This window comes from Janthinobacterium sp. SUN176, assembly GCF_030587335.1.
Taxonomy (GTDB): Bacteria; Pseudomonadota; Gammaproteobacteria; order Burkholderiales; family Burkholderiaceae_D; genus Janthinobacterium; species Janthinobacterium kumbetense.
Genome location: NZ_JAPWIA010000001.1, coordinates 851502 through 965824, shown reverse-complemented (window position 1 = coordinate 965824; position 114323 = coordinate 851502). Strand labels below are relative to the sequence as shown.

The following is a 114323-nucleotide window of genomic DNA, read 5'->3' as shown; positions in this document are numbered from 1 at the left end:
GATCACGCGCTCGGGCGACTTGGCGCGCATTTCCTCGAAGTTCTTGCACGTGGCGCGGTGAATCGAAACGCCCTTGCCGCGCGTCACGAAACCGACGATGCTGTCCGGCGGCGCCGGCTTGCAGCACTTGGCCAGCACCGTCATCAAGCCCTCGGTCCCCACCACCAGCACGCCGGACTTGGCGCCCTGCTCCACGCTGGACGCGCGGCTCTTGCCGACCAGCACGGCGTCTTCCGGCACCACCACTTCGCCATTGTCGTGCAGCGCCTGCTCCACGTGACGCAGGCTGAATTCATCCTTGCCCACCGACAGGAACAGTTCGTCGACTTTCGCAAAGCCCAGCTTTTGCGCCAGCGCTTCGAGGTTGACGGCCGTCTTGCCTTCGCGCTGCAGGGATTTTTCCACCAGCGCGCGGCCGTGGGCCAGGGTTTCCTGCATGTCGATGGCGTGGAACCAGGCGCGGATCTTCGAGCGCGTGCGCGTGCTGACGGCGTATCCGGCGCTGAGCCAGTCGCGCGACGGCCCCGCCGTGCCCGGCGCGCCCTTGGCCGTGATGATTTCGCAGGTCTGGCCGTTCTTCAATTGCGTATTTAACGGCACCATGATGCCGTCGACCTTGGCGCCGCGGCAGCGGTGGCCCACGTCCGTATGCAAGTGATACGCAAAATCGACGGGCGTGGCGCCCACGGGCAATTCCAGCACCCGCGCCTGCGGCGTCATGACGAAGATGCGGTCGTCCAGGGTGGCCGATTTCAGCTTTTCCACCCATTCGCGCTGGATTTCTTCCTGGCCCACGACGGCGTCGGCCACCTCGGTTTTCCACGCCAGCAACTGGCGCAGCCAGGCGATCTTTTCGTCGTATTTCTGGCCGGCAAAGTTCGAGCCGCCCTCTTCCTTGTAGCGCCAGTGCGCGGCCACGCCGTACTCGGCAAAGCTGTGCATTTCATTGGTGCGGATTTGCACTTCCAGCGGACGGCCATCCTCGGCCGTCACCACCGTGTGCAGCGATTGATAACCGTTGGGTTTCGGCCGTGAAATGTAATCGTCGAATTCTTTCGGGATGGGGGTCCAGATATTGTGGACCACGCCCAGCACCGTGTAGCAGGTTTTCACGTCGGCAACGATGACGCGGAAGGCGCGCACGTCGTACAGGGCCGTAAAGTCCAGCTCCTTGCCGCGCATCTTATTCCAGATGCTGTAAATGTGTTTCGGGCGGCCAAACACTTCCGCCTGGATACCGGCCGAGGCCAGCTCCGTCTGCAGGCGCAAGATCGCCGAGGAAACAAAACCCTCGCGCATCATGCGCTTTTCTTCCAGCATCTTGGCGATGCGCTTATACGCTTCCGGTTCGATGAAGCGGAACGACAAATCTTCCAGTTCCCACTTCAGCTGCCAGATACCGAGGCGGTTGGCCAGCGGCGCGTACAGGTCCAGCGTTTCCTTGCCATACTCGCGCGTCATTTCATTGAACAGTTTTAGTTCAGCAAAGTAACGCAAGGTCGTCACGCAGGCAGCCAGGCGCACCAGCACGACGCGCATGTCGGACGCCATCGCCAGCAACATCTTGCGCAGGGTTTCCACCTGGGCCACGGCTTGCTGCGCCGCATTCTTGCCGCGCCCGCCAGCGCTGCCATGCTGCGCCTGGGTCAGCGCGCGCAAGCGGATCAGCTGGCGCACGCCTGTTGCCAGGTCGCACACCTGCTTGCCGAAGCGCGGCTCGATATCGGCCGCCGTGTCGGGTTCCAGCAGTGTCAGCTCGAACATCAGGCCGGCGATGCGCGTTTCCGCATCGCTGCGCAGGAAAGCGAGCGTGGTGGCCACGCCGAGGGCGAACTCCAGCGCGGAGCGGCCGGCAAAGGTCAGCTTGTCGCCATACGCTTCGGTGGCATACGCGAGCGCGTCCAGCACGCGCGCGCTGTCCGGCGCACTCAAGCCCTCTACCAGTTGTTCCGAGGTGACGCTATTCGGGGCCGAGATGGAAACCATGTAATACCTTTAAACTTAATAACTCAACAACTGAATAACTTAACGCTCTGCAGCGATGATGACGATTTCCACCAGGCAAGCCGGATTGGCCAGCTTCGCTTCCACCGTGGCGCGCGGCGGCGTGTGGCCGGAAGCCACCCAGTCATCCCACACTTCATTCATGCCGGGAAAATCTTTCATGTCGGCGATGTAGATCTGGCACGACAGGATGCAAGTCTTGTCGCTGCCCGCTTCCATCAGCAGACGGTCGACGTGGCCGAGCACTTCGCGCGTCTGGCCGACGATGCCCTGCGTGGTGTCTTCCGCGATCTGGCCAGCCAGGTAGATGGTGTTGTTGTGTATGGCTACTTCGGAGAGGCGTTTGCCTACGTGCAGTCGTGTAATTTCCATGCTTCTTCTTTCGGTTGTTTCAAAATCTGTACAGCGTTATTACTCGCCCAGCATTACTTGCCCAGCAAAAACTTGCGGGCGATGGCGATCTGGTCCTCGTGCACGAACGTGGGCGCATGGCCGACGCCGGCGATTTCCACCAGTTCCGCCTTCGGGCCGCGGCCCAGCATGAGCGTGGCCGTCTCGTGCGACAGCAGATCGGATTCCGAGCCGCGCACCAGCAAGGTGGGGCAGCGCACGGCATCATACGCGGCCCACAGCATGGCTTCGTCGCTGGCCGCCGATTCCGGCGTGGCCGAGCGGAACGGCATGGCCAGTCCCATATCATAGTGGCGGCGCCAGTGGCCATCCTTATCCTGGCGCAACACATCCACCGCCAGTTTATGCCATTCCGCGTCCGTGTGCGGACCGAAGCTGGCGGACACGTCGCGCACGAACCTGGCGCCTTGCTCGAATGTCTCGAAACGCAGGTCCTGGCCGATGTAGTCGCCGATGCGCTGCAAGGCTTCCGGCGCCAGTGTCGGGCCGATATCGTTCAAGACCAGCTTGCTGATCGGGCTGTCCGGCAACGATGCCAGGCCCAGGCCGATCAAGCCGCCCATCGACGTGCCGAACCAGTCCACCGTCTGGCGCTCGCCATTGGCCAGCACGCGCGCCAGCAGGGTCACCATGTCGCTCACATATTGCGGCACGCGGTAAAACTGCGGGTTGGCCAGCCAGCCCGAGCGCCCGCGTCCCACCACGTCGGGACAGATCACGCGGTAATCGCTGGCCATGGCGCGCGCCAGGTTGTCGAAGTCGTCCGCCACGCGCGTCACGCCATGGGCGCAGACGAGCACGTTCGGATTGTCCGCCGCGCCCCACTCTTTATACGACATGGTGTGCAAGCCTGCGGGGGAAATGCACTGGACGGTTTTGATGCTGGCTTCGATCATGCGATTCCTTATAACACCGGAGAAAACCTACTGCGCGTCGGTGGTTGCGGCCTGCGATGCTCACCGTACCAAAGTACGGTTGCGCTTCTCGGCCACAACTCCCTTCCGCTCGCTACGGTTTTGTCCGGCGTCGTTATTTGGTAGTAAAAAACAAAGAAACCGGCGATTTGCCGGTTGCCTCGCGCGCGACGCTACGGCAGTGTAGCGCAGCGCGGGCAATGCTCCAAGCGCGCGCCTGAAATGCTGCGCCGCAGCACAGCACTGGCACCTTCGCCATGGCGCAATACCCGATATAGCGAAAATGCATATCTGCGGTTATCCACAATTGAGCCTGCCTGGCAATGGGCGGATGATCGCAGCATCAACCCGCAAGAGGAGACCACTCGTGAAAAAACCATTCTATAAAATCCTGTACGTACAGGTGCTGTTCGCCATCGTGGCTGGCGTGCTGCTGGGGGTGTTCTACCCAACGAACGCCGTCGACATGAAACCGCTGGGCGACGGCTTTATCAAACTGATCAAGATGATCATCGCCCCGGTGATCTTCTGTACCGTGGTCTCCGGCATCGCCGGCATGCAGGATGTGAAGAAAATCGGCCGCGTGGGCGGCAAGGCGCTGCTGTACTTCGAAGTGGTCTCCACCTTCGCGCTGGCCATCGGCTTGCTGGTTGCTAACATCCTCAAACCGGGCGCCGGCTTCAACGCCGATCCGGCCCACCTGGACGCCAAGTCGATCGCGCAATACACGCACGCCGAAGGCATGAGCACCGTCGACTTCCTGATGAACATCATCCCGAAGACCTTCGTCGACGCCTTCGCCAAGGGCGACATCCTGCAAGTGCTGCTGATCGCCATCCTGTTCGGCTTTTCGCTGTCCCTGCTGGGCGAGCGCGGCCGTCCGGTCACCAAGCTGATCGACGAGCTGTCGCATGCCATCTTCGGCATGGTCAACATCATCATGAAAGTCGCTCCCATCGGCGCGTTCGGCGCGATGGCCTTTACCATCGGTAAATACGGCCTCGCTTCGCTGATCCCGCTGGCGAAACTGATGGGCTCGTTCTACCTGACCTGCTTCCTGTTCGTCTTCGTCGTGCTGGGCCTGATCGCCAAGTACACGGGCTTCTCCATCGGCCGCTTCCTGCTGTACATCAAGGAAGAACTGCTGATCGTGCTGGGCACGAGCTCGTCGGAATCGGCGCTGCCGGCCCTGATGAAGAAACTCGAGCGCCTCGGTTGCTCCAAGCCAGTCGTCGGCCTGGTCGTGCCTACCGGCTACTCGTTCAACTTGGACGGCACCAATATCTACATGACCATGGCCGCCCTGTTCGTGGCGCAAGCCACCAACACGGAACTGACCATCTGGCAGGAACTGACCATCCTGGGCGTGGCGATGCTAACCTCGAAAGGCGCGTCCGGCATCACGGGCGCCGGCTTCATCACCCTGGCCGCCACCCTGGCCGTGGTGCCGACGATTCCCGTGGCCGGCATGGCGCTAATCCTGGGCATCGACCGCTTCATGAGCGAATGCCGCGCGCTGACCAATTTCGTCGGCAACGGCGTGGCCACCATCGTCGTGTCGAAATGGGAAAAAGAACTGGACATGGACAAGCTGCATAGCGAGCTGGCCCATCCAACCCACCCGACCGACGATGCGTATGTCGCGCCCAGCGTGAATATCGTCAAGTAAGCTGTACGCTTCATTGAAAAGCCCCGCAGATCACTCTGCGGGGCTTTTTTCATGCGTGCAGGCTTTTGCCGGCATCATCAACAAACAGTAAATCATCCATCAATATTTCATTGAATGATCAATGAATGAAAAACCATTACAGTACGGTCACCTGTTCGCCACTTGGTTCCCGCATAATGACATTGCGTTAATGCAAGCCTGACACCGAACCATCCTCACCTTTGAATGGAGTACGTCATGTCCCTCTCGCCCGCCTTCTACGCCACCTGGAACCCACGCCTGCTGGGCCTGCTCCGCATCATCCTCGGCTTCCTCTTCCTGCAACACGGCACGGCCAAACTGTTCGGTGCGCCGCACGTGGCCATGTTCGACGGCTTGCAACTGTTGTCCGTGATGGGCGCGGCCGGCGTCATCGAGCTCGTCGGCGGCAGCTTGCTGCTGGTGGGCCTGTTCACGCGCCCCGTCGCCTTCATCCTGTCGGGCCAGATGGCGGCCGCCTACTTCATGGCGCATGCGCCTGCCGGTTTCCTGCCGATCCTGAACGGCGGTGAAATGGCCGTCATGTATTGCTTCACCTTCCTGTATTTCGCAGTGGCAGGCGCCGGCGCCTGCAGCCTGGACGGCTTGCGCGGCAAGGCAGGCGCATAAAAAAAGGGCGGACATCGCTGTCCGCCCTTTCATTGCCTGCAACGAGCCGTTTATACGGCGGAAACGTCCAATTCAGCGCCCGTGGCCGCCTGCACCTGCTCCTTGGTCACGCCCGGCGCCAGCTCCACCAGCTTCAGGCCGTTTTCCGTCACGTCGATCACGCCCAGATCGCTGATGATGACGTCGACCACGCCCACGCCCGTCAGCGGCAAGTCGCACTGTTTCAGCAGCTTGTGCGACGTCGTGCCATCCTTGGCCGTGGCCACGTGTTCCATCAGCACGACGACGCGCTTGACGCCGGCGACGAGGTCCATCGCGCCGCCCATGCCCTTGACCATCTTGCCTGGGATCATCCAGTTCGCCAGGTCGCCCTTTTCCGACACTTGCATGGCGCCCAGGATGGCCAGGTTGATCTTGCCGCCGCGGATCATGCCAAACGAGTCAGCCGAGCTGAAGTAGGCGGCGCCCGGCAAGGCCGTCACCGTCTGCTTGCCCGCGTTGATCAGGTCAGCATCGACTTCATCGTCCGTGGGAAACGGGCCGATGCCCAGCAAGCCGTTTTCCGACTGCAGGAACACTTCGATATTTTCCGGCACGTAGTTCGCGACCAGGGTCGGCAAGCCGATGCCCAGGTTCACATAAAAGCCATCCTGCAATTCCTTTGCCGCGCGCGCGGCCATTTCATCACGTGTCCAAGCCATTATCATCTCCCTCAATTTTCGTGGAACGCCTGTCCAAACCTACTGTGCGGCGCGCTTTGCGGCCTGCGATGCTCACCGTACTAAAGTACGGTTGCGCTTCTTAGCCACAAATCACTGCCGCTCGCTACGGTTTTGCCATGCGTAAATCTTCTATTTATTAGTCAGTGCGCACGGTGCGCTGCTCGATGCGTTTTTCCGGGTTCGCATTGACCACGATGCGGTGCACGAAGATGCTGGGGGTATGCACCTGGTCCGGGTCGATCTCGCCCACTTCGACCAGTTTTTCCACTTCGACGATGGTGATCTTGCCCGCCATGGCCACGTTCGGGTTGAAATTGCGCGCCGTCTTGCGGTAGACCAAATTGCCCGCGCGGTCGGCCATGTAGGCTTTCACCAGCGACACATCGGCCACGAGGCTGCGTTCCATCACGTATTGTTCGCCGTCGAATTCGCGCAGTTCCTTGCCGTCGGCGACGATGGTGCCCACGCCGGTTTTCGTGAAGAAGGCGGGAATGCCGGCGCCGCCGGCGCGCAGCTTCTCGGCCAGGGTGCCTTGCGGCGTGAATTCCAGTTCCAGTTCGCCGGCCAGGTACTGGCGCGCGAATTCCTTGTTTTCGCCCACATAGGAGGCGATCATTTTCTTGATCTGGCGCGTGGTCAGCAGCTGGCCCAGGCCGAAACCGTCGACGCCGGCATTATTCGAAATGGCCGTCAGGCCCGTCACGCCCGAATCGCGCAAGGCGCCGATCAGGGCTTCGGGGATGCCGCACAGGCCGAAGCCGCCAACGGCGATGGTCTGGCCATCTTGGACGATACCGGCCAGCGCCGAGGCGGCGTCAGGATAAACTTTATTCATGGGTGTCCCTCTATCTTTTGTTAAGCTTTGGTCTTGAGTCCATGACTCAGGCAGCGACTCAGCATAAAATACGCGAGTGGAAAGTACAATACCGTAGAACTACCGGCGCCGTGCCGGCAATCCCCCTGTGAGAGTGATACGTATCAGATGAACGCCGCGTCAGCCATCGATTATGAAAGTATCTTCCTGCACGCGCCCGTGGGCATGTGCATGTCGGAAAACCGCATCATGCGCAGCTGCAACGAAGCGCTGGCGGCCATGTTCGGCTATGCGCGCGCCCAGCTGGACGACCAGTCGTTCGAAGTACTCTACCCCACGCACGACGAATTCCTGCGCACGGGTGACCGCATCATCCCCATCATGAACGCCAAGGGCCGCTATTCGGACGAACGCATCATGCGCCGCAGTAATGGAGAATTGTTCTGGTGCCACGTCACGGGCCACGCCATGCTGCCGCGGGAACCGCTGGGACCGGGCATCTGGACGTTCGAGGATGTCAGCGAAAAACGTCCCGTGACGGCGGAACTGACGCCGCGCGAGCGCGAAATCGCCGCGCTGCTGGTGGAGGGCAAGACCAGCAAGGTCATCGCACGCCAGATCGACCTCAGCCCCCGTACGGTGGAAATGCACCGCGCCAAGCTGATGCGCAAGTTCGCCGCCTCGACCTCGTCCGAGCTGGTGCACAAGCTGGTGGGCTTGCAGCTGCAGCGCTAGGGCTGCAGCCAAGGTGACTATCGTTTAACGCCAAGTAAAACCGTCGCGAGCGGCAGCGATTGGTGGCCGAGAAGCGCAACGCGCAGCAGCTTGTATGGCGTTAAAAGGTGCTCATGCCGCCATCGGCGGAAATGATGGCGCCATTGATGAAATGCGAATCCTCGCCCGCCAGCAACAGCAGCAGGCCGTCGAGGTCTTCCGGCTTGCCCGGACGTTTATTCGGCAGCATTTCGATCAATTTCTTGCCCTGTTCGGTGGCAAAGTAATCTTCGTTGATTTCCGTGGAAATGTAACCGGGACAGATGGCGTTCGTGTTGATGCCGTACTTGCCCCACTCCACAGCCATGGCGCGCGTCATGTGCACCATGCCCGCCTTGCTCATGCAATACACGCCGATCTGCGGCAGCACCTGCAAGCCCGCCATCGAGGCGATATTGATGATGCGGTGCTGCTTCTTCGGGTCGCCCTTGGCGCGCGCGATCATGCGCTTGGCCGTTTGCTGGGCCACGAAGAACGATCCGCGCAGGTTGGTATCCATCACGAACGAGTAATCCTCGGGCGTGACGTCGACCAGGCGTTGCGTGGTGGAGACACCGGAATTGTTGACGAGGATATCGATGGGGCCCGCTTCCGTTTCCGCGTGCGCGATGGCCGACTTGATGCTGGCGAAGTCGGTCACGTCGAGCGACACCACGTGCGCGGCGCCGCCATCGGCTTCGATTTCGGCGCGCAATTCCTTCAGGCGTTCGGTGCGGCGCGACGCCAGCACGACCTGCGCGCCGGCCTGGGCCAGCACTTTCGCAAAGCGCGCGCCGAGGCCGCTCGATGCGCCGGTAATCAGGGCAATCTTGCCCTCGAAATTGACTTCTATGCCCACGAGCTACTCCTGTTTTATTTTAGATAACACTTTACGCCGTGCCGATGGCGCAGGGGCAAAATACCCTGCGTCGCACTTGAGCAAAGGTAAACGCCATCATTACACAAAATGGCCGGATTTAGATTGCGGCGAGGGGCAATGTCACGCAAAATGGCGCCAAAGTTGCAATCCTCGTCAAAAACAAGCACACTCGTGCTTAAATTTCCCCGATGATGCTTTATTCCCTATCCTTGCTACCTAATTGAGTGACTATAAATCGAGACCATGACACAGCCTAATAACTTAGTTGAACAGTACGGACCGCGCGAAACCATGGAATATGACGTGGTGATCGTCGGCGGTGGCCCCGCAGGCTTGGCCGCGGCGATCCGCCTGAAGCAGCTGGCCGCTGAAAAGAGCCAGGAAGTGTCCGTCTGCGTGCTGGAAAAAGGCGGCGAACTGGGCGCGCATATCCTGTCGGGCGCCATCATGGACCCGAAAGCGCTGACGGAACTGATTCCGAACTGGAAAGAACTGGGCGCGCCCCTGAACACGGAAGTGACGGAAGACCGCATCCTGTTCCTGACGGAAACGAAAGCGTATAAGACGCCAGGCTTCGCCGTGCCGGCCTGCTTTGAAAACCACGGCAATTACATCGTCTCGCTGGGCAATGTGGTGCGCTGGATGGGCCAGCAGGCGGAAAACCTGGGCGTGGAAATCTTCCCCGGCTTCCCTGCCGCGGAAATCCTCTACAACGACGACGGTTCCGTCAAAGGCGTGGCGACTGGCAACATGGGCGTCAAGCGCGATGGCGAACCGGGCCCCGACTTCCAGCTGGGCATGGAATTGCACGCCAAGTACACCCTGTTCGCCGAAGGCGCGCGCGGCCACCTGGGCAAGCAATTGATGGCCAAGTATGACTTGAACGCCGGCAAGGACCCGCAGTCCTACGGCATCGGCATCAAGGAATTGTGGGAAATCGACCCCGCCCAGCACAAGCCGGGCCTGGTGATCCACTCGAGCGGCTGGCCGCTGGACACGAAAACCTACGGCGGCTCCTTCCTGTACCACCTGGAAAACAACCAGGTCATGGTGGGCTATGTGGTCGGCCTGAACTACGAAAACCCGTACCTGTCGCCGTATGAGGAATTCCAGCGCTACAAGACGCATCCGGAAATCCGCAAGTTCTTCGAAGGCGGCAAGCGCATCTCGTACGGCGCGCGGGCGATTGCGGCCGGCGGCCTGCAATCGTTGCCGAAACTGGTGTTTGCGGGCGGAGCACTGATCGGCTGCGATGCGGGCTTCCTGAACATGAGCCGCATCAAGGGCAGCCACGCGGCCATCAAGAGCGGCATGCTGGCGGCGGACGCGGCCTTCGGCGCGCTGGGCGAACAGCGCCAGCACGACGAACTGACGAGCTACCCTGTCGCCTTCGAACAATCGTGGCTGCATGAAGAGCTGCACGTGGCGCGCAACGTCAAGCCATGGCTGTCGAAAGGCCTGTACCTGGGCAGCCTGATGACGGGCATCGACCAGCTGATCTTCCGCGGCAAGGCGCCGTGGACCCTGCACCACTCGCATGGCGACCACGAATGCCTGAAACCGGCCGCCCAGTCGAAGAAGATCGTGTATCCGAAACCCGATGGCAAGTTGACCTTCGACAAGATGTCGTCCGTGTTCATTTCGAACACGAACCACGCGGAAGACCAGCCGATCCACCTGACGCTGAAGAACGCCAGCGTGCCGGTCGACGTCAACCTGGCCACGTATGCGGGTCCGGAAGCCCGTTACTGTCCCGCCGGCGTGTACGAGTTCGTGAAGAACGACGACGGCGCCGAACGCCTGCAGATCAATGCGCAGAACTGCGTGCACTGTAAAACCTGCGACATCAAGGATCCGACGCAAAACATCGTGTGGGTGACACCGGAAGGCGGCGGCGGGCCGAACTATCCGAATATGTAATCGCAAGGTTCCGCAGCACCGGCTGACAATCGGCCAGAACAGCGCACTCCCATCCGGCAGTGCGCTGTTTTTTTGTCGGAAGGATCAGAATTGCCCGCACTTTGGACCAACTGCAACAGCAAGTGCGCATTCGCGCGGCGTGCGTCAACAAATTCCCCTCGGAAAGTTTCTCACGGGCACTGTCACCAGTTACAATTCCCGTTGCTAAACATTTCTGCCAGCCTCAGCCCATGCACCCGACCCTCCCTCCCGCAGTCTCCCCCGACACCGAATTACAGCAAGCCATCGCTGAACACCAGGCAGGGCGTTTTGCCGAGGCGGAAGAGATTTACCTGTCGATCCTGCAGGCCCATCCCTACCATGCCATCGCCAACCACAACCTGGGCTTGCTGGCCGGACAAGTGGGCCAGCACGTGGCCGGCCTGCCGTATTTGCGCAAGGCGCTGTCCGTCGCCCCGGACGAAGGCCAGTTCTGGCTGTCCTATGCGCAGGGATTGCTGCAGGCGGGACAGCCCGACGAAGCGCTCGACATCGTCGACACCGCCATCGGCCGCGGACTGGACAACGATGCTTCGCAAGCGCTGCGCCGGCAGGCGCAGGAAGCCGTCGCGCTGGCGGCCCTGTCGCCGTCGCAGCCGGAAATGGACCACATCGTACAGCTGTACCAGGCAGGCCAGCATGCGCAGATGGAAGCGGCCTGCCGGCAATTGCTGGCAAGCTATCCCGACTCGCCATTCGGCTGGAGCGTGCTGGGCACGGCCCTGCAACTGCAAGGCAAGGATGCCCTCGCCACGCTGCAGCGGACGGTGGAACTGACGCCGCACGATGCGCAGGCGCATGGCCACCTGGGCAATGCCTGGCAAACGGCCGGCAAACTCGATGCAGCCCGCGACTGCTACCTGCGGGCGCTGGAAATCGAGCCGGCGTTCGCCGAGGCGCACTGCAACCTGGGCAACCTGCTCCAGGCGGAAAACCGGCTGGACGAGGCCGTGGCGAGCTATCGCCGCGCCCTTGCCTTGAAGCCGGACTACGCGCTGGCGGCATTTAACCTGGGCAATGCGCTGCTGCGCCAGAAACAGTTTGGCGCCGCTGCCGACAGCTTCCGCGCCGCCACCCTTGCATTGCCCGACGACGCCGAAGCGCACAACCGGCTCGGCCAGGCGCTGCACGAAAACAAAAATGTGCAGGACGCCGTGCGCAGCTTCCAGCGCGCGCTGCAGATCAAACCCGATTACCGGGCGGCACGGAACAATCTGGTCGCCGCCTACCTGGCGCTGAAACAGTATCAGGATGTATTGACGTGCCTCAACACGGCCATGGAATCCGAACCAGATGATGAAGAATTGCACTTTCATTTAGGTAATGTCATGCGCACCATGGGCAAAAGCAAGGAAGCGCTGGCCGCGTTCCAGCGCGCCCTGGAAATCAAGCCCGACTACGCAGCGGCGGAAATCAACCTGTGCTCGCTACTCCATGCCGAAGGCCACCTGGAGGAAGCCATCGCCAGCGGCTATCGCGCGCGGACGGTGGCGCCGCATATTCCGGAAAGCCACAGCGGCCTGCTGTTTTGCCTCAGCCATAGCATCGATATCGACGCCCAACGCCTGTTTGAGGAACATTGCCGCTTCGGCGACGCCTTCGACCACCCGTCCACGGCCGGGACGGCGGAAGGCCAAGGTTTCCACAACGACAACGATCCCGCGCGGCGCATCAGGGTCGGCTTTGTCTCGGGCGACTTCAATTCGCACGTGGTGTCCAATTTCGTCGTGCCCGTGATCGCGCACCTGAGCGCCAGCCCCGGCCTGAGCCTGTATGCCTATTACAACAATACGCTGGAAGACGCCGTCACGCAGCGCCTGCGCGGCTATTTCCCGCATTGGCAAAACATCATCGAGGTGAGCGACAGCAACTTGCAGGAAAAGATCCGCGAAGACGGCATCGACATCCTGGTCGACCTGTCCAGCCACACGGCCTTCAACCGCCTGACGGCCTTTGGCCGCAAACTGGCGCCGATTCAGGTCAGCTGGATCGCCTATCCCGGCACAACGGGCCTGAAAACCATGGATTACTACCTGACGGACCCGCAATTCGACGTCGACGAAAAGTACTTCACGGAAAAAGTCGTGCTGCTGCCCGCCAGCGTGCCCTTCCTGCCATCGTCGGACTCCCCGGAACTGGTCCGCGCGCCCGCGCTGGGCAACGGCTACCTGACCTTCGGCAGCTTCAATCGGCTCAGCAAGCTCAATCCCGGCGTCATCGCCCGCTGGGCAAAGCTGCTGCGGGCCCTGCCCGAAGCGAAAATGCATCTGGCAGCCATGCAAAAGGACAGCGACATCGCCACCTTGCAAGCCTGGTTCGCGCAGGAAGGCATCGCCGCCGACCGCCTGACCTTCCACGGCCGCACCCACCTGGGCGGCTATCTGGCCCTGCACCAGCAAATCGACCTTTGCCTCGACACCTTCCCGTACACGGGCGGCACCACCACGCTGCACGCGCTGTGGATGGGTGTGCCCACGCTGACGCTCAAGGGTACAAGCGTACCGAGCCATGCCGGCGCCTGCATCTTGCAGCATGTGGGTCTCGACGCCTTCATCGCGACCGACGACGACGATTTCGTCCGGAAAGGAATATTCTTGTCTAACAACATCATGCAACTGGCCGTCCTGCGCGCAGACTTGCGCAACCGCATGCAAGAGTCGGCGCTGGCCGACTCCCGGGCCATCGCCCACAATATGGAACAGGCTTTCCGCACCATGTGGCAGCGCTGGTGCGGCGGCTTGCCGCCCGCATCGTTCGCCATTGCGCCCGACGACGCCAGCAAGCAGGCGGTGCAGTCATGAGCCACAAGAAGCCGATTTACGTCACGCAGCCGCTCATGCCGGATTTGCAAGATTTCCTGCCGTATCTGGAAGAAATCTGGGAAAACAAGATCCTCACCAACGGCGGCCCGTTCCACCAGCAACTGGAACAGGCGCTGTGCGACTATCTGGGCGTCAAGCACATCTGCCTGTTTACCAATGGCACGCTGGCGCTGATCACGGCCCTGCAGGCGCTGCGCATCACCGGCGAAGTGATCACCACGCCCTATTCCTTCGTCGCCACCGCCCATTCGCTGCTGTGGAATGGCATCAAGCCCATTTTTGTCGATATCGACCCGCTGAGCCTGAATATGGATCCCGCCAGGATCGAGGCAGCCATCACGCCGCACACCACCGCCATCATGCCGGTGCACTGCTATGGCCGTCCCTGCGACGTGGAACGCATCGAAAAGATCGCCGACAACTATGGCTTGAAAGTCATCTACGACGCGGCGCATGCGTTCGGCGTGCGGCACAAGGGCAGCAGCGTGCTCAATTGCGGCGACCTGTCCGTGCTGAGTTTTCACGCCACCAAGATTTTCAATACCTTCGAAGGGGGCGCGATCGTCTGCCCCGACGCCAAGACCAAGCAACGCATCGACCATCTGAAAAATTTCGGCTTCGTCGACGAAGTGACGGTGGTGGCACCCGGCATCAACGGCAAGATGAGCGAGATCAACGCCGCATTCGGCCTCCTGCAATTGAAGGGCATCGACGCGGCTCGCCTGCAGCGGCGCGCCATCGATGGCCGCTACCGGGAACGGCTGGCGGCCATCGCCGGCATCGACTGCCTGCCGGCGGGAGAGGAAGAATCGGCCAACCATTCCTACTTCCCCATACTCGTCAAGGAAGCCTACGGCACCAGCCGCGACGCACTGTTCCAGCTGCTGCGGGACGAGAATATCTACGCGCGCCGCTATTTCTATCCACTCATCAGCGACTTCCCCATGTACCGCAGCATGCCGACCGCCGCCCACAGCAATCTGCCGAACGCGCTGCAGGCATCGCGGCAAATCATCTGCCTGCCCATCTATCCCGGCCTGGATCTCGATCAGGTCGATGCCATCTGCGCCATCGTCGAGCGTCACGCACAGGCGGGCCTGACTCCATGAATATTTCCACAGACACCGACTTTTTCGGCACCATCGACGACCATCGCTGGGCGGCACAATTTACCGTGCTGTCCTACAAGGACGGCGGCCAGACCCTGATACCGCATGGCTTTTTCCGTAACTGGCTGGGCAATGAGCCCGACTTCGGGCAATTTACCATCGGCCGCTGTTCCGGCATCGGCATCGGTTCGCAAGCCAAATACGATTCGACCGCGCAGCACCTGCAAATCGGGCGCTACGTTTCCGGCGGCGCGAATCTGCGCTTCATCCTCAACGGCCAGCACGACATGCGCACCATTTCCACGTATCTTCTGGCATTGGGCGGCATGGGCCTGGAAAACAGCCCGATTCCCCAATATGCCGATACGGTCATCAAGAACGATGTGTGGATCGGCGACGAGGCGATGATATTGGGCGGCGCGGTCATCGAGAATGGCTGCGTCATCGGTGCGCGCACGCTGGTGCCGCCCAATTTCCGCAGCGAACCCTACGGCATTTACGCCGGGACGCCGGCGCGGCTGCTGCGCTTCCGCTTCAGCGAGGAAGTGCGCGCAGCCCTGCTGGCGCTGGCCTGGTGGGAACTGCCGCTGAGCTGGATACGCGAGAATAATGCGCATTTCCTGCAAAACATGACGGCCGACGACGGCGAGGCGCTGCGCGTCATAGCAGAACTGGCGGAAAGCAAGCGCCGCCACCTGGAAGCCGGCGCCGGCGCCGCACACCCGCACAAGGATGACCATGTCTGAACTTTTCAATCCCGGCTATTACACCGAAGAAGACTTGCACGGCGCGGGGTTTCGCAGCCTCGGCCACAACGTGCGCATCGCCAGGAACTGCGTCATCATCGGCATCGACAATATCGCCATCGGCAACAACGTGCGCATCGATGGCTACAGCACGCTGGTGGCGGCGGGTGGCCATATCCGCATCGGCAGCTACGTTCACATTGGCGGCGGCTGCTTTCTCTCCGGCGGCGCAGGCATCACGCTGGAAGACTACGCCGGCTTGTCGCAAGGCGTGCGCCTGTACAGCAAGACCGATGACTACAGCGGAGCGAGCATGACCAACCCCACCGTGCCGGCGGAATTTACAAACTGCAAAAGCGGCGCCGTCCACCTGGGCAGGCACGTCATCATCGGCTCGGGCAGCGTGGTGCTGCCCGGCGCGCAGCTTGGCGAAGGCGTCGCCGTGGGCGCGCTCAGCCTGGTCACCAGGTCCCTGCCGGCGTGGGGAATCTATGCGGGCACACCGGCGAAGCGTATCAACAGCCGCGACCAGGGGCTGTTAATTGCGGAAGAGCAATTGCGCGCGCGGGATGCCGTGAAAAATAGTTAAAAGTATATTTTTAATCATAATTTCCATGGCAATAAAAAATCACCGCAGGCCAGCGGCCACATAAAAAATATTTCCATGTAGCATTTAATACGTAAGCAGAAATAGCCGCCTTGTGCTTGTGAGAGCAGAAAAATAGCGCGTCTCGCTGAATATATCCTACAGGAGCAATACAATGCTGAGCCTTCACACCAATAACGCATCGCTGTCCGCACAAAACTCGATCGCCAAGACCCAATCGCAACTGTCGACCTCGATGACCCGCCTGTCGACCGGCTACCGCATCAACTCGGCAATGGACGACGCTGCCGGCCTGCAGATCGCCACCCGCCTGAAAGCACAGACCAGCGGCATGACGGTCGCCATGAGCAACACGCAAAACAGCACCTCGATGCTGCAAACGGCTGAAGGCGCGTTCGGCGAAGTCACCAACATGCTGGTGCGCATGAAAGATCTGGCCACGCAAGCTGCCGATGCTTCGTCGAACACGGCCGACAAGGACGCCATGCAAGCCGAGTACGACGCACTGGGCCTGGAATTGTCCAACGTGATGAACAACACCACGTTCGGCGGCCAAGCTCTGCTGACCGGCGGCACCATCGCCAGCGCCATGACGTTCCAGATCGGCGCCGCGAAGTCGGAAACGATGACCATCAACCTGTCCACCTCGATGGGCAGCGTCGCCACCGCACTGGGTTCGGCCACCGCCAACTTCACCGGTACCGCCGGCGGCACCGAACTGAAAACCCTGGCCAACACGGCCATCGGCAGCCTGGTTTCGGCCATCGACAGCATCGGCGTGGTACGTTCGGCACTGGGTGCCGCCGCCAACCGCCTCGACCACGTCAACAGCAACCTGTCGAACATCTCGACCAACACCAAGGCCGCTACCGGCCGCATCATGGACGTCGACTTCGCCACCGAAAGCTCGAACATGACCTCGTCGCAAATGCTGCTGCAAGCCGGCACCGCGATGCTGAAACAAAGCAACAGCATGTCCTCGATGGTCATGTCCTTGCTGCAATAATCACCGGCGCCTCGCGCCACATGAAAGCCCCGGCAAGCGATTGCCGGGGCTTTTTTTCATGGCGCCGCGCCAGATAAAAAATTTCCATGTGGAATTTAATGAAAGGCGCTCCCCTGTCGCCTTGTAGGGGTGAGGGCAAGAAATTACCTGCCGCTCGACGAATTCACTTACCAGGAGCAATACAATGCTGAGCCTTCACACCAACAACGCATCGCTGTCCGCACAAAACTCGATCGCCAAAACGCAATCGCAACTGTCGACCTCGATGACCCGCCTGTCGACCGGCTACCGCATCAACTCGGCAATGGACGACGCTGCCGGCCTGCAGATCGCTACCCGCCTGAAAGCACAGACCAGCGGCATGACGGTCGCCATGAGCAACACGCAAAACAGCACCTCGATGCTGCAAACGGCTGAAGGCGCGTTCGGTGAAGTCACCAACATGCTGGTGCGCATGAAAGATCTGGCCACGCAAGCTGCCGATGCTTCGTCGAACACGTCCGACAAAGACGCCATGCAAGCCGAATACGACGCACTGGGCCTGGAATTGTCCAACGTGATGAAAAACACCACGTTCGGCGGCCAAGCTCTGCTGACCGGCGGCACCATCGCCAGCGCCATGACGTTCCAGATCGGCGCCGCGAAGTCGGAAACGATGAGCATCAACCTGTCCACCTCGATGGGCAGCGTCACCGCCGCACTGGGTTCGGCCAGCGCCAACTTCGGCGCCGCCGGCCTGGGCACCGAACTGACCGCCAGCGCCAACGCCGCCATCGGCAGCCTGGTTTCGGCCATCGACAGCATCGGCGTGGTACGTTCGGCACTGGGTGCCGCCGCCAACCGCCTCGACCACGTCAACAGCAACCTGTCGAACATCTCGACCAACACCAAGGCCGCTACCGGCCGCATCATGGACGTCGACTTCGCCACCGAAAGCTCGAACATGACCTCGTCGCAGATGCTGCTGCAAGCCGGCACCGCGATGCTGAAACAAAGCAACAGCATGTCCTCGATGGTCATGTCCTTGCTGCAATAATCACCGGCGCCTCGCGCCACATGAAAGCCCCGGCAAGCGATTGCCGGGGCTTTTTTTCATGGCGGCGCGCCAGATAAAAAATTTCCATGTGGAATTTAATGAAAGACGCTCCCCTGTCGCCTTGTAGGGGTGAGGGCAAGAAATTACCTGCCGCTCGACGAATTCACTTACCAGGAGCAATACAATGCTGAGCCTTCACACCAACAACGCATCGCTGTCCGCACAGAACTCGATCGCCAAGACCCAATCGCAACTGTCGACCTCGATGACCCGCCTGTCGACCGGCTACCGCATCAACTCGGCAATGGACGACGCTGCCGGCCTGCAGATCGCCACCCGCCTGAAAGCACAGACCAGCGGCATGACGGTCGCCATGAGCAACACGCAAAACAGCACCTCGATGCTGCAAACGGCTGAAGGCGCGTTCGGTGAAGTCACCAACATGCTGGTGCGCATGAAAGATCTGGCCACGCAAGCTGCCGATGCTTCGTCGAACACGGCCGACAAAACCGCCATGCAAGCCGAATACGACGCGCTGGGCCTGGAACTGTACAACGTGATGACCAATACCACGTTCGGCGGCCAGAATCTGCTGGGCGACGGCACGACCGGCAAGGGCACCCTGTCGGAAGCCAAGATGACCTTCCAGATCGGCGCCGCCAAGTCGGAAACCATGGACTTCACCGTGCAAGCAGGCATGGTCACGCTGGACGGCGCGCTGAAAGGCCTGTCCGCCAACAACTTCAAGGCAACCAGCGCCGGCGTCGGCACGGAACTGACCGGCACGGCAAACGCCACGATCGACCTGCTGAAAAATGCCATCGACAATGTCGGCACGATCCGCTCCTCCCTGGGCGCCGCCGCCAACCGCCTCGACCACGTCAACAGCAACCTGTCGAACATCGCCACCAACACCAAGGCCGCTACCGGCCGTATCATGGACGTCGACTTCGCCACCGAAAGCTCGAACATGACCTCGTCGCAAATGCTGCTGCAAGCCGGCACCGCGATGCTGAAACAAAGCAACAGCATGTCCTCGATGGTCATGTCCTTGCTGCAATAATCTTTGCCGGGCCGCTTGCGGCCAGCAACGCCAAGCCAGACTGCGGTCTGGCTTTTTTTTATGCGCGAAACGTATTTATTTGACTATATTGCCTTTCGATTTAACAATGCGGACGGCGCAGTCGCCTATACAAGGTAGACCCGATTCACCCTCACCGCCCACCGGAGCCGCCTTGTGCTGAGCATTCACACCAATATCGCCGCAATGTACGCCCAAAGCGCCGCCGCCAGTGCGCAAAGCCGGCTGGCGACGTCGATGCAGCGCCTGTCCACCGGCTTTCGCATCAACTCGGCCATGGACGACGCCGCCGGCTTGCAGATCGCCACGCGCCTCAGCGCCCAGGTCAGCGGCATGACGGTGGCCATGCGCAACACGCAGAACAGCACCTCGATGCTGCAGACGGCCGAAGGCGCGTTTGGCGAAGTCACCGACATGCTGGTGCGCATGAAAGACCTGGCCACGCAGGCGGCCGACGCTTCGTCCAACCAGACCGACCGCGACGCCATGCAGTCCGAATACGATGCGCTGGGGCTCGAGCTGTACAACGTCATGACCAACACTTCCTACGGCGGCGGCTTGCTGCTGGGCAACGGCAGTGCCGGCAAGGGCACCTTGTCGGAGGCGATGACCTTCCAGATCGGCGCCAGCAGCAGCGAAACCATGCAGTTCGACGTGTCAGGCAAGATGGGCGGCCTGGACACCTTGCTGAAAGCCATTTCGGCCAACTTTGCCGCCAGCGGCACGGCCGGCAGCGAAATCGGCACGAATGGCAGCGCCAACAACATGATCGACCAGCTGGCGGCAGCGCTCGACCAGGTCGGCGGCGTGCGCTCGGCCCTGGGCGCGGCGGCCAACCGCCTCGACCACGTGCACAACAACCTGGCCAACATGGTCACCAATACCAAGGCCGCCATCGGCCGCATCATGGATGTCGATTACGCGGCGGAAAGCGCCAACATGGTGTCGGCACAAATGTTGCTGCAGGCGAGCACGGCGATGCTCAAGCAAAGCCAGAGCATGCAGAAAATGATACTGTCCCTGTTGCAGCCATGATGGCTGATACCGCCTGATTCACCGGCTCTTATAGACTTTCATCTGGACACAGTGGCATGGCGATAGACCGCATTTCATCGGGCAACCCGGTTCCCCTGATTACCCAGCGCTTCGACGTCAGCCCCGCCACGCCGATGGTGCCGGGCGTGGTCCAGCCGCTGGTGCCCATCGGCCCCTACATGGCGCCCGCGCCCGACGCCGGCACCCTGCCCGCCCAGCTGCAACAGCAGGGACAGGACAGCCTGGCGTCCCTCATCAAGCCGAATGCCGACGGGGCGGGCGGCGCCATGCCGCGCGACAGCAGCGCCATGCAAGTCAATCAACTGTTCTTCACGCGCCAGCTGGTCTGGCAGCCGCCCGACGCGGCGCAGCTGGCCGCCTCGTGGCGCGTGATGGTCAAGACGTATGGCGAGCAATATGCTGCCTTGCAGGAACAGGCGCGCGGCCAGCACGTGCCGGGCAACCTGTTCATGGCCGAGCAGCAACCAGCCCTGCTGCGCGAAGGCGCCCGCCCGCCGTTGACGGTCGACAGCGAGGCGTGGCGCTTCGCCGTGTATGGCTGGGGCGGCCAGCGCCTGCTGCTGCGCGTGCTGGCCAGCGACGAGGAAGACGATGCAACGCCCCGACGGCGCGGCAAGGTGGCGCTGCGCGTCGAACTGATCATCATCGGCATCGGCCGGGTCGTGATCCAGATGGAACCGTCCGGCGACGGCGTGCTGCTGGAGCTGGCCGCCGACGAGGAAGCCGCATTGCGCCATGTGCGCCTGGCCCTGCCCGAGATCGCCGACGCCGTGCGGCGCGCCGGCCTGCGCGTCGTGCGCTGCCGCCTGAACCGCCAGCTGCACGCGCAGCGCGTGCACGGCAATTACCCGATGCAGGCGGGCGCCGCCTCGCTGTCGCTGGCCCTGTTCCGCGCCATGGCCGAAGTGGCGCTGCTGCTGACGCAGCCGGAAGCGGAAGCGGCGGCCGATCCCGATGCGCCCGCGGCCCCCGCGAACGTGGCCGAAGAGGAAACCATCATCGTTTCGAAGGAAGTGGCGGCGCCGCTCGGTTACGACTATGGCGACGAAGAAGAAACGGCGCAAGGCCGCACCGTGCTGCTGCTGGCCGACGGCCAGGAGCACGACCTGCTGCCGCCCATCGACGAGCAGGATTGACGCAACAGAATTGATACAGCATAAGAAAACGGCGCCCGCAGCGCCGTTTTTCTTTTCATGCCAGCGTTTTATCCCACCGTGCCGATGATGCTCACTTCGCGGTTTTCCGGGATTTCGTTGTACGACAGCACATGCAGGCCAGGCGCGAACAGGCGCGCATAGCGGGCCAGCAGCGGACGGATCTGCGGCAGCACCAGCAACAGCGGCGGCGTGGCCTGCTGCTTCATCTGCTCGCGCGCCACCGGCATGTTCACTTGCAGCTGCGACAGCAGGTGCGGATCGATCGGATAGTTATCCAAAGTCACCTTGCCTGCCTGGCGCGCCTGGTTCAGCGAGCCGAGCAGCATGTTTTCCAGTTCGCCGCCCAGGTTAAACGCCTGCATTTCCATCTTCTGGCCGAACAGGCCGCTGACGATCTGGCGTCGCAGCGCGCAGCGCACCTCGGCCGCCAGCAGGATCGGGTCCTTGGTCGTTTCCGAACTGTCGAGCAAGGTGGTAGCGATGGGCACGATATCCTTCAGTGACACATTTTCCGCCAGCAAGACGCGGAACACGCGCAACAGCTGCGTGTGCGTGAGCGCCTTGTCCAGCGCGCCGGCGAGCTTGGGCGACAGGGCCGTCAGGCGTTCCATCATGTTCGAGACGTCTTCGTGGCGGAACAGTTCCGGCAAGTATTCGCGCACCATTTTCGACAAGTGCGTGGCGATCACGCTGGGCGCCTCGATGACCTGGTAGCCGAGACCCAGCGCATGCGCCTTCTCGCCCGGCTCGATCCACGTGACGGGCATGCCGTAGGCCGGCTCGATGCCGGGAATGCCGTCCAGCTGGCCATACACGTTCGGCGACGGGATCGCCATCAGGCGGTCGGCCTGCACTTCCGCCTGCGCCACCACGGTGCCCGACAGCACGATCGCGTATTGCGACGGCTTCAGGGCCAGGTCGTCGCGCACGCCGATATTCGGCAGCAGCAAGCCCATCGCTTCAGACAGGCTCTGGCGCACGCCCTTGACGCGCTTGTTCAACGGTTCGCCTTGCGTTTTATCAACCATGCCGACCAGTTTATAGCCTAGCATCACCATCAGCGGCTGCACGGCAGGCAGTTGCTGCCACTCCAGCTCGGCCGGGCGCTCCTCGCGCAAGGCTGCCTCGATGGCCGCCATGCCGGCCGCGTCCGGTCCCTTCACGCGCTTGGTCAAACGCCAGGCCACGAAGGCCAGCACGGCCGCAAAGGTCATGAACATGAACCACGGCATGCCCGGAATCAGGGCCAGCGCCACCATCATGCCGGCCGCGCTGAAGATCACCGTCGGCGACGTCAGCACCTGGCCTGCCACTTGCTGTTCGAAGTCGCCCGAATCGCTGATGCGGGTGACCAGGATGGCGGCCGCAGCCGACAGCAGCAGCGCCGGAATCTGCGCCACCAGGCCATCGCCGATGGTCAGCAGTGCATACTGGCGGAAAGCGTCGCCGAACGACAGGTCGTGCATCAGCGAGCCGATGGCCACGCCGCCCACCATGTTGATGATCAAAATCAGGATACTGGCAACGGCGTCGCCGCGCACGAACTTCGACGCGCCGTCCATGGCGCCGTAGAAATCCGCTTCGGCGGCCACGTCCTTGCGGCGGATCTGGGCTTTTTCCTGGTTGATCAGGCCGGCGTTCAGGTCGGCATCGATGGCCATCTGCTTGCCCGGCAAGGCATCGAGGGTAAAGCGCGCGGACACTTCCGATATACGCTCGGCGCCCTTGGTGACGACGGCGAAGTTGATAATCATCAAGATCACGAAGACCACGATACCGACGACGAAGTTGCCGCCGATCACGACGTTACCAAACGCCTCGATCACCTTACCGGCCGCATCCGCGCCCGTGTGGCCGTGCAGCAGCACCACGCGCGTCGATGCCACGTTCAGTGTCAGCCTGAGCATGGTGGTGGCCAGGATCACCGTCGGGAAGACGGAGAAATCGAGCGGCCGCTTGGCCGATACGCTGACGAGGATGACGATCAGTGCCAGCACGATATTGAAAGTGAACAAGATATCGAGCAGCACCGGCGGCAGCGGCAGGATGATCATTGCCAGGATCACCAGCAGGAACAGCGGCGTGGCGAACTTGTGGCGGCGCATTTCGGCAACCAACCGGTTCAGGAAATTCATGAAGGTACTACCTCGCTCAAATGAGATGGCACGACCACCTCGGTGGGAAATGGGGGCTGGGCAGCGCGCTGCCCAGAACGGAATGCTTTCAGCTGCAGGATGTAGTTGAGCACCTGCGACACGGCCTGGTACAGCTGCACGGGAATCTGCTGCTGCACCTGGCTGGTGTTGTAGATGGCGCGCGCCAGCGGCGGCAACTCCAGCGTTTCAATATCGTGTTCCTTCGCCACTTGCCGGATATACAGCGCCATCTCGTCGACGCCCTTGGCAACGACAAACGGCGCCTCGGCGCGGTCCTGGTCATACTTCAATGCAACGGCGTAATGCTCGGGATTGACGATCACCACGTCGGCGTCGGGCACGGTCTTGCGCACGCTGCGCCGGCCGATCTGCTGCTGCAGTTGGCGGATGCGCTGGCGCACTTCGGGACGCCCTTCGCTGCTTTTATGTTCTTCCTTGACATCCTGCTTGCTCATGCGCTGGTTGCGGGCAAAGAAGAACGCCTGCGCCGGCACGTCGATGATGGCAAACAGGACAAAGACGGAAATGAGCGCCATCAAGCCGTCGAGCATCAGCGCCGAGCCGTCGAGCATGGCCTGCTGCAGGGGCCGGTGTTGCAAATCCACGTACTGCGTCAGGCTGGAGCGGCTCACATGCACGAGCACCATGCCCAGCACGGCGGCCTTGGCGATGGACAGGCCGAATTCAAAAGCATGCTTGGGCGCAAACAGACGGCCCAGGTTCTTGGCCGGGCTCAGACGCTCCATCTTCGGCATCCAGTTCTTCGTGCTGATGACCCAGCCGCCAGGGATCAAGGAGCCGAGCACGACGAACAGGGGCACGCAAAACAGCGGCACGATCATCTTGATCAGCAAGCCCACCGACGTCGTAAACGCCATCGACATGGCATTTTCCAGCGCGCCCTTGCTATCGAGCGGCATGAAAGCCATGGCGAACAGCTCGCGAAAGCTCAGCAGATAGCTTGGCAGCAGGTAAATGAAGACCTTCATGCTGATCAGGATGCCCAGCGCCGTCGACAGGTCGCGCGAACGCACCACCTGCCCTTCCTGGCGCGATTTCTTCAGCTTTTGCTGTGACGCCTTTTCTGTCTTGTCGCCCGTGCTGCTATCCGCCATGGACCACACCTTTCCGCACGTGCCCTACAAGCGTAGCGAGCAAGTTCAATGCCGGGTTGAGTAGCGCAGCTGTACGGAGGTACAGCGAGCAACGGATGCCCGGAAGTGGACTGCGCAGCAGCTTGTTGGCACGTGCGCTATCCATGGGCCACCCGCATCTGTTCGGCGATCATTTCCAGCACGCGATTCGTCATGGCGATGTAGTGCTCGGGGATAAAGCGCACGATCTGCCCCAGCATCAGCAGGCCGAACACGGTGATCATGGAAAAACCCAGCGAAAACAGGTTCAGCGACGGCGCCACGCGGTTCAGGAAGCCAAAGCCCAGCTGCACCACCATGGTGGAAAAGACGATGGGCAAGGCCAGCAGCATGGCGGCGGCGAAAATCCACGCCACGTTATACGCCACCGTCTGCAGCAGCAGCGGCCCGTAGCCCTGCCCCACGGGCCAGGCCGTGAAACTGGCGCCGATCACGCCCGTCAGCACGAGGTGGCCGTCGATGGCGAAAAACACGATCATGCACATGATGGTGAGCATCCCCGTGATCACGTCCGACGAGGTGCCATTGAGCGGGTCGTTCATGACGGCCATGGAAAAGCCCACCTGGCTCGACACCAGGTAACCGAGCACCGACATGACGGACATGGCGAAGTGGAAGGCCAGGCCGAGGACGAAGCCGATGATGGCCTGCTCCAGGGTGGCGACGGCGGCGTGCAGGGAAAACGGATCGATCTTCAGCAAGTCCTGCGAGATGCCCGACGCCTGCATCACGGGCAGCATCAGGATCGCCAGCACCAGCGACAGCAGCACCCGCACGGGGACGGGCACCATGGCGTCGCCGATCACGGGCGAGGCGCTGAGCATGGCCAGGATGCGGCAGAACGGCCACCACACGGCCAGCAGAAACGGCAGCACCTGATTGAAAATCTGATCCATGGCGCGCGGCGCTATCCGACCAGGGTGGCGGCGCGCTGAAAAATGGACACGCAATAATCCATCAGGTAACCGGCCATCCAGCGGCCGGCCAGGATCAGGGCCAGCAGGGTGACCAGCAGGCGCGGCAAGAAACTCATGGTCTGTTCATTGATCGAGGTGGCCGCCTGCACCAGCGCGACCAGCAAGCCCATGAGCAAACCGGGCACGACCAGGATCACCACCAGCAGCATCACGACGTGCAGCGCTTCGATGATCAGGTCGACGGCGACTTCAGGGGTAAACATGGATCAATAGCCCTGTATGCTGGTAACGAGCGTGTTGACGGTCAGGGTCCAGCCGTCGACGAGCACGAACAGCAGCAGCTTGAACGGCAGCGAAATCACCAGCGGCGAGAGCATCATCATGCCCATGGCCATCAGCACGGACGCCACCACCAGATCGATGATGAGGAACGGTATGAACAGCATGCACCCGATCTGGAACGCCGTCTTGAGTTCGGACAACACAAACGCGGCCAGCTTGACCGTGAAACTGTGGTCTTGCGGGCGCATGGTCGACGGTTCGCCGGCCAGGTGCGCGATCTGCGCCAGCGCGGCCTTGCTCGTCTGCGCCAGCATGAAGCGCGAAATCGGCACTTCGGCGATCTTCAGCGCTTCCTGCATGCCGATCTGGTCGCGGTCGTACGGCACGAACGCTTCCTTCCACACCTGGTCGCCGATGGGGCGCATGACCAGCAGGGTGAGGATCAGGGCGATGCCCGTGACGATGCGGTTGGGCAAGCCCTGCTGCAGGCCCAGGGCCTGGCGCAGCAGGGACAGCACGATGACGAAGCGGGTAAAGCTGGTCATCATCATGACCATCACGGGCAGCAGCCCGAGCAGGGTCATGACGACGAGGATCTGCATCTTCACCGACAGGTCGGTCTTCGCGCCCGGCACCACGCCGGACAGCAGGTCCTGCGCGCCAGCGGCGTTGCAGCACAGCATCAGAACGGGAACAGCCAGCGCGGCAGCCAGCGCGCCGCGGCGCCGGCTCAAGCCGGGTACCGCCAGCTTCATGCTGTCATCAGGTCGAGATTGAGGCCGTCGAGGTCGATGACTTTCAGGCCATAGTTCTCGCCGGCCACCACCACTTCGGCACGGCCGATCGGCGTGCCGTTGACCTTGATCACCAGCGGTTCGCCGGCCAGCATGTCGAGTTCGATCACGCTTTCCGGGCCGATGGCCATCAATTCTTCCAGCGAAATGCGGGCCGAGCCCACTTCCAGGGTCAGGGTGACGGGAATCTTGCGCATCATCTGCGGAATGTCGCGCCGCGCGCGGCCGCTGGCCACGTCGGACACATCGCCCTGGTCGATGATCATGTCATCGCCCAGGTCTTCCAGCAGGGTTTCGCTCTGGTTGGTATCGGTCATATTCATATTATTCGACATCTTCAAAGGAGGTTAAACAGAGCTTGCCCTTGTGTTCGGAAACAGCAGCTGTAAAGAGACGGGAGTCGTCGAGCATGACGTCGGTGCGGCTGAGGCTAACGGGAATCACGTCGCCGACGCGCAAGTCGAACAAGGCGCCCAGCTGCACCTGTTTGCTGACGAGCCGGCCTTCCAGGGTCACTTGCAGGCGCGACGCGAGCGGACGCACGCTGCCGCGCAAGGCTTTCTTCGCCTGCGCGCGCTCGGGCAGCAAGCCGCGCAGCACGTCGGCCATCAGGCGCTTGTCCAGCGAGAACCAGAACTGGCCGCTCTGCCCCGCCTCGACGTCGCTGAGCGCCACCGTGACGATCCAGCTGCCACGTGCCGGATGCACGCCCGACTGCGCGGCGACCTCGGCACTGGTGTCGATGTCGCTGCTTTTGCCCAGGGTTTGCAGGTTCTTGTGCACGCGGGAGAACAAACTGTTCACCAACTGTTGTCCAAGCACCACAGCGAGGCGCTCTTCCGTGGCCGTCACGCGCACCTGCGCCGGATCGGGCAGCGCGCCCTTGGCGCCGGCACTACCATAGCGATAGTTCAGCACGCTCAAGAGTATCTGCCGTTCGAGGGCAAAGCCCGTCTGGCTGGCCGGCGTGGAGAAACTCAGCCAGCGGTTCACGCTGTCCTCGTTTTCCACGCGCGACAAGGTCACGGCATCGATCTGGAAATTCCCCCAGTAGCGGCGACTCATCGGCTGGCGCAGGGCCACGGCCAGGTCGTCGCGCAGCTGGGCGCCGAATACATGCAGCAAATGGACAGGACGTCCAAGCAGACAGGAATCGAGGACTTGATGGCGCACAGTTTGATCTGTCTTGGTAAGGATTGTCATGTAGTGGTCATGTCGGTATTGCGGTGGCAGAACAAATTATACGGATCGCCCGAAATTAAATACAGCATCATCTTGACCTGGCGTACCGGTCTGCAAGCAAACGATTGCGCATCGTATCGCATGCTGGATGACTACGGTGCTGAACAATACATGAAAAAGCTAAATATTGCCATGTATCAATATTCCTTGAGGCAATCCTCTCTTTACTTTATAGTTGCCGCGAGGTAAGCTTATAGCGACAAAATATAGATTTGCAGTGCGCCATTCCGCTTACCTGATTCCGGTTTTTATGGCAGTTTCCAGTCCCGCTTATTGCCACCAGAAGAAACTTTTATCAGATAATTATTAGTTGTCATGGCCATGTGAATCACGTCGGCGCAGGTCTGCCGGGTTTGTTTGAATCTGCTTGAGCGGATGGTGTGGCAACTGATAAAACTGATGGGCCCTGCAAGCGGGCCGGGCAAGATGGCGCGGGATGTCATGCCTGCCGGAATGGCAACACCAGTAATTTCTGATTGATACGTCACCGCATATTGAAAGTAGAGGGCACGATGAGCAACGAACTCGCAGGTCTGATCAAGGCCGATCTGGCAGCACTGAGCAATGACGCGCGCGCCCTGGGCGCCAGCATCGCGCCCGCCGCCCAGTTCGGCGCGCCGGAACAATCCGGCTTCTCCTTTGCGCAAAGCATGAAAGACGCCATCGGCAAGGTCAACGGCGATGACCGCATGGCGGCGCAGAAAATGAGCGACGTCGACAGCGGCAAGAGCGACGACATGGTCGGCGCCATGCTGGCCAGCCAGGAAGCGAGCCTGTCCTTCTCCATGTTGATGCAAGTGCGCAACAAGGTCATGGGCGCCGTCGACGAACTCATCAAACTGCCTCTGTAATCTTCACGTCCTGATCCACGCCCAGCCTCCCAGCGAAAGTTACCCCAAGTGATTACCCCCATGAAGTCCGCATTTGCGCGCTGGCGCCTTGGTGCCCAGCCCGCCATCCCGCCCGCCCTGCTGAAAAACCTGGTTCCCATCGTCGTGCTGGCCATCGGCATCACCGCCATGGTGACCATGTATGCCTGGCGCGACCAGGCCAACTACAAGCCGGTGTTTGGCGCGCGCGAAAAAGTGGCCGTGACGGACATGATGGCCACGCTGGACGCCGAACACATCCCCTACCGCCTGCATCCGGACAGCGGCCAGGTGCTGGTGCCCGACGCGATGCTGGGCAAGGTGCGCATGCTGCTCGCCTCGAAGGGCGTGACGGCGCAACTGCCGGCCGGCCTGGAGCTGATGGATAAGAATGACCCGCTGGGCGTATCGCAGTTCGTGCAGGACGTGCGCTTCCGCCGCGGCCTGGAAGGCGAACTGGCGCAAAGCATCATGACGATGGACGCGATCGCTTCGGCGCGCGTCCATCTGTCGATTGCGAAATCGACATCGTTCGTCGCCAGCGACGGCGACAAATCGTCCGCCTCGATCGTCGTGGCGCTGAAGCCGGGCCGCACCCTGGCGCCGGAACAGATCGCCGCCGTCATCAACATGGTGGCCGGCAGCGTCGCCAGCCTGGCGCCAACGCGCGTGAGCCTGGTCGACCAGGGCGGCAACCTGCTGTCCGCGCACGTCGACCTGACGGACGGCTTCGACGCCTCGGCCGCCGGCAATGAAGGCGCGAAACGTTTCCAGGATGAAATCCGCCGCAACGTCACGGGCTTGCTCGGCCCCGTCATCGGCGAAGACAACTTCAAGCTCAGCGTGACGGCCGCCGTGAACAACGACCGCGTGGACGAAACGCTGGAAAAATACGGCGAAGCCCCGAAAGTGACGAGCGAAGCGATGCGCGAAGAGCAGGAACGCAACCGCACCGTGGCCGGCATTCCCGGCAGCCTGTCGAACCGTCCGCCGGCGGCGGCCGTGCCGGCACCGGCCGACGCCGCCGGCGCCGCACCCGCCGACGGCGCGCCAAAGCCGTCCGACGACGGCACGGCCCGCAAGAACGCCACCACGCGCCAGTACGCCTACGACCGCAGCATCACGCAGATCAAGCGCAGCCGTGGCCGCCTGGAAAAACTCAGCGTCGCCGTGGTCCTCAACAGCGCCGCCGCACCGAACCCGAAAACGGGCTGGACTCCTGCCGAACTGGGCAATATTGAAAAAATGCTCAACAGCGGCCTGGGCATCAACGCCCAGCGCGGCGACAGCCTGAGCCTGACGGCGCTGGCCTTCCCCGCCAAGCCGCCCGTGGCGCAGTGGTGGGAAGAGCGCGACACCGTCGTCGATTTCAGCAGCTGGCTGCTGTACGCCCTGGGCGCCATCCTCGGCTACTTCCTGATCCTGCGTCCGCTGCTGCGCCTGCTGACCACGCGCCTGGCGCCGCCTGCACTGAAACAGCTCGACCCTGCCCTGGCGCTGGGCGGCAGCGCCGCCGCCGGCGCGAATGGCGCGGCCGTTGCCGGCGCGCCAGCCCTGGGCGTGAATGGCACACCGCTGGCGCTCGAAGGCGAAGCCGCCGGCGGCAGCATGCCGGTCGTGCCGCTGCTGGAAAACTATGACTTGCCGCCACCTGGCTCGGCGGTCGACGTGATGGTCGACCACCTGAAAGTGCTGGCTGAAAAAGAACCCGAGCGTGTCGCCGAAGTCGTCAAACAATGGATGCAGAAAAATGGCCGAACTCAACAACAATAATCCCTCCGACGGCGCCGAATACGAAAGCGCCAGCCTGAACCCCGTGGAACAGGCTGCCATCGTGCTGCTGAGCATAGGCGAAGAGCAGGCGGCCAACGTGCTGCGCTGCCTGTCGCGCGAAGAATTGCTGGAAGTCACGCAAGTGATGTCGCGCATGAGCGGCATCAAGGTCGAATCCGTGAAAACGGCGATGCAGACCTTCTTCGACGACTACCGCCAGCAAAGCGGCGTGCACGGCGCCTCGCGCAGCTACCTGAAGCGTTCGCTGGACATGGCGCTGGGCAGCGATATCGCAAATAGCGTGCTGAACAACATCTACGGCGATGCGATCCGCCCCAAGATGGCGCGCCTGCAGTGGGCTTCGCCAAAATGGCTGGCCGAATACATCGTCAATGAACACGTGCAGATGCAAGCCGTGTTCCTGGCCTTCCTGCCGCCCGCGCTGGCCGGCCAGATCCTCGACGCCCTGCCCGTCGAAGGCCGCGACCTGGTCTTGCTGAACCTGGCGCGCCTGGACGAGATCGACCGCGACCTGCTGGTCGAGCTCGACGAACTGGTGGGGCGCTGCCTGGGCACGCTCGACACGCAAAGCACCAGCGTGGAAGGCATCCGCCAGGCGGCCGAGATTCTCAACCGCATGCCGGGCAACCGCGCCGCGCTGGTCGAACTGCTGCGCGCGCACGACCCGGAAGTGGTGTCGGAAATCGAACTGAGCATGTACGACTTCCTGATCCTGGCCACGCAGAGCGATGTCACGCTCACGCGCATCCTGGAAGACGTGCCGATGGAACAGTGGGCCATCGCCCTCAAGGGCGCGGAACCGTCGATCCGCGACGCCGTGCTGAAAACCATGCCGCGCCGCCAGGCGCAGAGCTTCGAAGACATGATGCGCCGTTCCGGCCCCGTGCCTTTGAGCCGTATCGAACAGACGCGCCAGGAAATCATGGCCACCGTCAAGGGCCTCGCCGATGCGGGCGAGATCGAAGTGCAACTGTTTGCCGAAGCGGTGATCGAATGAAACACTTCCGCTCGTATCGTTTCCCGCCCCTGTCGCAATTCATCGCCGCCGGCCAACGTGCCTCCAACGAGGACACGGATGGGCAGTGGCAGGCGTCCGTCTCGGAAGGCTTCGAGCAGGGCCAGCGCGACGGCTACGAAGTGGGCCTGGTGCAAGGCCAGCAGGACGGCTACGACACCGGACGCAACGACGGCATGGCGCAGGGCCGCGAAGAAGGCCGCAATGAAACCCTGGTGGCGCTGGACCGCCTGGCGCGCCCCGTCGACGCCATCCTGCGCGACCTGAAAAAAGTACGCGCCGATTACCGCGAAGCGCAGCGCAAGGAAGTGGTCGACCTGGTGGCCAAGGTGGCGCGCCAGGTGATCCGCGCGGAACTGGCGCTGCAGCCGGTGCAATTGCTGGCCCTGGTCGACGAGACCCTGGCCTCGATGCCGCCCACGCGCGAGGAAATCGACGTCTTCCTCAATCCGGAAGAACTCAAACGCATCAGCGAACTCGATCCGAAGCGCGCCAAGCGCTGGAACCTGATCGCCGACGCGCGTCTGGACGCGGGCGAATGCCGCATCAAGGCGGGCGACAATGAAGTCGACGCGGGCTGCCATCAGCGCCTGTCGGCCTGCATGGAACAAGTCAGCAGCCACCTGGCGCTGGCCGCCGAACACGCGGACCAGGGCGCGCCTGCATGATCGCCGACACGCTGCGCAGCTTCGAGATCGGCGATATCCCGGTCGCGACACCCACCGGCCGCCTGGTCGGCGCCTCCGGCCTGCTGCTGGAAAGCGCCGGCTGCCGCCTGCACACGGGCCAGCGTTGTCAAATTGAAACTGTGAGCGGCGAGTGGCTCGATGCGCAAGTCGTCGGTTTTCGCGAAAAACTGTCCTACCTGATGCCGTTCAAGAAGGCGACAGGACTGACCACGGGCGCCAGGGTTCTGCCCTTGCCCGACAAGGCCAGCCTGCAGATCGGCCCGTCGTGGCTGGGCCGCATGGTGAATGGCCTGGGCGAGCCGATCGACGACCTGGGCCGCCTCGGCGGCGAACACATCCTGGAAGTCACGCCGCCGAAGATCAATCCCCTGAAGAAACAACCGGTGGTCGAGCCGCTGGACGTGGGCGTGCGGGCCATCAACAGCATGCTGACCCTGGGCAAGGGCCAGCGCGTGGGCCTGATGGCCGGTTCCGGCGTCGGTAAGAGCGTGCTGCTGGGCCTGATCACGCGCCAGACGGTGGCCGATGTCGTCGTCGTCGGCCTGATCGGCGAACGGGGCCGCGAAGTGCGCGAATTCGTCGAAAAGTCGCTCGGCGCCGAAGGCTTGAAAAAAGCCGTGCTGGTGATCGCCCCGGCCGATGAATCGCCGTTGATGCGCATCATGGCCACCGAGCTGTGCCATTCGATCGCCGCCCACTACCGCGACCAGGGCAAGCACGTGCTGCTGCTGGTCGACTCGCTGACGCGCTATGCGATGGCCTTGCGCGAAGTGGCGCTGGCCCTGGGCGAGCCGCCGGCCACGCGCGGCTATCCGCCGTCCGTGTTTTCGAACTTGCCGCAGCTGGTGGAAAGCGCCGGCAACGGCGCCCACCCGGACGGCAGCATGAGCGCCATCTACACGGTGCTGGCCGAGGGCGACGACCAGCAGGACCCCGTGGTCGACACGGCGCGCGCGATTCTCGACGGCCACATCGTGCTCACGCGCGAACTGGCCGAGCGGGGCCACTACCCCGCCATCGACATCGCCGCCTCGATCAGCCGCTGCATGGCGCAGGTGATCACGCCCACCCACATGCAGGCGTCGCGCGCGCTGAAAGCGTCGATGGCGCGCCATGCGCGCGTGCGCGACCTGATCCCGCTGGGCGCCTACGTGCCCGGCGCCGACCCGATCACCGACCGCGCCGTCCAGCTGCACGCGCCCATCGAAGCCTTCCTGTGCCAGGGCACCAAGGAAGAGGCGCCGATGGGGCCGTGCATCGAACAACTTGAACAGATCATGGCCTAGGAGCATACGTGAGCGACGCGCATACCATCCGCAACCTGACCACCCTGGTCGGCCTGCGCAGCACCGAAGTGGAACGCCTGCAAGGCGAAATGGCGGCGCAGACGGCCGTGCGCGAGCGCTACCAGAAAAACCTGGAACGCCTGACGGGCCTGTACACGGATAGCGGCCCCAGCGGCGCCCTGCCCCTGGCCCTGTCCGTCAACTGCGGCAACTTCAAGCAAGCCGTCATGCAGATGGCCGACCAGCACCGTACCGATCTGCATTTGCACGAAGCCAACATGGCCGTTTCGCAACGCGCACTCAATACGGCCTGGGCCAAGCGCGAAGTGCTGGACCAGGTCCTCACGCAGAAACAAAAGTATGTTGCAAATGAGCAACAACGCGTCGATGCCAAGCGGCAAGACGAGCTGGCGACGCAATTCTGGTTCCGCGGGCAGGTAAAATGAGGTTTGTGTAAGTTTCTTTCAGGAAAACTTCACAAAACGGGAATGGGGGTCGCCTTGTACCGGTATATCCCTTTATTCAGGAGTCTGGCATGGCAAGCGTAATTACTGCACCGCAATACGATCCGATCCCAACGGCCGAAAAACTGGCTACCAAGGCTATCGCCGCGCAAAAGGCCGCCCTGCAGGCACAGAACACGCTGGCCAGCAACACCAGCACGGCGCTGGGCAACCTGAAGTCGGCCATCTCCGCCTTCCAGAGCGCCATGTCGTCCATGACCAGCAGCAAATCGGTGCTGAGCCAGTCCGCCACCTTCCCCGCCGCCGGTTACGGCACGGCCACGGCCGGCATCAATGCGACGCCGGGCACCTATTCCTTTTTTGTTGAAAAACTGGCCACGGCCAGCCAGATGTCGTATGGCGGCTTGAGCAACGTCAATACCGCCGATGGCACGGGTACGCTGAAAGTGAAAATCGGCGATGGCGTGGGCGACAACACGCTCAACATCGACCTGGCCGCCGCCGACAAGGATGGCAACGGCACACTGACACCGCAGGAAATCGCTGCCGCCATCAACGGCAACAGCAAGAACAATTCGCGCGTCACCGCCTCCATCGTGACCATCAATAACCAGGCGCAACTGGTACTGACGTCGAATGCGACGGGCATTGCCAACGCCGCCACGCTCGACGCCAGCGCTGTCGACAATATCGCGCTGAAAGGCGCGCTGATCGCTCCAGCCAACATCAAGGAAGTCGTCAAGGCTGACGACGCCATCGTCTGGCTGGGCGGCAAACCCGGCGGCACGGCCATCACGCAGGCATCGAATACATTCACCAACGTGCAGGATGTGAAAATCACGTTCACCCGCGCCATGAGTGCCGCCGAAGCGCCCGTCACGCTGACCGTCGCCACCGACAACTCCGGCACCGCCGCCAACGTGCAAGCGTTCGTCGATGCCTACAACAAGCTGAAAACCCTGATGGATGGCCTGGCAAGCCCCGGCAATCCGGAAAAGAACATCGCCGCGGGCATCTTCGCCCATGATTCCGGTCTGAATGCCTTGCGCAGCAGCATGGGCGACGCCCTGCGCCTGAACATCAATGGCGTCTCGCTCGTGTCCTACGGCATTACGGCCCAGCGCGACGGCACCATCAGCCTCAACGCCGCCAAGCTGACGGCCAAGCTGGCCGACAACCCGACGGGCCTGGACAAACTTTTTGGCAACAACAGCCTGTCCGCCCCGGCCGGCGTGCTCGGCAGCCTGGACAAGGTACTGGGCCAGTGGAGCAATGTCACCAAGGGCCAGATCACCCAGCGCCAGGCCGCCACGGACAAGCTGCAGAAAAGCCTGGTCAAGAGCGGCGAGCGCCTCACGGCCCAATATGACACGGCATACAAACGCTTCCTCGATCAATTTACGCGTCTGCAAGTATTGCAGGAGCAAATGAGCAAGACGTCCGATATGTTCGATGCCATGTTTAGCAACAATAAATCCTAAGGCGGATGCGCCTGCCGCGCCGCCACAGTTAACATAGCGAGAATACAATCATGTTAAACAATGAAGCTTACGGCAACTACCACGCCGTCAACCTGGATGCCCAGACCGCCCGCGCAACACCGGTCGAACTGGTACTGGTGCTGACGGACGGCCTGCTGGAAGAACTGGCGCGCGCGCGCGGGCATATCGTGGGCAAGCGCTACGAACAAAAGGCCATCAGCCTGGATAAATGCACGCAGATCATCAACGGTCTGTCGAGCTCGCTCGATTTCGACAATGGCGGCGAAGTGGTCGTCAACCTGGCGCGCCTGTACGACTATTGCGTGGCGCGCCTGTACACGGCCGGCATCAAGCTCGACCCGACCCTGATCGATGAAGTGACAACCTTGATGACCACCATCAAGCGCGGCTGGGTGGGCGTCCAGGCCAACAATGCCTAGGCGCGCCGCGCTGCAGCAGCTGAGCCGGCAATTGAGCGCGGCCATCGCGCAGCCGGACTGGGAGGCGATGGAAAAACTCTCGGCCAGCCTGGCGAAAAACATCCCGCTGCTGGCTGAACGGGGCGCATGGAATGCGCTGGAACAAACAGAATTGTTGCAATTGCGCAAAATTCACGCGCAAGCGGTTAAAATTTGCTCTGAGGAAAAAGAACGCCTGGGGTTACACCTGGGTGCATTACAGGCAAATAAGGAAGGTTGGGTCGCCTACGCCGCGCTCGGCGAATACGACTCGGACGGGAATCAAGCATGATCATGAACTTCAACACGGCGCCGGCCGCTCCGGCACCGGCGGCCTCCGCTGCATCCGCACCGGCGCCAGCGCCGGCACAGACCGCTGCCTTGCCCGGCACGCCAGGCTATGGCAGCACCGCAACGGCGCCCTCCGCCCTGCCCCTGTTTGCGCAGGTGCTCGATGTGACCGCCGTGGAAACGGCCGACGCCGGCACGCCCGCGCCTGCACCCGCCAAGGACGGCGACAGCGACACCCAGGCCGACAGCAGCCTGCCGGCCATGGCCGCCCCCGTCATCGGCTTGCCGGTGACGATGCTGCCGCCAACGGACGCGGCCGCAGCCGAGGCGCGCGCCGCAGCCCAGACACAAACACAGACACCGGTGCAGGCGAATGCGGCGCAAGCCAACCCTGCACTCAACATCAGCCTGCATCCCGCAGCCGTCACCCTCACCGCGTCCGCGCCGGCAATGGCGCCAGCGCCAGGGCGCGACACGCGCGAACCGCTGGCCGCCGCCAACCCGGCGACTGCCGCCAAGGGCAGCGCGCCGGCACAGCCGTTCGAAGCGCTGCTGCAACAGGGCGCTCCGGTGACGGCCGCCGCCGCCCCTGCCGCGCGCGAGGGCGAACGCGGCGCCGCGACGCCGGCCCCCGCCACGCCCAACCTGGGTTTGACGGGCGCGGTCGGCAATACGGCCACGGCGGCCCCGTCCGGCGATACCATCAAGCTCAACGGCCCTGCCCAGCAATGGCAGGAACCGCTGCGCGAAGCGCTCGGCGAACGCCTGCAGACGCAGATCGGCCGCAACAGCGAACACGCGACGATCCGCCTCGACCCGCCCATGCTGGGCCGCATTGAAATTTCCATCCGCCACACGGCTGGCGCGCTGCAGGTGAACGTCACGGCGTCGAACTCGGAAGTGTTGCGCCAGTTGCAAGGCATCGGCGAAAACATGCGCAGCGACCTGGCGCAGCGCCAGTACACCGAGGTGGCCGTGAATATCAGCGCCACCCCGCGCAGCCCTGCCGCCCAGGCGTTTGCCGAAGGCGATGCGCGCGGCCAGCGTCAACCGGGCCGCCAGAACGACGACGCGGAACCGGGACGCGCCCTGTCCGACGGCAGCCCTGCCGGTACCACTTACGCCATGCATGAGCGAGAGACTGCCTGATGAATATGAAAATGAAACTGATAGGCGGCTTTGTCGCCGTGGCCGTGCTGGCCGCCGGCGCCGCTGGCGGCGCCATGTGGTACCTGGCCAAGCCGGTTGCCGGCCATGCCGAGGTGGCCGAAGCCAAAACCCCGCCGCCGGCCACAGGCAAGAAGGCGCGCAAGTTCCTCACGCTGGACAAGGTCATCGTGATGCTGCGCCGCGGCCCCGGCGAAGGCGAAACGCATTACCTGTCGGCCGACCTGGTGATCGCCACCACCGAGGAAAAGGAAAAGCTGACCAAGGACCACTTGCCGCTGATGCGTTCGATCGCCGTCAGCACCCTGTCGAGTTTCCCGATGGACAAGGCACAGACGATGACGGTGGAGCAATTTGCCGAACAGATCAACAAGGCCTTCAATGTCAGCTATGAACGCGAACAGATGGAAAAACCGTTCACCGAAGTCATGGTCGGCAAGCTGATCATTGAATAAGCCAACACGCCAGCCGACCTAGTGGGAGATCCCTTGGCCTATGTAGAGCAATACCAGGAAGCGTATGGCGCCGGCGAATATGCCGCCGCCAGCGCTTGCGCGGCAGTGCTCAGTGTTGCCGAAGAACAACAACATCTGGTGGCGTACTCCCCTTTGGTGAAACGCATCGTGCGCCAGCTCAATTCGCAGGTGTCGGGCGCCATCGACCGCGACGACATGGAACAGATCGGCCTGATGGGCTTGCTCGAAGCCTTGCGCCGCTACGGCGTGCCGGACCAGTCGTTCGGCAGCTATGCCAGCCTGCGCATCCGCGGCGCCATCCTCGATGAATTGCGGCGCCAGGACTGGCGTCCGCGCGCCGTGCGCCAGGAAAGCCACCGCCTGCGCGACAGCGTGCGCGCCCTGACCCGGCGCCTGGGGCGCGAGCCGCTGGAAGCGGAAATCATGGCGGCCCTGAAGCTGACGCCGGAAGCCTTCCAGGAGTACCAGCTGGCGGAAAACGCCGAGCTGATCGCCAGTTTTGATGAAGTGCTGCAGGAAAGCCTGGGGCAAGCCGACAGCGCACCGAGCCCGGAAGAGCAATTGATGGTGCGGCGCAGCCTGGAACAGGCGCTGCGCACGCTGGACGAACGGGAACAGCGCGTGATCCAGATGTATTACGAATTCGAACTGAGCTATAAAGAAATTGCCGCCGTGCTAGACCTGAGCGACGCCCGCGTCTGCCAGTTGAACAAGACGGCGCTGGGCAAGATGAAAACCATGCTGCAAGACGCATAAGTTTCAGCACTATCCATCAAATTGACGCAGCACAATGACGCAGAAAGGCAGTTGACATGGTAATTATCGGTATCTTAATCGTGATGGGGTGTGTATTCGGAGGCTTCGCCCTGATGGGCGGCACCGTCCACGCGATCTGGCAACCGGTCGAGTTGATCATCATCATCGGCGCCGCCGTCGGCGCCCTGGTGCTGGGCAACCCCAAGCATGTACTCGGTGAAATGCTGCACCAGATGCGCAAGATCGTCACGCACAAGAAGCAAGGCTCGGAATTCCAGCGCCAGTTGCTGCTGCTGATGTATGAACTGCTGCAAACGGCCGCCGGCGGCCTGAAGGCGCTCGACGCCCACGTCGAGGCGCCGCGCGAAAGCGCCCTGTTCCAGCGCTATCCGCTGGTGCTGGAAGAGCCGAAGCTGCTGGCCTTCATCGTCGACAACTTCCGTTTGATGGCGATGGGCAAGATCAACGCGCATGAGCTGGAAGGCGTGCTGGAGCAGGAACTGGAAGCCATCCACGACGAATTGCTGCAACCGTCGAAATCCTTGCACAAGATCGCCGAAGCCATGCCCGGTTTCGGTATCCTGGCCGCCGTTCTGGGCATCGTGATGGCCATGAATTCCGTGGCCGACGGCGCCGATGCGGCGGAAATCTCGGAAAAAGTGGGCGCCGCCATGGTCGGTACCTTCATCGGCATCTTCTTCTGCTACGGTGTGCTCGATCCGATGTGCAACATGATGAAACAGCTGGTGGGCGAGGAAGGCTCGACCATGGAATGCGTGAAGGTCGTGCTGGTCACGCACGTGGCGGGCAAACCGCCCCTGCTGGCCATCGATGCGGGCCGCCGCCTGGTGCAGCTGAACATCAAGCCTAGCTTCGCCCAGCTGGAAAGCTGGATCAATGCGCTGGAAGATGGCGGCGCCGAACAAGAGCAAGGCCAAGGCCGGGGAGGCCGCCGTGCTAAAGCCGCATGAGAAACATGAACAGGCCATCATCAAGCGTGCCGGCCGCAAGCACGACGACGATGGCCATGGCGGCGCCTGGAAAGTAGCGTTCGCCGACTTTTGCCTGGCCCTGCTGTCGCTGTTCCTCGTGCTGTGGCTGATGGCCGCGCGCGAGCAGCAGGCGATGAAGGAAATCATGATGGATGCGTCGGCAGGCAGCCGCCAGGGCGAAGGCCAGGGCGTCATGCCGGAACAGAAAGGCGGCCCGCGCGGCAGCCTGATCGAGCGCTTCCCCATGCCCCGCAAGGGCACGGGCGACACGCGCACGGAAGGCAAGCAGATGCAGGACGGCAAGGCTGGCGCCGCGCCGCCCAACCAGACCAAGGTCAGCTACCAGTCGCCGGAAGACCTGCTGAGCCTGTCGCGCGCGCTCGATAAGCTCAGCGATGAAGCGGGATTGAAAAGCAATTTGCAATCCGTGATCACGCCGTACGGCTTGCGCGTCATGCTGCACGACACGGACAAGCAAGGCATGTTCGTGCGCGGCAGCGCCGTGCCGACCGACCGTTTCCGCAAGCTGCTGCGCCAGATGGGCCCCGTGTTTGCGCAAATGGATAACCAGATGCTGATCGTCGGCCACACCGACTCGATGCAATACGCCAATACCGGCTATGAAGGCTTTTCGAACTGGACCCTGTCGGCCAACCGCGCCATGTCGGCGCGCGCGCAATTGTTGATCGGCAGCATGAGTCCGGACAGCGTGCTGCAAGTGGTGGGCATGGCCGACCGCGCGCCGCTGGACGTAAAAAACGCCAGCGCCGGCATCAACCGCCGCATCGAACTGTTAATATTGACGCGTGGCCAGGCTGACAGCATCGCCGCCATGTTCGGCATGGCCGGACAAAAGCCGCAGGGCGAAGAATTGCAAGTGGGCGAACCGGACTCGGGCACCTTGCAGCGCCTGCGCGAGAAACTGGGCTTGCCCGCAAAGAAGGAGCGGGATGAGCATGCAAATTAAGGGCAAGGGACAACGTATGAAAATCTCCTCCGGCAATACCGGTGCTGCCGTACGCAGCAGCGCCGTCGCGCCGGCCGAGGCGATCGCCGAGAACGCGGGCGCCGCCGGCGCCATGGGCGGCTCGTCGGCCGGGGCGGAACTGCAATCGGCCGTGCTGCAACCGGCCATGGCCGCCCTGCGCGCCATGCCCGAAATCGACCATGAGCGCGTGGCCATGCTGCGCGATGCGCTGGCCAAGGGCGAATTGCCGTTCGATCCGTCGAAACTGGCAGGCTTGATCCAGCGTTTCCACGGCGGCGAATCGTGACCGCGCCGCGCAAGGGCATCACGCGCCAGGAAGCCATGCGCCGCGTGCTGCAAGGCATGAAAGACGACAGCATCGGCTATGCCGCCCTGCAAACCGTGCTGGAGGAGCAATTCCAGGCGACCTTGCACCATCAGAGCGCGCAATTGACGGCACTGGCCGACCAGGTCATCGCCGCCGTCGAGCCCCTCGATGCGCGCCGCCGCCAGCGGGTCAGCCTCGTCACTGCCCTGCTGGGTCCGCAAGGCGATATGCCGCAATTGTTTGCGTTATTGCAAGATGACGCGCGCGTCACCGCCGAGCGCGACTGGGCTGCGCTCGAGCAGATGGTGCTCGAATGCAAGCGCCTGAATGCCCGCAACAGCGATTTATTAACAGAGCAGTACAGCATCATGCAGCGCGTGCTGCATGGCGAGGAAGATACGTATGCGCCAGGCTGATTTTTCACAGATGCGCGCCATGGCCGCCACGCCGTCGACGATGGCGACGAATGCCGTGCAAAGCAATATGCACGCAACCCCTGCCACGGCAGCCGCCAGCAGCTTCAGCAGCGTATTCCGGCAAGTACAGGGCGAAGTGGCCCGCTTCATCGAACAGGGCGGCGGCAACGCCACCAGCCTGAACCCGCAAGGCCGCGCCTACCTGGAACAGAGCCAGCCCGTCAATGTGCTGGGCAGCATCAACCAGGGTGGCGAGATCGGCGAAACGCAGCAGCAATTCCTCGCCTCGATCAAGCCATGGACGCAGGAAACGGGCGCGCGCCTGGGCGTGGCGCCGGAAATCGTCGCCGCCCACGCGGCGCTGGAATCGGGCTGGGGCCAGCGTCCGCTGCGCCAGGGCACGGGCGCGGACACAAATAATCTGTTCGGCATCAAGGCCGGCGGCAAATGGCAAGGCGACGTGGCCAGCAATGTCACCACCGAATACGAGGCGGGCAGCGGCACGGCCCTGAAGAAAACGGAACGTTTCCGCAGTTATCCGGACCAGGCCAGCGCCTTCCGCGACTATGCGCAAGTATTGCTCGACAATCCCCGCTACCGCGCCGCCCTGAACACGGGTAGCGACGCGGGCGCTTTCGCGCAAGGCCTCGCGCGCGGCGGCTATGCCACCGACCCCAACTATGCCGCCAAGCTGACCCAGCTGGCGACGCGTTTGCAGCGCACGGCCGCCGCCGAGTAGTTTCCTTAACGGCCGGGAAGTTCGGCCGGTTCCACCACGCCCGCATCGACCACCCTGGCACGTATCACCGTGCCGCTGGTGGCGTTGCGCACGCGAATCACCTCGCCCAGCGCGCCCGGATCCAGCGCTTCGCCGGCCATGCTCACTTCCACCTGCTCCTTGCGGGCCACGATATTCACCGCACTGCCCCGCTTGATCAACACGGGCGACGCCAGTTGCCCTTGCCGCAGCACTTCGCCGGCACGCAAGCTGCGCCGGCTCGACAGGCCAACGGCGCCGGGCAAGGAGGAAATACTGTCCGGCACCATCGTCACATCGCGCCGCGCCAGGGTCACGTCGCCCGCCTGCAACGGCGTATTCGCCGTCACTGGGGCGCTCGTCACCGCGACCTGGGCCGTAATGCTGCCGCGCGCCAGCATTTCATAGCGCCAACCGTTGCTTCCAGGACACACTGCCACGAAGCGCATGCGCTGCGCCGAACGGCTGTCCGCCGTTTCCAGCGCGACGGGCGCCGCGCACGCCGGCACGGGGCGCGTGCTTTTGACCACGGCCACTTGAAACTGCGGTTCCAGCAGTCCCGCCGAGGCTGCTTGCTGCACCAATTGCTCGCGCGCCAATTGTTCCACACGCGAAAATATATTGTCGGCTGGCAATTCTGCGCATCCTGCACTACTATATAGGCTGGTCAGTAAAAATAGGCTTGGCAGCAGTATGTGACGACATTGCGCCTTGTTCCACATCACGGAATAGTTCTCAGAGTAAATCATTGCTAACCTTAATCAAAGATACTGAAGCGGCATGACCTTACCATGCGTCAACATGACCAGGCTGGGATTTTACCTCTGCACCACCTATTTTCTGGCCCGAACCGCAAAAAGCACGATCGAATTCAACACAAAGGATGACCATGGGGATTAATTTCAAGGATGCGCTGGGCGTGCACGCCGATGCACTCGCGCTGCGTGCCGACCGTACACGCGTACTGGCCGCCAACATCGCCAATGAAAACACGCCCGGCTTCCAGGCCATGGACATGGATTTCGGCAGCGCCCTGCAGCAGTTGCAGGACAACGAGGCGGGCCTGCTGTCGACCGATGACGATGCCAGCGCCCTGTACCGCGTCCCCTACCACCCCAGCCGCGACGGCAACACCGTCGAAATCGGCGTCGAGCAGGCGGCGTTCTCGCAGAATGCCACCGACTTCCAGACCAGCCTCACTTTCGTCAACATGAAACTGAAGGGTCTGTCCAAGGCCATTTCCGGACAATAAGGATCAGCATGAGCTTCCAGGACATTTCCAAGATCGCCGGTTCGGCGATGGCGGCGCAAACCGTGCGCCTCAATACCATCGCCAGCAACCTGGCCAATGCCGATTCCGTTGCCGGTTCCGAAGGCGAAACCTACCGCGCGCGCAAGCCCGTGTTTGCGGCCGTGATGGACGGCCCGGGCGCCAGCGGCGCCGGTGGAAGAGTACAGGTACTCGACGTGGTGCAAAGCGATGAGCCGCTGCGCAAGGTCTATGAACCGGGCCACCCGATGGCCAATGCCGATGGCATGGTGTTCTATCCCAACGTCAATCAGGTTGCCGAGATGACCGACATGATGTCGGCGTCGCGCGCGTTTGAAACAAATGTCGAAGTTCTGGGCCGCATCAAGTCGATGCAGCAATCGCTCCTCAAATTAGGTGAAGCATAATCCATGGAAACCAACCTCTTTACAAATAACACCAGCGGCAGCAATAGCAACAGCAATGCCGTCAAGTCGCAAAGCAATGCCACCCAGGATATGTTCACCAAGTTGCTGGTCGCGCAGATCAAGAACCAGGATCCCCTCGCGCCGACCGATCCGAGCCAGTTCGTCAATCAATTGACGCAGCAGGCGCAGACGGAAGCGATGCAAAACCTGTCGGCGCTGACCAGCGCCAATGCCAGCGTGCTGCAATCGATGCAAGTGCTGGCCCTGGGCGCGCAAGTGGGCTCGGAAGTCATGGTCAACACCGAAACGGTCCAGCTCGACAAGAGCAAGGTCAGCGGCACCATCGCGCTGGCCGCCAGCACCACCAAGACCACCGTGACCCTGAAAGGGCTGGACGACAAGGAATACAAGATCGAACTGGGCGCCAAAGCGCCCGGCACGGTGCCGTTCACCATCGATCCCGTGGCCTTGGGCTTGCCTGCCGGCACCTACAGCATGACGGTCAGCACCAGCGGCGCCGAAAAACCAACGGTCGACATTGCAGGCAAGCTCAACAGCGTGCGCCTGTCGTCCAGCGGCAGCATGATTTTGAGCGTGTCGAACCTGGGCGAAGTCAACCCTGGCGCGATCACCGGCTTTAACGGCAAGACGGCCTGATCCGCTCGCCCCTTCGTTTCCTGCACACTAATCTCGTCCTTCACTAAAGGAAGTCAACATGAGTTTCGACATCGCCCTGTCCGGTATCCAGTCCATCAACCAACAGTTGAACAGCACCAGTAACAATATCGCCAATGCCGGCACCTACGGTTTCAAGAGCAGCCGCGCCAACTTTTCGGCCATGTACGCCGGTTCGCGCGCCACGGGCACGGAAGTGGGCTCGATCACGCAAAGCATGTCGCTCAATGGCGGCGTGCTGAACACGGGCCGCGCGCTCGACGCGGCCATCGATGGCCGCGGCTACTTCGTCACGCGCGATGCGCAAAACACCATGACCTACAGCCGCGTCGGCATCTTTTCGGCCAGCAATGAAGGCAAGCTGATCGATTCGAACGGCCGCCTGGTGCAGGGTTATGCCGCCGTCAAGGGCAGCACCACCCTGGGCACCATGGGCGACATGAACATTCCGACGGGCCAGATTCCCGCCGTGGCGTCGACCAAGCTGGCGTATGCCGCCAACATGTCGTCCGAATGGACCATCAAGACCCCGGCTTTCGACAAGACCAATGAATTGAGCTACAACAGCGCCAAGTCCTCGATCGTCTACGATTCGCTGGGCGCCAAGCACTCGGTGGGCCAGTACTTCGTCAAGACGGCAACGGGCGTGGACGTGCACTACACCCTCGACAACGCCGATCTGGGGACGGTGACGAGCATGACCTTCAATACCTCCGGCAAGCTGAACCTGACCGCGCCGGTCAACCTGGCGCTGGGCACGCCGACAGGCGCCGCGCCGCTGTCGATCGCCATCGACTACACGGGCACCACCCAGTTCGCCGGCGAAGCGACCACCTCGACCGACCGTGCCGACGGCTATGCCTCGGGCACCTACACGGGCGTGGAACTGGCCGATGACGGCTCCGTCGTGGCGAAATACACGAACGGCCAGAAGCAAAGCATCGGCGTGATCGCCCTGGCCACCTTCCCCGACGAAGGCGCATTGACGGCCGTCAACGATACCAGCTGGGTCGCCTCGACCACGTCCGGCACCGCCATGTATGACCGTCCGGGCGTCGGCATGGCCGGCAAACTGACGACGAGCTCGCTGGAACAGTCGAACGTCGACATCACCTCCGAACTGGTGGGCCTGATGACGTCGCAGCGTAACTACCAGGCGAACTCGAAGGTCATCTCGACCGAGAACGCCATGCTGCAATCGCTGATGCAAGCGCTGTAATCCACGATACGCAAAGGTAAAGAGCAATGGATGCGCTGATTTATACCGCCATGAGCGGGGCCGACCGTGCCCTGCGGGCACAGCAGGTACACGCCAACAACCTGGCCAACATCGAGACGGGCGGCTTTCGCGCCAACCTGGAAGTGTCCACTGCCCAGCCGTTGCAAAACGGCTATGGCTACGACGACCGCCACATGACGCAGACGCAGTCGAGCGCCGTCGGCACGCGCACGGGCGCCATCAAGGAAACGGGACGCGAACTCGACGTGGCCGTCACGGGCCCCGGCTTTCTTGCGGTGCAGTGGCAAAACGGCGAAGCCTACACGCGCGCCGGCGCCATGGATCTCGATGAAACGGGCGCGCTGACCATCAATGGCCGGCCCGTGCTGGGCGAAGGCGGCCCGATCACGATTCCCGAGCACACCAGCCTGTCGATCGGCAGCGATGGCACGATTTCCATCCAGGTGCCGGGCACCGCGCAAATGCAGACGGTCGACAAGCTCAAGCTGGTCAACGCCGAAGCGGGCGAGCTGACCAAGAACGAGGCGGGCCTGATCGTGGCGCGCAGCGGCGAAGACTTGCAGGCCGATCCGGCGGTACGCATCCGCGACCGCCACCTGGAAGGCAGCAACGTCTCGGCCGTCGAGGAAATGGTCGCCACCATGAGCCTGAACCGCAGTTTCGAGATGCAGATGAAAGTATTCAAGGCCAGCGATTCCATGACGGAATCGGGCAACCGCCTGCTGGGCGCTTGAGCCCCACGCCAATCAATTACTAGGAGCAACACATGAATCCAGCAATGTGGATCAGCAAGACCGGCGTGCAGGCACAAGATGCCAAACTGCAAGCCATCGCGAATAACCTGGCCAACGTCAACACCGTCGGTTTCAAGCGCGACCGCGTCGTCTTCGAAGACCTGTTTTACCAGGTCGAGCAGCAGCCGGGCACGCAGCGCGCCGACAACACCCTCTCGCCTTCGGGCGTACAGCTGGGTAACGGCACGCACATGGTCGGCACGCAAAAGGTGTTTACCACCGGCAGCCTGCAAACGACGAGCCGCGAATTCGACGTCGCCATCACCGGCAACGGCTTCCTGCAAGTGCTGCGCCCGAACGGCGAAGCGGCCTACACGCGCGCCGGCCAGCTGGGCATCAATGAAAACGGCGTGATGGTCAACGCCCAGGGCTTGCCCCTGGTGCCGCAGATCACCGTGCCGAACAACGCCACGGCCATCACCATCGGCGAAAACGGCATGGTCACGGCCACCGTGCCGGGCAATGTCAACGGCACCCAGCTGGGCCAGCTGAACCTCTCCAGCTTCGTCAACCCGACGGGCCTCCTGGCACTCGGTGAAAACCTGTTCCAGGAAACGGCATCGAGCGGCACGCCGACGGAAGGCCGTCCCGGCGAAGGCGCCCTGGGCAAGCTGAAGCAGTTCGCGCTGGAAGGCTCGAACGTGCAGGTGGTCGAAGAGATGGTCGACATGATCGCTGCCCAGCGCACCTATGAAATGAACACCAAGGTGCTGTCGGCCGCCGACAATATGCTGCAATACCTGGCGCAAGCGGCACGCTGATGACAGTCGCCATGAAAGCCACGGCAGCCATGCTGCTGGTATTGATGGCCGGTTGCGCCAGCCAGCCGGCCGCGCCGGTGGCACCGAGCTTTTCCGATACGCCGCTGCCCGTGGCGCCGCGCAGCGCTGCGCGCGGCGGCGTGGCCGGCGGCGTGTTCAATCCCGACGCAAGCCTGGACCTGATCTCGGACAGCCGCGCCTTCCGCGTCGGCGACGTCGTCACGGTGGCGCTGCAGGAAACCACGCAGGCCAGCAAGAAGGCGGGCACCTCGTTCAACAAGGGCTCGTCCGTCGGCGTGAAGGCGGCCAATATCCTCGGCAAGACCCTCCCCAAGACGGGCGTCGACCTGTCGGCCGACCGCAACTTCGCCGGCGACTCGACCAGCACGCAGCAAAATGCGCTGTCCGGCGCCATCACCGTGATCGTGCAGGAAGTCCTGCCGAACGGCTTGCTGCGCGTACAGGGCGAGAAAACCCTGACCCTGAACCAGGGCGAGGAATTCGTGCGCCTGCGCGGCTACCTGCGCGCGGCCGACATCGATTCCAGCAACCAGGTCTCGTCCTTGCGCATCGCCAATGCACAGATCGCCTATTCCGGCCAGGGCACCCTGGCCGAAGCCAATACACCAGGCTGGCTGACGCGTTTCTTCGTCGGCCCATGGATGCCGTTTTAAGGTGACCTCATGAAATTTCGTTCCGCCCTGCCCCTGGCAGCCATGCTGGCCGCGCTCTCCGGCTTTGCCCTGCCCGCCAGCGCCGCGCAAGTGCTGCGCAACCTGGTCAGTATCGAGGGCGTGCGCGACAACCCGCTGGTCGGCTACGGCCTCGTCGTGGGCCTGAACGGCAGCGGCGACACCACCCAGGTGAAGTTTTCCAGCCAGTCCGTGGTCAACATGCTCAAGCAGTTCGGCGTGAAGATGCCGGACGGCGCCGATGCGAAAAGCAAGAACGTCGCCACCGTCATGGTCAGCGCCGTGTTTCCACCAGGATACCGCCGTGGCCAGGCCATCGACGTCACCGTCTCGTCCCTGGGCGATGCGAAAAGCTTGCGCGGCGGCACCCTGCTGCTGACGCAATTGCGCGCAGCCGACAATGAAACGTATGCGCTGGCGCAAGGCAACGTCGTCGTCGGCGGCCTGAACGCCACCGGCAAGAGCGGCTCGTCCGTCACCGTCAACACGCCTACCTCGGGCCGCATTCCCAACGGCGCCAACATCGAGCGCGAGATCCTCAGCGATTTCTCGACCAAGCCAACCGTCACCCTGAACTTGCGCCACCCGCATTTCGAGACGGCCATCAATATCGTCGAAGCCGTCAACCGCCGCTTTGGCGCCGTCGCCACCACGCGCGACGCCACCAGCGTGGAAGTGCTGGCGCCGGAAAACCCGACCCAGCGCGTGGCCTTCATGGCCAAGCTGGAAGCCTTGAGCGTCGACGTCGGCGTCGATACGCCGAAAGTGGTCTTCAATTCGCGCACGGGCACCGTCGTCATCGCCGAAGGCTTGCGCGTGAAGGCGGCCGCCGTCACGCACGGCTCGCTCAAGGTCGTCATTTCCGAAAGCTCGGCCGTCAGCCAGCCGGCGCCGTTCGGCCGCGGCCAGACCACCGTCACGCCGCAATCGAAGGTGTCCGTCGACCAGGGCAACGGCAATATGTTCAAATGGCCGGCCGGCGCCAAGCTGCAATCGATCATCGACGTGGTCAACAGCCTGGGCGCCTCGCCCGATGACATCATGGCAATTTTACAAGCCCTCGACCAGGCTGGCGCCATCGAAGGCGAACTGGTGGTCATATGATCAATATCAACGACAGCAGCAGCGCCCTGCCCTCGGCGCTCGACGACCGCTCCCCTGCGGCCGCCACGCCGGCCGACCCGCGCTATGCGGCCAAGGCCACCGAGGCGGCCGTCAAGTTCGAAGCGTTCTTCATCTCGCACATGCTGCGCCAGATGCGTTCGGGCACGCGCGAGATGGCGGGCGAAGACAGCGTCTTCAAGGACCCCATCAACAGCGACATGCTGGAAATGGCCGACAACCTGGTGGCCGACAAGATGGCTGGCCAGCGCGCCTTCGGCATCGCCGACGCCATCCTGCGCCAGCTGCTGCCGGCGGCCGGCGCCCCCGTGGCCGCCAAAAGCACTGTCAATACCGACAATATTGCGGCACCGCTTAATAAATCCGTCTGAAGCGTCGCCTGTACAAGGTAACAACGATTCAATGCTTGCCCACCCGCACGCGCCACACTCTTCACGAAAGAAACTTGCCCAATGAGCATCATCAGCAATGCATTGTCAGGCAGCATCGCCGCCCAGGCCGCACTCAATGCGGCCAGCCAGAACATCGCCAACCTGCAAACGGCGGGCTACACGCGCCAGGGTGTGTTGCTGTCATCGCTGGGCGCCACCGCCGGCGTACGCTCGGCCGGCAATGGCGTGGAAGTGTCCGCCTTGCTGCGCTTTGCCGATGCATATAAAAGCCAGCAAATGTGGCGCGCCGCGTCCGACCAGGGCGCCCGTTCGCAGACCCAGCCTTACCTGACCCAGCTCGAGCGCGTGATGGGCGACGATGCTTCCAGCATCAGCAACGGCATCGACGGCTTTTTCGCCGCCCTCAACGCCTCGGCCGTCGACCCGACCTCGACGCCGCTGCGCCAGCAGATCATCACCTCCGCCGACTCCATGGCGCAGCGCTTCAACAGCATCAGCACCGTGATGGGCAACCAATTGCTGTCGTTGCAACAGCAACGCGCAGCGATCGTGCCGCAAGCCAATACCACCCTGGCCAATATCGCCGCGCTGAACCAGCGCATCAGCACCGCCACGGCCTCGGGCACGAACGTGTCCTCGCTGATGGATGCGCGCGACCAGCTGATCGACGGCCTGGCCTCGCAAATGGGCATCGACGTCCTCGACCAGCCGGACGGCTCGCGCAATATCGCGCTGAAGTCGGGCCAGCCGCTGGTCATCGGCAGCCTGGCCGGCACCTTGACCAGCAGCATGACGAACACGGGCGACCAGGTCCTGAGCCTCGATTTCGCCAAGTCGTCGTACAACCTCGATCTGGTCGCCATCGGCGGCCAGATGGGTGGCCTGGGCGAATTCGAGAAAAATACCCTGAAACCGCTGCAGCAATCGCTGCAAGACATGGCCACCCAGCTGACCAGCAAGGTCAACGCGCAACTGGCCCTGGGCAAGACCATGGCTGGCACATCCGGCGGTCCCCTGCTGGCCTACGCGAATGGCAAGCTGAGCATTACCCCCGGCTTCAACGCCAAGGACCTGGCCCTGTCGTTGACAGGCGCGGCCGGCGACAGCGGCAATTTGCAGGAATTGATCAATATCAAGAATCAACCGATCAGCGTCAGCTGGGTGGGTTCGGTCCTGATGAGCGATGCGGACACGCAGCTCGTCGGCAAGCTGGCCATCTACAGCCAGCAGAACCAGGCCCTGCTGAAGACTTCCAACACGGTGCGCGCGCAAGCCATCGACGACTGGAAGTCCACCAGCGGCGTGAACAAGGATGAGGAAGCGATGAATCTCGTCGAATTCCAGAATATGTACCAGGCAAACATGAAAGTCATTTCCGTGGCGAATACCTTGTTTGATGCCACTTTGCAAATGATGGGTTAAGGAGAAGATCATGCGTGTCGCCAGCAGCCAGTACCAATCACTGATTAATATTTCTCTTCAGCAAAATCAAGAGCGCATCAATTACCTGACCCAGCAGATGGCCTCGGGCTTGCGCATCCAGCTGCCATCGGACGATCCGATCGGCAACGTGCGCATTTCGCGCCTGACGCGCGAGCAAGCCATGGTCACGCAATACCAGGACAATATCGCCACGGTGAAAGTGCGCCTGCTGAAAAACGAAAATTATCTGACCAGCATGGTCACCGACATGGGCCAGGCGCGCGACCTGCTGGTGTGGGCCGCCGACGGCGGCAATGCGCCGGATGACCTGAATGCGATGACGCAATCGCTGATCGCCATGCGCGACAGCGTGCTGTACACGGCCAACCTGAAGGACCAGGAAGGCCGCTACATGTTTTCCGGCACGGATACCGACAAGCCGGCCATCGCGTTCAATCCCGCTGCAGCCCCCGGTTCGCGCTACACGTACAACGGCAACACCGCCACGCAGACCGTGGTGGTGGGCAATGGCGTGACGCAGGCGGCCAACGTCGACGTGGACAAGCTGGAAGTGTGGCTGAACAAGATCGACCAGGCCATCGATACGCTGGGCAAGCCTGGCGTCAGCCCGAACGACCCGGCCGTACGCAGCGTGGTGGGCGCGGCGCTCGATGGCACCGATGACGGCATGGATTTACTCTCTGGCAAGATCGCCATCTTTGGCGGCGCGCAAAACATCCTGACCACGCTCTCCGGCAACCTGGCCAACGTCTCGCTGTCGAACGACATGGCCTTGTCCGACTTGAAGAAGACCGACATGGGCGCGGCCGCCATCGAGCTGAACGGCTACCAGACGGCCCTGCAGGCAACATACAAGGCGTACGCCAAGGTTGGCACCCTTTCCCTGTTTGATCTTCTCTGACCATCATGCAAATCGTTCAGACTTCCTCCTCGTCCGGCGTCAATGCCAAAGGCGCCGGCACAGCCCGCGTCGTCGATGACGCGTCCGCCGCGGTCAAAAGCGGCGCCAGCGCGCGCAGCGAGGCGCCGGCGGCGAGGAGTTCGACGGCGAGCCTGCAGCGTGGCCTGAGCAACTGGGATCACCAGCTGCAGGGAGAAATTTCTAACGCGCAACAAACCCTCGACTACCTGGACCGCAGCAGCAGCCAGTTGCAAGCGCTGAAGAGCGAACTGGCGGCCAAGCTGGCCGCGCGCCAGGGCCGCGAAGGACAAGTCGAGGCCAGGGTACGCCAGTTCAGCAATACCTGGCGCCAGCGCGCCAGCGCCTCGGGCGGCACGCTCGACGCGCAGCTCAGCTATACGAGCCCGCAGGCGGCGCAGCAAAACTTCAGCATCCGCGGCCTGACCATGGCCAGCCTGCAGGAAGGCCCGCAGGAAGTGCTGGCCTTTTCCGTCGGCGGCGCGAACCAGGCCTTGCGCTCGGTCAACATCGAACCTGGCTTGAGCCAGAGCGAAATCGTTTCCCGCTTCGACCGCGCACTGATGCCGTCCGGCATCGGCGTCAAGCTGGGCGAGAACGGCGAACTGGTGTTCAGCACCTCGGAAGCGGCCTGGGCCAACGTGCGCGACAGCCTGTCCGTGCGCGGCAGCGGCATCCGCTACCCGACCGGCCAGATGAGCCGCGTGCGCACGGATGCGGAACCGGCCGCCATCGCCCCGGAAGAATGGAATACCGGCGACACGGAAGCCCTGCGCGCCACCTTGCAGCAAGTGGTGCAGGCGCTGGCGCAGTTGCAGGCGGCGCGCAGCTCCGTCAGCCTGGCCCTGGCGCAAGCCACGGGACGGGTGGCCCGCGCGCAACCGGTACAAGTGCACGTCAGCATGGATACCTTGGCGGAAAACTTCATGGAAAAGGCCCGCCAGCCCGGCTATGAATCGCTGCTGGCGATCAGCTCCGCGCTGGTCGGCATCAGCCGCGAACGCGTCGTCGCGCTGCTGGGCCTGGATTAGAAGCGCCGGCCCGCGGCCAGCATTGCACTCAGCTGCTCCACAGGCACCGCGCCTGAAAATACATAACCCTGCGCATAATCGCAACCGGCGGCCCGCAGCAACTCACGCTGCGCGGCCGTTTCCACGCCTTCCGCCACCACTTTCAGGCCCAGCCCCTGCGCCAGGCTGATGATGGCCGCGCAGACGGCCAGCGCCGCGCCTCCCGCCCCCAGTTCCCGTACCAGCGAAGGGTCGAGCTTGAGTACCTCGAGATCGCCCCGCTTCAGGCAAGCCAGCGAAGTGTTGCCGGCGCCAAAGTCGTCGAGCGCCAGCGCCAGGCCCATGGCGCGGAACTGGCGCAGACGGTCGGCCACCGGGCGCGCCTCGTCGAGCAGCACGGCTTCCGGTGCCTCGATGACAATGGCGCCCGGCGCCAGGCCCGCCCGCGCCAGCGCGTTGCCCCAGTCCTGGTAGAGCGCGGCATCGCAGCGAAATTCCACGGCCGACTTGTTGATACAGATCTGAAACACGGCGCCATGCGCCGCTTGCCACTGCCGCGCCTGGCTTACGACCTGGCGGAAGACCCACTCGCCGATATCGATGATCAGGCCGTTGGCCTCGGCGAAGGCGATGAAATCGGCGGGCAGCAGCAAGCCGCGCAGCGGATGGCGCCAGCGCAGCAGCGCCTCGGCCCGCTCGATGCTGCCATCGCACAGGCGGATGATGGGCTGGTAATGCACTTCGAACTGGTCCTGCGCCAGCGCCAGGCGCATCTCGCGCACCGTCGCGCGGCGCAGGTCGGCCGCCTGCTGCAAGGCCGGCGTGAAATAGCTGTAGCCGTTGCGCCCCGCGCTCTTGGCTGCATACATGGCCTGGTCGGCATGCCGCAGCAAGCTGTCCGTCGCCTCCGCGTCGGCCGGGTACAGCGCCACGCCCACGCTGGCCGACACGTGCGCCGTGTCGCCGTCGAGCACGAAAGGCAGGGCCAGCGCCGTCGTCAGCTCCTGCAGCACGCGCTCGATGCCGCCCAGCTGCCGCACACCGGCCAGGATGACGGCGAACTCGTCGCCGCCCAGGCGCGCGACCGTATCGCTGGCGCGCACGCGCTCGCAGATGCGCAGCGCCGCCTGGCGCAGCAGCATGTCGCCCTTCTCCTGGCCCAGGCGGTCATTCACCAGCTTGAAATGGTCGAGGTCGATGAACAGCAAGGCCAGGCAACCGCCTTCGCGGCTGGCGTGGCGCACCTCGTGCTGCAAGCGGTCGAGCAACAGGTGGCGGTTCGGCAAGCCCGTCAAGGGGTCGAAATTGGCTTGCCGCCAGAGCCGCTCGGACGCCGTGCGCTGCAGCGTGATATCGCTGACCAGCGCCAGCGCGCCCAGGTAGGCGCCGCCGGAGTCGAAGATGGGATTGGTGGCCAGGGTGGCCCACAAGGTGCTGCCGTCACGCCGCAGGAACTTGAATTCGTGGCGCTCGACGATGCCATCCTGGCGCCGCGCAATGTTACGCTCCAGGATGGCGCGCCCCTCGTCATCCATGAAGGCGGCCAGCGGCTGGCCCAGCATATCCTCGATCTGGCAACCGAGCATCTGCGCCATCTTCGGATTGACAAAGCTGGTCAGCGCCTGCGCATCGATTTCCCAGATGCCCTCCTCGGCGCTGTGCACGATGCGCCGGAAACGCTCTTCGCTGCGTTCCAGCGCGGCCAGCTTGCCTTCGGCCTGCTCCAGCACCAGGCGCAGCGCCTGGCCGTTCGGATCGGCGCTGCCCAGCAGGCTGACGGGCAAGCCGGCCTCGCGCGCGCCGGGACGCCGCCGCACCTGCAGCTGGATGCGCTCGGGCTCGCTGCTATTGAGCACGCGCTGCACGAATTGCTCGAAATCGTGGCGGAACGCCTCGTGCACATACGAACGGAACAGCACGTGGCCAAGGCGCTCGCGCACCAGGCCGAACAATTCGGCCGCCACCAGGTTGACTTGCACGATCACGCCATCGAGACCGAGCACGAAATAGGCGACGGGCGCCAGCAGGTATAAATCGTTGAAATAGGCTTGCTCGCGCTCGGCCTTCACCCGTTCCGGACTGAAGACGCCATCGTCAAGCAAGGGAGTGGCCGGCCACGGCACGGGGTCCTGGCCATGCAGGGAGGAATCAGGAGCTGAGACCGCATGCGGTGTATTGTCCATGGCTATCCTTTGCACCACCGCCCAGGCGATCAGGCGGATGCTGTCCCGAGACTAGCATGCGCAAGGCTCAGTGTCGAGCGATGCATGGCGGCAGCCGGCCCGGCGGCCGCCAGGACGGCTAGGCGCGCGGCGACGCTGGGCGCGAGCGGGCGTGCGTGAGCGCGTGCATGCCTGTACGCAAGGCAAGCAGGCAGGCATCGCCGAATAGCGCCGCGCCGCCGTTGATGCGCCGGCGCAATATCCGTGCCGCCATCCGGTAGCGGCCGGAGCGGTACAGCTGCTTGATCAGCCCGCGCGCGGTTGGCGCATGCATTATGGCATCGTCGCACTTGCGCAGGTAATCGGTCAGTTCCGTGTCGTCCAGCACTTCGCCAAAGTTGAAAAAACCATGGAAACCGAACGTGGGGCCGGCCGGCATGATGCCTTCGAAGGCAAAGCTGGAAGCCAGGCCCGCATCGGCGAACCGCACGCCGAACTCCTCGCGCAGCCGGTCGCCATGCAATTCGCAGATCGCATAGTCCTCAGGATGGGGTTGCGTAATGGCCAGCTGCGGCAAGATGTCATACAGGCGCCGCGAACGCAGCGAGAAGCCGCCATTGCCGACGGCCACCGGGCGATGCGACCACGGTGCGCCGATATAATCGCAGTCGAGGAAAGCGCTCTGCCATTGACGCGCATCAACGATGAAACTGTCCCACTGCATGACGAGCGCATGCGTGCCGCTGAAATGGGCGCCCAGCTCATGCACCATGAATGCCGAATACGCTTCCACGCTCTCGATGGGGGCGATCAGCACCTGGCGTATATGCGGGGGCAAGTCATGCAGGCGGGAAGTGAACAGCAGGCATTCCTTGAAATCGGCGCCGGCCAGGCAGCGCTCGATGGCAAAACTGGCCAGCTCGGGATAACGCGTTTCCACGCACACCAGGCTGATGTCGCGGAGGTCCAGCTTGTCTTTATGCATTACAGGCTTTTCATCGAATGTAGGCGGAAGGCATGCCAGGCGCGGGCATGGCATATTTTGCAACGCCCGCATGATACAGCGCAAACGGGAGCGGGACAAGAGGCATGGATCATGGGGCATGGCCGCCCGGCCCCGGCGGCGCGCGAGCGGCTCAGCGGCCCATGCCGCGCCGGCGCAAGCCGAAATCATGCCCCACCACCAGCAAGGTGCTGGCCACCAGGCTCGATAGCCCCACGATCAGCTGGATCAACTTATCGTCAGGCAAGATCCACAGCGCCCCATCCGGCGTCTCGCAACCCGTGGCTGCGCTGATCAGGGGAGAGACCCAGGCCGCGTCCGGCGTCACGTCGAGCACGACGGCGCCGTCGGCGCTCGTCTGCATATAGATATCGCCCCCTTCGGCCAGGGTAAAGCAGATGCCCACGCCCGTTTCCGTGGCGCGGATATTGTCCTGCATGCTGCGGTTATGTTCTTCGATCCACACTTCCACGTCGTACGGCGTTTCCAGGTGCTCCCACGGACGGGGGCGAAAACGGGGACGTTCGTCCGCGCCGGCGGGGGTATCGGCGGGGGTATCGGGGATGTTGCTGTCTGCTGCGCCTTGCATGCTCGTTGACCTTTTCTGCGGTGATGCGGCGGGACCGGTTGCCTGCCAGCCGCCATTATCCACCGTTCGCGGCACGCGCGGTATTTCCACAGCGAATCCATCAGAAAAACTGACAGCTATCGACTTCAAACATCAGCACACCTGACTTAAAATACGCACCATCTCTTCTTTACAGGCTTTACATGCAAGGCATCAAACGCAAAATCGTCTACGTCACCGCCTTTGAAATCATCGGCATGGCCATTTCCACGGCCTGGCTGACCCTGCTTTCGGGCGAGTCGCCCACCAGCACGGGGCCGCTGGCGATCATGATCACCACCATCGCCGTGATCTGGAATCTGCTCTACAACACGGCCTTCGAATACTGGGAAATCCGCCAGGTGTCGCGCACGCGCACCGTCTGGCGCCGCATCCTGCACGCGATCGGCTTCCAGATCACCCTGGTCATCTACCTGATCCCGCTGATCGCTTGGTGGCTCGATATCAGCCTGTGGCAAGCGTTCGTGCTGGACTTCGCGCTGATGCTGATCATCCCGTGCTACAGCTTCATTTTCAATTACTTCTTCGACGGCCTGTTCGGCGTGCCCCTGTCGGCGCAGCAGCCGAAGGAAGAAGCCACTGACGTTCAGGCTGCTTCGCTGAGCAACTGAAGAAAGGACCGCGCCGCCATGCCCAGCGGCCGGTCCTTCATCCACACCAGGTGGATGGGCACGACCAGGCCATTGCCCGTATTCTTGAACGCCACGCAACGCACCCGCCCCGCCGCCAGAGAATGCTGGATGGCCGAGGCGGCAAAGTTGCCCCATCCCAAGCCCGCTTCCACCATGGCCAGCGCCATCGGCAAGCTGTCCGTGCGCCAATAGGACAGCCCCACCACGGGGCGCGCATCGGCCAGGTCGAGTTCGCGGCTGGCGACGATGATCTGGCGCAAATTCACCAATTCCTCGATATACAAGGGCTGGCCCGCCGCGCTGGGCGGATGCTGCGTGGAAATAATCGCCAGCAAGGCATCGCTGCCCACCAGCTGGAACTGTTCTTCGTGATTGATGCGCCCGCCTGCGAAAGCCATGCAGGCGCTGATGCGGCCCCGGTGCAGCATGTCGAGCACATCGTCCTGCGGCGCCGTCAGCACTTCGATGTCGAGCAGCGGATGGCGCTGCGACAGCGCGCGCACGGCGGCCAGGAAAGGCGTATGGTCAAGCTCCGCCGCGATGCCCAGCGAAATGCGGCTTTCCAGTCCCTGCGACAATTCCTGCACGTGCAGGTGCAACTGTTTCAACTGCTCGGCGATGAGGCGCGCGTGGGGAAGCAGGGCCAGCGCGGCCGGCGTGGGCACGGCTTCGCGCGCGCCCCGGTCGAACAGGGTGATGCCCAGTTCCGCCTCGATATTGGCCATCGCCATGCTGACGGCCGACGGCGCCCGCCGCAAGGCGCGCGCGGCGGCCGAGAACGAGCCGCCGTCGACGACGGCCAGGAACAGTTCGATGTTATGGCTGGAGAGTTTCATGGGAAGCTGGAAACGGGCGGCGCTTTTCCGCCGCTGGCGATAGAATGAAAGAAATGTCAACAGCAGGAGGAGCCATGACTCGTCCACTTCCCTACCGCCGCGGCGGCTATGTCTCGGAATTCACGCGCTTCATCGACGCCTATCTGCGCGAGCATCCCGAGGCGCAAACGAGCCAGCGCTTGGGCTGGCGCATTTACTGGGAACGCCCCGTGAATTTCGACGCATGGCGGCGCGCCGGCAACGACAGCGTGCCGGAACCGCCGTATCACTATGACTAGCGTGACTAGCGCTCAGTGCTAACGCTTAACCCTTCCAGGTGCGCTGCAGGCCCGTATCCGCATGGATCCAGCCGCCACGGGGGCCGGAGCGGTAATAGAAGCCCACGCCGCCCTGCTTGAAGCTGCGCACGAGCGAACCGAGCACTTCCGCGTTCAAATTCGCCACGCGGATGTCGGCGGCGCGGCCCGAGATGTGCAGCGACTGGCGCGCGGCCGGCACGCCCGCTTCGCGCAGGCGGCTGTTCGACTCGGCCGTGCGGTAGCCCGACAAGATTTCCAGCGGCTGCTCGATGCCGTAGCGGGCCACGAACGCCTGCGTGCCCCACAGGGTTTCCAGCAGTTTCGGGTCGATGGGCGCCGTCTTCTTGCCGTTCACGTCGCGCAGCAAGTGGCACAGTTCCTGGTAGGCGGAATCGATGACTTCGCCATCTTTCCAGTACAGCAACCTGGCTTTTTCATTGCTGGCCGGACGCACCACTTCCAGGGTGCGGGGCTTGAGCCAGAATTCCAGGTCCAGCGCCTGCGCGTCGAAGATGTCGGGAGGCGGTTCCATCTCGGTGATGGCCGCGCGCTGCTGCGAGGTGATCGAGCGGTCGATGCTGGCCAGTTGCGTCGGCTGGGGCGGTACGCCCGTACGCGGCGCGCGCGGCTTGGCGCTGGCCGAAGCGGAGGCGGGAGCGGCCGTGCGCGAGGCGCAGCCGATGAGAGGAGTGGCAACCAGGCCCAACGCGGCCAGGCCCATACCGTGGTGTAGAAAATTTCTGCGCGATGCCATAGTCAGTCCAATATAACGATGGGAATACTATAGCGTATTGTGCTGCGAAGAAAAACCCTCATTTTCTATCGTCTCTGCCTGTTTCTCACGTATTTTCCGCTGAGCTGGCTTAAGCGGGAAACCGCTCACGCGGCGGCGCCGGCGGCCGCGTCCTGCTTTGCCTGCGCCAGCGCCGTCAATGGCTTGTCGAGCAGATAACCCTGGGCCACGATGGGCAAGCCCGTGATGGCGGCGATGCGCTGCAGCGCAGCCAGCGCGGCCGGCGTGTCGAGGCGCTTGAAGACGACGCGGATTTTCGCTGCATGGCACAGGGTGACGAAGCTGGCGACGGCCTGCTCGTCGCTGAGGTTGCCCGCATCGAGCTTGAACGCATGCGGGTGCAAGCGCTCCAGCATGCCCGTGGCTTCATGCACGCTGGCCACGTTGATGGCCAGGCGGAAACCGTTACGGCGATAATTGTCGGCCACATAGTTGAGCAGCCAACCCTGGTTCGGCGTGACCGTCGGCAATTGCAGCACGATGCGCTCGATGGGCAAGCCCAGCGCGTCGAGGATGCGCTGGAAGGCGTGGCCGTGATTGCTGCTGACGGCGCTCAACAGGCGGTCATGCACGTTCAGGTACAGGTCGGCCTGCTCCGCTTCCGCCTGCCGGAAAAAATTAATGGCGTGCAACATGCGGCACAGCCGGTCCAGTTCCACGGATTCATCGTCGCTGGCCGCATGGTCGAGCAAACGCCACAGCGACAAGCCCTCGTCCGCCTTCGACACGCTGCGCGCCAGGCCCTCGAACGCCACCAGCTTGCCGCTTTCGAGTTCGCGCAGCGGCTGGAAGGCGCTGGTCATGGTGCAATTGAAAAAGCGCCCCAGCGCCCTGCCCTCCCCGTCGAGCCAGACGCTGGTGCCGGCCTGGGTTTGGTGCGACAAACGGGCCAGGTAGTTTTTCAGGACGGGAAATGGCATACGTGCTCCTTCATCGGGCTGCGCCAGCTGCCCTGATGGGGAAGGCGGCGCCAAAGTGTGCAGAGTAAGGCAGCGCCAACCAAAGGAGAACGAATGGTTTCGCCATTTGATATGCGCCCAGCATATATGACCGTAACAGCGGACAGCGCATAACGATAGTCGGAAACATTCGTTCCAGCGGCCTGTCCCGGCCTTTACTGTGGGCGTGTACCGATACCATCAGGAAGGGCCGCCATGTGCCAGTTACTCGCAATGAACAGCAGCAAGCCAGCGGCGCTGGGATTTTCCTTTGCCGGCTTTGCCGAACGGGGCGGACGCACGGACGAGCACCGCGACGGCTGGGGCATCGCCTATCATTCCAGTAGCGGCTGCACCTTGCTGACGGATCACCTGGCAGCCATCGATTCGCCGCTGGCGGCCCGGGTGCAGCAGCATCCCGTGAAAGCGAAAAACATCGTCGCGCACATCCGCAAGGCCACGCAAGGCCGCATCGCGCCGGAAAACACGCACCCGTTCGCCCGCGAACTGTGGGGCAAGACCTGGTCGTTCGCCCACAACGGCGACTTGAAAACCTGGCGCGCACCCGCCAATGTGCACTACCACGCCAGCGGCGACACGGACAGCGAACAGGCGTTTTGCCACTTGCTGGCCCGCTTGCGCACGCAGTTTCCCCTGGGCGAACCCGCGCGCGCCCACTTGCGCGCCGCCATCGCCGAGGTCGCCAAGGAGATCGCCGCGCACGGCACCTTCAATTTCATCCTGTCGGACGGCGAGTTGCTATTTGCCCACTGTTCCACGCATTTGCACTACGTGATACGCGAATACCCGTTTTCCGTGGCGCAACTGATCGACTGCGAGCGCAGCATCGACTTTCGCCAGCATAATCACCTGGACGACCGCATCGCCGTCATCGCCACGCATCCATTGACGCAAAACGAGGATTGGCTGGCTTTCGCCCCCGGCGAACTGAAACTGTTTGCCGGCGGCACCTTGCTGCCGGCAAACGATAGCGCGCAACAAGGCGTGTATATCCAGATCAGTTACTGAAGGGAAATATTCAAAGAGAGGAAATGGCCCGCCGCCGGATGGGCGGGCTGAGGTGCAAGACCGGCGTCAGGCCGAATTGCAGTTGCAAAAGCGCTTGCGCTTGGGGTCGCCGCTGGCGATGCCTGCGGGGTCAATCTGTTTCCAGCAAAAAATCGTTTCCACGCCATACGGCGAGCGGACATTGCCCGCCTCGACATACCCCTGCTTGACGAAAAAGGCCTGGCTGCTGGCCGTGCTGTGCAGTTGCAAAGCCTTGATGCCCCACTCGCGCGCCTGCGCTTCCAGCTGCTCCACCAGCGCCTTGCCGGCGCCGCGGCCTTGCGCCTCGGGCAGCAGGTAGCACAGGGCCAGCTTGCCGGCGCGCGTCAGCAAGCCGACGCCGACGACGGCGCCAGCTTCGACTGCGACCAGCGAAAAATTGGTGGGCGACGCGAACCAGCACGCCACCATCTGCGGTGTTTTATTACCCAGCCAGGCTTCCAGGATGGCCGGATCGTCCCGATGATCGAGGCTGCAGCATTCGACGATGGAGCGTCGTAATACGTTGCACGCCTCGAAAGCGTCGGTCGATGTTGCAATACGAATTTCAAGACTCATGTACGCTCACAAAATATTCCAGTTGCCGATGCAGGCGGTTTTACCCCTGTATCGTGCGATTCGACTATACACCAAGCGGCGCTTTCGGGTTTTTTGCCGCACGCCACGGACCGGTTTTGCCTATGGCGCCATGCGTGCAGACTAAGTGCTGATGCGCATCTTGCCCACGAATGTTTCCAGAAATCGATATATGTTTTTTAGCGCAAACGGGAATCAAGTCTAAGCATATTACGAAAAATTCGTTTCTTTTCCGGCCGGAATTTTAGACTATGTCTATCTATTCTCACAACAAGAGTTCAACATGACCCATTCCAACGCCGTATCGACTGCCGCAGCAACGCTCACCCAACGCTCGCGCCGCTGGTTCCTGGCCAGCGCCCTGGCCGCTTCCGCTGCCGCCATGAGCCTGCCGATGGCCGCCAGCGCCGCCGAACCGGTGGTCTTGCTGAACGCGTCCTACGACGTGATGCGCGAACTGTTCAAGGACGTGAATCCCGCATTTATTGCAGATTGGAAAGCCAAAACGGGCGAAACCATCACCATCAAGCAATCGCACGGCGGCTCCAGCAAACAGGCGCGCTCCGTCGCCGATGGCCTGGAAGCATCCGTCGTGACCATGAACCAGGCCAATGACATCGACATTCTCGTCGACCGCGGCCTGGTGGTGGCCGACTGGGCAAAGAAATTCCCGAACAATGCGGCGCCGTTCTACTCGACCATGGTGTACCTGGTGCGCAAAGGCAACCCGAAACACATCAAGGATTGGGACGACCTGGCCAAGCCCGGCATCAAGGTCATCGTGCCGAACCCGAAAACCTCGGGCAATGGCCGCTACACCTATTTGGCGGCGTGGGGCTATGCCGTGAAAAAAGGCGGCAGCGAAGCGCAGGCGCGCGAGCTCGTTACCAAACTGTTCAAGAACGTGCCCGTGCTCGACGGCGGCGGCCGCGGCGCCACCACCACCTTCACGCAGCGTGAAATCGGCGACGTGCTGGTGACGTTTGAAAACGAAGTGCAATTGGTGCGCGCCGAATTCGGCGACAACTTCGAAGTCGTGTATCCAAGCATCTCCATCCTGGCCGAGTCGCCGGTGGCCGTGGTCGACAAGGTCGTCGACCGTCGCGGCATCCGCAAGGAAGCCACGGCCTACCTGCAATACCTGTACTCGGAACCGGGCCAGGAACTGGTCGCCAAGCACTATCTGCGCCCCCGTTCGGCGGCAGTGGCGAAGAAATACGCGGCCAGCTTCAAGCCGATCACCCTGTTCACCATCGATGACGTCTTTGGCGGCTGGAAACAAGCGCAAAAGAAACATTTTGACGATGGCGGCGAGTTCGACAAGATTTATCAGAAGTAAGCTTGCGCCACATCAATAAAAAAACCGGGACGAGTCCCGGTTTTTTTATTGCCGCCGCCGCGTCACTGCTTTTTCAGCAGCAGCTTGAATTGCGGCAGCCAGCGCCCGTCCACCAGCATCTCGCTGGCCGCCTCGTAGGCATCGCCCGACGGCGTCCAGCGCACGCGGTACGTCAGCGCCTTGCCGCCGGCGCCCACGTATTGCGTGGCAGGAAAATCGAGGCCGCCGTCCGCCGGCAGCATCGTGCCGCGGCTGTAGCCGCCGCTGTTTTCCACATACAGAAAGGCCACCTTGCCTTCGGCGGCGTCGTGGTAATACGTGGTTTCGCCCACGTAATCGGGCTTGCCGGGGCTGCGCACCGTGTGCACGTCGCGCAGCATCCGACCGCCATACAACCACTGGAAACAGTGCTCATCCGTCTGCTTACCACCAGGAAACTCTCCCTTCCAGCAATGCCCGGCCAGGAAAGCCATCGGTTGCAGGGCAGCGACCGGTTGCGCCAGCGCGGCCGAGGTGGACAACAGCAGGAACGACAGCAAGCATGGACGCATGGCAAACCTCCGCGTGGATAGACAGACGAGTATAGGCGAATAATATGCTTGCGGCGGCATCCGCGCACCATTTCCGCATATCGATATGCGCATCGATTCGTGGTCAAAAGCGCGCGCGCGCCGTACTCTGGCCATGTCGCGCCGCACGGCGTATTACGGGTACAAAGGAAATATCATGGCTATCTCGGAAGTGAATGTACGCAACCAGTTTCGCGGCAAGATCAAGGAAATCATCTTTGGCCCCGTGGTGTCGGAAGTGGACGTGGAAACGCCGCACGGCATCGTCACGTCGGTGATCACCTCGCGCTCAATCAAGGACCTGGACCTGAAAGTGGGCAGCGAAGTCATCGCGCTGGTGAAATCGACGGAAGTGTCGATCGCCAAGATCCAGTAAGCATCGCCTGTCCATGCGCCGCGCCCTTGCCATCTGGCAACGGCGCGTGCGTCAGGGCTTGATATACACGTAGCCTTCCTGCGCCTGCAGGCGGCTCAGTTCGGCCACGCCCGACGGCACGATGACGGCTTCGGGCAGCACGCGCTGGCGGTCGATATTGCGTCCTTGCAAGGTGTTATTGCAGACGCGAAAGCTCACGCCCCGCTTGACCAGCTCGCGCACCGCCACGTCATACGGAGTGCCCTGCTTGTCGATGGCGCCGTCGAGCAGGAAGTCGATGCCGGGGCCGTGGGCGACCAGCACGATGGTCGCCTGCGGGCTGGCATCGAGGTGGTTGCGGATATTCCTCAGCGCAGCCGTGGCATTGCTGGCGTCATTGACGTGATACACGACCTTTTCCTCCTTCTGCGCCCCGTGGGCGGCAGTACAGGAGAGCAAGGAAAGAAGGATGGCGGCGAACCAGCGGCGTAGAATTGTCATGAAAAGTCCATATGGTGGCAGATTAAAAACATTGCCATCATATCAATCCCTGAACAAATAGGTAAACGTGCGGCTGACGGGCAGCTTTTCCGCGCTGCCGCGCAGCAACACCTGCATGCGCTCGGCGTCGATGCGCTCGGCCGCCTCGATGGCTTTCACGTTGACCATGGTGCCGCGGTGGATTTGCCAGAACTGTGCGGGATCCAGCCCGCCCAGCAAATCCTTCAGCGGCGTGCGCACCAGCGCTTCCGAGCCGGCCAGCACCACGCGCGTGTATTTGGTGTCGGCCTGGAAGAACAGCACGTCGTCGATGTCGATCAGGCGGATCTGCTTGCCCACGCTGGCCTTGATCCATTTCAGTTTTTCGCGCGGCGGCGCCGGCAGCGCGGCGCGCAGCGACTGCAGCAGATGGGCCATGTCGGCCGGCTGGGCGCCCAGCTTGTCGCGCAGGCGGGCCAGCGCCCGCTGCAGCCGCTCGGCCTGCACGGGTTTCAACAGATAATCGACGGCGCCCGCGTCGAAGGCGTCGACGGCATACTGGTCATACGCGGTGACAAATACCACGTGCGCCCGCGTGCCGATACGCTCGGCCACTTCCAGGCCCGACAGGCCCGGCATGCGGATGTCGAGGAAGACCACGTCCGGCTCATGCTCGAGGAAACCGTCCCAGGCATCGTTGCCGTTTTCCGCCACCAGCACGATGCGCGCCTCGGGCCAGGCCAGCGCCAGCATCGTTTGCAGGCGTTCGCACATCAGGGGTTCGTCTTCGGCGATCAGGATGGTGGCATTCATGCGGCGGTTTCCTTCAAATCCATCGGCAACACGATTTCGGCGAGCACGCCCGCTTCCTCGCCATTTTGCACGTGCACGCAGGCAGCGGCCGCGGCCAGCTGCAGCCGGCGGCGCACATTTTCCAGGCCCAGGCCGCCTCCAGGCGCACTCGCGGCGCCCAGGCCCACGCCGCTATCCTGCACGCGCAAGCGCATGGCGCCATCCCCGTCCAGCACGGCCGAGACGACGATCTCGCCGCCCCGCAGCGAGGGCTCGATGCCGTGCTTGATGGCGTTTTCCACCAGGGTCAGCAAGATCATGCTGGGCACTTGTATCTGCGCCAGGCCGGGCGGCAAGTCGAGGCGGAAAGACAGGCGCGCGCCCATGCGTACCTGCATCACTTGCAGATAGGCTTGCACCACGTCGAATTCCGTTTGCAGGGGCACCTGGTCGGCGCGCATCTCGGCCAGGCTGGCGCGCAGGAAAGCGATCAGGTTGGCCGTCAGCGCGGCCGCCTGCGCCGCCCCTTGGGCGCCCTGCTCGGCCAGCTGCTGCACGGCGCCCAGGGTATTGAACAGGAAATGCGGTTCGATCTGCGCGCGCAGCAGGCGCAGCTGCGATTCGCTCAGTTCGCGCGCCAGCCGGTCACGCTCGGCATCCTGCTGCAATTGCAGGGCCAGCGCCTCGTACTGGCGGTTGCGCCAGAGCACGACGATAGTCATCGGCACCATATACACCAGCCCGGCCGTCAGCGCGGCCCAGCCGCCCACGCGCGCGCCCCGCTCGAGCGCCACGCCGATGGAAGCATGGCCTTCCAGCATGGCGCGCAGCACGCCGATCGCCACACCGGCCAGGGCCGGCACCAGCAGCAGCAACAGTACCTTGAGCTTGCGCTGCGCCAGCTTGCGGTAATTGAACCAGACCCCCAGCACGCCCCAGGCCATCGCCAGGCCCAGGACATTGCTGAACACCACAGCCTTGGCCCAGCCGACCTTGTCGGGCAGCAGCAAATGCAGCACGACGCCGATGCAGCTGAACAACAGCATCAGCCTGGCCGCCGCCAGGTAAAAGCCGGTGCCCCGGTACTTGAGCATGAAGGCGTGGAATTGCTGGCGCTCGATCGGCGTCAGGGTGATGAGCCGCAACGCCACCCAGCGCCGCCAGCCAGGCGGCAACTGGGCCGCCGTGTCCGGATGCGCAAGCACCCTGAGGGTTTCATCGTCGTAACAGCGATACCATCCGGCAAATTTTTCCCACATGCTGCGTTCTCCTTGTCGTGTCAATCAGGCATGAACGCAGTCTACGGCGCCCCTGTTGCAGGGCATAGCGTGGGGCGACGAAGCACGAAGCGGCAGGCATCAACGACGAAGCGCGCGGCGCCTGCCGGACCATGGCTGCCAATATTGCTGAAATAATACGAAGTTTCCAAGACGAAATCAATAATCGCGCAACAATTTTCACTACGGCAAGAATAGCCCCGTTTATTTGCCAAATTGGCCGCTACACAGCCTGTGGCGCCCTTATCCCGTAGACATCGCTTGATCTTTAATGGTATTGTTTAAGCTTGGCAAATATTGCCTCCGAGATACACGCCGCGTCCCTGCGCGGCCCGCTTCCGGATTTGCGCGCAGCGCCCACGATGGCGCCCCAAAACTGCTTTCCCACATACAATCCCATGCTCAAAAAAATGTTCGCCGCGGTGCTGATGACGCTTTCGACAGCGGCCATCGCCGTGCCCTTCGGTTCCCAGTCGATCCTGGTGGTCGAAGACGGCACAGGCAAAGTCTTGCTTGAAAAAAATTCCAACGTGGTGGTGCCCATCGCCTCGCTGACCAAACTCATGACGGCCATGGTCGTGCTCGACTCCAAGGCGAATATGCAGGAAGAAATCAGCATCGACCGCGAGGATGTCGATACCCTCAAGCACAGCACCTCGCGCGTGCCCGTGGGCGCCACGCTGAGCCGCCACGACGTGCTGCAACTGGCGCTGATGTCGTCCGACAACCGCGCCGCCGCCTCGCTGGCGCGCACCTTCCCCGGTGGCCCGACGGCGTTTGCCGTGGCCGTCAACGCCAAGATCAAGGCCCTGGGCATGCGCCAGACCGTGATCGAGGAACCGACGGGCTTGTCGCCGAACAACCAGTCGACGGCGGCGGACCTCGTCAAGATGGCCGTGGCCGCCTCGCATTACCCGGAAATCAGCCGCATCACCACCGATTCGAAGGACGTGATCCAGATCAAGGGCCGCGACGTGGAATACCACAACACGAACCGCCTGGTGGGCGCCAAGGGCTGGGATATCGGCCTGTCGAAGACGGGCTACACGAATGAAGCGGGCCGCTGCCTGATCATGCGCATCAAGTCGGCCGGCAAGTTCGCCACCATGATTTTGCTCAACGCGCGCGCCAATTCCGTGCGCGCCATGGACGCCGTCAACATCCGCCGCATGCTGGCGGCCGAGAACGGCATCGAAGAACCGAAAGTGATGCGCGCTTCCGTCAGCCGGCACAAGAAGGCGCCGGCGAAGCCTGGTAAACGCCGCCGCGCAAAATAGTTATTTCGCTTGCCGGTTGGTCATCACCACACCGGCAATCGTCACCGCCCCGCCCACCAGCATCGAGGCGAGCACGGGCTCGCCCAGCAACCCCGCCGCCAGCACGATGCCGAACACGGGCACGAGGTTGTTGAACACGGCCGTGCGCGACGGTCCCAGCGCTTTCACGCCTTCGTAATACCAGACAAAGCCGATCACCGTGCCGAACACGCCCAGGTAGCCGATGGCGGCCCACACTTGCCAGCCGAAGCTGTGCCATGGCACGGTCGGGAATTCCACGGCCGCCCCCACCAGCAAAAAGGCCAGGCCCCACATCGACGCATACGTGGTGGCGGCAATCGGCGACAAGCCCTTCAGCGCGACCCGGCCGATCAGGGTGTAGGCGGCCCAGCTGGAAATACCGCAAAACATGAACACTTCGCCCATGCCGATGCCGCCGCCCGTGCCGTGCAGCACGCCGGCCAGATCGCCGCGCGTGATGACGATGGCCGTGCCGCAAAACGCCAGCATGATGCCCAGCCACTTGAAGGAACCGAGCCGTTCGCGGAACAGCATGGCCGAGGCCAGCGCCGTGACGATGGGATTCAGGGCCACGAACAGGGCCGTGCGTCCCGCCGGCATGCGCGACAGGGCCGCCAGGAAGCACAGGTTGTACAGGAAGATGCCCGTCAGGCCCAGGGCCGCCGTCGTTGCCAGCTGCTTGCGGTCCAGGCGCGGCAAGCCCCCTTCCAGTTTCCACGCCAGCACGACGAGCAGCAGCACGGCCACGCCGAAGCGGCCGCTGGCGGCCGTCATGGGCGGCATCTGCTGCGCCAGCACGCGCCCCGCGATAAAGGTGCCGCCCCAGAACAGGGCGACGAAGATCAGTTTGATGTAGACGAGCGGCGACTGCGCGGCGAGCAGCGGAGCCTGGGGTACGGCGGAAGAAGACATGGGATATCCTAGGGTGCATCCTGAAGGCCGCTTGTGTGGCGGGTGGTGTGCGTATATATTAATACTAATATCAACTCATGAAATAATGAGTAAATACTCATAACCCAACAAAACCACACCATGACCTTCACGCAACTGGAAATTTTTACCCTGGTGGCCGAACTGCACGGCTTTTCCGCCGCCGCCGCGCAGCTGGGCATCAGCCAGTCGGCCGTCTCGCATGCATTAAAAGCGCTGGAAAAGGAGATGGGCGTGGACCTCATCGTGCGCCACCAGGCCTCGGCCGAGCTGACGGACGTGGGCCGCCAGCTGCTCGTGCGCGCGCGCGAAATCCTCGGCCTGTCGGAAGCCATGCGCCAGGAAGCAGCCGACGTGCTGGGCCAGCGCCAGGGCAGCCTGCGCATCGGCTCCTTCGGCCCGACGTCTTCCTTGAATCTGCTGCCGGCCATCACGGCGCAATTTCGCCTGCGCTATCCGGGCATCGACCTGCGCATCGACGAGGGAGCAGACCATGAGGTGGTGCAGTGGATACGCGAACGCCGGGTCGATGTCGGCTTCGTCGTGCTGCCCGACGAGCGTTTCGATACGGCGCCGCTGGTGGAAGACCAGATGATGGCGCTGGTGCCGCGCAGCCATGCGCTGGCCAGCGAAACCGCCATCACCCTGGCGCAGCTGTGCGAAGGGCCGTTCATCATGTCGGAGGCGGGCTGCGCCTGCCTGATCGAGCCGCTGTTCGCCAACGCGGGCTTGCAGCCGCACGTGCCCTACCGCATCAGCCAGGTGATCACCATCCTCGACATGGTCAGCCGCGGCGACGGCCTGTCCATCGTCGCCGAACTGGCCCTGCCGCAGCGCCTGCGCGAGCAGTATCCGGAGCTGGCCGCCCTGCCGCTCAATCCGCCCGTCAGCCGCAAGGTGGGCCTGGCCGTGCGCGACCGGCGCCAGAACACGCCGGCCACCAACGCCTTTTTCGACGTGGCCAGGCAGATGGCGCCGACCCTGGCGCCCCGGCGGGTCTGAACACGACTTAAAAAGTCTCCCACTCCTCGGACTGTTCCGTCTTGCGGGCAGCCGCCTTGGCGACAGGACGGCTGGCGATGCGCTGCACGACAGGTGGGCGCGCCACCGGTTTGACAGGCGCCGGCGCCTGCCCCTCATCGAGCTTGAACACGCCCACCACCTGCGCCAGGGTGCTGGCCTGGTCTTGCAGGCTTTCCGCCGCGGCGGCCGCCTCTTCCACCAGGGCCGCATTCTGCTGCGTCACCTGGTCCATTTGCGCGATCGCCTGGTTCACCTGTTCGATGCCGGAACTTTGCTCGGCGCTGGCGGCCGTAATCTCGCCCATGATGTCCGTCACGCGGCGCACGCTGTCGACGATTTCCTGCATCGTCGCGCCAGCCTCGTCGACCAGGCGCGCGCCCGAATCCACCTTGCCCACCGAATCGTCGATCAGCAGCTTGATTTCCTTGGCCGCGCCGGCGGAGCGTTGCGCCAGGCTGCGCACTTCCGTGGCCACGACGGCAAAGCCACGTCCCTGCTCGCCCGCGCGCGCCGCTTCCACGGCCGCATTCAAGGCCAGGATATTCGTCTGGAAGGCGATGCCGTCGATGACGCTGATGATGTCGACGATCTTCTTCGACGAATCGTTGATCGAGGCCATGGTATCGACCACCTGCGCCACCACTTGCCCGCCCTTGCTGGCCACGCCGGACGCCGATTGCGCCATCTGGTTGGCCTGGCGCGCATTGTCCGCATTCTGTTTCACGGTGCTGGTCAGCTCTTCCATCGAGGCGGCCGTCTCTTCCAGCGAGCTGGCTTGCTGTTCCGTGCGCGACGACAGGTCCTGGTTGCCGGCGGCGATTTCCGAGGACGACACCTTCACCGATTCGCTGGCCGTGCGGATTTTCACGAGAACGGCGGCGATCTTGTCGATGAAGCGATTGAAGGCGCCGGCGATCTGCGCCAGTTCATCCACGCCGGAAGCGTCGAGGCGGCGCGTCAGGTCGCCTTCGCCCGAGGCGATATCGTCGAGCGCATCGCGCACCAGTTCCAGGCGTTTGAGCATTTTGAACACCAGCAGCGACAGCAGCAGCGCCGCCAGCCCCGTCAGCAGCGCGGCCGTGACGGTGGCCGTCGTCAGCATCGTCTGCAACGCTTGCATGGCTTCCTGCTGGTCCAGCACCACGGCCAGCAGCCAGTCGGTGCCCGCCACGCGCGTGACATACAGCTTGCCGTCGCGCTCATCGAGGCGCACGGCATCGCTCGTGCGCGTGCTTTCCAGGCGGTTGACCTGCGCGGCCGACAGCGCCGCATCGAGTTTCGCCACCGGCTGCAGGCTCAAATCCTTGTTCGCATGGGCGATGATGGTGCCGCTCTGGTCGACGAGGAAGGCAAAGCTGTGCGGCGTCGGCTTGATCGCTACCACGTTGGCGATCACCGTATCGAGCAGCACGTCCGCGCCCGCCACGCCCAGCAGCGCCTCTTTCGGCCCGACGGGCGCCGTGAACGACACCACCAGCTTGTGGCTGGCCGCGTCCACATACGGCGGCGTCAGCATCGGCACGCCCGCCTTGACGGTGTCCGTGTACCAGGCGCGCGCGGTGGGATCGAAATCGGCCGGGCGGCCCGGATGGGTAAACACGGAGCGCTTGTCCGCATAGCCGATGAACACTTCCGCAAAATCGCCGGCCTTTTCCGCGATCTGGAAGGCGCGCAGCGGATCGGGCGTCTCGGCCGACATGACGATGGACGCCATGACCTTTTTCTTGCCATCGACCCATTGCGCCAGCACGGCCGACTGGCTTTGCAGCAGTTGCTGCATCTGCTGGTCAGACGACGCCAGCATGCTGCTGCGCGTGGTGACGTAATTGGCGACCGACAAGGCCAGCATGGACAGCACGACGATGGCCACGCAAATGAGTACCAGCCGCGTGCGAAGGGAAGACAACATGATGGACTCCTGGTTTTGATGTTAATGGAATGACACAGCGTTTTCGCCCTGCCACCCTGCCTTTGCATTTTCACACAAAAATTGGAACGATATTATCCAATATTCGGAATAATAAACATTTATTACATCAAAGCAACACCATCCAACATTGACGTCCTATTATGATTGCCTTATAGTTAATTTTTAAAGGGAGCGTCCATGCGTTTGCACCAAGTCATCCTGGCCTGCGCCAGCTTCGCCGCCGCCGGCGCCTTCGCCTCGCCGCAAGCGCCCGTGCCGGGCGCCGATTATCTGGTGCTGGCCACGCCGCAACCGGTACAGGCGGCGCCTGGCAAGGTGGAAGTGATCGAATTTTTCATGTACCACTGCCCCGCCTGTAACGCGCTGGAGCCTAGCCTGGCCCGCTGGGTCAAGGAGAATGCCGCCAGCGTGTCTTTCCGCCGCATCCATTTGCCGCACACGCCGGCAAATGATCCGGAAGCGCATTTGTTCCTGACACTGGAAGCGCTGAAGAAGGAAGAGGCGCTGCACGCGCAAGTCATGCACACCTGGCACGTGGAACGCAAGCGCCTGGCCAGCGACAGCGACAACCTCGATTGGGCGCTGAAAAATGGCCTGGACAAGGCCGCCTTCGAAGGCGCCTACCAGTCGTTTGGCGTGCAGACCAAGCTGAAAAACCTGCCCCGCCTGGCCGCCAGCTACCAGGTCGACAGCACGCCCACCCTGATCGTGGGCGGACGCTACCTGACCAATCCATCGATGGTCGCCGGCGCCAACCCGGGCTTGCCGCGCCAGGGCGTGGAGCAAGCGACCCTGCAAGTGGTGCAGGCGCTGGTGGCGAAGGCGAAGCTGGCGAAGTAAATCAGCCGATCAATCCCCGCAGCCCGCTGGCGCGCTGCGTGCGGCGCAAGATCGCGTCGAACAGCACGGCCTGCGTGGGCGAGACCAGCGTAAAAAAGTCGCGCGCGCGCGTGATGCCCGTGTAGACCAGTTCGCGCGCCAGCATGGCGCCGCCTTCCTGCGGCAGCACCAGCACCGTGTGGCGGAATTCCGAGCCCTGCGACTTGTGCACCGTCATGGCGAACGCCGTCTCCACGTGGCGCAAACGCGTGGCCAGCACGCTGCGCACGTTTTCGCCTTCCAGGAAATACACGCGCAGTGAGCCGGGCCGCGCAGGGTCGCGCAGGGTCAGCCCGATGTCGCCATTGAACACGCCCGTGCCGTAATCGTTGCGCGTGACCATCACGGGACGGCCCACATACCATTCGCTGCGGCGTATCAGCCCTTCCTTTTCCAGCCGCAGCTCGATGGCCGTGTTCAGGCCCGCCACGCCCCACTCGCCCTCGCGCACGGCGCACAGGATGCGGAACGCTTCAAAAGCGTGCAGCACGGCGCGCACCCAGTCGTCGTGCTGCGCATAGCCCTCCTCGCCCGCATTCACCAGTTCCAGGTAGGGCTGGTAGCCGCCCGGCGCGTCGCTCCTGCCGCGCAAGGCCAGGCGCAGCACCTCGTCCGGCTGCGCGGTCACACTCCACGCCAGCTGGCCGCCGCTCTCGCCGGCGAAACAGGCCTTGGCCAGATCCGGCCTGCCGCCGTTCACGGCCAGCGCCAGCTCGCCAATCGGACCGCTGAAACGGTGGCTGTGACGCAGCATCACCGTCTGCTGCGCCAGCGCGCCCGCCGCTCCCGCAAAGGCAGGTGGAATGGCCACGCCGCTGGCCGCCTGCGCATACGCGATGGTGTCGGCCGTATAGCCGCCCGCCTGCGCGTCGTGGCACAAGTCGCCCAGCACGGCGCCCGCTTCCACGGACGCCAGTTGATCCTTGTCGCCCAGCAGGATCAGGATCGCCGTGGACGGCAAGGCGTCGAACACGGACGCCATCATTTCCAGGTGCACCATCGACGCTTCATCGACGATCAGCACGTCGACCTCGAGCGGATTGCCCGCGTGGTGGGCAAAGGCGCGCGTATCGGGCCGCGCGCCCAGCAGGCTATGCAGGGTGCGGGCCGCGCCCATGCGCCGCGCCAGTTCCAGCAAGGGCAAGGCATCGCCCGCCTTCGCCGCCAAGCCTTCCAGCGCCTTGTCGATCGACTGCTTCAGCCGCGCGGCCGCCTTGCCCGTGGGCGCGGCCAGCGCGATGCGCAGCTGCTCCGGCTGCGGCGAGACGGCAAACAGCAAGGTCAAAAGGCTGGCCACCGTGTACGTCTTGCCCGTGCCGGGACCGCCCGTGATGATCGCCACCTTGCCGCGCAGGGCGACGGCGCACGCCACCTTTTGCCAGTCCGGGCCACCGTCCCGGGTTGGCTGGTCGAACAGGATGTCGAGCCATTGCCGCACCTGCGCCAGCGGCGGCGTGTTCAAATCCCGCGCGCGCAAGGCGATTTTTTCGCCCACCAGGGTCTCGTCGCGCCAGTAGCGGCGCAGGTACAGGCGGTCGCCATCGAGCACCAGCGGCTGGCGCACGTCGGCGGCGCCCACCAGCCACACTTGCGGCGCGCGGGCCAGCAGCGCGCGCCAGCCTGCGGCGCTGTCGGGCAGCGGGCCGGAAACGGCCAGCACGCCATGCCACAGCTCCTCGCTCCAGCCCAGCAGCTGCGACGGTTCGCCGGCCAGGTCAGCCAGCATCAGACAGCTGTGGCCCCGCCCTTCCAGCTCGGACAGCACCACGCACGCCACGGCCACGGCGGGCGCATCCGGCGCCTGCTCGTCCAGGCTGGCGATGAAGCGGGCAAAGGCGGCGCTCAGGCGGCGCAGATGGCCATCCTCGGCGACGCCGTCGACATGGGCAAACAAGGCGTTCATCTGTGCGTCATGCTGCATGGTGTTCCGTTTCTTCTAACAGTTGATCGAGGCCGTCCAGCAATTCCAGCTGCGGCGCCAGCCAGTAGCAGCCATGTGTATCCGCATTCGCTATGCCGCGCAAGAACAGGAAGATGGCGCCGCCCAGGTGCTCAGCCGCATCATAGGCATCACCGAGCCGGCTTTTCAGCAACCGGTGCAGGGCCAGCATGTAGATGGCGCCCTGGATATCGTAGCGGTGCTGCGCCATGCCGGCCGCCAGCGCGGCCGTGTGGTAGGCCGCGTCGTTGGCGCCCAGCGCATTCGACTTGTAGTCGAGCACCCAGTAGCGGCCATCCTGTTCGATGACCAGGTCGGCAAAGCCTTTCAGCATGCCGTGCAGCTGGCGGCGCGGCAGCACGGGACGCGGCGCGCCCTCGAGCAGCAGGCGCGTGCACAGCTGGTCGAGCGCCCCCGTGGACAGATGCTCGCTGGGGAACCAGAACTCCATCTCGGACAGGGTGCTATCGAGCTGCGACAGCGACGCATCGAGCAGCGGCAGCGGCGTGAGGGCGATTTCCCTGAGCCAGGCGATGGCGTCTTCCTGGCGGTGCCCCCAGCCCGCCCGCTCGCAGCGCGCGGCCAGGCGCGTGTCGAAGTGCGCCTCGTGGACGCTGTCAAAACCTTCGCTGCCCATCCATTCGAGCTGCTCGTGCAGGAAATTGCCGGGCACGGAGCCGCGCGGGAAGCGGTGCCATGGCGCGTCGCCCGTCTGCAGCGGTGAGGCCGCTGGCACGCCCGTGCCATCTTCCAGCAGGGTCTCTTCCAGCGCCCGCTGCGGCACGTACGGGGCCGCCACGGCGCCGATCTGGCGCGTCAGCGACGTGAAGCTGCCCACCGACCAGTCGCGCTCGAATTCGCCCGCGAACACGGGGGCGGGACGCAAGTCAGGACGCCGCTCGACCCGGTCCAGCACCGTGCAGGCGTCGGGCTGCGCCAGGGAAGTCACGTAGATGGCGTCGCAGTCGCCCGCCACCTGCTGCCAGCGCAACAGCAATTGCTCCGCCGGCAGCTTGTCGCCGCCCGTCAGCAGGTAGCCAAGCGCCGATTCGTGCAAGGTGTTCTCGCCCGCCTTGCGCGCCGCCTGGGCGGCCACGCCCAGCCACAGGAAGTGGCGCGCGCGCGTCAGGGCCACGTACAGCAGGCGCAAATCCTCCTCGATGCGCGCTTCCTCGACCGCCGCCATGGCTTCGTCGGACAGCGACAAGTCGAGGCGGCGTTCGCCTTTGTCATCCGCATAGTCGAAGAAACTGCGGTTGCGCTTATCCACCTTGCGCGCCGTGACGGCAAACGGCAGATACACGAGCGGGTATTCGAGGCCCTTGGATTTGTGCACGGTGATGACTTTCACCAGCTCCGCATCGCTTTCCAGGCGCAGCACGCGCTCGTCGCCGCCCTCGCCTTCGCCGGCGATCTGCTCGGCCAGCCAGCGTATCAGCGCCTGTTCGCCATCGAGCTGGCGGCTGGCCGATTGCAGCAGTTCGGCCAGGTGCAGCAGATTCGTCAAGCGCCGCTCGCCGCCCGTCTGCTGCAGCAGCATGGCGGGCAATTGCAGCTCGTGGATGAAGCGGCGCAGCATGGCCAGCACGCCCTGGCGCTGCCAGATCAGGTGCAAGGCCTTCAACTGCTCGACCCGGCGTTCCCATTCCAGTTCGTCGCTGGACAGGCGCGCCAGTTCGCCCAGCGACAGGCCGATGGTGCGCGTGGCAAACGCGGCGCGCGCCAGTCCCCCGTCGAGGGGGTTGGCCAGCGCCGCCAGCCAGCGCAGCACGTCTTGCGCTTCCTCGCTGTCGACGACGGAATCCTTGTCGGACAGGTAGACGCTGGCGACCCGGCGGCGCGCCAGCGCGCGGCGGATGGCCGCCGCTTCCTTGCGGTCGCGCACGAGGATGGCGACGTCGGCCGGCTGCAGGCGCGTAAAACCGTCGGGGCCATCGAAACCGGCTTGCGCATCGCCCAGCATGGCGACGATGTGCTCGGCGCAGTGCTGCGCGAAATACTCGCGGTAGCTGTCGCCGCGCAGCCCTTCGTCGCTGGCGCAGGCGGCCAGCAGGGCCGGCAGCGGGCCGCCGGCGTTCACCAGGTGCTCGGCGCGGCCCTTGGCGTCGACGGCTTCGAACGGCAGCGGATTGTCATCCCCTTTGCGGTAGCGGAAGGCACCAAGCGGTACTTCGTCGCGCTCCGCGTGCAGGAACAGCTGGTTGACGGCCGCCACCAGCGGCGCCGTCGAGCGGTAGTTGGTGCCCAGCTGGTAGTGGCGTCCCGTCGTCGCGCGCCGCGCCGCCAGGTAGCTCTGGATGTCGGCGCCGCGAAAGCCGTAGATCGACTGTTTCGGGTCGCCGATCAAAAACAGGCCCAGGGCCGGGTCATTGTCGGCGATGCGGTACAGCAGGTTGAAGATCTGGTACTGGGCCGGCGCCGTATCCTGGAATTCATCGACCATGGCCAGCGGATACTGGTCGATGATGCGCTGGCGCAGTGCCGCGCCATTCTCGCCGGCCAGCGCGTCGTGCAGGCGCTGCAGCATGTCGGCAAAGCCGAACTGGCGCGACTGGCGCTTCAACTGATCCATGCGCCGCGCGATGGCCGCCGCCGCATGCAGGTGCAGCTTGTGCGCCAGCGGCGTCAATGCGGCCAGGGCGATCCCCAACGCCTCCGTATGCGCGAAGCACTCGGGCACCTGCGCCGTGAAACTCTTGGCAAACGCATCTTCGATGCCGAACGGCGTCAAGCGTTCCCACGCCTTGGCCGTGATGGCCGGCTGCAGCAGCAGCGGGTCTTGCGCCCAGCGGCGCAAGCCGCCGAACCATTTCGCCAGGTTCTCCGGCTTCATCTTGACGCCGTTAAAACACTTGGGATTGACGGCGCGGTGATCGTTGATCCAGGCGGCCATCTGGTCGACTCGCTCGACCCAGCCCGCCTTCAGGCTGGCCAGCTGCGCGGCCAGTACCCGCTGTTCGCGCGCGATCAGGGCAGATAGCGGTTCTTCGTCGGCCATGCCCATGATATCCGCGCGGCGCGCCAGCTCGCGCGCGCCCTTCTTCAGCGCCCCGACGTCGGACCAGCAGGCCAGCAGCACGTCGAGTGCCTGCGGCGGCAAGGGATAGACTTGCTGGCGCCAGTAATCGTGGGCCGCATCCTCGAACAGCGCTTGCTCGTCGCTGACCAGCTCTTCGTCGAACAGGCTGCCGCTGTCGAACGCGTGCTCGCGCAGCATGCGCTGACACCAGGCGTCGATGGTGAAAATGGCCGCTTCATCCATCGTCTCGGCGGCCAGCATCAGCCGGTGCGCGGCCTTTTGCCGTTCGCTCTCGTCCGGATAGGACTCCAGCAAGGCGTCGAGAAACGGGTCGCTGCCGCCGGATTCAATGCCGAATTCATGGCGAAAATAGGCAGCCGCCTCGATCAGGCGCTCGCGCACGCGGTTCGACAATTCGCGCGTGGCGGCGCGGGTAAATGTCATCACGAGGATGTCGGCCGGCAACAGGGGACGCGTGAAACGGCTGTCGTCGTCGCCATGCCCCAGCACGAGCCGCACGTACAGCGCGGCGATGGTCCAGGTCTTGCCCGTGCCGGCCGAGGCCTCGATCAGACGTGAGCCATGCAGGGGGAACGCCAGGGGGTTGAGCAGATGGCTCGTCATTGTTCTTCTCCCGCGCCGTCATCGGGCGCGCTGATCGGGTCGATGGTGATGTGTTCTTGCAGCCAGTCGGCCAGCGGGCCATACAGCTCCCGCGTGCAGTCCTGCCACGCTTCCTCGGCGGCCAGCGCGGAAAACTCGGGCCACAGGCGCGCCAGGCACAGTTCATCGCGCTCGCCCGAGATATCGAAGCCGCCATCGTAGACGGCGCGCGGATCGCCCTGCTGCACCAGCGCCAGCCCCGTCTTGCACGCCGTGGGCAGCGGATGGTTCATGCCTTCGCGCCACAGCGCCAGCAAAGTGGCCAGCGCGGCGCGCGAAGCGGCCGGATCGAGCGGCGCCATGCTGACGATGGCGTCGCGCGCCACCAGATAGCCGGTGACGGGAAAGCCGAGGGCGGCGGCGGCCAGCTGGCGCAGCCACATCAGCATCAGCTTGTCGCCGCGCGCCTGGCCGCCCTTGTCCGTCACCTTCGAGGAAATCTGCATCAGCCAGGCCGTGTCCCGCCCGTTGCTGCACAATTTGTCGAGCCAGTCGTCGATCTGCACTTCGCCAAACGGCAGGTTGATGGCGCGCTTGTCGGCCGCGTACGGGAACGAGGCGCGCAAGGACAGCCACGCGCTGCGCACGGGCACCAGCGCCTCGACCAATTGGGCCTGCACTTGCTGGCCGATCAAGCCGATGGGCAGCACGCCTTCGCGCGCCAGCTTGGCTGCGCGCGCTTCCAAGCTGGCGCGCACGTCATCCGCCGCTTCCAGGGCGCCGCCGTCGTCCAGCATGGTGTCTTCCAGCAGATAGCGCTCGAGCGCATTCAGGCCGAACGGCTCTTCATCCTCGCCCAGCATGGCGGCGTCGGCAAAATACACGCTCAAGCGGCGGCGGAAAAAGTATTTGACGGGCTGGCGCAAAAAGCTGGCCAGCTCGCCCAGCTTCAGGCGGGTGCCGGGATCGAGCTCGTAAGGGCCCAGCGGCAGCACGGCGGCCTGCGCATCCGCATCGGCATGCGCGACACGCCATTCGCGCGCATAGGTCAGCAAGCCATCGGCCTCGAAATAGCGGCGGCTGAACGGCTGCAGCGCATGCTCGGTGGTCAGCGATACCATGTGCCGGTCCAGCGACCAGCCGGCGGCCAGGTAATCGCGCAGCTGCGACACCAGCACGGACGGCGGCTGCTCGGAATTGTCGCGCACATTGCGCCCCACCCAGCTCACATACAGCTTGTCGCGCGCGGCCAGCAAGGCTTCCAGCATCAGATAGCGGTCGTCGTCGCGGCGCGAACGGTCGCCCGGGCGCGCCATGCCGGGCAGCGCCAGCAAGTCGAAATCGGCCTTTTGCGCGCGGCGCGGGAAATCGCCATCGTTCATGCCCAGCAGGCACACGACGCGGAACGGCACGGCGCGCATCGGCATCAGGGTGCAGAAAGTCACGCCGCCGGAGACGAATTGATGGTTCAGGGTGGGCTCGTCCAGCGCGCCCAGCCACGCCACGCGCAGCACGGACAGCGGCACCGGCTCGACGAAGCCCGCGTGTTCGCAGGTTTCCAGCCAGCCCTGCAAGGCGCCTTCGAGCTGCGCCAGGGTCAAACGGTCGCCCTCGTCGTCGGCGTCGAAAAACGCGGCCAGCAGCGCGCGCGCCTGCACGCCCCACTCGGCTGGCGTGCGCGCGCCGGCCAGCACCGTGCGCCAGTGCAGCAGCGCCTCGACCAGTTGCGCCAGCGAGCCCGCCAGCGCCGCATCGAGGCCGCCCACTTCCGCATACGGTTCGATGCCGCCAAAGCTGGCGCCACTGCCGCTGGCATAGCCGAGCAGCATGCGCCGCACGCCGAATATCCACGCATTCTGTTCCCCGGCCGCACCCAGCCCCAGGCCGGCGCGGTGCGCCTGGTCCAGGCCCCAGCGCACGCCCGCCCCTTCGATCCAGGCGCCCAGGGTGGCCAGGTCGTCCGGCTGCAGGCCAAAGCGGGCCGCCAGCGCGGGCACGTCGAGCAAGTCGCGCACTTCGCTCTGGCGGCAGCGCTGCTGCGGCAGCTGCAGCAGCCACTCGAGCGCGACGAGCAGCGGGTTGACGCTGCGGTCCTTCACGTCGCCGATCTCGAACGGGATGAAACGCTCGTCATTGCGCCGGTACTGGCCGAAGACGGCGTGGATGGCGGCCGTGAAGGTGTCGATGTCGGGCACCATCACCACCACGTCGCGCGGGCGCAGGCCCGTCTCGCTGCTGTGCGCGAACATGGCCAGCAACTGGTCGTGCAGCACTTCCACTTCGCGCTGCACGCTGTGCGCCACGTGAAATTCGATCGAACGGTCGACCGCATCGGGCGGCGTTTGCTCGTGTTCCGCCAGCGGGCGCAGTTCGCGGATGGCCACCTGCACCTGCTGCAGCAGGGTCTCGCCCGTTTCCTCGCCAAACAGGTCGATGCGCAGGCTGTCGTCGCGCCCCTCGGCTTGCGCGTGTTCGTCGAATTCGTCGAGCATGCGGATGAAATCGCGCCCTTGCCTGCCCCAGCTGGCCAGCAGCGGGTGGCTGTGCGCATGCAGCGCTTCGAGCGGAATTTGCGCCAGGTCGGTGCCGTTGCGCTGCCGCTGGCGCTTGTTTTCCGCGCGCAGCAAGTCGCGCCCGTCGATGATGTCGCCCCAGTAGAACTGGCACGGATTGGGCACGGCCAGCACCACCTGCGTGTGGCGCGCCAGCGCGGCCAGCGCCTGCAAGGTCTGGTACGGCAAGGCCGACACGCCAAACAGCACGACGCGGCGCGGCAGCTTGCCGGCAGGCGCATCGCCGGCGGCGATCGCCGCCAGGAAGGCGTCGTGGATGTCGGCGCGGCCCGTGTCGCGCTCGAAAGCCTCGACGTCGCAACCCACGGCGCGCCACAACTGCGCCTGCCAGCGCTGGTCGTCCTTCAGTGCGATGGTTTCATTGCGGGCCGTGCGCAGCTGGTCGCGCCCCGCCGCCCAATCTGCCAGCCAGTCGGCGCGGTAGACCTGATACTGGTCGAACAAGTCGGCCAGGCGCTCGGCCAGCTGCAACCGGCGCTCGCTGTCGCCATCGGCAAGGAAGTAGCGCAGCGGCGCGAAGACCGGGTCGGCCAGCAAGGACGGCAACAGGCGCATCAAACGCCACGTCAGCGGGGATTTATCGAACGGCGACACGCGCGGGACGCGCTCGCGCCCCAGCATACCCCGGTAGCTTTCCCACAGCAGGCGCGCCGGCAGCGCGATGCGCGTGGCGGCGCACACCCCCATCTCCTCGGCCAGGGCGATCTTCAGCCATTCGGCCACGCCGTTCGACTGCACCAGGAAGATATCCGTTTCCAGGGGGGCCAGCGGATGCTGGCGCAGCCACTGGAAGACGGCGGCGCGCAGCTGTTCCAGCTGGTTGCCATGCAGGATGAGGAGGCCGGGCGTGACAGGAGTATGCATGCTGATCCGATGGGTTGCCGCGTCTCGGGCCGGGTGGCCGGAGACGTCAAACGCGTATTATCGCCGCTGCCTGCGTCAGGGGGCGTCGCTGGCGGCAAATTCCACGGAAATTTGTTCCGCCACCTGCGCCAGCGCCGGCCCCAGGGCCGTCAGCAAGGCGCGCGCCTGTTGCAAGTCACCGCCAAGGCGCAAGCCTTCGATCGACGCGCACAGGCCGGCAAAGGCATGGGCGCCAACGGCCAGCGCCGACGATTTGCTGCGGTGACCCAGGTCGGCCAGGCGCCCCAGGTCTTCCAGCGCCATGGCTTGCTCCATTTCGGCGATGCCGTCGCGCGCCGTATCGAGAAACAGCTGGGTGTATTTGCGCATCTTCACGGGGTCATTGCTGAACGTGAGCGCCAGGGTGGCCAGGTCGAGAATCGCCGTATCGCGCAAGTCCGGCGAGGCGGCCGATGGCGGCGCTTTCGGCACCGCCACCAGCCTGTCGCCCGCGCGCGCATGGCCGATGCCGCCGATGCCGCCAATCCCGCCGCGCAGGCGAAACCATTTCGCCAGCAGGTGGAACAGCAGATTCGGGGCGATCGGCTTGGTCAGGAATTCGTCCATGCCGGCCGCCAGGCAGCGGGCGCGGTCTTCGCTGCCCGCATTGGCCGTCATAGCGATCACCAGCAGGCCGGCAAGCTGCGGGTCGGCGCGGATGCGGCGCGTCGCCTCGAAACCGTCCATCTCCGGCATCTGCACGTCCATCAGCACGCAGTCGTAGCGCCGGTGGGCCAGCAATTCCAGCGCTTCGCGGCCATTGCAGGCGACGCAGACGGTGGCGCCTGCGTCTTCCAGCAATTCGCAGCCCACCTGCTGGCTGAAGACGTTATCTTCCACCAGCAGGATGGATGCGCCGCGGATCACGCCCAGCACTTCCGGCTCCACTTCGGCGATGCGCTCGTCGCTGGCCTGTGCGCTTTTCTCCAGGCGCGCCGTGAACCAGAAGGTGCTGCCCAGGCCAGGCTGGCTGTACACGCCCACCTTGCCGCCCATGAGCTCCACCAGCTGCTTGCTGATCACCAGCCCCAGACCGCTGCCGCCATACTTGCGCGTGGTCGACGGGTCGGCCTGGTGGAAGGAGCGGAACAGCTGCGCCACCTCTTCCTGATTCATGCCGATGCCGCGGTCCTGCACTTCGAAGCGCAGCATGCCGTGGCTGCCCCGCTCCTCGGACTGGCGCACGCGCACGAAGATGCTGCCATTGTCGGAAAACTTGATGGCGTTGCTGGTCAGGTTCAGCAAGACCTGCTCCAGACGCAGCGGGTCGCCGCGCCAGCGCTGCGGCAGTTCCGGCGCGATATCGAACTGCAGCGCCAGGCCCTTGACGGCCGCCGCGTCGCCCAGCTGGCTGGCGATGTTCGCCAGCAGGGTATCGAGACGGAAGTCCAGCACTTCGAGTTCCAGCTTGCCCGCTTCGATCTTGGAAAAGTCGAGGATATCGTTGATCAGGCCCAGCAAGTGCTGCCCCGAATGGAAGATCTTCTGCAGATAGTCGCGCTGGCGCGCGTCGGCCACGGATTTCAGCGCCAGGTGCGCCATGCCGATGATGCTGTTCATCGGCGTGCGGATTTCATGGCTCATGTTCGACAGGAAGTCGCTCTTGGCCTGGCTGGCCGCGTCGGCCTGTTCCTTCAGGCGGTGCAATTCCGTCACGTCGGTGGACAGGCCGATCAGTCCCGTGACGGGACCGGGCAAGCCCAGCGGCACCTTCACGCTCCACAGGTGATGCACCTGGCCCTGCGCATCGACGAAGCGCTCCTCGCCGACGAACTTGGCGCCGCTGTCGAACACCTGGCGCTCCGTGCGCTGCACGGACGCCGCCGCATCGCCGAGCATCAATTCGCCATCCTGGCGGCCGATCAGCTGCTCCACCGAACGGCCCAGTATCTTCGCCGTGCGCGCATTCACGTAGCGGTAGCGCAGGTCGGCATCCTTCATGTAGACGTAGGCGTCGACGCTGTCGAGCACCGTATCGAGCAGGGTGCGCTGCGCCACCGCGTTGCGGCGCGAACGGTACAGGGTAAAGATGTAGCCATAAATGAGCAGGGTGCCGGCCACGCCGACGGCCAGCGCCAGCCACGGGAAATAGCGGTCGAAGGGACTGTACAGCTCCGCCTTGCGCACGCGGAAATGGGCTTTCCACAGGCCGCCCTGGTACGCCACGGGCAGCACCTGGTCGAAATAGTCGGCATCGCTGCCCGGTTGCGGCGGCGTCGCCGCCAGGTCGCCGTCATCGTTGAACAGCAGGCGGTCCTGCGGCGTGATGCGCAGGGCGCCATCGGCGGGCGTCGCGTCGGCAGCGCTGTACAGGGTCAGGTGCAGCGGCTCCAGGGCGCTGCGTTCGAGCGCGCTGTGCACCAGCTGCGCCACGCCAAAGCCGATGCCGACGGAACCCTGATAGGCGGCGCGGCGCTCGGCCACGCTGCCTTGCGGCATGCCGTTGCGGTACACGGGCAGGCGCATGCCCAGGCCCACGTGCGCGGGCGGCCCCTTGATCATGATCACCTGGCCAGACGCGCTGACTTCGCCGCTGTCGCGCGCCTGCGCCAGGGACTGCGCCACCAGCGGGTTGGCGCCGATATCGACGCCCATGCGTTCGGCCAGCAGGGAATCGGGTTCCAGATAGGTGAGCACCGCGTATTCCGGCCGCTCCCCCGCGGGACGGATGGTGAAGGCGGGATAGCCGCGCGGCGCCAGGCTGGTGTCGCGGCGCACGGCCTCGATAAAGGCGGCGCGTTGCGCCGACGGCACGGCCACCGCGTAGTTGACCGATTCGATGGCCGGGAACTGGCGCGCGATATCGAGACCGGCCACGTAATCGTGGAACTGCCGGCGCGTCAGCTGCTCGCTCGTGCGGAACAGGGCTTCGAGGCCGCGCAGCAGGTCGGAATAGCTTTTTACGCGCGTGATCAGGCTATGCTGGGCGCCATGCGTGAGGTTGTCGAAACGCTGTTCGGCATCGTCATCGACCGTGCGCGCCGCGCCCGCATACAGGGCGCCGCCCACCGCCAACGCCAGCAGCAAGCCCCCCGCCCATATCCTGATGCCTGATCCCGCCCCGCGCTTGCTCAAAGTGTGCATTGTCGATCGCTTATTCCGGTTTCCTTGAATGTGCGGCGCCCCGGCCGCCCAGCAAGTACGAGGATACTATCAAAGCCCCTGTGCGACGCACCTGTACATGAAAAAAAGCGCGTTCGATGGTTGCCCTGGAAAACACCTGGCGCCTAGGCACCCCGCAGCGCCCCGGCCAGGAAGTCGCAAAAGGCGCGCACCTTTTCCTGCACGTGGCGTCCGTCGGGCGTCAGGGCATACACGCCGCGCCTGGCCATGCCGTGCGACGGCAGCACGCGCACCAGGGCGCCGCTGGCCAGCAGCGGCGCGGCGACAAACGACGGCAGCGCGCCCACGCCGATGCCCGCCGCCAGCATGTCGGCCAGCAGCAGGCTGCTGTCGGCGGAAAAGCGCACGGGCAGGACGATGCTGCTGTTCCCTTCCGGGCCGTCCAGCTGCCAGACGCCGGGGCTGTCGGCCAGCCGGTAAGCCAGGCAATCGTGGCCGTGCAGGTCCTGCGCCAGCCGGGGCGTGCCGCGCCGCGCCAGATAGGCGGGCGATGCGCAAATCATTTGCTCGACATCGCCCAGCCGGCGCGCCACCAGGGACGAATCGGCCAGCGCGGCGCGGATGCGCAGCGACACGTCATAGCCCTCGCCCACCACGTCGCGCAGGCGGTCGTCCAGCGTCATCTCGATTCTCACTTCCGGATGGCGCGCCATGAACACCGGCAGCAGCGGCGACAGCACCTTCAAGCCAAACGACAGCGGCGCATTCACGCGCAAGCGCCCCGCCACCTTGCCGGTGCAGCCGCGCGTGGCCAGTTCCAGCGCGTCGATTTCATCGAGCAGGCGGCAGCATTCCAGATAATAGGCGCGCCCGCCGTCCGACAAACTCATGCGCCGCGTCGTGCGCACCAGCAGCACCGTGCCCAGATGCGCCTCCAGCTGGCGCACCTGCTTGCTGATGGCCGCCGCCGACTGGTTCAGGTCCAGCGCCGCCTTGCTGAAGCTGTCGCGCTCGACCACCTTGCGAAACACGCGCATGTGCGCCAGGACATCCATGATTCTTTCCTTGCAGTTGAATATCTTATTATTTTATCGCTGATTATCATTGGAATTGAAAATAATATGATGGCGGCTTCTTCATTCATGTCACGCAAGGAGTACCCCATGTTCAAACCATCCGCCACCCTGGCCACCCTGCTGCTGGCGCTGCTGGCCGGCGCAGTACAAGCCGCCCCGGCCACCGCCCTGCCCGAAGTGGGCATCAGCCCCTGGGGCCCGAAAGACGAGATCGGTCGCCTGAACCTGATGACGGCCGCCTCGCGCGCCGCCATCCTGGCCCGCATCGACGGCGGCAAAAGCTACGACCTGGCCGTCGATTTCTATGTCGGCATGCCCAGCTGGCAGGCGGCAGGCGACCCGCCCTACCAGATGTGGATGACGCACACGCCGAAGGGCAACGTGGTGGCCGACTCGATGCACGTGGGCGAACAGATGAACCGCCACGTCAGTTACACGGGCTCGGCCGTCTCCATGTATGCGCACATGGGCACGCATATCGACGCGCTCAACCACTTCGGCTTGAACGGCAAGATCTGGAACGGTTTTACGGAAGAGCAATACCTGGGCGACCGGGGCTGGACCGTGACGGGCGCGGAAAAACTGCCGCCCATCGTCGCGCGCGGCGTGCTGATCGACGTGGCCGTGGCCAAGGGGTTACAGCAACTGCCCGACAATTACCGCGTGACGCGGCAGGATTTGCGCGCGGCGCTGGCGCAACAGAAGGTGACGCTGGAAAAAGGCGACGTGGTGCTGATACGCACGGGCCGCATGCAGCACTATGAGCAGGCGCAAGCCTACATGGCGAACCCGCCCGGCCTGTCGCTGGACGCGGCGAAATTCCTCGTGGAAGATGGCGGCGCCATGGTGGTGGGCGCGGACAACCTCAGTTTCGAGGCGTTTCCCTCCGAAGTGGCCGGCAATTACCTGCCCGTGCACACGTATCTGCTGGCGCAGCAGGGCACGCCCATCCTGGAACTGGTCGACCTTGAAGGCTTGTCGCGCGACAAGGTCTACCAGTTCGCCTTCATCGGCGCCTCCTTGAAATTCCGCGGCGGCGACGCGGCGCCCATCCGTCCCGTGGCCCTGCCGATCCGCTAAATCACACGGCCGCGGCCAGCAAGGCGCCATGGTCGTCCCAGGCATCGGCGCAGCGCACCACCTCGCCCACGACGATGATGCTGGGGCTGCCCAGGCCGCTGGCCAGCAAATCGTCCGGCAAGCGCTGCAAGGTGCTCAGCAGTTGGCGTTGCGCCGGCAAGCTGGCCGATTGCACCACGGCCACGGCCGTGCCGGGCGCCATGCCGCCAGCCAGCAAGCCGGCCTGGATGGCCGCCACCCTGGCCACACCCATGTAGATGACGAGCGTCAGGCCGCTTTGCGCCAGCGCAAGCCAGTTCGGTTCGGACGCGCTATCCTTGCCGTGACCCGTGACGAAAATGGCGCCCTGGCTCCAGCCGCGGTGCGTCAGCGGCACGCCGATGCTGGACGGTGCAGCCAAGCCGCTGCTGATGCCCGGGATCACCTCGACGGCCACGCCGTGGTTGCGCAGATAGGCGCGCTCTTCGCCGCCGCGCCCGAACAGATAGGGGTCGCCCCCTTTCAGCCTTACCACGTGCAGGCCGGCGCGGGCTTCGGCCAGCATCAGGCGCTCGATGAAGGCTTGCGGCGTGGAAGCACAGCCGCCCCGCTTGCCCACCTCGACCACGCGCACGCCGGGTGCCGCATGCGCGAGGATGGCCGGATTGACGAGATCGTCGATCAGCACCACGTCGGCCCGCGCGATGGCCTTCACGGCCTTGATGGTCAGCAAGTCCGGATCGCCGGGACCGGCGCCGACCAGGGTCACGCTTCCAAGTTGCGCCATGATGAACTCTCCAATCAGAAAAAATGGCCGATGGCAAACGATGCCGCGTACGCTTCCGGCGCGCTGCCGTCCCACACGACGCCGTCGCACAGGGTCGAGCTGCGCAGCGGTGACGACGGCAAGGGCGTGGCCGTCATTTCCGCCGCCTGACGGTACAGGTCGATGCGGTTGACTTGCCTAGCCACCGCCAGGTAATCGGGTTCGTCGCGCAGCAAGCCCCAGCGCCGGTGCTGGGTCATGAACCACATGCCGTCCGACAAGTAGGGGAAATTGACGGCGCCGGCGCCATAAAACTTCAAACCGTGCGCCTCGTCCCACGTCTTGCCCAGGCCATCCTGATAATGACCGAGGATGCGCGGCGCCAGCGTTTCTTGCGGCGTATTCAGATAGGCAGGCTCGGCCAGGGTGGCCGCCATGGCCAGCCGGTTGGCATCGCTGGCGTCGATCCAGCGCCCCGCCTCGAGCACGGCGGCGATCAGGGCGCGGCAGCTGTTCGGATGCTGGTGCGCAAACGCGGCGCTGGTGCCCAGCACCTTCCCCGGATGGTCGGGCCAGATGGCGCCGCTGGTGGTGGCCGTCACCCCCACGCCATCGACGATGGCCTTGTAACCCCATGGTTCGCCCGCGCAAAAGCCATCCATCTGCCCCGCGCGCAAGGCGGCCACCATCTGCGACGGCGGCACCGTCATCACGCGCGCGTCGCGCAGCGGATCGATGCCCTGCGCGGCCAGCCAGTATTGCAACAGCATCGCGTGGTTGCCGGTCGGGAAAGTATGCGCAAACGCAAAGGGCCGCGCCGCGCCGCGCATGTGCCGCGCCAATGTGGGGCCATCGTGTGCGCCCTCGCGCGCCAGCGCTGCCGACAGGGTGACGGCCTGGCCGCTGTGATTGAGATTCATCAATACGGCCATGTCGTGCCGCTGCCCGCCAATGCCCATCTGCACGCCATACACGAGACCGTACAACACGTGAGCAGCGTCGAGCTCGCCGCTATTCAATTTGTCGCGCACGCCGGCCCACGACATCTCCCGGCTCAGTTCGATCTTGATGCCGTATTTTTCATCCAGGCCCAGCTTTGAAGCCATCACCAGCGAGGCGCAATCGGTCAGCGGCAGGTAGCCGATGCGTATCGTCTGTTTTTCCGGCTGCAATGGGCGCGTCGGGTGGGCATTGGCGCCCGCTTGCTGTGTCATACCATTCCTTGCTGATAAATACTGTTTTGCCGTGCCGACATGGGCAAGGTCATGCCCATCCAGCAGCAAGGACCGTGCCTGTGCATGCCCTGTCCCAGGCAGCTGGCAGCGCACCGGAATGGTGCACTGCACCAGCATGTGTCAGGAAATGGACGATTCATCCCAGCAAGTCCTCCACGTCGAGGATGCGCTGGGCAATGTCCGCCAGCTTGAGTTTCTTGTTCATGGCCATACTGCGCAAGCGCTGGTAAGCCTGGTCTTCCGTCAAGCCGTGATGCGTCATCAACAGGCCCTTGGCCCGTTCGATCACCTTGCGCTCAAACAACTTGTGCCGCGTGTCGAGCAATTCGGCGCGCAATTTTTCTTCCTGGCGAAAGCGCGCCAGCGCCACGTTCAGCACGGGCAAGATGCGCTCGGCATGCAAGCCGGCCACGATATAGGCGGACACGCCGGCCGCCATGGCCGCGTCGATGCTGGCCGTGGCGCCGTCTTCCGTAAACAGCACGATGGGGCGGCGCTCATCGCGCGTGGCGATGACGATGTGCTCGAGCACGTCGCGCGCATCCGATTCGGCGTCGATGATGATGAGGTCAGGCTGCAGTTGCGCGATGCGCTCGGGAAGGTAGAGGTCGGCTGGGAGCGAGGCAACGATGTCGAAGCCCGATTCCAGCAAGCCGATGCGCAGGGCATTGCCGCGCTGCACCTGGGCAGCCAGGGCCGCATTCTCGTGCACGCCGTGCTCGACAATGGTGTTGACGACAACGATGCGCAAAGGCTGGGTACGGCTGGACGTCATGGGAGCGATCTGCAATGGCTAAACAATTAGCCATTACAGTAAGCAAGAAGCGAACCAGCCGGTTTTACTGCGGATTTTACTTCAAGGTCGGCATGGCAAACTCCGCTCCGGCAGCCGTCGAGGCCGGCCAGCGCTGGGTGACAGCCTTCTGTTTCGTGTAAAAGCGCACGGATTCCGGGCCATGCGCGTGGTGGTCACCGAACAGGCTGCGCTTCCAGCCGCCGAAGCTGTGGAAGGCCATCGGCACGGGGATCGGCACGTTCACGCCCACCATCCCGACTTGCACACGGTGCGTGTATTCGCGCGCCGTGTTGCCGTCGCGCGTATAGATCGCCGTGCCGTTGCCGTACTCGTGCGCGTTGACGAGGTCCAGCGCGGTGGCGAAATCGGGCACGCGCACTATACAAAGAACGGGACCGAAGATTTCCTCTTTATAGATCGTCATCTCCGGCGTCACATGGTCGAACAGGCTGCCGCCGAGGAAAAAGCCCTTTTCGTGACCGGGCAGCACGAAACCGCGCCCGTCACTGACCAGCTTGGCGCCTTCCTTGACGCCCGTGGCGATGTAGCCGGCGATCTTCTCCTTGTGCACTTGCGTGACCACCGGGCCCATTTCCGCCTGTAAATCCATGCCTTGGGTGATTTTCAGGGCCGCGATGCGGGGCACCAGCGCCTCGACCAATTGATCGGCCACATTGCCCACCGCCACGACGACGGAAATGGCCATGCAGCGCTCGCCGGCCGAACCGAACGCCGCGCCCATCAGGGCGTCGACCGTCTGGGGAATGTCCGCGTCCGGCATGACGACCATGTGGTTTTTCGCCCCGCCCAGCGCTTGCACGCGCTTGCCCTGCGCGCAGCCAGTGGCATAGATATACTCGGCAATCGGCGTGGAACCGACGAAACTGACGGCGCGCACGTCCGGGTGGTGCAGCAAGCCATCCACGGCTTCCTTATCTCCCTGCACCACGTTGAAGACGCCGTCCGGCAAGCCCGCGTCCGTCAACAGCTGCGCCAGCAGCAGGCTGGCCGACGGGTCGCGCTCCGACGGTTTCAAGACGAAGGTATTGCCGCAGGCGATCGCCATCGGGAACATCCACATCGGCACCATCACGGGGAAATTGAACGGCGTGATGCCGACGCACACGCCCAATGCCTGGCGGATCGACCAGGCGTCGATGCCACCGGCCACTTGCTCCGAATATTCTCCCTTCATCATTTGCGGGATACCGCAGGCAAATTCCACCACTTCGATGCCGCGCGTCACTTCCCCTTTGGCATCCGTGAACACCTTGCCATGTTCGGCCGTGATCAGGGCCGCCAATTGATCCGCATGTTCTTCCAGCAACTCCTTGAACTTGAACATGACCCTGGCGCGGCGCAGCGGCGAGGTTTGCGACCAGGCGGGAAAGGCCGCGTGGGCGGCGGCCACGGCCGCATTCAGCTCGGAAGGCGTCGCCAGCGATACTTTCGCCGTGACGGCGCCCGTGGCGGGATTAAACACGTCGCTGGTGCGCTCGGAGCGCGACGCCATGGGGTTGCCACCAATAAAGTGGCCGATCTGTTGCGTTGTCATCTTCTTGTCCTCGTTTATTTCGTCATCAGCCAGTCATGGGCCGGGTCGTTTTTAAAGTGCCACACGCGTTTCGGGCCGGCCATCACGTTCAGGTAATAGCCATCGTAGCCATACGGCACGGTGACGGGGTGGTAACCCCTGGGCACCATCACCACGTCGTGGTTTTCCACGGCCATGGCTTCGTCGATGGAACGGTCATCCGTGTAGACGCGTTGGTACGCAAAGCCCTGCTCGGGATTGAGGCGGTGGTAGTACGTTTCTTCCAGCGAACTTTCCAGCGGGATATTGTCATCGTCATGCTTGTGCGGCGGATAGCTGGACGAATGGCCGGACGGCGTGACCACCTCGACCACCAGCAAGCCATCGGCCTCGGCCGTCTGCGGCAGGATGTCGCACACATAGCGGGTGTTCGCGCCCTTGCCGCGCACGGAGCGCGTCATCGACTGCGGGTCGATCAGGCGCGCCGGACGATGGGTCGTGGCCGGCGCGCTGCACAGCGCCACTTCCGCGTTGCTCACGGCCGTGATGCCGACCGTGGTTTCCAGCGGCACATACACGGCGTAGGGCGAGACGTCTTCAAACACGCTCTGGCGATTGCCGATGGCTTCCCAGGTCTGCCCGCCCGCCTGCACGGTCACCGTGCCCGTCAGCACGACGAGGCACAGTTCGCGGCTGCCCGTCTCCAAAGTGAGCTGTTCGCCTGCCGCCAGACGGTGCGCGGCGAAGCCCACGTGCGTCCAGCCAGCCGACTCTGGCGTGACTTCGACGATCTTGCCGCCGCCCTTGCCCGCTTTGACCAGCAGCGGGCTCATGCCGCCGCCCGTTTCAATCGCGGGATGGCGTCGACCAGGCGTGCCAGGTAATCGTGGCCCATCTTGGCATACTGATAACTGGGGGCCACGGCCGGATCTTGCTCCGCCTCCACTACTAGCCAGCCTTCATAACCGTGCAGATACAGGCGCGTGAGGATGGCGGGGAAATCGATGCTGCCGTCGCCGGGCACGCTGAAGGCGCCATTGATGACGGCTTGCAGGAAACTCCAGTGGCCATTCCTCGCCAGCTTCACCACGTTGGGGCGCACATCCTTGCAATGCACGTGGCAAATGCGTTCAATATGTTTATTCAGCACCGCCAGCGCGTCGCCGCCGGCAAAGGTGATGTGGCCCGTGTCGAACAGCAAACCGACTTCCGGTCCCGTCAAGGCCATCAACTGGTCCACGTCGGCGGGCGTTTCCACGTAGGCACCCATGTGGTGGTGGTAGGCCAGGCGCACGCCGTGCGCCAGCAAGTGGGCGGCAAACGCCGTCAATTTGTCGGCGTAATCCTGCCATTGCTGCGGTGACTGGAAGCGCGGACGTTTGTACAACGGGCGGGCTTCGCCCTGGATCGCGTCGGCCACTTCGCCGTAGACCATGACGGTGGCGCCGCTGTCCGCCAGCAAGCGCAGATGCGGCCCGACGGCGGCAATTTCCTCTTCCACGGACCGGTGCGCCAGCCGTCCCGAATACCAGCCGGACACGCAGGCGAGATTATATTTGCCCAGCACGGCGTTCAGGGCCGGGGCATCCTTGGGAAACTTGTTGCCCAGTTCAAAGCCCACATAGCCGATCTCGGCGCCTTCCTTGAGGGCTGTTTCCAGCGGCGTTTCACCGCCCAGGCTGGGTAAATCGTCGTTCATCCACGAGATCGGGTTGATGCCGATCTTCACATTCCATGTAGTCATTTTTGTTGTCCTTGGCGGTCAAGTTCATAACGGGCGCGCGCCGCTTGCACGCCGGCTTGCGTCGAGACTTCGGGCACGGCCACTTCCCACCAGCAACCGCCCTCCTCGGTCGTGCGCGTGGCGTCCGTATTGATGCAGATCAAGTAGGTGCGCGATGCGGCGCGGGCACGCAGCATCGCCTGTTCCAGCTCGGCAATGTTGGCCACGTGCTCGGACAGCGCGCCCAGGGATTGCGCATGCAGGGCGAAATCGATGCGCGGTGCGCTGTCGGGCAACATGTTGTTGAATGACGCGTTGCCGCACGCCTGCTGCAGGCGGTTGATGCAGCCGTAGCCCCGGTTGTCGAGCACGACGATGATGAGTTTTTTATCCAGCATCACGGAGGTGGCGATTTCCGAATTCATCATCAAATAACTGCCGTCGCCCACCATGACGATGACTTCGCGCTCGGGCTTGGCCATCTTGACGCCCAGGCCGCCGGCGATTTCATAGCCCATGCACGAATAGCCGTATTCCATGTGGTAGCCGCCCGGCGTGCTGGTGCGCCACAGTTTGTGCAACTCGGCCGGCAAGGTGCCCGCCGCGCAGACGACGATGTCGCGGGTGGTCGAGTCCGGTGAAGAGCGCTGCACGGCGCCGATGACTTCGCCGTCATACGGCAAGCCGGCCACCTCGCGCTGGCCAGTAATGGCCAGGACGGTATCGCGCCATGCGTTCCCAGCCTGCTGTGCGCGGTCCAGCCACTGGCCCGCGCTATTCCAGTTAGGCAAGTACCGCGACAAGCCCTGCAAGCCAAGTGTCGCGTCCGCCTGCACGCCCAGGCCACGGCGTTTCAGCGCATCGAAAGCGTTGACGTTCAGGCTGACCAGTTGCGCTTGCGCAAACAGGGAATTCGAGCCCGTCGTAAAATCCTGCAAGCGCGTGCCCACGGCCAGCACCACGTCCGCCTCCGCTGCCAGCGCGTTCGCGGCGGGCGAGCCGGTGACGCCGATGGCGCCCAGCTGCAGCGGATGATCCCACGGCAAGGCGCTCTTGCCGGCCTGGGTTTCCGCCACGGGAATGCCGTGGCGTTCGGCAAACGCCTGCAAGGCGGCGCTGGCCTGGCCGTACAGCACGCCGCCGCCGGCCACGATCAGCGGCTGTTTCGCATGTTTCAGCAAGGCGACCGCTTCTTCCAGCTCCTGCTCCACGGGCGGCATGGCGCGGAAACGCACGGTGCGCGGCTCGAAAAAGTCGGCCGGATAGTCATACGCCATCGTTTGCACGTCTTGCGGCAAAGATAACGTGACGGGACCGCAGGCGGCCGGGTCCGTCAAGGCGGCAATGGCGCGCGGCAAGGCCGTCAGCAATTGCTCCGGATACACGATGCGGTCGAAATAGCGCGATAAAGGTTTAAAGGCGTCATTCACCGACACGCTGCCGTCGCCGGCGTCTTCCAGCTGCTGCAATACGGGGTCCGGCGCGCGCGAGACGAACACGTCGCCGGGCAACAGCAAGACCGGCAAGCGATTCACGTGGGCCAGGGCGGCGGCCGTCAGCAAATTGGTGGCGCCGGGGCCGATGGAACTGGTGACGGCCAGCATGCGCCGGCGCATGTGGGCTTTCGCATACGCAATGGCCGAGTGCGCCATCGCCTGTTCGTTGTGCGCCCGAAACGTGGGGAAACTGTCGCGGTACTGGTACAGCGCTTCGCCCAGGCCCGCCACGTTGCCGTGGCCAAAGATGGCGAAGGCGCCGCCGAACAGGGGGGTCAAGGAACCATCGCCCTCTTCAGTGCGCAGGGCGGCCAGATAGCGGACTAAAGCCTGGGCCATGGTCAATCTGATTGTGGCGCTCATGCTGCACGCTCCAGGCGGTTGCGCGTACGCTGCCACAGGGCGATGAGCTGCTCGAAGTTGGCGCGCACTGCTGCAATCAGGCCCGCATCGTCGAGTTCGCCCGCCAGCCAGCGGCGGCTCGGTTCCTGGAAGATGGTGCGGCCCACCATGAAGCCGCGGCACGTCGTGCTGGCACTGGCTTGTTCAAAACTGGCGGCCAGGGCGGCAATCGGCGCGTTCAAGCCCAGCAGGACGACGCCACGGCAATACGGATCGCGCTCGTGCACGAGGACATCGATGGCTTGCCATTGCTGGGCTGACATGCTTTCCAGCTTCCACCATTCCGGGTAAATGCCCAGGTTGTACAAGCGTTTGACGGCGCGCAAGACCGTGTCGTCGCCGTGCGGCAAGGATTCCGACGGTATGACTTCCAACAACAGTTCGTGACCGCTCACTTGCGCCGCGTCATACAGGGCCTTGATTTGCGCTTCCTGTTCCAATCGGTTTTCCACGGTATCGTCCGGGTGCAACTGCACCAGGCACTTGATCACGTGTTCCTTCGGCCAGCTGAGCAGGTGCGAACCGATGGAGCGGCCCCAGTCGAATTGCAGCGGATTGGAACCGGGCAATTCCACGGGACGGCCGATCCACCAACCGCGCCCCGTCGCATCGTTGAGCGCGTCGACGCCATAGCGTCCATCGATCAGCACGCCCGTCTTGCCGGCCAGTTGCAAGGCCGTTTCCGTTTGCGCCACGGCTTGCACCATCAGTTGCTTCAGGGCGCAAATAGCCGATTCGGGCGCGCCTGTCTGTTGCGCCAGCTCAAAGAATTGCGTACGGTGGTCGAAGGCAAACACGCACAGTTCATTCCACTCCTTGCGCGCCACCGTCGTGCGGTGCAGGCGCGACAAGGTGGCGTCCTGGTCAGGACGGGCCAGTTTGGCCGCATTGGCGAGGAAATAGTCGAGCTCCACAGGCGACGGCATGGCCGGTGCGCAACCATGGCGCGACACGACGAGGGCGCCGCAACCGTTCGCGTAGCGGCAGCACGCTTCGTAATCCTCGCCGCGCAGCCAGCCTTTCAAAAAGCCGGACAGAAACGCGTCGCCCGCGCCCAGCACGTTCAGCACTTCCACGCGCACGCCGCGGTAGTTATACGCATCGTCCAGGCTGTGCGGCACCACGCTGTCGATGACGGCGCTACCCAGCGGGCCCCGCTTGACGACCAGGGTGGCCAGGGTAACGGCCCGCACGGCGCGCAAGGACGCCATGATGTCGGCGCCACCGCCGGCGATCATGAATTCCTCTTCCGTGCCGACGATCAAATCAAATTGCGGCAGGATCGCCTGCAAGTGCCGCGTGACACCATCGTTGGAAACGAAACGCGTTTCGCCGTCCGCCTTGCCGGAAAGTCCCCACAGCACGGGCCGGTAATCGATGTCGAGCATGGTGCGCACGTTGTTGGCGCGCGCCAATTTCAGGGCCTGCGTGCTGACGGCGTGCATGGCAGCCGTCGAAAAATGCGTGCCGGTGATCAACAGCGCCTTGCTCGATGCAATAAAGGCGGCGTCGACGGCGGATGGCTCGATGGCCATGTCGGCGCAGTTTTCACGGTAGAAAATCAGGGGAAAGGTGTTTTTATCCTTGATGCCCAGCATCACCAGCGCCGTCAGGCGGTCGCGGTCGATGCCGACATGGCTGACGTCGCAACCCTCTTTCGCCAAGGTGTCCGTCAAGAAACGGCCCATGTGGTCGTCGCCCACTTTCGACAGCATGGCGGACTTCAAGCCCAGGCGGGCCGTGCCGAAGGCGATATTCGCCGATGAGCCGCCCAGGTATTTGGCGAAACTGGTCGCGTCTTCCAGGGTGCTGCCGATCTGCTGCGCATACAGGTCCACCGCCAGGCGACCCAGGCAGATCACGTCCAGCGCGCGGCCCTGGGCAAATTGTGTCGGGTTATTCATGGTTATCCTTAAATCGTGACACCGTCGAGTTCACTCATCAGCGTTTGCATTTCCGCACCGCCCGCCATCATGTCGAGTACTTCATCCTTGGAAACAGTTTCCTTGGTGTAAGTGCCCAGCGATTTGCCCCGGTTCAAGAGGGTGAACGAGTCGCCCACTGGGTAGGCATGGTGCACATTGTGGGTAATAAAGATCACGGACAAGCCCCGTTCGCGCGCCTTGTAGATCAGTTTCAACACATTGAACGACTGTTTCACGCCCAAGGCCGCCGTCGGCTCATCGAGGATCAGCACGCGCGCGCCGAAGTGGATGGCGCGGGCAATGGCCAGGCATTGCCGCTCGCCGCCCGACATGGTGCCCACGGCCTGGTGCGGGTCGCGCACCATGATGCCCATTTCGGCCAGCTTGTCGCGCGCCGTGGTGGCCGCATATTCCATATCCATCACGGGCAGCACGCCGAACATTTTCCGGATCGGTTCGCGGCCCATGAAGAAATTGCGCGCCACGGACAGCAATGGCACCAGCGCCAGGTCCTGGTAGACGGTGGCCACGCCCAGGTCGAGCGCTTCCTTCGGCGAATTGAAGCTGACGGGCTTGCCGTCAACCAGATACTCGCCGCTGGTGGGCCGGTGCACGCCGGCCAAGGTCTTGATCAGGGTCGACTTGCCGGCGCCGTTATCACCAAGCAAGCAATGCACTTCACCCGGTTTCAGGCGCAGGGTAACGTTTTGCAGGGCGATGACGGAGCCGAAACGTTTGCTGATGTTTTCCAGCGCAAGGATGTATTCGCTCATGGCTTATCTCGCTTCCGTGACACGGGCACGGACAAAGTTGTTGAACAGTACCGCGATCAGCAGCATGACGCCGAGGAAGACACGGAACCAGTCCGAATTGATATTGGTATAAGTAATGCCGATCTGTACCACGCCGAAGATCAGCGCGCCGAAGCAGGCGCCGACGACGGAACCGTAGCCGCCCGTCAGCAAGGCGCCGCCGATGACGGCCGCGATGATGGCTTCGAATTCCTTTTGCATGCCGCGGTCGGCGGCAGCCGAACCCACGTCAAATACTTGCAGCGTGGCAAACAGGCAGGCGCAGAACGCCGTGAAGACAAACAGCGATACCTTGATGGTTTTCACGGGCACGCCCACGTTCTTGGCCGCGTTGGCGTCGCCGCCGACAGCGAAGATCCAGTTGCCGATGCGGGTGCGGGCCAGGACGAAGCCGGACACCAGCGCCAGGCCGGCCCACCAGACGATGACCTTGGGGATGCCCTTGACCAGCGGCGCGCCATTGTCGAGCGCCGTGATCCAGCCCGCCTTGGCCATCCAGGCGAACAGCGACGTGCCCACTTCGCCATGGAACAGGGTCATGGCCAGCCAGTCGTCGGCGGCCAGCGCGCCGATGCCGCTGACGATGGTGCGGTTGGCAAACATGATGGACAGGGCCAGAGTCAGGCCGCGCAGGATGAACAGGAAGGCCAGGGTGACGATAAACGAAGGCAAGCGCGTCTTGATGACCAGGTAGCCGTTGAGCCAGCCCAGCGCCATCGAACCGGCAAAGGCGAACAGGATGGCGGCCCACACGGGCCAGTGGAAATAGACGGAAGGGATGGCGATCATCATGCCGGCAAAGCCGATCATGGAGCCGATCGACAGGTCGAATTCGCCGGCGATCATCAATACGCAGGCACCGATGGCGATGATACCCAGGTAGGCGGCCACTTGCGCCCAGTTGATCACGCCGTCGAGGTTGAACATGCCGGAGTCGCCGGCCGTCAGGATAAAGAAGGCGAACACCAGGATGGCGCCCGAGATCGAGGCGAATTCCGGGCGGCTGAACAGCCGCTTGAGCCAGCTGACCTGCCCCACGCGCTCATCAACGCCCTGCTTTTGCGGTGGCGTGCCCGAGGTGGCCATGCCACCCTGCTCCACGCTTAATTTCACGGTACTCATGCTATGTCTCCCTTGTTTTATAGCAACCTACCAGCCTCGACAGCAATTCCAGGGCGGCAGGACCCGCGCGCCGGCAAGCATGGCCTGCGCGCGGGGACAACGACTAAGGTCTTGATTGAACTGAAAAGCGGGTGCTTAACGGAACTGGCCGGCGTACTTCTCTACCTTGCCGATATTGTCCTTGGTGACATAACCAGGACCGGAACCGATATGGCGCGGGCCATACGATGGTGCCAGGCCGTACTCGGCCAGGCGCGCCTTGAATTTGGCGTTATTGATCAGCTTTTCGCGCACCTTGGCCAGGTCCGTGGTCTTGTCCTGCTTCATGATGGCCAGCACGGCAACGGGGATATAGCCTTGCAGGTAAGGTTGCTGGTCGATGGCGAACTGGATGCTGCCATCCTTGATGCCCTTCGAGATTTCATCGGACAGGTCGAACGTAGCGAACCACATCTTGCCCTTCAAACCCATTTTTTCCAGGGCCTTCAGCGAAGCGTGGGCCGAGGTGGGGCCCAGCGCCAGCACGGCCTGGGTTTTCGGGTTGTTGCGCAGGTAGGCGCTCAACTTGCTTTCGATGGTGGTCGGATCTTCGCCCGCATCCAGGGTGGCAGCCTTGAAATCGACGCCGATGGCTTCGGCAAAGCCGCGGCAGCGCTCGAATGACGACGGATTCGTCGCGTAGTGGTTGACGCAAACGAAGGACTTGATGCCGGCCGCCTTGGCTTTTTCGCCGGCGCCCTTGCCTGCCTCGTATTCAGGCTGGCCCACGTGCATCACGGCGCCCAGCTGCTCGCTTTGCGTCAGGGTGCCCGAATTGATCGTGACAAACGGAATCTTCTTGGCAGCAACAAGGCCCAGCGGTTTTTGCAGCACGCTGAAGTCGGCGATGCTGACGATCACGCCGTCGTAGTTGCGGGCAGCCGATTGCTCGACCAGGCGCGCCATGTCGGCCAGGTCGCCGTTCGGTGGATTGCGGTAGTCGACGGTGACATTGAAGTCTTCGCCTGCTTGCTTGACGGAATTTTTAATCGTATTCCACCAGGAATCGGAATCGGGCGCATGGCTGATCAGCACGAATTTCTCGCCTGCCGCGTGGCTGGCGCTCATGCCCAGACCCAGTCCCAGGCCAAGGCCCAGCACGGCCAGGTGCTTCAGAAATCCCTTACGCTTATTGCTTTGCATGAATGTCTCCTTGAAGGATTAATTTTTATAGTTGCCAGCTTTTGTCGCGTGTCAGCGGGGAGCCGGAAAACCGGCAAGACCCGATGCACTGCGCACAGCTTAGGCCACAAAAAAGACAAATGCAATAAAATTTTCAAAATAAATTTAAATAGAAAATCATTTCTATTTTCCGGATTCACTCCTATAATTCTCGCCAGAACCAGCCGCCGCAATCATGTTGCGCGGCCCAGCAAGCAACCGAGGAAAACACCATGGCAGCCACCGCCCCCATCGAACAGCTGATGCAGCACATTGCCGCCGAGTACGACAACCTGTCGCGCCAGCTGAAAGTCATCGCGCAATACATTGAAAAACACCGGGCCAGCCTGATGCTCGAACGCATCAGCGACATCGCGGCCGCCTGCGACGTGCAGCCGTCCGCCATCGTGCGCTTCGCGCAGCGCTTCGGCTATACGGGCTTTTCGGAAATGCAGGACGTGTTCCGCCAGGCGTACACGGACCAGGCCGGCGCCACGCCCGACTACCAGCAGCGCATCCGCAAGCTCATTTCCACGCGCGACGCCGCCCTCAGCGCAGGCGACCTGACGCGCGAATTCGTCGGCGCCAGCCGCGCCGGCCTCGACGACCTGGCGGCCGGCCTCGACGACGCGCAGCTGGAAGCAGCCGTCAACCTGCTGTTAAAAGCAGAAAACATCTATGTGATCGGCGTGCGCCGGTCCTTTCCGATCGCCTCCTACATCGCCTACGCGCTGGAACACACGGACAAGCGCGTGCACCTGATTAGCGGACTGGGCGGCATGCACCGCGAACAGATGCGCAGCGTGCGCGAACGCGATGTGGCGATCGCCATCAGTTTCTCGCCTTACGGCAAGGAAACCCAGCAGTGCATCAAGGCGGCGCAAGACAAGGGCGCCAAGGTCCTCGTGATTACCGACAGCAAGCTGGCCCCGCTCGCGCGGGCCGCCGACGCGCTGCTCACCGTCACCGAGGGCAGCGCCTTCGCCTTCCGCTCGCTGACCAGCACCATCTGCCTGTGCCAGGCGCTGTTCATCGCGCTGGCATACAAATTAGAGCTCGACATCGAAGAAATCCACACCCCAGGAGAACATGATGATTGAAGTAGCGTTGTTCGGCGCCGGACGCATCGGCAAAATCCACGCGGCCAACCTGGCTGCCCAACCCGGCGTGCAGTTCAAGTACGTGGTCGACGTCAACCAGGAAGCGGCCGCCGCCCTTGCCGGCTTGCACGGCGGCAGCAGCGCAACTGTGGAAGCGGCGCTGGCCGACCCGGCCATCAAGGCCGTCGTCATCGCTTCCAGCACGGATACGCACGCGGACCTGATCCTGCACTCGGCCGCCGCCGGCAAGGCCATCTTTTGCGAAAAACCCGTCGACCTGACCATCGACCGCGCGCGCGCCTGCGCCGCCGCCGTCAAGGAAGCGAAAGTGCTGTGCATGCTGGGTTTCCAGCGCCGCTACGACCCGACCTTCAACGCCGTCAAGACGCGCATCGAAGCGGGCGAGATCGGCACGCCCGAATTGCTGGTCGTCACCAGCCGCGATCCCGGCCCGCCGCCCGTGAGCTACATCAAGGTCTCGGGCGGCATCTTCAAGGATATGCTGATCCACGATTTCGACATTTTCCGCTGGATACTCGACGATGAAGCCGTCAGCGTGCACGCCACGGGCAGCTGCCTGGTCGACCCCGCCATCGGCGAGGCAGGCGACCTGGACACGGCCGTCGTCACCATCCGCACGGCCAAGGGACGTTTGTGCCAGATCAATGCTTCGCGCCGCGCCGCCTACGGCTACGACCAGCGCTTCGAAGTGCTGGGCAGCGCTGGTATGCTGCAGGCAGGCAACCACAAGCCGACGGAAGTGACGGCCTATGGTTCCGTGAACGTCAGCGTGGACAAGCCGGAAGATTTCTTCCTGGAACGTTATCGCGTGGCCTACGCGCAGGAAATGGCGCACTTCTTTGACGCCCTCACCCACGGCACGCCGCTGCGCACCACCGTGCACGATGGCTTGAAGGCACTGGAACTGGCCGAGGCGGCCACCTTGTCGTGGCGCGAGGGTCGTGTCGTGACCCTGGCGTCGTAACTTTATAAACAACAATAAAAAATCTGGAGACACCATGTCATCCCCAACATTAAAAGTCGGCATCGTCGGCCTGGGCCGGCTGGGCCAGCGCCACGCCATCAACCTGGCGCAGCGCGTGCCGAATGCCGAAGTCGTGGCCGCCTGCAGTCCCGTGCAAGCGGAACTGGACTGGGCCGCCAGCACGCTCGGCATCGCCACCGGCTATGCCGACTACGACGCCCTGCTGGCCCACCCTGGCCTGGACGCCGTCTTCCTCGTCACGCCCACGTCGCTGCATGCGGACCAGATCATCGCCGCCCTGCGTGCCGGCAAGCACGTATTTTGCGAGAAACCGCTGTCGCTGGACCTGGCCGACTGCCTGAAGGTGGAAGCGGAAGCGGCGCGCCACCCGCAGCTGACCGTCATGATCGGCTTCGTGCGCCGTTTCGACGCCAGCTACCATGACGCGCAGCAAAAGATCACGCAAGGCCTGATCGGCAAGCCCTATCTGGTGCGTTCGCAAACCTGCGACCAGAACGATCCCAGCGGCGCCTTCATGCGCTTCGCCCCCACCAGCGGTGGCATCTTCCTCGACTGCAGCGTGCACGATATCGACCTGGCGCGCTGGCTGCTGGGCAATCCCGTGCCCAAACGCGTTTACGCCAGCGGCACCAACGCCATCCACACGGGCTTGCAAGCGTTCGGCGACGTCGACAATGGCCTGGCAACGGTGGAGTTTAGCGATGGCAGCATGGCCAGCTTCATGGCGTCGCGCACCATGGCGCATGGCCATGAAACCCTGACGGAAGTGTTCGGTACGGGCGGCCGCCTGGCCGTGGGCAGCAATCCGCGCCTGAACAGGGTGGAAATTTCGGATGCGCATGGCGTGCGCAATGAATGCACGCCGGACTTCTATGCCCGCTTCGCCGACGCCTTTTTGATCGAGGCGCAGGAGTTTACGGATGCGGCGCTGGGCCGGCGCACCTTGTCCTTGACCTTGCACGACGCGACGGAAGCGACGCGCATCGGCCTGGCCATGACGCAAGCGATGCGCGAAGCGCGGCCCGTCGAGTTTTAAGCTGCCAGTGGACTCAGGCAGCCGGCGCAGGAAACGGTTGCTTGGGTTCCACGGCCAGCCGCAAGCCCATGGCATCGAGGATGGCCGTCAAGGTGCTCAGTGAGGGATTGCCTTCGGGCGACAGGGTGCGGTACAGCTGGGTAGGGTTGAGCTTGGCCGCCTGTGCCACGGCCGGCACGCCGCCAAAGGCGCGCGTCAGCTGGCGCAGCACGGCCAGCAGTTCGCCATGGTCGCCATCGACGAGGATATTGTTGATCAATTCCAGGGCGAAGGCGGGATCGTCGCGGTACAGCTCAGCCATCGCTTCGTCATGCGAGCGGTCTCTTGGTGGTTTGCGGATGTCCTCGTTCATGTTCTCTCTCATGTCCCCTCTCCTTCCAGTCGTGCCAGCAGGCACAGGCGTACTCGATATCTTTCGGTTGCGTGCGCTTGTCGCCACCGCACAGCAATAAAATGATCTGTTCGCCGGCAATGGCATAGTAGATACGGTAGCCGGCCCCCACATCGATGCGCAACTCCCACACGCCGTCGTGGCAAAACTTGTGGTCGCCAAAATTGCCAGGAATCATACGCAGCACGCGGCGCACGATGGCCACCCTGGCCGTGTTGTCGCGCTGGCGCTTCAGCCATTCCGTATATAAATCCCTGCCCGATGACGTCAGGTAGTGCCGGATCTCATACATCATATTCGTCCATAAACGAAGAAAGATCAAGGAGAAAATCACGTGTACATGTAAAAAAGAAGACCACGCCATCTTGCTACCAAACCCGCTCACACAGGCCACGAATGCCAGGTTCACTGAGCTACATCAAGATGCCTTTCGCTCATTGTTATAGGGAAATGATGTCGCCCGACCGTGCCTCACGTCTGGCTGATTGCGCTATACAATAGGCGCTGTCCAACCGTGAAGAACCCTGCCTCCATGAGCAACAACGACAGCAACTCCCCTTCCCTCACCGACGTGGCCGAACGCTACGTCAAGCTGGTCCTGGCCATGGGCCAGCACGATGCCTCGTATGTCGACGCGTATTACGGCCCGCCCGCGTGGCAGGCCGCAGCGGTCAAACAGCTGCAGAGTTTGAGCGATATCAAAGATGGCGCAAACGCGGCGCTGGCCCTGCTGGCCGACGCCTCTTGCCTGCGCGCCCTCAACCTGCGCAAGCAATTGCAAGCCGTGCTGGCCAAGGCGGACATGCTGCAAGGCACACGCCTGGATTTCGATACGGAAAGCGCGCGCCTGTACGACGCCGTCTCGCCCCACCACAGCCGCGCATATTACGCAGAGCTGGTGGCGCAGATCGATGCCCTGCTGCCTGGCGACGGCACGGTCAGCGACCGGGTCAACGCCTTGCGCGCGCAACTTATCATTCCCGCCGACAAGCTGCGCGCCGTCATGGATGCGGCCATCCGCGCGGGCCGCGAACGCACCTTGCAGTACATCGCCCTGCCCGAAGGCGAGGATTTCGTGCTGGAATTCGTCACCGACAAGCCGTGGAGCGGCTACAACTGGTACAAGGGTAACTACCAGAGCGTGATCCAGATCAATACCGACTTGCCCGTGTATATCGACCGCGCGGTCGATCTCGGCTGCCACGAAGCGTATCCCGGTCACCACGTCTACAACGTGCTGCTCGAACGCGACCTGGTACGCGGCAAGAGCTGGATGGAATACTGCATCTATCCGCTGTACTCTCCGCAATCGTTGATCGCCGAAGGCACGGCCAATTACGGCATCGAACTGAGTTTTACGGATGCAGAACGGCTGGCATTCGAACAGCAGGTGCTGTACCCGCTGGCCGGCCTCGATCCGGCGCTGGCGCCCCGCTACGCACAGCTGAACCAGTTGCTGGCCAAGCTAGGCTACGCCGACAACGACATCGCGCGCCAGTATCTCGAAGGCAGCCTGACCCGCGAAGAAGCGCTGGAATGGCTGGTCAACGTGCGCCTGTACCCGGCCGAAAAATCCGCGCAGCGCCTGCAGTTCTACGACGCCATGGGCGCGTACGTCATCAATTACAACCTGGGCCAGAACATGGCGAAAGCGTATGTGGAACGCCAGGGCGCGACGCGCGCCGAGCACTGGGCCGCCTTCCGCGACCTGATGTCGTCGCCGCGCGTGCCCAGCCATTTGCAGGCATAAGCCTTACTTCGGCGGCAGCCAGTACAGCGGCAAGGCCACGGCCAGGCACGCCAGCCCCGCCAGCAGCATGGCCAGCTGAAAACCGGCTGCCAGGGCGGCAACCTGCCCCGCCCGCTCCAGCAAAGCGGCGGCGCGCAAGCTCATCACGCTACCCAGCACTGCCACGCCCAGGGTCATGCCCGCCTGGCGCAAGGCATTCATGATGGCCGAAGCCATGGCGGCTTGCTCGCCACGCACGGATGCCATCACCAGCAAACCGGTGGCCGGCACGGCCAGGCCCATCGCCAGGCCCAGCAAGCCGAACAGGCTGCCGACGATGGCGTAGGGCGTCCGCGGCGCCAAGGTCGCCGTCGCCAGCAGCACCAGACCCGCCAGCACATAGCCAGCCAGCATCATTCGCCGCAGCGACAAATGGCGGCTGAGGCGGCCGAAACAGAGGGAAACGACGCCCATGGCTGCGAACTGCGGCAACATGCGCCAGCCGCTGGCGCCCGCCGGCCAGCCCTGGATTTGCTGCAGGTACAGCGAGAAAAAGAACAGGCTGCTGTAGCAGGCAAACCCCAGCACCAGCGACGCCAGGTTGATCAACGCAAAGGTCCGGTCGCAAAACAGCCGCAAGGGCAACAGGGGACGTGGCGCGCGCGCTTCGACAGCCAGGAAGGCGACGAAGGCCAGCAGCGCCACGCCCAGCGATGGCCAGGCAGCCATGCCGCCCGGTCCGTCCACCTCGCCCAGCGCGATCAAGCCGTAGGTGAGCGCACCGAGCCAGACGATGCTGAGCACCTGTCCCGTCCGGTCCAGCGTCGCCTGTTCCCGGTAATGGCGTTCCGTCATGCCCCAGGCGCCCAGCAGCACGGCCAGCACTCCCAGCGGCAGGTTGATCAGGAAGATGCTTTGCCAGCCCGTGGCCTCCAGCAGCATGCCGCCCAGCAGCGGTCCCAGGATCAGCGCCAGCGCGCTGAAAGCCGACCAGCCGCCGATCACGTGCGCCCGTTCGCGCGGGTCGGCAAACGCGTGGCTCAATATCGGCATGGCGCCGGGAATCAGCAAGGCCCCCGCGATGCCCTGCACGGCCCGGCCCGCCAGCAGCAGCGGCAGGCCGGCCGCCAGGGCGCACAGCAGCGAACCGGCCGTAAACAGGGCCACGCCCAGCAGCCAGATGCGCTTGTGCCCATGCCGGTCGCCCAGCGGTCCGGCGGACAGCATGCAGGCCGACAGGCACAGCGCATAGGTGTTGACCACCCACTGCAAACCCGCCATATCCGTCGCCAGCGCCGTTTGCAGGGTGGGCAAAGCCACATTGACGATGCTGATGTCGAGCGAGGCGAGAAAAGTGCCCAGGTAGGCGGCGGCCACCAGGGCCGCGCGGCGATAGCGCTGCATGGCGTGTCTCCAATTCATGAGTTCGCCTTCATCATAACCATCGACTGACCGTCGGTCAATTAAAAGCTAATCGTGTGCACGCGGACGCTTGGGCGACGCCCGCGCTTCACTTATACTGGGCGCATGACCACGACACGACACGCCAACCCCGCCCTGCCCGATGCCGCCGCCGCGCCGGCCCCCGTTCGCCCGCGCACCAAGCCTGCCGAAGTGCGCCTCGATGAATTGATGGCCGCCGCCGAGCGCCTGTTTCTCGACAAGGGCGTGGAAGCGACCACCGTCAGCGACATCACCACCCTGGCCGGCGTGGCGAAAGGCACGTTCTATCACTATTTTCCATCCAAGCACGAGATGCTGGCGGCGCTGGCCGGACGCTATACGCAGCACTTCCTGGCCAGCCTGGAAACGGCCGTCGACCTGTGCATGCCCGGCGACTGGGAAGGCCGGCTGCGCGCGTGGGTGCAGGCGAATGTGGCCACTTACCTGCGCACCTGGCAATTGCACGACATCGTCTACACGAGCCACCGGCGCAGCATCGGCATCGCCCCCGCGGACAATCCCGACAAGAACGCCATCCTGGCCCAGCTGGGCGCCATCCTGGCGGGCGGCGCGGCGGCCGGCACCTGGCCTTTGCCGCAGCCGCGCCTGGCGGCCCTGATGATTTACTCGGCCGTGCATGGCGTAACGGACGACGCCATCGCCGCACAGTTACAGGACAGCAGCGCCTTCGCCGCCGACGTGGCCGACGCCTGCCTGCGCATGCTGGGCCGCTGACGGCGCCCAGCGATGTGAACCACTCCTGCGCGGCATCAAACCACGGCGCCTGGCGTCATCCATACTGTATCGATTGGAGACACAGGCAATGAACCGGATTCTTTCCCGCATCCCCGCCCTGCTGCTGGCCCTGGCCTGCCTTGCAGCCTTCCTGCCGCCGGCACTGGCCCGCGATGCTGCCGTCGCGCCCGCCCTCAGTGCGCGCCAGCAGGCGCTGATGGCGACCGTCACGGGCAGCGCCGCCCATCCGCGCATCCTGCAGGTGCGCCTCGATGAACTGCATCCGACCCAGCCGGCCATCGGCTACGACCAGGTGTACTACAAGCTGGGACGCTATGCGGCCGAAGAAAAACATATCGCCGACATCGCCAAGCCAAAGAAATTCGCCGACCTGTGCGAAGCCAATGGCCAGGGCGACGTCTTGCCCGGCACGGCCAATGTCGCCGGCGCCACCTTGGCCACGCCACCGCCCGGCTACCGCTGCAAGGCAGCCGTGGGCAGCCGTCCCGACGACATGAAGACTGTCGTCATCGGCCCGCGCGGCACCTTGTACCTGACCGATGGCCACCACACGTTTTCAACTTTCTGGGATGCCGATGACGGGCGCAACCACCAACTCAAGGTGTGGGTCAAGGTCAGCGATAATTTCAGCGCGCTGGGCGAAACGGCCTTCTGGGCCCGCATGCGCGCGGAAAACAAGGTATGGCTGAAAAACGGCCGGAACCAGGCCATCACGCCGCAGCAGTTGCCGTCCGCCATCGGCCTCGCATCCCTGGGCGACGATCCCTACCGCTCGCTCGTGTACTTTACGCGCGAGATCGGCTACAAGCCGCCCGGCCAGGCCACGGAATTTCTCGAATTCTACTGGGCCGACTGGCTGCGCCGCAAACCGGCGCTGGACCTGGCGCGTGTCGACCTGCTCGATCCCGCCGTGTATGCCAGCACCATCCTGCTGGCGGCGCAGGCGATGGTGGCGCTGCAACCGGCGGAGCTCGTCAGCGGCGGCAAGCGCGCGGCGGACCTTGGCGCCCTGCGCAAAGTCGACCACGCAGCGTTCGACGAACTGACCGAAGACAAGGGCAAGCTGGGCTACGCCATCGACTACCGCAAGTCGCTGCTGCGTCAGTAACATCCAGGCGTGTCATCATCCTGACATCTGCGCCCGCTAGCATGTCGGCACTTTTCAGGCCGACATCACGGGACACCATGTACAAGCACAGCATCCGCCGCAGTACCTTATCGATTGCCATCGCCCTCGCACTGGGCGCCAGCCTGGCCGCCTGTGGCGGCACAGACTATCGCGACACCACGGCGCCCGTCGCCCCGGTGGATCCCGTCACCCCGGCACGCACCCTGAACGTGGTAGCGGCCACCGGCAAGGCCGTGGCGAATGCTTCCGTCTCCGTGCTCGACGCCGGCAAGAATGTCGTCGGCAGCGGCACCACGGACGCGACAGGCAAAGTGGCCATCACCCTGGCTGCTGCGGCGAAGGCGCCCTTCCTCGTCTCCGTCACGCCGGCAGGCGGCACCACCCTGTACGCGCTGTCGCTGAAGGAAAGCGCCGTCAACCTGACGCCGCTCACCTCCGTCATCGCCATGCAGCTGCTGGGCAGCATCCCCTCGAGCGCGTCTCCCGCCAGCCTGGCCGCCATCGATGCGGCCAGGCTGCAAACGGCGCAGACGCAGCTGGGCACGGCCCTGGCGGCGCCCCTGCAAACCCTGGGCATGGCGGCCAACTACGACTTCGTCAATGGCGCCCTGACGCCGAACAGCAAGGATCCGGCTGACGTCCTGCTCGACAACCTGCAGGTAAAACAGAGCGGCACGGATATCGACATCGTCAATGCCAGCGGCAGCATCGTCGCGCAAATCATCGATGGCGGCGCGCCGCTCGCCACCGGCAAGAGCGTGCTGGAAACGCCGCCCGTGCTCAGCGCGCGCCAGCAAGTACTGGCCGCCACGGTTGCCGGCACCGATGCGGCGCCCGTCTTCCTGCAAGTGTCGCTCGACGAACTGCATCCCACGCAGCCAGCCGTCGGCTACGATCAGATCTACTACAAGCTGGGCCGCTACGGCGCGGAAGACCTGGTCATGGCCAAGACCAACAAGCCGAAGAAATTCGCCGAACTGTGCGAAGCCAACGGCCAGGACGATGTGGTGAGCAAGACGGCCAACGTGGCCGGCGCCACCCTGAGCAATCCACCGGCCGCGTTCCAGTGCAAGTCCGCCGTGGGCACCAAGCCGGGCGACATGAAGACGGTCGTCATCGGCCCGAACGGCACCCTGTACCTGACGGACGGCCACCACACGTTCAGCGCCTTCCGGGATGCCGACAATGGCCAGAACCTGCAGTTGAAAGTGTGGGTCAAGGTGACGGACAATTTCAGCAAGCTCAGTGAATACGATTTCTGGGCGCAGATGAAGAAGGTCAACAAGGTCTGGCTGAAGGATGGCGGCAACAAGGCCATCGCCACCAGCCAGCTGCCCGCGTCCATCGGTTTGAAGTCGCTGGGCAACGACCCGTACCGCTCGCTCGTCTACTTCACGCGCGACGCCGGCTACGTGGTGCCATCGACGGCCACGGAATTCCTCGAATTCTACTGGGCCGACTGGCTGCGCACGCAGCCCGGCATCGACCTGGCCAAGACCGACACGCGCGACGTTGCCAGCTACATGGCCACCATCAAGAGCGCATCGACGGCGATGGCGGGCCTGAAGGCGAACGATATCGTCAGCCGCGGCGTGACGGCGCAAACCCTGGGCTGGACGGGCGTCTTCAGCCAGGCCGCGCTGGACGACCTGGTCACGCCGACGGGCAAGCTGAGCTACTCCATCGCCTACAAGAAAGCGCTGCCGAAATAATCTCGGCGGCGCAAACGACAACGGCCCGCCTGTCAGCTGACAGGCGGGCCGTTTTTATGGGCAACGTCGCTTACGCGATGCGTTCACCATTCTCCGGATCGAACAGGGCCGCTTTCGACAGGTTGAACGACAGCTGCATCGTCTGTCCTGGCAGCACGGCTTCGCGCGGATGCGTGCGGCAAGTCACGGCGGCACCGTTCAGGCGCGTCGTCAGCAGCGTATCCGGGCCGGTCGGCTCGACCAGGTCGATCAGGCAACCCAGTTCCTGGCCCACGTCGCCGTGCGCGCTGCTCATGTCCGTGATCTGCTCCGGGCGCACGCCCAGGATCACGTCGCGGCCCGCATAGCTGCGCAGCTTGTCGGTGGCGAACGGCAGGGCCAGGCGCATGCTCTTGCCTGCGTTCTCGATGGCGACAAACACCTCATTGCCTTCGACGACGGGCTTGACGGTGATGAAGTTCATCGATGGCGAGCCGATGAAGCCGGCCACGAACAAATTCGCCGGATTATCGTAGATTTCCTGCGGCGTGCCCAGTTGCTGCACCACCCCATCCTTCATGACGGCGATCAAATCGCCCATGGTCATCGCTTCGATCTGGTCATGCGTGACGTAGACGATGGTGGCCTTCAGGCGCTGGTGCAGCAGCTTGATCTCGGCGCGCATTTCCACGCGCAGCTTGGCGTCCAGGTTCGACAGCGGTTCGTCGAACAGGAACAGCGACGGCTTGCGCGAAATGGCGCGGCCCATGGCGACCCGTTGGCGCTGGCCACCGGACAGCTGCGCCGGGCGGCGGTCCAGCAAGTGCGTGATCTGCAGGGTTTCGGCGACGCGGGCGACGATTTCCTCCTGCTCCGCCTTCGGCACTTTTTTCACGTTCAAGCCGAACGCGATGTTTTCGCGCACCGTCATCGACGGGTACAGCGCATACGACTGGAACACCATGGCGATGTCGCGGTCCTTCGGCGGCAGGTCGTTGACCACCTTGCCGTCGATGAGGATTTCGCCGGAAGTGACGCTTTCCAGGCCGGCCACCATGTTGAGCAAGGTCGACTTGCCGGAGCCGGAGCCGCCGACGAGGATCAGGAACTGGCCATCCTTGATCTCGATGTCGATGCCCTTGAGGACTTCGACGCCATTCGTGTACACCTTGCGGATGCTGCGTATCGATAAACTGGACATATTCTTTCCTTAACCTTTGACTGCGCCTGCGGTCAGACCGCGCACAAAATAACGGCCTGCGACCAGATAGACCAGCAGGGTCGGCAGCGCGGCAATCACCGCGGCCGCCATGTTGACGTTGTATTCCTTCACGCCCGTGGACGTGTTGACCAGGTTGTTCAAGCCCACCGTGATCGGCTGCGAATCGCCGCTGGCGAAGACGATACCGAACAGGAAGTCGTTCCAGATCTGCGTGAATTGCCAGATGATGCAGACGACGAAAATCGGACCCGAAATCGGCAGCACGATCTTGCGGAAGATCAAGAAGAAGCCGGCGCCGTCGATGCGGGCCGCCTTGATCAATTCTTCCGGCACGCCGATATAGTAGTTACGGAAGAACAGGGTCGTGAACGCCGTGCCATACACCACGTGCACGAAGACCAGGCCGGTAGTCGTATTGGCCAGGCCGAATTCGCCCAGCAGGCGCGCCATCGGCAGGATCACCACCTGGAACGGAATGAAGCAGCCCACCAGCAAGGCGGCAAACAGGATTTCCGAACCGCGGAAGCGCCAGTGCGCGAACACGTAGCCGTTGAAGGCGCCCAGGAAGGTCGAGATCAGCACGGCGGGAATCACCATCTTGATCGAGTTCCAGAAGAACGGCTGCATGCCGTCGCAGGTGACGCCCGTGCAGGCCGAGGACCAGGCCTTGGACCAGGAATCGAACTGCCACACATGCGGCAGTGCCAGCAGGTTGCCGCTGCGGATCTCGTCGAGCGACTTGAACGACGTCGACAGGGTCACGTACAGGGGCACGATGTAGTACACCGCAAACAGGATCAGCAGCAGATATACAACCACCCGTCCGAGGGTGAGGCGATTATTGCGTGTAGGTGTCATCTCATCGCCTTTGCGCTGCGCGTTTCCAGGTACATCAGCGGCACGAGCACGGCCACGATGGTGGCCAGCATCATCATTGCCGATGCCGAGCCCAGGCCCAGCTGGCCGCGGGTGAAGGAAAACTGGTACATGAAGATGGCCGGCACGGACGACGAATTGCCAGGTCCGCCAGCCGTCAGTGCGATGACCAGGTCGAAGCTCTTGATGGCGATATGCGCGAGGATCAGCAGCACGCTGAAGAACACGGGACGCATGGCGGGAATCACGATGCGCCAGTAGATCGTCGGCAGGGATGCGCCATCGACTTGCGCCGCCTTGATGATTTCATCATCGATGCCGCGCAGGCCCGCCAGGAACAGCGCCATGACGAAGCCCGACGATTGCCACACGCCGGCGATCACCACCGTGTAGATGGCCATGTCGGAATTGACCAGCCAGTCGAAGGTAAACGAGGTCCAGCCCCAGTCGTGCATGACCTTTTCCAGGCCCAGGCTGGGATTGAGCATCCATTTCCACGCCGTGCCGGTGACGATGAAGGACAGCGCCATCGGATACAGGTAGATGGCGCGCAGCGCGCCTTCGGCGCGGATTTTCTGGTCCAGCAGGATGGCCAGGAACAGGCCGATGGCGATGCTGCAACCGATGAACAGGACACCGAAGATGCCGAGGTTCTTGAGCGAGGTCCACCAGCGCTCGTTGTCGAACAGCTCGACGTATTGCACCAGGCCGGCGAACTCGTAGTTCGGCATCAGCCGCGATTCGGTCAGCGACAGCCAACCGGTCAAAAAGATAAAACCATAGACGAATACCAAGCTGGCGATGAGCGTGGGGCCCAGCACCATCTGCGGTATCCATCGGTCGAATTGCTTGCGTATGGACATAGGACAGCCGTAGAAGTAGAACTGCGTGTGGCGCCGGCCTGGACGAATGCCAGGGCGGACGCCTGCGATGCATGCGATGCAGAGGGCGCCGGCGGGAGTGCCGGCGCCGTCGTGATTACTTCACTTTTGCCGCTTTGGCCAATGCAGCAACCGCGTCTTTCGAGCTCATGTTGGTGTTCATGAACTTGGCGATGACGTCGGTCACGGCGCCTTGCGTGGCCGATGCCAGCGCCATGCCGTGGGCGAACGATGGCACCAGGCCGCCGTTCTTGTTGGTGGCGTCCATGTCTTCCATCGATTTCAGGGCGCAAGCGTCAAACTTGTCCTTCGATACGCCGGAACGCACGGGGATGGAACCCTTGTTCAGGTTGAAGATCGACTGGAACTTCGGATTCATGATGGCGTTGGCCAGGGCGATCTGTCCTTTCTTCGCATTCGCATCCTTTTGCGTGAACATGGCAAACGAATCGATGTTGAAGGTGTAGGCCTTGTCCGTGCCAGGAGCGGCCACGCACAGGTAGTCCTTGCCCGGCACCTTGCCTGCGGCCGTGAACTCGCCCTTGGCCCAGTCGCCCATGAACTGGAAGCCGGCCTTGTTGTTGATGACCATGGCGGTCGCCAGGTTCCAGTCGCGGCCTGCCGCATCCTTGTCGATGTAGGTCTTCACCTTGCCCAGGGTGTCGAACACCTTGAGCATGGTCGGGCCGGTCAATTCCTTCTGGTCCAGCTTGAGGATGGCCTTCTTGTAGAATTCCGTGCCGCCCACGCCCAGCGCGACGGATTCAAACACGGTGGCGTCCTGCCATGGCTGGCCGCCGTGGGCGATCGCGATGCCGCCCGATTTCTTGATTTTCTCGGCCGCGTCGAAGAACGCATCCCAGGTGGTCGGGGTGGTGGCCACGCCGGCTTTTTTCAGCACTTCCGGGTTGACCCACATCCAGTTGACGCGGTGGACGTTGACAGGGGCGGCAACGTAGTGGCCCTTGTATTTCATGATGTCGGCGACGACTTTCGGCAGCACGGCATCCCATTTGCCTGGAATGGCGGCATCATCGATATTGGCCAGCACGCCTTCCGCGCCCCACTCCTGGATCGACGGGCCCTTGATCTGGGCGGCCGTTGGCGGGTTGCCGGAAATGACGCGGGTTTTCAGCGCGG

General features: G+C 63.5%; 108 protein-coding genes (2 of these 108 cut by a window edge). 58 read left to right on the top strand and 50 right to left on the bottom strand.

Features of this window, described 5'->3' with window-relative positions; genetic code table 11:
- The 3 genes in view from O3299_RS04490 to O3299_RS04480 are tightly spaced (at most 53 nt apart) and all read right to left on the bottom strand, a layout consistent with a single transcriptional unit that may run on beyond the window.
- A protein-coding gene (locus O3299_RS04490) for a bifunctional (p)ppGpp synthetase/guanosine-3',5'-bis(diphosphate) 3'-pyrophosphohydrolase (RefSeq protein WP_077403237.1) crosses the window boundary here: on the bottom strand, window positions 1-1986 show its 5' portion. 267 nt of this gene lie to the left of the window's left edge; only the first 1986 of its 2253 coding nucleotides appear in the window; the start codon lies at window positions 1984-1986; the stop codon falls past the left edge of the window.
- A gap of 39 nt (window positions 1987-2025) precedes the next feature.
- Complete coding sequence (locus O3299_RS04485) at window positions 2026-2376, bottom strand: RidA family protein (RefSeq protein WP_034784210.1); 351 nt, start codon at window positions 2374-2376, stop codon at window positions 2026-2028.
- Between the two features lie 53 nt (window positions 2377-2429).
- On the bottom strand, window positions 2430-3311 hold the full coding sequence (locus O3299_RS04480; protein WP_305051627.1) for an alpha/beta fold hydrolase: 882 nt from the start codon (window positions 3309-3311) through the stop codon (window positions 2430-2432).
- A 349-nt stretch (window positions 3312-3660) separates the two neighbouring features.
- Between O3299_RS04480 and O3299_RS04475 the strand changes: the two genes are divergently transcribed.
- Both O3299_RS04475 and O3299_RS04470 read left to right on the top strand, forming a co-directional pair.
- Complete coding sequence (locus tag O3299_RS04475) at window positions 3661-4998, top strand: dicarboxylate/amino acid:cation symporter (protein ID WP_305051626.1); 1338 nt, start codon at window positions 3661-3663, stop codon at window positions 4996-4998.
- Window positions 4999-5235: 237 nt separating this feature from the next.
- Window positions 5236-5646 (top strand): DoxX family protein, encoded by a 411-nt coding sequence (locus O3299_RS04470; protein ID WP_289898363.1) that lies wholly within the window; start codon window positions 5236-5238, stop codon window positions 5644-5646.
- A gap of 50 nt (window positions 5647-5696) precedes the next feature.
- Here O3299_RS04470 and O3299_RS04465 read toward each other — a convergent pair whose 3' ends face one another.
- Window positions 5697-6347, bottom strand: a complete 651-nt coding sequence (locus O3299_RS04465; protein WP_077403229.1) for a CoA transferase subunit B — start codon at window positions 6345-6347, stop codon at window positions 5697-5699.
- Window positions 6348-6504: 157 nt separating this feature from the next.
- On the bottom strand, window positions 6505-7203 hold the full coding sequence (locus O3299_RS04460; protein WP_099664372.1) for a CoA transferase subunit A: 699 nt from the start codon (window positions 7201-7203) through the stop codon (window positions 6505-6507).
- A 147-nt stretch (window positions 7204-7350) separates the two neighbouring features.
- Here O3299_RS04460 and O3299_RS04455 point away from each other — a divergent pair, with 147 nt between their 5' ends.
- The gene (locus O3299_RS04455; protein WP_166450196.1) at window positions 7351-7917 is read left to right on the top strand and encodes a LuxR C-terminal-related transcriptional regulator; all 567 of its coding nucleotides are present in this window, start codon (window positions 7351-7353) and stop codon (window positions 7915-7917) included.
- A 100-nt stretch (window positions 7918-8017) separates the two neighbouring features.
- Here O3299_RS04455 and O3299_RS04450 read toward each other — a convergent pair whose 3' ends face one another.
- Complete coding sequence (locus tag O3299_RS04450) at window positions 8018-8794, bottom strand: SDR family oxidoreductase (protein WP_034752351.1); 777 nt, start codon at window positions 8792-8794, stop codon at window positions 8018-8020.
- A gap of 264 nt (window positions 8795-9058) precedes the next feature.
- On the opposite strand from O3299_RS04450, the gene O3299_RS04445 reads away from it, so the two are divergent.
- The 10 genes from O3299_RS04445 (at window position 9059) to O3299_RS04400 (ending at window position 21373) form a co-directional block, all read left to right on the top strand.
- A complete protein-coding gene (locus O3299_RS04445) occupies window positions 9059-10735 on the top strand; it encodes an electron transfer flavoprotein-ubiquinone oxidoreductase (RefSeq protein ID WP_174718100.1) in 1677 nt (558 codons plus the stop codon).
- A gap of 230 nt (window positions 10736-10965) precedes the next feature.
- Window positions 10966-13575 (top strand): tetratricopeptide repeat protein, encoded by a 2610-nt coding sequence (locus O3299_RS04440; RefSeq protein WP_305061593.1) that lies wholly within the window; start codon window positions 10966-10968, stop codon window positions 13573-13575.
- A complete protein-coding gene (locus O3299_RS04435; RefSeq protein ID WP_305061592.1) occupies window positions 13572-14705 on the top strand; it encodes a DegT/DnrJ/EryC1/StrS aminotransferase family protein in 1134 nt (377 codons plus the stop codon). Before O3299_RS04440 ends, O3299_RS04435 begins: the two co-directional genes overlap by 4 nt.
- Complete coding sequence (locus O3299_RS04430) at window positions 14702-15451, top strand: CatB-related O-acetyltransferase (protein ID WP_305061591.1); 750 nt, start codon at window positions 14702-14704, stop codon at window positions 15449-15451. The genes O3299_RS04435 and O3299_RS04430 overlap by 4 nt, the downstream gene beginning before the upstream one ends.
- The gene (locus O3299_RS04425) at window positions 15444-16040 is read left to right on the top strand and encodes an acyltransferase (RefSeq protein ID WP_251349163.1); all 597 of its coding nucleotides are present in this window, start codon (window positions 15444-15446) and stop codon (window positions 16038-16040) included. Before O3299_RS04430 ends, O3299_RS04425 begins: the two co-directional genes overlap by 8 nt.
- A 172-nt stretch (window positions 16041-16212) precedes the next feature.
- The gene (locus O3299_RS04420; protein ID WP_099664377.1) at window positions 16213-17064 is read left to right on the top strand and encodes a flagellin; all 852 of its coding nucleotides are present in this window, start codon (window positions 16213-16215) and stop codon (window positions 17062-17064) included.
- 184 nt (window positions 17065-17248) lie between these two features.
- On the top strand, window positions 17249-18100 hold the full coding sequence (locus O3299_RS04415) for a flagellin (RefSeq protein ID WP_099664378.1): 852 nt from the start codon (window positions 17249-17251) through the stop codon (window positions 18098-18100).
- A gap of 184 nt (window positions 18101-18284) precedes the next feature.
- On the top strand, window positions 18285-19163 hold the full coding sequence (locus O3299_RS04410; RefSeq protein WP_077403203.1) for a flagellin: 879 nt from the start codon (window positions 18285-18287) through the stop codon (window positions 19161-19163).
- A gap of 174 nt (window positions 19164-19337) precedes the next feature.
- Window positions 19338-20216: a flagellin gene (locus tag O3299_RS04405; RefSeq protein ID WP_099664379.1), complete on the top strand. Its 879-nt coding sequence runs from the start codon at window positions 19338-19340 to the stop codon at window positions 20214-20216.
- 56 nt (window positions 20217-20272) lie between these two features.
- Window positions 20273-21373 (top strand): hypothetical protein, encoded by a 1101-nt coding sequence (locus O3299_RS04400; protein WP_305061590.1) that lies wholly within the window; start codon window positions 20273-20275, stop codon window positions 21371-21373.
- A 68-nt stretch (window positions 21374-21441) separates the two neighbouring features.
- Here O3299_RS04400 and O3299_RS04395 read toward each other — a convergent pair whose 3' ends face one another.
- The 7 genes from O3299_RS04395 to O3299_RS04365 form a co-directional block, all read right to left on the bottom strand.
- On the bottom strand, window positions 21442-23529 hold the full coding sequence (locus O3299_RS04395; RefSeq protein WP_251349166.1) for a flagellar biosynthesis protein FlhA: 2088 nt from the start codon (window positions 23527-23529) through the stop codon (window positions 21442-21444).
- Window positions 23526-24665, bottom strand: a complete 1140-nt coding sequence (locus O3299_RS04390) for a flagellar biosynthesis protein FlhB (RefSeq protein WP_077403194.1) — start codon at window positions 24663-24665, stop codon at window positions 23526-23528. The genes O3299_RS04395 and O3299_RS04390 overlap by 4 nt, the downstream gene beginning before the upstream one ends.
- A gap of 137 nt (window positions 24666-24802) precedes the next feature.
- Window positions 24803-25600, bottom strand: coding sequence for a flagellar biosynthetic protein FliR (locus O3299_RS04385; RefSeq protein WP_077403190.1), 798 nt, complete (start codon window positions 25598-25600; stop codon window positions 24803-24805).
- Window positions 25601-25611: 11 nt separating this feature from the next.
- Window positions 25612-25884, bottom strand: coding sequence for a flagellar biosynthetic protein FliQ (locus O3299_RS04380; protein ID WP_034757874.1), 273 nt, complete (start codon window positions 25882-25884; stop codon window positions 25612-25614).
- Between the two features lie 3 nt (window positions 25885-25887).
- Window positions 25888-26658 carry a flagellar type III secretion system pore protein FliP gene (fliP, locus tag O3299_RS04375; RefSeq protein ID WP_251349167.1) on the bottom strand — a complete coding sequence of 257 codons (771 nt, stop codon included), beginning with the start codon at window positions 26656-26658 and terminating at the stop codon, window positions 25888-25890.
- Complete coding sequence (locus O3299_RS04370; RefSeq protein WP_077403184.1) at window positions 26655-27020, bottom strand: FliM/FliN family flagellar motor switch protein; 366 nt, start codon at window positions 27018-27020, stop codon at window positions 26655-26657. Before O3299_RS04370 ends, fliP begins: the two co-directional genes overlap by 4 nt.
- Before the next feature lies 1 nt (window position 27021).
- Window positions 27022-27900 (bottom strand): FliM/FliN family flagellar motor switch protein, encoded by an 879-nt coding sequence (locus tag O3299_RS04365; RefSeq protein WP_257218649.1) that lies wholly within the window; start codon window positions 27898-27900, stop codon window positions 27022-27024.
- Window positions 27901-28451: 551 nt separating this feature from the next.
- Here O3299_RS04365 and O3299_RS04360 point away from each other — a divergent pair.
- The 17 genes from O3299_RS04360 to O3299_RS04280 all read left to right on the top strand — a co-directional run bounded on the left by O3299_RS04360 (window position 28452) and on the right by O3299_RS04280 (window position 42127).
- Complete coding sequence (locus O3299_RS04360; RefSeq protein WP_034787870.1) at window positions 28452-28790, top strand: flagellar hook-basal body complex protein FliE; 339 nt, start codon at window positions 28452-28454, stop codon at window positions 28788-28790.
- Window positions 28791-28850: 60 nt separating this feature from the next.
- On the top strand, window positions 28851-30581 hold the full coding sequence (gene fliF / locus O3299_RS04355; protein WP_077403175.1) for a flagellar basal-body MS-ring/collar protein FliF: 1731 nt from the start codon (window positions 28851-28853) through the stop codon (window positions 30579-30581).
- Window positions 30559-31599: a flagellar motor switch protein FliG gene (locus O3299_RS04350; protein WP_077403172.1), complete on the top strand. Its 1041-nt coding sequence runs from the start codon at window positions 30559-30561 to the stop codon at window positions 31597-31599. Before fliF ends, O3299_RS04350 begins: the two co-directional genes overlap by 23 nt.
- On the top strand, window positions 31596-32285 hold the full coding sequence (gene fliH / locus O3299_RS04345) for a flagellar assembly protein FliH (protein WP_034787861.1): 690 nt from the start codon (window positions 31596-31598) through the stop codon (window positions 32283-32285). Before O3299_RS04350 ends, fliH begins: the two co-directional genes overlap by 4 nt.
- Window positions 32282-33592 (top strand): flagellar protein export ATPase FliI, encoded by a 1311-nt coding sequence (fliI, locus tag O3299_RS04340; protein ID WP_305061589.1) that lies wholly within the window; start codon window positions 32282-32284, stop codon window positions 33590-33592. The genes fliH and fliI overlap by 4 nt, the downstream gene beginning before the upstream one ends.
- 8 nt (window positions 33593-33600) lie before the next feature.
- On the top strand, window positions 33601-34038 hold the full coding sequence (locus tag O3299_RS04335; RefSeq protein ID WP_077403163.1) for a flagellar export protein FliJ: 438 nt from the start codon (window positions 33601-33603) through the stop codon (window positions 34036-34038).
- Window positions 34039-34127: 89 nt separating this feature from the next.
- Window positions 34128-35537 (top strand): flagellar filament capping protein FliD, encoded by a 1410-nt coding sequence (gene fliD, locus O3299_RS04330; protein WP_099664384.1) that lies wholly within the window; start codon window positions 34128-34130, stop codon window positions 35535-35537.
- A 50-nt stretch (window positions 35538-35587) separates the two neighbouring features.
- Window positions 35588-35977, top strand: coding sequence for a flagellar export chaperone FliS (fliS, locus tag O3299_RS04325; protein WP_070219791.1), 390 nt, complete (start codon window positions 35588-35590; stop codon window positions 35975-35977).
- 31 nt (window positions 35978-36008) lie between these two features.
- Window positions 36009-36287 (top strand): hypothetical protein, encoded by a 279-nt coding sequence (locus O3299_RS04320; protein ID WP_251349170.1) that lies wholly within the window; start codon window positions 36009-36011, stop codon window positions 36285-36287.
- Entirely contained in the window at window positions 36284-37435 is a 1152-nt protein-coding gene (locus O3299_RS04315; protein WP_099664386.1) for a flagellar hook-length control protein FliK, read from the top strand. The genes O3299_RS04320 and O3299_RS04315 overlap by 4 nt, the downstream gene beginning before the upstream one ends.
- A gap of 5 nt (window positions 37436-37440) precedes the next feature.
- On the top strand, window positions 37441-37908 hold the full coding sequence (locus tag O3299_RS04310) for a flagellar basal body-associated FliL family protein (protein ID WP_251349230.1): 468 nt from the start codon (window positions 37441-37443) through the stop codon (window positions 37906-37908).
- A 33-nt stretch (window positions 37909-37941) separates the two neighbouring features.
- Window positions 37942-38685 (top strand): FliA/WhiG family RNA polymerase sigma factor, encoded by a 744-nt coding sequence (locus O3299_RS04305; protein ID WP_077403148.1) that lies wholly within the window; start codon window positions 37942-37944, stop codon window positions 38683-38685.
- A gap of 56 nt (window positions 38686-38741) precedes the next feature.
- Window positions 38742-39656: a flagellar motor stator protein MotA gene (motA, locus tag O3299_RS04300; RefSeq protein WP_034757817.1), complete on the top strand. Its 915-nt coding sequence runs from the start codon at window positions 38742-38744 to the stop codon at window positions 39654-39656.
- Window positions 39583-40644, top strand: coding sequence for a flagellar motor protein MotB (locus O3299_RS04295; protein WP_305061588.1), 1062 nt, complete (start codon window positions 39583-39585; stop codon window positions 40642-40644). Before motA ends, O3299_RS04295 begins: the two co-directional genes overlap by 74 nt.
- A 16-nt stretch (window positions 40645-40660) precedes the next feature.
- On the top strand, window positions 40661-40951 hold the full coding sequence (flgM, locus tag O3299_RS04290) for a flagellar biosynthesis anti-sigma factor FlgM (protein WP_034757812.1): 291 nt from the start codon (window positions 40661-40663) through the stop codon (window positions 40949-40951).
- Window positions 40948-41388, top strand: a complete 441-nt coding sequence (gene flgN / locus O3299_RS04285; protein WP_289898373.1) for a flagellar export chaperone FlgN — start codon at window positions 40948-40950, stop codon at window positions 41386-41388. Before flgM ends, flgN begins: the two co-directional genes overlap by 4 nt.
- Complete coding sequence (locus tag O3299_RS04280; RefSeq protein WP_305061587.1) at window positions 41375-42127, top strand: glycoside hydrolase family 73 protein; 753 nt, start codon at window positions 41375-41377, stop codon at window positions 42125-42127. The genes flgN and O3299_RS04280 overlap by 14 nt, the downstream gene beginning before the upstream one ends.
- Before the next feature lie 5 nt (window positions 42128-42132).
- On the opposite strand, the gene flgA is transcribed toward O3299_RS04280, so the two are convergent.
- Window positions 42133-42780: a flagellar basal body P-ring formation chaperone FlgA gene (flgA, locus tag O3299_RS04275; protein ID WP_099664389.1), complete on the bottom strand. Its 648-nt coding sequence runs from the start codon at window positions 42778-42780 to the stop codon at window positions 42133-42135.
- A gap of 254 nt (window positions 42781-43034) precedes the next feature.
- Here flgA and flgB point away from each other — a divergent pair, with 254 nt between their 5' ends.
- The 12 genes from flgB (at window position 43035) to O3299_RS04215 (ending at window position 52891) form a co-directional block, all read left to right on the top strand.
- Window positions 43035-43397: a flagellar basal body rod protein FlgB gene (gene flgB / locus O3299_RS04270; protein WP_034758109.1), complete on the top strand. Its 363-nt coding sequence runs from the start codon at window positions 43035-43037 to the stop codon at window positions 43395-43397.
- Between the two features lie 8 nt (window positions 43398-43405).
- Entirely contained in the window at window positions 43406-43822 is a 417-nt protein-coding gene (flgC, locus tag O3299_RS04265; RefSeq protein WP_034757795.1) for a flagellar basal body rod protein FlgC, read from the top strand.
- Window positions 43823-43825: 3 nt separating this feature from the next.
- Window positions 43826-44479 carry a flagellar hook capping FlgD N-terminal domain-containing protein gene (locus O3299_RS04260; protein WP_099664390.1) on the top strand — a complete coding sequence of 218 codons (654 nt, stop codon included), beginning with the start codon at window positions 43826-43828 and terminating at the stop codon, window positions 44477-44479.
- Between the two features lie 58 nt (window positions 44480-44537).
- Window positions 44538-45716 (top strand): flagellar hook protein FlgE, encoded by a 1179-nt coding sequence (locus O3299_RS04255; RefSeq protein WP_099664391.1) that lies wholly within the window; start codon window positions 44538-44540, stop codon window positions 45714-45716.
- A 26-nt stretch (window positions 45717-45742) separates the two neighbouring features.
- Window positions 45743-46471: a flagellar basal body rod protein FlgF gene (locus O3299_RS04250; RefSeq protein ID WP_099664392.1), complete on the top strand. Its 729-nt coding sequence runs from the start codon at window positions 45743-45745 to the stop codon at window positions 46469-46471.
- Window positions 46472-46503: 32 nt separating this feature from the next.
- Entirely contained in the window at window positions 46504-47292 is a 789-nt protein-coding gene (gene flgG / locus O3299_RS04245; RefSeq protein WP_171985002.1) for a flagellar basal-body rod protein FlgG, read from the top strand.
- A gap of 11 nt (window positions 47293-47303) precedes the next feature.
- Window positions 47304-47966, top strand: coding sequence for a flagellar basal body L-ring protein FlgH (gene flgH / locus O3299_RS04240; RefSeq protein ID WP_180278556.1), 663 nt, complete (start codon window positions 47304-47306; stop codon window positions 47964-47966).
- Window positions 47967-47975: 9 nt separating this feature from the next.
- Window positions 47976-49088 (top strand): flagellar basal body P-ring protein FlgI, encoded by a 1113-nt coding sequence (locus O3299_RS04235; protein ID WP_305061586.1) that lies wholly within the window; start codon window positions 47976-47978, stop codon window positions 49086-49088.
- Window positions 49085-49477 carry a flagellar biosynthesis protein FlgJ gene (locus O3299_RS04230; RefSeq protein WP_369811596.1) on the top strand — a complete coding sequence of 131 codons (393 nt, stop codon included), beginning with the start codon at window positions 49085-49087 and terminating at the stop codon, window positions 49475-49477. Before O3299_RS04235 ends, O3299_RS04230 begins: the two co-directional genes overlap by 4 nt.
- A gap of 81 nt (window positions 49478-49558) precedes the next feature.
- Window positions 49559-50920 carry a flagellar hook-associated protein FlgK gene (gene flgK / locus O3299_RS04225; protein ID WP_099664394.1) on the top strand — a complete coding sequence of 454 codons (1362 nt, stop codon included), beginning with the start codon at window positions 49559-49561 and terminating at the stop codon, window positions 50918-50920.
- A gap of 10 nt (window positions 50921-50930) precedes the next feature.
- Window positions 50931-51842 carry a flagellar hook-associated protein FlgL gene (gene flgL / locus O3299_RS04220; RefSeq protein ID WP_099664395.1) on the top strand — a complete coding sequence of 304 codons (912 nt, stop codon included), beginning with the start codon at window positions 50931-50933 and terminating at the stop codon, window positions 51840-51842.
- 5 nt (window positions 51843-51847) lie between these two features.
- Complete coding sequence (locus tag O3299_RS04215; protein ID WP_251349175.1) at window positions 51848-52891, top strand: hypothetical protein; 1044 nt, start codon at window positions 51848-51850, stop codon at window positions 52889-52891.
- Here the strand turns inward: O3299_RS04215 and O3299_RS04210 are convergent.
- The 3 genes from O3299_RS04210 to O3299_RS04200 form a co-directional block, all read right to left on the bottom strand.
- Window positions 52888-55053, bottom strand: coding sequence for a bifunctional diguanylate cyclase/phosphodiesterase (locus O3299_RS04210; protein ID WP_305061585.1), 2166 nt, complete (start codon window positions 55051-55053; stop codon window positions 52888-52890). The genes O3299_RS04215 and O3299_RS04210 overlap by 4 nt on opposite strands.
- A 118-nt stretch (window positions 55054-55171) precedes the next feature.
- Window positions 55172-56017, bottom strand: coding sequence for a DUF5672 family protein (locus O3299_RS04205; protein WP_251349177.1), 846 nt, complete (start codon window positions 56015-56017; stop codon window positions 55172-55174).
- 151 nt (window positions 56018-56168) lie between these two features.
- Window positions 56169-56624 carry a hypothetical protein gene (locus O3299_RS04200; protein ID WP_289915618.1) on the bottom strand — a complete coding sequence of 152 codons (456 nt, stop codon included), beginning with the start codon at window positions 56622-56624 and terminating at the stop codon, window positions 56169-56171.
- 182 nt (window positions 56625-56806) lie between these two features.
- Between O3299_RS04200 and O3299_RS04195 the strand changes: the two genes are divergently transcribed.
- On the top strand, window positions 56807-57274 hold the full coding sequence (locus tag O3299_RS04195; RefSeq protein WP_099664399.1) for a PACE efflux transporter: 468 nt from the start codon (window positions 56807-56809) through the stop codon (window positions 57272-57274).
- Here O3299_RS04195 and O3299_RS04190 read toward each other — a convergent pair.
- Window positions 57250-58131, bottom strand: a complete 882-nt coding sequence (locus O3299_RS04190) for a LysR family transcriptional regulator (protein WP_099664400.1) — start codon at window positions 58129-58131, stop codon at window positions 57250-57252. The two genes, O3299_RS04195 and O3299_RS04190, sit on opposite strands and share 25 nt — an antisense overlap.
- Before the next feature lie 74 nt (window positions 58132-58205).
- Here O3299_RS04190 and O3299_RS04185 point away from each other — a divergent pair, with 74 nt between their 5' ends.
- Window positions 58206-58409, top strand: a complete 204-nt coding sequence (locus O3299_RS04185) for a DUF3460 family protein (protein WP_305051615.1) — start codon at window positions 58206-58208, stop codon at window positions 58407-58409.
- Between the two features lie 25 nt (window positions 58410-58434).
- On the opposite strand, the gene O3299_RS04180 is transcribed toward O3299_RS04185, so the two are convergent.
- Entirely contained in the window at window positions 58435-59184 is a 750-nt protein-coding gene (locus O3299_RS04180; RefSeq protein ID WP_369812161.1) for a YcbK family protein, read from the bottom strand.
- Between the two features lie 125 nt (window positions 59185-59309).
- Entirely contained in the window at window positions 59310-60143 is an 834-nt protein-coding gene (locus O3299_RS04175) for an EAL domain-containing protein (RefSeq protein WP_305061584.1), read from the bottom strand.
- Between the two features lie 234 nt (window positions 60144-60377).
- Here O3299_RS04175 and O3299_RS04170 point away from each other — a divergent pair, with 234 nt between their 5' ends.
- A complete protein-coding gene (locus O3299_RS04170) occupies window positions 60378-61190 on the top strand; it encodes a class II glutamine amidotransferase (RefSeq protein ID WP_305061583.1) in 813 nt (270 codons plus the stop codon).
- 66 nt (window positions 61191-61256) lie between these two features.
- Here O3299_RS04170 and O3299_RS04165 read toward each other — a convergent pair whose 3' ends face one another.
- A complete protein-coding gene (locus O3299_RS04165) occupies window positions 61257-61787 on the bottom strand; it encodes a GNAT family N-acetyltransferase (RefSeq protein ID WP_099402317.1) in 531 nt (176 codons plus the stop codon).
- Between the two features lie 301 nt (window positions 61788-62088).
- On the opposite strand from O3299_RS04165, the gene O3299_RS04160 reads away from it, so the two are divergent.
- Window positions 62089-63144 carry a sulfate ABC transporter substrate-binding protein gene (locus tag O3299_RS04160; protein ID WP_099664405.1) on the top strand — a complete coding sequence of 352 codons (1056 nt, stop codon included), beginning with the start codon at window positions 62089-62091 and terminating at the stop codon, window positions 63142-63144.
- A 62-nt stretch (window positions 63145-63206) separates the two neighbouring features.
- On the opposite strand, the gene O3299_RS04155 is transcribed toward O3299_RS04160, so the two are convergent.
- Entirely contained in the window at window positions 63207-63695 is a 489-nt protein-coding gene (locus O3299_RS04155; RefSeq protein WP_305061582.1) for a hypothetical protein, read from the bottom strand.
- Between the two features lie 175 nt (window positions 63696-63870).
- Here O3299_RS04155 and O3299_RS04150 point away from each other — a divergent pair, with 175 nt between their 5' ends.
- Entirely contained in the window at window positions 63871-64089 is a 219-nt protein-coding gene (locus O3299_RS04150; protein ID WP_034757699.1) for a molybdopterin-binding protein, read from the top strand.
- 51 nt (window positions 64090-64140) lie between these two features.
- On the opposite strand, the gene O3299_RS04145 is transcribed toward O3299_RS04150, so the two are convergent.
- The 3 genes from O3299_RS04145 to O3299_RS04135 are packed head-to-tail and all read right to left on the bottom strand — an operon-like array spanning window position 64141 to window position 66599.
- Complete coding sequence (locus O3299_RS04145) at window positions 64141-64569, bottom strand: DsrE family protein (RefSeq protein ID WP_305059971.1); 429 nt, start codon at window positions 64567-64569, stop codon at window positions 64141-64143.
- Between the two features lie 42 nt (window positions 64570-64611).
- Complete coding sequence (locus O3299_RS04140; RefSeq protein ID WP_305061581.1) at window positions 64612-65361, bottom strand: LytTR family DNA-binding domain-containing protein; 750 nt, start codon at window positions 65359-65361, stop codon at window positions 64612-64614.
- Entirely contained in the window at window positions 65358-66599 is a 1242-nt protein-coding gene (locus O3299_RS04135) for a sensor histidine kinase (RefSeq protein ID WP_305061580.1), read from the bottom strand. The genes O3299_RS04140 and O3299_RS04135 overlap by 4 nt, the downstream gene beginning before the upstream one ends.
- A gap of 416 nt (window positions 66600-67015) precedes the next feature.
- On the opposite strand from O3299_RS04135, the gene O3299_RS04130 reads away from it, so the two are divergent.
- Entirely contained in the window at window positions 67016-67894 is an 879-nt protein-coding gene (locus O3299_RS04130; protein ID WP_099668125.1) for a serine hydrolase, read from the top strand.
- On the opposite strand, the gene O3299_RS04125 is transcribed toward O3299_RS04130, so the two are convergent.
- On the bottom strand, window positions 67895-68827 hold the full coding sequence (locus O3299_RS04125; RefSeq protein ID WP_099664410.1) for a DMT family transporter: 933 nt from the start codon (window positions 68825-68827) through the stop codon (window positions 67895-67897). It lies immediately after the preceding gene.
- Window positions 68828-68947: 120 nt separating this feature from the next.
- Here O3299_RS04125 and O3299_RS04120 point away from each other — a divergent pair, with 120 nt between their 5' ends.
- Entirely contained in the window at window positions 68948-69847 is a 900-nt protein-coding gene (locus O3299_RS04120) for a LysR family transcriptional regulator (RefSeq protein WP_305061579.1), read from the top strand.
- 7 nt (window positions 69848-69854) lie between these two features.
- Here O3299_RS04120 and O3299_RS04115 read toward each other — a convergent pair whose 3' ends face one another.
- Window positions 69855-71777: a methyl-accepting chemotaxis protein gene (locus tag O3299_RS04115; protein ID WP_305061578.1), complete on the bottom strand. Its 1923-nt coding sequence runs from the start codon at window positions 71775-71777 to the stop codon at window positions 69855-69857.
- Between the two features lie 198 nt (window positions 71778-71975).
- Between O3299_RS04115 and O3299_RS04110 the strand changes: the two genes are divergently transcribed.
- The gene (locus O3299_RS04110; protein ID WP_305061577.1) at window positions 71976-72638 is read left to right on the top strand and encodes a thiol:disulfide interchange protein DsbA/DsbL; all 663 of its coding nucleotides are present in this window, start codon (window positions 71976-71978) and stop codon (window positions 72636-72638) included.
- Window position 72639: 1 nt separating this feature from the next.
- Here the strand turns inward: O3299_RS04110 and recD are convergent, their stop codons facing one another.
- From recD to O3299_RS04085, 5 genes are all read right to left on the bottom strand, one after another.
- Window positions 72640-74598, bottom strand: a complete 1959-nt coding sequence (gene recD / locus O3299_RS04105) for an exodeoxyribonuclease V subunit alpha (protein WP_305061576.1) — start codon at window positions 74596-74598, stop codon at window positions 72640-72642.
- Window positions 74588-78259, bottom strand: coding sequence for an exodeoxyribonuclease V subunit beta (recB, locus tag O3299_RS04100; RefSeq protein WP_305061575.1), 3672 nt, complete (start codon window positions 78257-78259; stop codon window positions 74588-74590). The genes recD and recB overlap by 11 nt, the downstream gene beginning before the upstream one ends.
- The gene (recC, locus tag O3299_RS04095) at window positions 78256-81675 is read right to left on the bottom strand and encodes an exodeoxyribonuclease V subunit gamma (protein WP_305061574.1); all 3420 of its coding nucleotides are present in this window, start codon (window positions 81673-81675) and stop codon (window positions 78256-78258) included. Before recC ends, recB begins: the two co-directional genes overlap by 4 nt.
- Before the next feature lie 75 nt (window positions 81676-81750).
- Window positions 81751-84798, bottom strand: a complete 3048-nt coding sequence (locus O3299_RS04090) for a CHASE domain-containing protein (protein ID WP_305061573.1) — start codon at window positions 84796-84798, stop codon at window positions 81751-81753.
- A 143-nt stretch (window positions 84799-84941) separates the two neighbouring features.
- Window positions 84942-85832: a LysR family transcriptional regulator gene (locus O3299_RS04085; protein ID WP_251349192.1), complete on the bottom strand. Its 891-nt coding sequence runs from the start codon at window positions 85830-85832 to the stop codon at window positions 84942-84944.
- 108 nt (window positions 85833-85940) lie between these two features.
- On the opposite strand from O3299_RS04085, the gene O3299_RS04080 reads away from it, so the two are divergent.
- On the top strand, window positions 85941-86933 hold the full coding sequence (locus O3299_RS04080) for a cyclase family protein (protein WP_099664419.1): 993 nt from the start codon (window positions 85941-85943) through the stop codon (window positions 86931-86933).
- Window position 86934: 1 nt separating this feature from the next.
- Here O3299_RS04080 and cobA read toward each other — a convergent pair whose 3' ends face one another.
- The 11 genes from cobA to O3299_RS04025 all read right to left on the bottom strand — a co-directional run bounded on the left by cobA (window position 86935) and on the right by O3299_RS04025 (window position 99905).
- The gene (gene cobA / locus O3299_RS04075) at window positions 86935-87699 is read right to left on the bottom strand and encodes a uroporphyrinogen-III C-methyltransferase (protein ID WP_305061572.1); all 765 of its coding nucleotides are present in this window, start codon (window positions 87697-87699) and stop codon (window positions 86935-86937) included.
- Window positions 87700-87713: 14 nt separating this feature from the next.
- Window positions 87714-88892, bottom strand: a complete 1179-nt coding sequence (locus O3299_RS04070; protein WP_289913942.1) for a CmpA/NrtA family ABC transporter substrate-binding protein — start codon at window positions 88890-88892, stop codon at window positions 87714-87716.
- 157 nt (window positions 88893-89049) lie between these two features.
- The gene (locus O3299_RS04065) at window positions 89050-89688 is read right to left on the bottom strand and encodes an ANTAR domain-containing response regulator (RefSeq protein ID WP_099664422.1); all 639 of its coding nucleotides are present in this window, start codon (window positions 89686-89688) and stop codon (window positions 89050-89052) included.
- Between the two features lie 76 nt (window positions 89689-89764).
- Window positions 89765-91264 carry a CoA-acylating methylmalonate-semialdehyde dehydrogenase gene (locus tag O3299_RS04060; RefSeq protein WP_305061571.1) on the bottom strand — a complete coding sequence of 500 codons (1500 nt, stop codon included), beginning with the start codon at window positions 91262-91264 and terminating at the stop codon, window positions 89765-89767.
- Between the two features lie 14 nt (window positions 91265-91278).
- Entirely contained in the window at window positions 91279-92076 is a 798-nt protein-coding gene (gene iolB / locus O3299_RS04055; protein ID WP_305061570.1) for a 5-deoxy-glucuronate isomerase, read from the bottom strand.
- Window positions 92073-92987 carry a myo-inosose-2 dehydratase gene (gene iolE / locus O3299_RS04050; protein ID WP_305061569.1) on the bottom strand — a complete coding sequence of 305 codons (915 nt, stop codon included), beginning with the start codon at window positions 92985-92987 and terminating at the stop codon, window positions 92073-92075. The genes iolB and iolE overlap by 4 nt, the downstream gene beginning before the upstream one ends.
- The gene (gene iolD / locus O3299_RS04045) at window positions 92984-94825 is read right to left on the bottom strand and encodes a 3D-(3,5/4)-trihydroxycyclohexane-1,2-dione acylhydrolase (decyclizing) (protein ID WP_305053158.1); all 1842 of its coding nucleotides are present in this window, start codon (window positions 94823-94825) and stop codon (window positions 92984-92986) included. The genes iolE and iolD overlap by 4 nt, the downstream gene beginning before the upstream one ends.
- Window positions 94822-96768, bottom strand: a complete 1947-nt coding sequence (gene iolC / locus O3299_RS04040) for a 5-dehydro-2-deoxygluconokinase (protein ID WP_305061568.1) — start codon at window positions 96766-96768, stop codon at window positions 94822-94824. The genes iolD and iolC overlap by 4 nt, the downstream gene beginning before the upstream one ends.
- Window positions 96769-96776: 8 nt before the next feature.
- Window positions 96777-97562 (bottom strand): ATP-binding cassette domain-containing protein, encoded by a 786-nt coding sequence (locus O3299_RS04035; protein ID WP_251351989.1) that lies wholly within the window; start codon window positions 97560-97562, stop codon window positions 96777-96779.
- Window positions 97563-97565: 3 nt separating this feature from the next.
- Window positions 97566-98687: an ABC transporter permease gene (locus O3299_RS04030; protein WP_305053585.1), complete on the bottom strand. Its 1122-nt coding sequence runs from the start codon at window positions 98685-98687 to the stop codon at window positions 97566-97568.
- Window positions 98688-98858: 171 nt separating this feature from the next.
- Window positions 98859-99905, bottom strand: coding sequence for a sugar ABC transporter substrate-binding protein (locus tag O3299_RS04025; RefSeq protein ID WP_251351991.1), 1047 nt, complete (start codon window positions 99903-99905; stop codon window positions 98859-98861).
- A gap of 251 nt (window positions 99906-100156) precedes the next feature.
- Between O3299_RS04025 and O3299_RS04020 the strand changes: the two genes are divergently transcribed.
- The 3 genes from O3299_RS04020 to O3299_RS04010 are packed head-to-tail and all read left to right on the top strand — an operon-like array spanning window position 100157 to window position 103065.
- A complete protein-coding gene (locus tag O3299_RS04020; protein ID WP_034757651.1) occupies window positions 100157-101023 on the top strand; it encodes a MurR/RpiR family transcriptional regulator in 867 nt (288 codons plus the stop codon).
- Window positions 101016-102008, top strand: a complete 993-nt coding sequence (iolG, locus tag O3299_RS04015; RefSeq protein WP_305053586.1) for an inositol 2-dehydrogenase — start codon at window positions 101016-101018, stop codon at window positions 102006-102008. Before O3299_RS04020 ends, iolG begins: the two co-directional genes overlap by 8 nt.
- 34 nt (window positions 102009-102042) lie before the next feature.
- Complete coding sequence (locus O3299_RS04010) at window positions 102043-103065, top strand: Gfo/Idh/MocA family oxidoreductase (RefSeq protein ID WP_305053160.1); 1023 nt, start codon at window positions 102043-102045, stop codon at window positions 103063-103065.
- A 13-nt stretch (window positions 103066-103078) separates the two neighbouring features.
- Here the strand turns inward: O3299_RS04010 and O3299_RS04005 are convergent, their stop codons facing one another.
- The gene (locus O3299_RS04005; protein ID WP_099664432.1) at window positions 103079-103417 is read right to left on the bottom strand and encodes a DNA-binding protein; all 339 of its coding nucleotides are present in this window, start codon (window positions 103415-103417) and stop codon (window positions 103079-103081) included.
- On the bottom strand, window positions 103374-103748 hold the full coding sequence (locus tag O3299_RS04000; protein WP_289916161.1) for a type II toxin-antitoxin system RelE/ParE family toxin: 375 nt from the start codon (window positions 103746-103748) through the stop codon (window positions 103374-103376). The genes O3299_RS04005 and O3299_RS04000 overlap by 44 nt, the downstream gene beginning before the upstream one ends.
- Window positions 103749-103988: 240 nt before the next feature.
- Between O3299_RS04000 and O3299_RS03995 the strand changes: the two genes are divergently transcribed.
- Window positions 103989-105206 carry a hypothetical protein gene (locus O3299_RS03995; RefSeq protein ID WP_305061567.1) on the top strand — a complete coding sequence of 406 codons (1218 nt, stop codon included), beginning with the start codon at window positions 103989-103991 and terminating at the stop codon, window positions 105204-105206.
- Window positions 105207-105209: 3 nt separating this feature from the next.
- Here O3299_RS03995 and O3299_RS03990 read toward each other — a convergent pair whose 3' ends face one another.
- Complete coding sequence (locus O3299_RS03990; protein WP_305062945.1) at window positions 105210-106589, bottom strand: MFS transporter; 1380 nt, start codon at window positions 106587-106589, stop codon at window positions 105210-105212.
- Window positions 106590-106817: 228 nt separating this feature from the next.
- Between O3299_RS03990 and O3299_RS03985 the strand changes: the two genes are divergently transcribed.
- The 3 genes from O3299_RS03985 (at window position 106818) to O3299_RS03975 (ending at window position 110225) form a co-directional block, all read left to right on the top strand.
- Entirely contained in the window at window positions 106818-107363 is a 546-nt protein-coding gene (locus tag O3299_RS03985; protein ID WP_305062944.1) for a TetR/AcrR family transcriptional regulator, read from the top strand.
- An 88-nt stretch (window positions 107364-107451) separates the two neighbouring features.
- Entirely contained in the window at window positions 107452-108492 is a 1041-nt protein-coding gene (locus tag O3299_RS03980) for a ParB/Srx family N-terminal domain-containing protein (RefSeq protein WP_305061566.1), read from the top strand.
- A gap of 77 nt (window positions 108493-108569) precedes the next feature.
- On the top strand, window positions 108570-110225 hold the full coding sequence (locus O3299_RS03975) for a ParB-like protein (RefSeq protein WP_305061565.1): 1656 nt from the start codon (window positions 108570-108572) through the stop codon (window positions 110223-110225).
- 70 nt (window positions 110226-110295) lie between these two features.
- Here O3299_RS03975 and O3299_RS03970 read toward each other — a convergent pair whose 3' ends face one another.
- The 4 genes from O3299_RS03970 to O3299_RS03955 form a co-directional block, all read right to left on the bottom strand.
- Window positions 110296-111405 (bottom strand): ABC transporter ATP-binding protein, encoded by a 1110-nt coding sequence (locus O3299_RS03970; RefSeq protein ID WP_099664438.1) that lies wholly within the window; start codon window positions 111403-111405, stop codon window positions 110296-110298.
- 9 nt (window positions 111406-111414) lie between these two features.
- Window positions 111415-112284, bottom strand: coding sequence for a carbohydrate ABC transporter permease (locus O3299_RS03965; protein WP_034777933.1), 870 nt, complete (start codon window positions 112282-112284; stop codon window positions 111415-111417).
- Window positions 112281-113165, bottom strand: a complete 885-nt coding sequence (locus O3299_RS03960) for a carbohydrate ABC transporter permease (protein ID WP_010397323.1) — start codon at window positions 113163-113165, stop codon at window positions 112281-112283. The genes O3299_RS03965 and O3299_RS03960 overlap by 4 nt, the downstream gene beginning before the upstream one ends.
- Before the next feature lie 115 nt (window positions 113166-113280).
- Window positions 113281-114323, bottom strand: the 3' portion of a protein-coding gene (locus O3299_RS03955; RefSeq protein ID WP_099664439.1) for an ABC transporter substrate-binding protein. It continues 211 nt past the right edge of the window; only the last 1043 of its 1254 coding nucleotides appear in the window; its start codon lies off the right edge, out of view; the stop codon is at window positions 113281-113283.

Coding starts and splice junctions, on each gene's coding strand:
- O3299_RS04485 (WP_034784210.1), bottom strand. CDS start 2,376: ATGGAAATTACACGACTGCACGTAGGCAAACGCCTCTCCGAAGTAGCC.
- O3299_RS04480 (WP_305051627.1), bottom strand. CDS start 3,311: ATGATCGAAGCCAGCATCAAAACCGTCCAGTGCATTTCCCCCGCAGGC.
- O3299_RS04475 (WP_305051626.1), top strand. CDS start 3,661: ATGATCGCAGCATCAACCCGCAAGAGGAGACCACTCGTGAAAAAACCA.
- O3299_RS04470 (WP_289898363.1), top strand. CDS start 5,236: ATGTCCCTCTCGCCCGCCTTCTACGCCACCTGGAACCCACGCCTGCTG.
- O3299_RS04465 (WP_077403229.1), bottom strand. CDS start 6,347: ATGGCTTGGACACGTGATGAAATGGCCGCGCGCGCGGCAAAGGAATTG.
- O3299_RS04460 (WP_099664372.1), bottom strand. CDS start 7,203: ATGAATAAAGTTTATCCTGACGCCGCCTCGGCGCTGGCCGGTATCGTC.
- O3299_RS04455 (WP_166450196.1), top strand. CDS start 7,351: ATGAACGCCGCGTCAGCCATCGATTATGAAAGTATCTTCCTGCACGCG.
- O3299_RS04445 (WP_174718100.1), top strand. CDS start 9,059: ATGACACAGCCTAATAACTTAGTTGAACAGTACGGACCGCGCGAAACC.
- O3299_RS04440 (WP_305061593.1), top strand. CDS start 10,966: ATGCACCCGACCCTCCCTCCCGCAGTCTCCCCCGACACCGAATTACAG.
- O3299_RS04435 (WP_305061592.1), top strand. CDS start 13,572: ATGAGCCACAAGAAGCCGATTTACGTCACGCAGCCGCTCATGCCGGAT.
- O3299_RS04430 (WP_305061591.1), top strand. CDS start 14,702: ATGAATATTTCCACAGACACCGACTTTTTCGGCACCATCGACGACCAT.
- O3299_RS04425 (WP_251349163.1), top strand. CDS start 15,444: ATGTCTGAACTTTTCAATCCCGGCTATTACACCGAAGAAGACTTGCAC.
- O3299_RS04420 (WP_099664377.1), top strand. CDS start 16,213: ATGCTGAGCCTTCACACCAATAACGCATCGCTGTCCGCACAAAACTCG.
- O3299_RS04415 (WP_099664378.1), top strand. CDS start 17,249: ATGCTGAGCCTTCACACCAACAACGCATCGCTGTCCGCACAAAACTCG.
- O3299_RS04410 (WP_077403203.1), top strand. CDS start 18,285: ATGCTGAGCCTTCACACCAACAACGCATCGCTGTCCGCACAGAACTCG.
- O3299_RS04400 (WP_305061590.1), top strand. CDS start 20,273: ATGGCGATAGACCGCATTTCATCGGGCAACCCGGTTCCCCTGATTACC.
- O3299_RS04395 (WP_251349166.1), bottom strand. CDS start 23,529: ATGAATTTCCTGAACCGGTTGGTTGCCGAAATGCGCCGCCACAAGTTC.
- O3299_RS04390 (WP_077403194.1), bottom strand. CDS start 24,665: ATGGCGGATAGCAGCACGGGCGACAAGACAGAAAAGGCGTCACAGCAA.
- O3299_RS04385 (WP_077403190.1), bottom strand. CDS start 25,600: ATGGATCAGATTTTCAATCAGGTGCTGCCGTTTCTGCTGGCCGTGTGG.
- O3299_RS04380 (WP_034757874.1), bottom strand. CDS start 25,884: ATGTTTACCCCTGAAGTCGCCGTCGACCTGATCATCGAAGCGCTGCAC.
- fliP (WP_251349167.1), bottom strand. CDS start 26,658: ATGAAGCTGGCGGTACCCGGCTTGAGCCGGCGCCGCGGCGCGCTGGCT.
- O3299_RS04370 (WP_077403184.1), bottom strand. CDS start 27,020: ATGAATATGACCGATACCAACCAGAGCGAAACCCTGCTGGAAGACCTG.
- O3299_RS04365 (WP_257218649.1), bottom strand. CDS start 27,900: ATGACAATCCTTACCAAGACAGATCAAACTGTGCGCCATCAAGTCCTC.
- O3299_RS04360 (WP_034787870.1), top strand. CDS start 28,452: ATGAGCAACGAACTCGCAGGTCTGATCAAGGCCGATCTGGCAGCACTG.
- fliF (WP_077403175.1), top strand. CDS start 28,851: ATGAAGTCCGCATTTGCGCGCTGGCGCCTTGGTGCCCAGCCCGCCATC.
- O3299_RS04350 (WP_077403172.1), top strand. CDS start 30,559: ATGGCCGAACTCAACAACAATAATCCCTCCGACGGCGCCGAATACGAA.
- fliH (WP_034787861.1), top strand. CDS start 31,596: ATGAAACACTTCCGCTCGTATCGTTTCCCGCCCCTGTCGCAATTCATC.
- fliI (WP_305061589.1), top strand. CDS start 32,282: ATGATCGCCGACACGCTGCGCAGCTTCGAGATCGGCGATATCCCGGTC.
- fliD (WP_099664384.1), top strand. CDS start 34,128: ATGGCAAGCGTAATTACTGCACCGCAATACGATCCGATCCCAACGGCC.
- fliS (WP_070219791.1), top strand. CDS start 35,588: ATGTTAAACAATGAAGCTTACGGCAACTACCACGCCGTCAACCTGGAT.
- O3299_RS04315 (WP_099664386.1), top strand. CDS start 36,284: ATGATCATGAACTTCAACACGGCGCCGGCCGCTCCGGCACCGGCGGCC.
- O3299_RS04310 (WP_251349230.1), top strand. CDS start 37,441: ATGAAAATGAAACTGATAGGCGGCTTTGTCGCCGTGGCCGTGCTGGCC.
- motA (WP_034757817.1), top strand. CDS start 38,742: ATGGTAATTATCGGTATCTTAATCGTGATGGGGTGTGTATTCGGAGGC.
- O3299_RS04295 (WP_305061588.1), top strand. CDS start 39,583: ATGCGCTGGAAGATGGCGGCGCCGAACAAGAGCAAGGCCAAGGCCGGG.
- flgM (WP_034757812.1), top strand. CDS start 40,661: ATGAAAATCTCCTCCGGCAATACCGGTGCTGCCGTACGCAGCAGCGCC.
- O3299_RS04280 (WP_305061587.1), top strand. CDS start 41,375: ATGCGCCAGGCTGATTTTTCACAGATGCGCGCCATGGCCGCCACGCCG.
- flgB (WP_034758109.1), top strand. CDS start 43,035: ATGGGGATTAATTTCAAGGATGCGCTGGGCGTGCACGCCGATGCACTC.
- flgC (WP_034757795.1), top strand. CDS start 43,406: ATGAGCTTCCAGGACATTTCCAAGATCGCCGGTTCGGCGATGGCGGCG.
- O3299_RS04260 (WP_099664390.1), top strand. CDS start 43,826: ATGGAAACCAACCTCTTTACAAATAACACCAGCGGCAGCAATAGCAAC.
- O3299_RS04255 (WP_099664391.1), top strand. CDS start 44,538: ATGAGTTTCGACATCGCCCTGTCCGGTATCCAGTCCATCAACCAACAG.
- O3299_RS04250 (WP_099664392.1), top strand. CDS start 45,743: ATGGATGCGCTGATTTATACCGCCATGAGCGGGGCCGACCGTGCCCTG.
- flgG (WP_171985002.1), top strand. CDS start 46,504: ATGAATCCAGCAATGTGGATCAGCAAGACCGGCGTGCAGGCACAAGAT.
- flgH (WP_180278556.1), top strand. CDS start 47,304: ATGAAAGCCACGGCAGCCATGCTGCTGGTATTGATGGCCGGTTGCGCC.
- O3299_RS04235 (WP_305061586.1), top strand. CDS start 47,976: ATGAAATTTCGTTCCGCCCTGCCCCTGGCAGCCATGCTGGCCGCGCTC.
- O3299_RS04230 (WP_369811596.1), top strand. CDS start 49,085: ATGATCAATATCAACGACAGCAGCAGCGCCCTGCCCTCGGCGCTCGAC.
- flgK (WP_099664394.1), top strand. CDS start 49,559: ATGAGCATCATCAGCAATGCATTGTCAGGCAGCATCGCCGCCCAGGCC.
- flgL (WP_099664395.1), top strand. CDS start 50,931: ATGCGTGTCGCCAGCAGCCAGTACCAATCACTGATTAATATTTCTCTT.
- O3299_RS04215 (WP_251349175.1), top strand. CDS start 51,848: ATGCAAATCGTTCAGACTTCCTCCTCGTCCGGCGTCAATGCCAAAGGC.
- O3299_RS04210 (WP_305061585.1), bottom strand. CDS start 55,053: ATGGACAATACACCGCATGCGGTCTCAGCTCCTGATTCCTCCCTGCAT.
- O3299_RS04205 (WP_251349177.1), bottom strand. CDS start 56,017: ATGCATAAAGACAAGCTGGACCTCCGCGACATCAGCCTGGTGTGCGTG.
- O3299_RS04200 (WP_289915618.1), bottom strand. CDS start 56,624: ATGCAAGGCGCAGCAGACAGCAACATCCCCGATACCCCCGCCGATACC.
- O3299_RS04195 (WP_099664399.1), top strand. CDS start 56,807: ATGCAAGGCATCAAACGCAAAATCGTCTACGTCACCGCCTTTGAAATC.
- O3299_RS04190 (WP_099664400.1), bottom strand. CDS start 58,131: ATGAAACTCTCCAGCCATAACATCGAACTGTTCCTGGCCGTCGTCGAC.
- O3299_RS04185 (WP_305051615.1), top strand. CDS start 58,206: ATGACTCGTCCACTTCCCTACCGCCGCGGCGGCTATGTCTCGGAATTC.
- O3299_RS04180 (WP_369812161.1), bottom strand. CDS start 59,184: ATGGCATCGCGCAGAAATTTTCTACACCACGGTATGGGCCTGGCCGCG.
- O3299_RS04175 (WP_305061584.1), bottom strand. CDS start 60,143: ATGCCATTTCCCGTCCTGAAAAACTACCTGGCCCGTTTGTCGCACCAA.
- O3299_RS04170 (WP_305061583.1), top strand. CDS start 60,378: ATGTGCCAGTTACTCGCAATGAACAGCAGCAAGCCAGCGGCGCTGGGA.
- O3299_RS04165 (WP_099402317.1), bottom strand. CDS start 61,787: ATGAGTCTTGAAATTCGTATTGCAACATCGACCGACGCTTTCGAGGCG.
- O3299_RS04160 (WP_099664405.1), top strand. CDS start 62,089: ATGACCCATTCCAACGCCGTATCGACTGCCGCAGCAACGCTCACCCAA.
- O3299_RS04155 (WP_305061582.1), bottom strand. CDS start 63,695: ATGCGTCCATGCTTGCTGTCGTTCCTGCTGTTGTCCACCTCGGCCGCG.
- O3299_RS04150 (WP_034757699.1), top strand. CDS start 63,871: ATGGCTATCTCGGAAGTGAATGTACGCAACCAGTTTCGCGGCAAGATC.
- O3299_RS04145 (WP_305059971.1), bottom strand. CDS start 64,569: ATGACAATTCTACGCCGCTGGTTCGCCGCCATCCTTCTTTCCTTGCTC.
- O3299_RS04140 (WP_305061581.1), bottom strand. CDS start 65,361: ATGAATGCCACCATCCTGATCGCCGAAGACGAACCCCTGATGTGCGAA.
- O3299_RS04135 (WP_305061580.1), bottom strand. CDS start 66,599: ATGTGGGAAAAATTTGCCGGATGGTATCGCTGTTACGACGATGAAACC.
- O3299_RS04130 (WP_099668125.1), top strand. CDS start 67,016: ATGCTCAAAAAAATGTTCGCCGCGGTGCTGATGACGCTTTCGACAGCG.
- O3299_RS04125 (WP_099664410.1), bottom strand. CDS start 68,827: ATGTCTTCTTCCGCCGTACCCCAGGCTCCGCTGCTCGCCGCGCAGTCG.
- O3299_RS04120 (WP_305061579.1), top strand. CDS start 68,948: ATGACCTTCACGCAACTGGAAATTTTTACCCTGGTGGCCGAACTGCAC.
- O3299_RS04115 (WP_305061578.1), bottom strand. CDS start 71,777: ATGTTGTCTTCCCTTCGCACGCGGCTGGTACTCATTTGCGTGGCCATC.
- O3299_RS04110 (WP_305061577.1), top strand. CDS start 71,976: ATGCGTTTGCACCAAGTCATCCTGGCCTGCGCCAGCTTCGCCGCCGCC.
- recD (WP_305061576.1), bottom strand. CDS start 74,598: ATGCAGCATGACGCACAGATGAACGCCTTGTTTGCCCATGTCGACGGC.
- recB (WP_305061575.1), bottom strand. CDS start 78,259: ATGACGAGCCATCTGCTCAACCCCCTGGCGTTCCCCCTGCATGGCTCA.
- recC (WP_305061574.1), bottom strand. CDS start 81,675: ATGCATACTCCTGTCACGCCCGGCCTCCTCATCCTGCATGGCAACCAG.
- O3299_RS04090 (WP_305061573.1), bottom strand. CDS start 84,798: ATGCACACTTTGAGCAAGCGCGGGGCGGGATCAGGCATCAGGATATGG.
- O3299_RS04085 (WP_251349192.1), bottom strand. CDS start 85,832: ATGGATGTCCTGGCGCACATGCGCGTGTTTCGCAAGGTGGTCGAGCGC.
- O3299_RS04080 (WP_099664419.1), top strand. CDS start 85,941: ATGTTCAAACCATCCGCCACCCTGGCCACCCTGCTGCTGGCGCTGCTG.
- cobA (WP_305061572.1), bottom strand. CDS start 87,699: ATGGCGCAACTTGGAAGCGTGACCCTGGTCGGCGCCGGTCCCGGCGAT.
- O3299_RS04070 (WP_289913942.1), bottom strand. CDS start 88,892: ATGACACAGCAAGCGGGCGCCAATGCCCACCCGACGCGCCCATTGCAG.
- O3299_RS04065 (WP_099664422.1), bottom strand. CDS start 89,688: ATGACGTCCAGCCGTACCCAGCCTTTGCGCATCGTTGTCGTCAACACC.
- O3299_RS04060 (WP_305061571.1), bottom strand. CDS start 91,264: ATGACAACGCAACAGATCGGCCACTTTATTGGTGGCAACCCCATGGCG.
- iolB (WP_305061570.1), bottom strand. CDS start 92,076: ATGAGCCCGCTGCTGGTCAAAGCGGGCAAGGGCGGCGGCAAGATCGTC.
- iolE (WP_305061569.1), bottom strand. CDS start 92,987: ATGACTACATGGAATGTGAAGATCGGCATCAACCCGATCTCGTGGATG.
- iolD (WP_305053158.1), bottom strand. CDS start 94,825: ATGAGCGCCACAATCAGATTGACCATGGCCCAGGCTTTAGTCCGCTAT.
- iolC (WP_305061568.1), bottom strand. CDS start 96,768: ATGAATAACCCGACACAATTTGCCCAGGGCCGCGCGCTGGACGTGATC.
- O3299_RS04035 (WP_251351989.1), bottom strand. CDS start 97,562: ATGAGCGAATACATCCTTGCGCTGGAAAACATCAGCAAACGTTTCGGC.
- O3299_RS04030 (WP_305053585.1), bottom strand. CDS start 98,687: ATGGCCACCTCGGGCACGCCACCGCAAAAGCAGGGCGTTGATGAGCGC.
- O3299_RS04025 (WP_251351991.1), bottom strand. CDS start 99,905: ATGCAAAGCAATAAGCGTAAGGGATTTCTGAAGCACCTGGCCGTGCTG.
- O3299_RS04020 (WP_034757651.1), top strand. CDS start 100,157: ATGGCAGCCACCGCCCCCATCGAACAGCTGATGCAGCACATTGCCGCC.
- iolG (WP_305053586.1), top strand. CDS start 101,016: ATGATTGAAGTAGCGTTGTTCGGCGCCGGACGCATCGGCAAAATCCAC.
- O3299_RS04010 (WP_305053160.1), top strand. CDS start 102,043: ATGTCATCCCCAACATTAAAAGTCGGCATCGTCGGCCTGGGCCGGCTG.
- O3299_RS04005 (WP_099664432.1), bottom strand. CDS start 103,417: ATGAACGAGGACATCCGCAAACCACCAAGAGACCGCTCGCATGACGAA.
- O3299_RS04000 (WP_289916161.1), bottom strand. CDS start 103,748: ATGTATGAGATCCGGCACTACCTGACGTCATCGGGCAGGGATTTATAT.
- O3299_RS03995 (WP_305061567.1), top strand. CDS start 103,989: ATGAGCAACAACGACAGCAACTCCCCTTCCCTCACCGACGTGGCCGAA.
- O3299_RS03990 (WP_305062945.1), bottom strand. CDS start 106,589: ATGCAGCGCTATCGCCGCGCGGCCCTGGTGGCCGCCGCCTACCTGGGC.
- O3299_RS03985 (WP_305062944.1), top strand. CDS start 106,818: ATGGCCGCCGCCGAGCGCCTGTTTCTCGACAAGGGCGTGGAAGCGACC.
- O3299_RS03980 (WP_305061566.1), top strand. CDS start 107,452: ATGAACCGGATTCTTTCCCGCATCCCCGCCCTGCTGCTGGCCCTGGCC.
- O3299_RS03975 (WP_305061565.1), top strand. CDS start 108,570: ATGTACAAGCACAGCATCCGCCGCAGTACCTTATCGATTGCCATCGCC.
- O3299_RS03970 (WP_099664438.1), bottom strand. CDS start 111,405: ATGTCCAGTTTATCGATACGCAGCATCCGCAAGGTGTACACGAATGGC.
- O3299_RS03965 (WP_034777933.1), bottom strand. CDS start 112,284: ATGACACCTACACGCAATAATCGCCTCACCCTCGGACGGGTGGTTGTA.
- O3299_RS03960 (WP_010397323.1), bottom strand. CDS start 113,165: ATGTCCATACGCAAGCAATTCGACCGATGGATACCGCAGATGGTGCTG.